The organism is Streptomyces sp. NPDC053426 (assembly GCF_055585405.1).
Genome location: NZ_JBVJKE010000003.1, coordinates 228,234 through 311,919, shown reverse-complemented (window position 1 = coordinate 311,919; position 83,686 = coordinate 228,234). Strand labels below are relative to the sequence as shown.

76 protein-coding genes, 1 tRNA gene and 1 pseudogene are annotated in these 83,686 nt (G+C 71.6%); 39 read left to right on the top strand and 39 right to left on the bottom strand.

Annotated features, from left to right (window positions below):
- From ACZ62B_RS08360 to ACZ62B_RS08345, 4 genes are all read left to right on the top strand, one after another.
- A partial coding sequence (locus ACZ62B_RS08360) for a VWA domain-containing protein (RefSeq protein WP_469689474.1) occupies positions 1–989 on the top strand: 989 nt, incomplete at its 5' end.
- A gap of 96 nt (positions 990–1,085) precedes the next feature.
- Positions 1,086–2,702, top strand: a complete 1,617-nt coding sequence (gene metG, locus ACZ62B_RS08355; protein WP_344563070.1) for a methionine--tRNA ligase — start codon at positions 1,086–1,088, stop codon at positions 2,700–2,702.
- 123 nt (positions 2,703–2,825) lie between these two features.
- Positions 2,826–3,191, top strand: coding sequence for a PH domain-containing protein (locus ACZ62B_RS08350; RefSeq protein ID WP_073933249.1), 366 nt, complete (start codon positions 2,826–2,828; stop codon positions 3,189–3,191).
- Between the two features lie 78 nt (positions 3,192–3,269).
- Positions 3,270–5,204, top strand: coding sequence for a glycosyltransferase family 2 protein (locus ACZ62B_RS08345; RefSeq protein WP_468720924.1), 1,935 nt, complete (start codon positions 3,270–3,272; stop codon positions 5,202–5,204).
- Positions 5,205–5,279: 75 nt separating this feature from the next.
- On the opposite strand, the gene aspS is transcribed toward ACZ62B_RS08345, so the two are convergent.
- Positions 5,280–7,043, bottom strand: a complete 1,764-nt coding sequence (aspS, locus tag ACZ62B_RS08340) for an aspartate--tRNA ligase (protein WP_468720926.1) — start codon at positions 7,041–7,043, stop codon at positions 5,280–5,282.
- Between the two features lie 145 nt (positions 7,044–7,188).
- Between aspS and ACZ62B_RS08335 the strand changes: the two genes are divergently transcribed.
- Positions 7,189–9,306 carry an ATP-binding SpoIIE family protein phosphatase gene (locus ACZ62B_RS08335; RefSeq protein WP_344563076.1) on the top strand — a complete coding sequence of 706 codons (2,118 nt, stop codon included), beginning with the start codon at positions 7,189–7,191 and terminating at the stop codon, positions 9,304–9,306.
- Between the two features lie 7 nt (positions 9,307–9,313).
- On the opposite strand, the gene ACZ62B_RS08330 is transcribed toward ACZ62B_RS08335, so the two are convergent.
- From ACZ62B_RS08330 to ACZ62B_RS08320, 3 genes are all read right to left on the bottom strand, one after another.
- A complete protein-coding gene (locus ACZ62B_RS08330) occupies positions 9,314–9,934 on the bottom strand; it encodes a hypothetical protein (protein WP_469689470.1) in 621 nt (206 codons plus the stop codon).
- Between the two features lie 90 nt (positions 9,935–10,024).
- Complete coding sequence (locus ACZ62B_RS08325) at positions 10,025–11,017, bottom strand: pirin family protein (RefSeq protein WP_468883552.1); 993 nt, start codon at positions 11,015–11,017, stop codon at positions 10,025–10,027.
- 138 nt (positions 11,018–11,155) lie between these two features.
- On the bottom strand, positions 11,156–11,620 hold the full coding sequence (locus ACZ62B_RS08320; RefSeq protein ID WP_030856883.1) for an SseB family protein: 465 nt from the start codon (positions 11,618–11,620) through the stop codon (positions 11,156–11,158).
- A 172-nt stretch (positions 11,621–11,792) separates the two neighbouring features.
- Between ACZ62B_RS08320 and ACZ62B_RS08315 the strand changes: the two genes are divergently transcribed.
- From ACZ62B_RS08315 to ACZ62B_RS08295, 5 genes are all read left to right on the top strand, one after another.
- Positions 11,793–13,619: an acyl-CoA dehydrogenase gene (locus ACZ62B_RS08315; protein ID WP_469689469.1), complete on the top strand. Its 1,827-nt coding sequence runs from the start codon at positions 11,793–11,795 to the stop codon at positions 13,617–13,619.
- Between the two features lie 189 nt (positions 13,620–13,808).
- Complete coding sequence (locus ACZ62B_RS08310) at positions 13,809–15,107, top strand: M18 family aminopeptidase (RefSeq protein ID WP_468887464.1); 1,299 nt, start codon at positions 13,809–13,811, stop codon at positions 15,105–15,107.
- A gap of 88 nt (positions 15,108–15,195) precedes the next feature.
- Positions 15,196–15,447 (top strand): DUF6458 family protein, encoded by a 252-nt coding sequence (locus ACZ62B_RS08305; protein WP_344563086.1) that lies wholly within the window; start codon positions 15,196–15,198, stop codon positions 15,445–15,447.
- A 96-nt stretch (positions 15,448–15,543) separates the two neighbouring features.
- Entirely contained in the window at positions 15,544–15,759 is a 216-nt protein-coding gene (locus ACZ62B_RS08300) for a hypothetical protein (protein WP_468887461.1), read from the top strand.
- 140 nt (positions 15,760–15,899) lie between these two features.
- Positions 15,900–16,217: a hypothetical protein gene (locus ACZ62B_RS08295; protein ID WP_468887459.1), complete on the top strand. Its 318-nt coding sequence runs from the start codon at positions 15,900–15,902 to the stop codon at positions 16,215–16,217.
- Positions 16,218–16,232: 15 nt separating this feature from the next.
- Here ACZ62B_RS08295 and ACZ62B_RS08290 read toward each other — a convergent pair whose 3' ends face one another.
- Complete coding sequence (locus tag ACZ62B_RS08290) at positions 16,233–16,625, bottom strand: cupin domain-containing protein (protein ID WP_468887456.1); 393 nt, start codon at positions 16,623–16,625, stop codon at positions 16,233–16,235.
- Positions 16,626–16,676: 51 nt separating this feature from the next.
- Between ACZ62B_RS08290 and ACZ62B_RS08285 the strand changes: the two genes are divergently transcribed.
- Both ACZ62B_RS08285 and ACZ62B_RS08280 read left to right on the top strand, forming a co-directional pair.
- Entirely contained in the window at positions 16,677–17,681 is a 1,005-nt protein-coding gene (locus ACZ62B_RS08285; RefSeq protein WP_469689466.1) for a GlxA family transcriptional regulator, read from the top strand.
- Entirely contained in the window at positions 17,678–18,172 is a 495-nt protein-coding gene (locus ACZ62B_RS08280; RefSeq protein ID WP_344563088.1) for an LURP-one-related/scramblase family protein, read from the top strand. Before ACZ62B_RS08285 ends, ACZ62B_RS08280 begins: the two co-directional genes overlap by 4 nt.
- 58 nt (positions 18,173–18,230) lie before the next feature.
- Here the strand turns inward: ACZ62B_RS08280 and ACZ62B_RS08275 are convergent, their stop codons facing one another.
- A complete protein-coding gene (locus tag ACZ62B_RS08275; protein WP_344563090.1) occupies positions 18,231–19,025 on the bottom strand; it encodes a carbon-nitrogen family hydrolase in 795 nt (264 codons plus the stop codon).
- Positions 19,026–19,207: 182 nt separating this feature from the next.
- Here ACZ62B_RS08275 and ACZ62B_RS08270 point away from each other — a divergent pair, with 182 nt between their 5' ends.
- Positions 19,208–20,032, top strand: coding sequence for a maleylpyruvate isomerase family mycothiol-dependent enzyme (locus tag ACZ62B_RS08270; RefSeq protein ID WP_344563092.1), 825 nt, complete (start codon positions 19,208–19,210; stop codon positions 20,030–20,032).
- A gap of 234 nt (positions 20,033–20,266) precedes the next feature.
- Here the strand turns inward: ACZ62B_RS08270 and ACZ62B_RS08265 are convergent, their stop codons facing one another.
- Both ACZ62B_RS08265 and ACZ62B_RS08260 read right to left on the bottom strand, forming a co-directional pair.
- Positions 20,267–21,580, bottom strand: coding sequence for an MFS transporter (locus ACZ62B_RS08265; RefSeq protein WP_468720942.1), 1,314 nt, complete (start codon positions 21,578–21,580; stop codon positions 20,267–20,269).
- Positions 21,577–22,233 carry a GntR family transcriptional regulator gene (locus ACZ62B_RS08260; protein WP_344563096.1) on the bottom strand — a complete coding sequence of 219 codons (657 nt, stop codon included), beginning with the start codon at positions 22,231–22,233 and terminating at the stop codon, positions 21,577–21,579. The genes ACZ62B_RS08265 and ACZ62B_RS08260 overlap by 4 nt, the downstream gene beginning before the upstream one ends.
- Before the next feature lie 230 nt (positions 22,234–22,463).
- Here ACZ62B_RS08260 and ACZ62B_RS08255 point away from each other — a divergent pair, with 230 nt between their 5' ends.
- Both ACZ62B_RS08255 and ACZ62B_RS08250 read left to right on the top strand, forming a co-directional pair.
- Positions 22,464–23,363, top strand: a complete 900-nt coding sequence (locus tag ACZ62B_RS08255) for a D-alanyl-D-alanine carboxypeptidase family protein (RefSeq protein WP_344563098.1) — start codon at positions 22,464–22,466, stop codon at positions 23,361–23,363.
- Positions 23,364–23,413: 50 nt separating this feature from the next.
- Positions 23,414–24,028, top strand: a pseudogene (locus ACZ62B_RS08250) (DNA-binding protein); the annotation flags it as partial.
- A gap of 81 nt (positions 24,029–24,109) precedes the next feature.
- On the opposite strand, the gene ACZ62B_RS08245 reads toward ACZ62B_RS08250, so the two are convergent.
- From ACZ62B_RS08245 to ACZ62B_RS08230, 4 genes are all read right to left on the bottom strand, one after another.
- Positions 24,110–25,486, bottom strand: a complete 1,377-nt coding sequence (locus ACZ62B_RS08245) for a dihydrolipoamide acetyltransferase family protein (RefSeq protein WP_469689463.1) — start codon at positions 25,484–25,486, stop codon at positions 24,110–24,112.
- A 10-nt stretch (positions 25,487–25,496) separates the two neighbouring features.
- Complete coding sequence (locus tag ACZ62B_RS08240; RefSeq protein ID WP_344563102.1) at positions 25,497–26,474, bottom strand: alpha-ketoacid dehydrogenase subunit beta; 978 nt, start codon at positions 26,472–26,474, stop codon at positions 25,497–25,499.
- Position 26,475: 1 nt separating this feature from the next.
- Positions 26,476–27,699 carry a pyruvate dehydrogenase (acetyl-transferring) E1 component subunit alpha gene (gene pdhA, locus ACZ62B_RS08235; protein WP_468720946.1) on the bottom strand — a complete coding sequence of 408 codons (1,224 nt, stop codon included), beginning with the start codon at positions 27,697–27,699 and terminating at the stop codon, positions 26,476–26,478.
- Between the two features lie 371 nt (positions 27,700–28,070).
- Entirely contained in the window at positions 28,071–29,711 is a 1,641-nt protein-coding gene (locus ACZ62B_RS08230; RefSeq protein ID WP_468883560.1) for a protein kinase domain-containing protein, read from the bottom strand.
- A 348-nt stretch (positions 29,712–30,059) separates the two neighbouring features.
- Here ACZ62B_RS08230 and ACZ62B_RS08225 point away from each other — a divergent pair, with 348 nt between their 5' ends.
- Positions 30,060–31,721, top strand: coding sequence for a protein kinase domain-containing protein (locus ACZ62B_RS08225; protein ID WP_344563108.1), 1,662 nt, complete (start codon positions 30,060–30,062; stop codon positions 31,719–31,721).
- A gap of 100 nt (positions 31,722–31,821) precedes the next feature.
- Here ACZ62B_RS08225 and ACZ62B_RS08220 read toward each other — a convergent pair whose 3' ends face one another.
- Positions 31,822–32,361: a bacterial proteasome activator family protein gene (locus ACZ62B_RS08220; RefSeq protein ID WP_344563110.1), complete on the bottom strand. Its 540-nt coding sequence runs from the start codon at positions 32,359–32,361 to the stop codon at positions 31,822–31,824.
- 167 nt (positions 32,362–32,528) lie between these two features.
- Between ACZ62B_RS08220 and ACZ62B_RS08215 the strand changes: the two genes are divergently transcribed.
- A complete protein-coding gene (locus ACZ62B_RS08215; protein WP_469689459.1) occupies positions 32,529–33,194 on the top strand; it encodes a hypothetical protein in 666 nt (221 codons plus the stop codon).
- 96 nt (positions 33,195–33,290) lie between these two features.
- Positions 33,291–34,127 carry a globin domain-containing protein gene (locus ACZ62B_RS08210; RefSeq protein WP_468883562.1) on the top strand — a complete coding sequence of 279 codons (837 nt, stop codon included), beginning with the start codon at positions 33,291–33,293 and terminating at the stop codon, positions 34,125–34,127.
- Position 34,128: 1 nt separating this feature from the next.
- Here ACZ62B_RS08210 and ACZ62B_RS08205 read toward each other — a convergent pair whose 3' ends face one another.
- Complete coding sequence (locus tag ACZ62B_RS08205; RefSeq protein ID WP_469689457.1) at positions 34,129–35,112, bottom strand: NAD(P)H-quinone oxidoreductase; 984 nt, start codon at positions 35,110–35,112, stop codon at positions 34,129–34,131.
- A gap of 202 nt (positions 35,113–35,314) precedes the next feature.
- Here ACZ62B_RS08205 and ACZ62B_RS08200 point away from each other — a divergent pair, with 202 nt between their 5' ends.
- Positions 35,315–36,355 carry an ATP-binding cassette domain-containing protein gene (locus ACZ62B_RS08200; protein WP_469689455.1) on the top strand — a complete coding sequence of 347 codons (1,041 nt, stop codon included), beginning with the start codon at positions 35,315–35,317 and terminating at the stop codon, positions 36,353–36,355.
- A complete protein-coding gene (locus ACZ62B_RS08195) occupies positions 36,352–37,200 on the top strand; it encodes an ABC transporter permease (protein WP_344563118.1) in 849 nt (282 codons plus the stop codon). The genes ACZ62B_RS08200 and ACZ62B_RS08195 overlap by 4 nt, the downstream gene beginning before the upstream one ends.
- Positions 37,201–37,382: 182 nt before the next feature.
- Here the strand turns inward: ACZ62B_RS08195 and ACZ62B_RS08190 are convergent, their stop codons facing one another.
- From ACZ62B_RS08190 to pdhA (ACZ62B_RS08165), 6 genes are all read right to left on the bottom strand, one after another.
- The gene (locus ACZ62B_RS08190) at positions 37,383–38,477 is read right to left on the bottom strand and encodes a potassium channel family protein (RefSeq protein ID WP_344563120.1); all 1,095 of its coding nucleotides are present in this window, start codon (positions 38,475–38,477) and stop codon (positions 37,383–37,385) included.
- Positions 38,474–39,826: a molybdopterin molybdotransferase MoeA gene (locus ACZ62B_RS08185; protein WP_469689453.1), complete on the bottom strand. Its 1,353-nt coding sequence runs from the start codon at positions 39,824–39,826 to the stop codon at positions 38,474–38,476. The genes ACZ62B_RS08190 and ACZ62B_RS08185 overlap by 4 nt, the downstream gene beginning before the upstream one ends.
- Entirely contained in the window at positions 39,826–40,866 is a 1,041-nt protein-coding gene (locus ACZ62B_RS08180) for an NTP transferase domain-containing protein (protein WP_469689452.1), read from the bottom strand. Before ACZ62B_RS08180 ends, ACZ62B_RS08185 begins: the two co-directional genes overlap by 1 nt.
- Positions 40,867–40,950: 84 nt before the next feature.
- A complete protein-coding gene (locus ACZ62B_RS08175; RefSeq protein ID WP_469689450.1) occupies positions 40,951–42,390 on the bottom strand; it encodes a dihydrolipoamide acetyltransferase family protein in 1,440 nt (479 codons plus the stop codon).
- Complete coding sequence (locus tag ACZ62B_RS08170) at positions 42,390–43,394, bottom strand: alpha-ketoacid dehydrogenase subunit beta (protein ID WP_469689448.1); 1,005 nt, start codon at positions 43,392–43,394, stop codon at positions 42,390–42,392. Before ACZ62B_RS08170 ends, ACZ62B_RS08175 begins: the two co-directional genes overlap by 1 nt.
- Positions 43,391–44,533 (bottom strand): pyruvate dehydrogenase (acetyl-transferring) E1 component subunit alpha, encoded by a 1,143-nt coding sequence (pdhA, locus tag ACZ62B_RS08165; protein WP_344563128.1) that lies wholly within the window; start codon positions 44,531–44,533, stop codon positions 43,391–43,393. Before pdhA (ACZ62B_RS08165) ends, ACZ62B_RS08170 begins: the two co-directional genes overlap by 4 nt.
- Before the next feature lie 185 nt (positions 44,534–44,718).
- On the opposite strand from pdhA (ACZ62B_RS08165), the gene ACZ62B_RS08160 reads away from it, so the two are divergent.
- Complete coding sequence (locus tag ACZ62B_RS08160) at positions 44,719–45,204, top strand: Lrp/AsnC family transcriptional regulator (RefSeq protein ID WP_030856947.1); 486 nt, start codon at positions 44,719–44,721, stop codon at positions 45,202–45,204.
- An 11-nt stretch (positions 45,205–45,215) separates the two neighbouring features.
- On the opposite strand, the gene ACZ62B_RS08155 is transcribed toward ACZ62B_RS08160, so the two are convergent.
- Positions 45,216–45,806, bottom strand: coding sequence for a TetR/AcrR family transcriptional regulator (locus ACZ62B_RS08155; protein WP_073933283.1), 591 nt, complete (start codon positions 45,804–45,806; stop codon positions 45,216–45,218).
- On the bottom strand, positions 45,803–47,317 hold the full coding sequence (locus tag ACZ62B_RS08150; RefSeq protein ID WP_344563130.1) for a 3-hydroxyacyl-CoA dehydrogenase: 1,515 nt from the start codon (positions 47,315–47,317) through the stop codon (positions 45,803–45,805). Before ACZ62B_RS08150 ends, ACZ62B_RS08155 begins: the two co-directional genes overlap by 4 nt.
- 160 nt (positions 47,318–47,477) lie before the next feature.
- Here ACZ62B_RS08150 and paaN point away from each other — a divergent pair, with 160 nt between their 5' ends.
- The gene (paaN, locus tag ACZ62B_RS08145) at positions 47,478–49,169 is read left to right on the top strand and encodes a phenylacetic acid degradation protein PaaN (protein WP_344563132.1); all 1,692 of its coding nucleotides are present in this window, start codon (positions 47,478–47,480) and stop codon (positions 49,167–49,169) included.
- Between the two features lie 9 nt (positions 49,170–49,178).
- Here the strand turns inward: paaN and ACZ62B_RS08140 are convergent, their stop codons facing one another.
- The 3 genes from ACZ62B_RS08140 to ACZ62B_RS08130 are packed head-to-tail and all read right to left on the bottom strand — an operon-like array spanning position 49,179 to position 52,172.
- Entirely contained in the window at positions 49,179–49,952 is a 774-nt protein-coding gene (locus ACZ62B_RS08140; RefSeq protein ID WP_344563133.1) for a TrmH family RNA methyltransferase, read from the bottom strand.
- Positions 49,953–49,962: 10 nt separating this feature from the next.
- Positions 49,963–51,216 carry an HTTM domain-containing protein gene (locus ACZ62B_RS08135; protein ID WP_469689444.1) on the bottom strand — a complete coding sequence of 418 codons (1,254 nt, stop codon included), beginning with the start codon at positions 51,214–51,216 and terminating at the stop codon, positions 49,963–49,965.
- Positions 51,213–52,172 (bottom strand): DUF5819 family protein, encoded by a 960-nt coding sequence (locus tag ACZ62B_RS08130; RefSeq protein ID WP_469689442.1) that lies wholly within the window; start codon positions 52,170–52,172, stop codon positions 51,213–51,215. Before ACZ62B_RS08130 ends, ACZ62B_RS08135 begins: the two co-directional genes overlap by 4 nt.
- A gap of 311 nt (positions 52,173–52,483) precedes the next feature.
- On the opposite strand from ACZ62B_RS08130, the gene paaA reads away from it, so the two are divergent.
- Genes paaA through paaE form a run of 5 tightly spaced genes read left to right on the top strand, consistent with a single transcriptional unit; the run spans position 52,484 to position 56,109 of the window.
- On the top strand, positions 52,484–53,497 hold the full coding sequence (gene paaA / locus ACZ62B_RS08125; protein WP_469689441.1) for a 1,2-phenylacetyl-CoA epoxidase subunit PaaA: 1,014 nt from the start codon (positions 52,484–52,486) through the stop codon (positions 53,495–53,497).
- A complete protein-coding gene (gene paaB, locus ACZ62B_RS08120; RefSeq protein ID WP_030215302.1) occupies positions 53,494–53,781 on the top strand; it encodes a 1,2-phenylacetyl-CoA epoxidase subunit PaaB in 288 nt (95 codons plus the stop codon). The genes paaA and paaB overlap by 4 nt, the downstream gene beginning before the upstream one ends.
- The gene (paaC, locus tag ACZ62B_RS08115; protein WP_344563138.1) at positions 53,778–54,512 is read left to right on the top strand and encodes a 1,2-phenylacetyl-CoA epoxidase subunit PaaC; all 735 of its coding nucleotides are present in this window, start codon (positions 53,778–53,780) and stop codon (positions 54,510–54,512) included. The genes paaB and paaC overlap by 4 nt, the downstream gene beginning before the upstream one ends.
- A complete protein-coding gene (paaD, locus tag ACZ62B_RS08110; RefSeq protein WP_469689438.1) occupies positions 54,506–55,051 on the top strand; it encodes a 1,2-phenylacetyl-CoA epoxidase subunit PaaD in 546 nt (181 codons plus the stop codon). Before paaC ends, paaD begins: the two co-directional genes overlap by 7 nt.
- A complete protein-coding gene (paaE, locus tag ACZ62B_RS08105; RefSeq protein ID WP_468720984.1) occupies positions 55,051–56,109 on the top strand; it encodes a 1,2-phenylacetyl-CoA epoxidase subunit PaaE in 1,059 nt (352 codons plus the stop codon). The genes paaD and paaE overlap by 1 nt, the downstream gene beginning before the upstream one ends.
- 203 nt (positions 56,110–56,312) lie before the next feature.
- Here paaE and ACZ62B_RS08100 read toward each other — a convergent pair whose 3' ends face one another.
- The 4 genes from ACZ62B_RS08100 to ACZ62B_RS08085 all read right to left on the bottom strand — a co-directional run bounded on the left by ACZ62B_RS08100 (position 56,313) and on the right by ACZ62B_RS08085 (position 59,990).
- The gene (locus ACZ62B_RS08100) at positions 56,313–56,642 is read right to left on the bottom strand and encodes a rhodanese-like domain-containing protein (protein ID WP_344563214.1); all 330 of its coding nucleotides are present in this window, start codon (positions 56,640–56,642) and stop codon (positions 56,313–56,315) included.
- 52 nt (positions 56,643–56,694) lie between these two features.
- Complete coding sequence (locus ACZ62B_RS08095) at positions 56,695–57,534, bottom strand: hypothetical protein (RefSeq protein ID WP_344563144.1); 840 nt, start codon at positions 57,532–57,534, stop codon at positions 56,695–56,697.
- A gap of 91 nt (positions 57,535–57,625) precedes the next feature.
- The gene (locus tag ACZ62B_RS08090) at positions 57,626–59,065 is read right to left on the bottom strand and encodes a DUF2252 domain-containing protein (protein ID WP_469689615.1); all 1,440 of its coding nucleotides are present in this window, start codon (positions 59,063–59,065) and stop codon (positions 57,626–57,628) included.
- 259 nt (positions 59,066–59,324) lie between these two features.
- The gene (locus ACZ62B_RS08085; RefSeq protein WP_344563146.1) at positions 59,325–59,990 is read right to left on the bottom strand and encodes a ScbR family autoregulator-binding transcription factor; all 666 of its coding nucleotides are present in this window, start codon (positions 59,988–59,990) and stop codon (positions 59,325–59,327) included.
- A gap of 247 nt (positions 59,991–60,237) precedes the next feature.
- On the opposite strand from ACZ62B_RS08085, the gene ACZ62B_RS08080 reads away from it, so the two are divergent.
- Together ACZ62B_RS08080 and ACZ62B_RS08075 are read left to right on the top strand one after the other, a co-directional pair.
- Complete coding sequence (locus tag ACZ62B_RS08080) at positions 60,238–61,197, top strand: ScbA/BarX family gamma-butyrolactone biosynthesis protein (RefSeq protein WP_468720987.1); 960 nt, start codon at positions 60,238–60,240, stop codon at positions 61,195–61,197.
- Complete coding sequence (locus tag ACZ62B_RS08075) at positions 61,194–62,120, top strand: NAD-dependent epimerase/dehydratase family protein (protein WP_469689437.1); 927 nt, start codon at positions 61,194–61,196, stop codon at positions 62,118–62,120. Before ACZ62B_RS08080 ends, ACZ62B_RS08075 begins: the two co-directional genes overlap by 4 nt.
- A 66-nt stretch (positions 62,121–62,186) precedes the next feature.
- On the opposite strand, the gene ACZ62B_RS08070 is transcribed toward ACZ62B_RS08075, so the two are convergent.
- Together ACZ62B_RS08070 and ACZ62B_RS08065 are read right to left on the bottom strand one after the other, a co-directional pair.
- Complete coding sequence (locus tag ACZ62B_RS08070) at positions 62,187–62,819, bottom strand: response regulator transcription factor (protein WP_344563218.1); 633 nt, start codon at positions 62,817–62,819, stop codon at positions 62,187–62,189.
- 23 nt (positions 62,820–62,842) lie between these two features.
- Complete coding sequence (locus tag ACZ62B_RS08065) at positions 62,843–64,099, bottom strand: sensor histidine kinase (protein WP_344563220.1); 1,257 nt, start codon at positions 64,097–64,099, stop codon at positions 62,843–62,845.
- Between the two features lie 208 nt (positions 64,100–64,307).
- Between ACZ62B_RS08065 and ACZ62B_RS08060 the strand changes: the two genes are divergently transcribed.
- Together ACZ62B_RS08060 and ACZ62B_RS08055 are read left to right on the top strand one after the other, a co-directional pair.
- Positions 64,308–65,054: an ABC transporter ATP-binding protein gene (locus ACZ62B_RS08060; protein ID WP_344563152.1), complete on the top strand. Its 747-nt coding sequence runs from the start codon at positions 64,308–64,310 to the stop codon at positions 65,052–65,054.
- Complete coding sequence (locus ACZ62B_RS08055; RefSeq protein ID WP_469689435.1) at positions 65,048–67,492, top strand: ABC transporter permease; 2,445 nt, start codon at positions 65,048–65,050, stop codon at positions 67,490–67,492. Before ACZ62B_RS08060 ends, ACZ62B_RS08055 begins: the two co-directional genes overlap by 7 nt.
- A 216-nt stretch (positions 67,493–67,708) precedes the next feature.
- Here the strand turns inward: ACZ62B_RS08055 and ACZ62B_RS08050 are convergent.
- Positions 67,709–67,792, bottom strand: a tRNA-Leu gene (locus ACZ62B_RS08050).
- Positions 67,793–68,309: 517 nt separating this feature from the next.
- Between ACZ62B_RS08050 and ACZ62B_RS08045 the strand changes: the two genes are divergently transcribed.
- The 7 genes from ACZ62B_RS08045 (at position 68,310) to ACZ62B_RS08015 (ending at position 77,701) form a co-directional block, all read left to right on the top strand.
- On the top strand, positions 68,310–69,164 hold the full coding sequence (locus ACZ62B_RS08045; RefSeq protein WP_469689433.1) for an FhaA domain-containing protein: 855 nt from the start codon (positions 68,310–68,312) through the stop codon (positions 69,162–69,164).
- A gap of 10 nt (positions 69,165–69,174) precedes the next feature.
- Positions 69,175–69,687 (top strand): FHA domain-containing protein FhaB/FipA, encoded by a 513-nt coding sequence (locus ACZ62B_RS08040; protein WP_073933299.1) that lies wholly within the window; start codon positions 69,175–69,177, stop codon positions 69,685–69,687.
- 141 nt (positions 69,688–69,828) lie between these two features.
- On the top strand, positions 69,829–71,373 hold the full coding sequence (locus ACZ62B_RS08035) for a Stp1/IreP family PP2C-type Ser/Thr phosphatase (protein WP_344563156.1): 1,545 nt from the start codon (positions 69,829–69,831) through the stop codon (positions 71,371–71,373).
- A 27-nt stretch (positions 71,374–71,400) separates the two neighbouring features.
- The gene (locus tag ACZ62B_RS08030; RefSeq protein WP_468883592.1) at positions 71,401–72,840 is read left to right on the top strand and encodes an FtsW/RodA/SpoVE family cell cycle protein; all 1,440 of its coding nucleotides are present in this window, start codon (positions 71,401–71,403) and stop codon (positions 72,838–72,840) included.
- Positions 72,837–74,303, top strand: a complete 1,467-nt coding sequence (locus tag ACZ62B_RS08025) for a peptidoglycan D,D-transpeptidase FtsI family protein (protein WP_469689431.1) — start codon at positions 72,837–72,839, stop codon at positions 74,301–74,303. The genes ACZ62B_RS08030 and ACZ62B_RS08025 overlap by 4 nt, the downstream gene beginning before the upstream one ends.
- 169 nt (positions 74,304–74,472) lie before the next feature.
- Positions 74,473–76,476: a Stk1 family PASTA domain-containing Ser/Thr kinase gene (gene pknB, locus ACZ62B_RS08020; protein WP_468721014.1), complete on the top strand. Its 2,004-nt coding sequence runs from the start codon at positions 74,473–74,475 to the stop codon at positions 76,474–76,476.
- Between the two features lie 184 nt (positions 76,477–76,660).
- Positions 76,661–77,701, top strand: a complete 1,041-nt coding sequence (locus ACZ62B_RS08015) for a restriction endonuclease (protein ID WP_468887432.1) — start codon at positions 76,661–76,663, stop codon at positions 77,699–77,701.
- 90 nt (positions 77,702–77,791) lie between these two features.
- On the opposite strand, the gene ACZ62B_RS08010 is transcribed toward ACZ62B_RS08015, so the two are convergent.
- The 5 genes from ACZ62B_RS08010 to ACZ62B_RS07990 all read right to left on the bottom strand — a co-directional run bounded on the left by ACZ62B_RS08010 (position 77,792) and on the right by ACZ62B_RS07990 (position 81,479).
- Positions 77,792–78,559 (bottom strand): class E sortase, encoded by a 768-nt coding sequence (locus ACZ62B_RS08010; RefSeq protein ID WP_344563170.1) that lies wholly within the window; start codon positions 78,557–78,559, stop codon positions 77,792–77,794.
- Between the two features lie 13 nt (positions 78,560–78,572).
- Entirely contained in the window at positions 78,573–79,709 is a 1,137-nt protein-coding gene (locus ACZ62B_RS08005) for a class E sortase (protein WP_344563172.1), read from the bottom strand.
- The gene (locus tag ACZ62B_RS08000; protein WP_344563174.1) at positions 79,706–80,344 is read right to left on the bottom strand and encodes an aminodeoxychorismate/anthranilate synthase component II; all 639 of its coding nucleotides are present in this window, start codon (positions 80,342–80,344) and stop codon (positions 79,706–79,708) included. The genes ACZ62B_RS08005 and ACZ62B_RS08000 overlap by 4 nt, the downstream gene beginning before the upstream one ends.
- The gene (locus tag ACZ62B_RS07995; protein WP_185931086.1) at positions 80,341–80,502 is read right to left on the bottom strand and encodes a hypothetical protein; all 162 of its coding nucleotides are present in this window, start codon (positions 80,500–80,502) and stop codon (positions 80,341–80,343) included. Before ACZ62B_RS07995 ends, ACZ62B_RS08000 begins: the two co-directional genes overlap by 4 nt.
- A gap of 197 nt (positions 80,503–80,699) precedes the next feature.
- Positions 80,700–81,479 carry a DUF881 domain-containing protein gene (locus tag ACZ62B_RS07990; protein WP_468721020.1) on the bottom strand — a complete coding sequence of 260 codons (780 nt, stop codon included), beginning with the start codon at positions 81,477–81,479 and terminating at the stop codon, positions 80,700–80,702.
- A 141-nt stretch (positions 81,480–81,620) separates the two neighbouring features.
- Between ACZ62B_RS07990 and crgA the strand changes: the two genes are divergently transcribed.
- Complete coding sequence (crgA, locus tag ACZ62B_RS07985; protein WP_210922164.1) at positions 81,621–81,875, top strand: cell division protein CrgA; 255 nt, start codon at positions 81,621–81,623, stop codon at positions 81,873–81,875.
- A 279-nt stretch (positions 81,876–82,154) separates the two neighbouring features.
- Here crgA and ACZ62B_RS07980 read toward each other — a convergent pair whose 3' ends face one another.
- Together ACZ62B_RS07980 and ACZ62B_RS07975 are read right to left on the bottom strand one after the other, a co-directional pair.
- The gene (locus ACZ62B_RS07980) at positions 82,155–83,042 is read right to left on the bottom strand and encodes a rhomboid family intramembrane serine protease (RefSeq protein ID WP_468721023.1); all 888 of its coding nucleotides are present in this window, start codon (positions 83,040–83,042) and stop codon (positions 82,155–82,157) included.
- 104 nt (positions 83,043–83,146) lie between these two features.
- On the bottom strand, positions 83,147–83,683 hold the full coding sequence (locus ACZ62B_RS07975; protein ID WP_344563183.1) for a peptidylprolyl isomerase: 537 nt from the start codon (positions 83,681–83,683) through the stop codon (positions 83,147–83,149).
- Positions 83,684–83,686 lie beyond the last annotated feature (3 nt).

Genomic DNA, 83,686 nt, shown 5'->3' with positions numbered 1-83,686 from the left:
AGCAGGGGCCGGCGGCCAAGGCGGAAGCCGAGGTCGAGCCGGAAGCCGAGCAGGAGACGGCAGCCGAGGCGGAGCCCGAGGCCGAGGTGGAAGAGAAGCCCGAGGCTGTCACTGAGCCCGCGGCCGCCGACGGCGAGGACGCCCCACAGGGGCCACCCGCACCCGACGACGAAAGCAGCACGGGCGGTGCGGGTGGGAACGAAATCCCGGCCGAAGGCGAAGCCGAGGCCGAGGCCGAGGCCGAGGCGAAGCCCGAGACCACCGCTACGGCCGAAGAACTCAAAACGGAGCCGGAGGCAAAGGCCGAGGCCGAACAGCCCGCCCCGAAGCCGACCCCCGCCACACCCCCCACAAAGCTCCGCGACACCACCCTCACCACCGCCTACAAAGCAGCCGGCGCCGCCCTCAAGAAGAACGACCTCACCGGCACCCGCGCCAAGGTCTACCTCGTCCTCGACCGCTCCGCGAGCATGCGCCCGTACTACAAGGACGGCTCCGCCCAGTCCCTCGCCGAGCAGACCCTCGCCCTCGCCGCCCACGTCGACACCGAGGCCACCCTCCACGTCACGTTCTTCTCCACCGAACTGGACGGCACCGGCGAGCTGACCCTCACCGACCACGAGAACAAGATCGACGAGCTGCACGCCGGCCTCGGCCGCATGGGCCGTACCAGCTACCACGCGGCCGTCGAGGCCGTCCTCGCGAAGCACGCCGAAGAGCCGGCCGGCACCCCCGCCCTGGTGGTCTTCCAGACGGACGGCGCCCCCGACGCCAAGACCCCCGCCACCCAGGCCCTCACCGACGCGGCGAAGAACCACCCCGCCGTGTTCTTCTCCTTCGTCGCCTTCGGTGAGCACGACAACAAGGCCTTCGACTACCTCCGCAAGCTGAAGACGGAGAACACCTCCTTCTTCCACGCGGGCCCCACCCCCCGCGAGCTCACGGACAAGGAGCTCTACGAGGGCGTACTGGCGTCCTGGCGCCCGTGAACCGCTCCTGACCTCCGTCGGGGGGCGGACGGAATTCCCGTCCGCCCCCCGAAACGCGTGTGAGTCGATCTCCCCGAGGCCAGTAGGATTTCGACCATGGCGGCCACTGGATCCGAGAAGCAGGGGGCGAAGGCGTACTACGTCTCGACCCCCATCTACTACGTCAACGACGCTCCTCACCTGGGCCACGCCTATACGACCGTCGCAGGCGACGTGCTCACCCGCTGGCACCGCCAGCGCGGCGAGAAGGTGTGGTACCTCACCGGCACGGACGAGCACGGTCAGAAGATCATGCGCACGGCCGAGGCGAACGGGGTCACCCCGCAGGCCTGGGCCGACAAGCTCGTCACGGAGTCGTGGAAGCCCCTGTGGGAGCACCTCGACATCGCGAACGACGACTTCATCCGCACCACGCAGAAGCGGCACACCGACCGCGTCCAGGAGTTCGTGCAGGACCTGTACGACAAGGGCGAGATCTACAAGGGCGGCTACGAGGGCCCGTACTGCGTGGGCTGCGAGGAGTACAAGCTCCCCGGCGAGCTGCTCGACGGCGAGGGCGAGTACGCGGGCCAGAAGCTGTGCCCGATCCACAAGAAGCCGGTGGAGATCCTCAGCGAGGAGAACTACTTCTTCAAGCTCAGCGAGTACGGCGAGAAGCTCCTCGCCCACTACGAGGCCAACCCGGGCTTCATCCAGCCCGAGTCCGCGCGCAACGAGGTCGTGAACTTCGTCCGCCAGGGCCTGCAGGACCTGTCCATCTCCCGCTCGACCTTCGACTGGGGCATCCCGATCCCCTGGGACGAGAAGCACGTCATCTACGTGTGGGTCGACGCCCTGCTGAACTACGCCACGGCGGTCGGCTACAACGAGAACCCGGAGAAGTTCGAGGCGACCTTCCCCGCCGACGTGCACCTGGTCGGCAAGGACATCCTCCGCTTCCACGCGATCATCTGGCCGGCCATGCTGATGGCGCAGGGCCTCCCCCTCCCCGGGAAGGTCGCCGCGAACGGCTGGCTGATGGTCGGCGGCGAGAAGATGAGCAAGTCCAACCTGACCGGCATCAAGCCGCAGGACCTGACCTCGCACTTCGGCGTGGACGCGTACCGCTGGTACTTCCTGCGGGCGATCGCCTTCGGCCAGGACGGCAGCTTCTCCTGGGAGGACTTCTCCGCCCGCTACACCAGCGAGCTGGCGAACGACTACGGCAACCTGGCGTCCCGCGTGGCCGCGATGGTCGGCAAGTACTTCGGCGGCGAGCTGCCGGCGTCGACGGCCGACGGCGAGGCCGAGCGGGCGATCCACGACGGCCTGGCGAAGGCCGTCACGGAGGCGGACCGCCGCATCGGCGAGGAGCTGGACTTCCAGGGCGGCATCCTGGCGGTCTTCGACTTCGTGAAGCAGGTCAACGGCTACATCACCGAGCAGGAGCCCTGGAAGGTCGCGAAGGACGAGTCGCCGGAGGGCAAGGCCCGCCTCGCGACCATCCTCTACACCGCCGCGGAGTCCCTGCGCGCGGTGGCGGTCCTCCTCAACCCGATCATGCCGGAGACCTCGCAGAAGCTCTGGGACTCCCTCGGCGCGGAGGCCGGCCTCGGCGCCCTGGCGGACCAGAAGGTCCAGGAGTCCGGCACCTGGGGCCTGCTCCCCGCCGGTTCCACGGTCACCAAGGGCGCGGTCCTCTTCCCGCGTCTCGAGGAGAAGCCGACCGCGTAACACACTCGCTACAGCCGGGGCCCAGGACGGAGGGAAACCTTCTCCTGGGCCCCTCCGTTTGCGAAGATCATGTGAAGACGGCCGAGATCCGGCCGTCAGCACTCACGTGGGGGGACTCGTTCCATGGCACTCTTCGGCAACGCGCACACCGTCGACCCGGCCCAGGCGCAGCAGGACTACGCCCGTCTGCTGGGCCACGGCGAGCAGGTGCACGCCGCGTTCCTGCTGATCCGCGACACCATCCTGTTCACCGACCGCCGCCTGATCATGGTCGACAAGCAGGGCATCACCGGCAAGAAGGTGGAGTACCACTCCGTCCCGTACCGCAGCATCACGCACTTCGCGGTGGAGACGGCCGGCACCTTCGACCTCGACGCCGAACTGAAGATCTGGATATCCGGTTCCCCGACCCCCATCGAGAAGACCTTCACCAAGGGCGTCGACATCTACGAGGTCCAGGCGATCCTCACCCAGTTCGTGGCGCGGTAGCCGCCGGCACGACGCGCGCCGACGGGCCCGGGAACCACCGTGTCCGGGCCCGGACACGGTGCGGGTAATGTCCGGAGGATGCCGAGACTCAAGGTCAGCGTCATCGTTCCCGTCTACAACACCGGTCAGTACGTCGACGAGTGCGCGCCGTCGCTGCTCGGACAGAGCCTGCCGGCCGACGAGTACGAGGTGATCTACGTCGACGACGGGTCGACGGACGACACGCCGGCCCGGCTGGAGAAGCTCGCGGCCGGGCATCCGAACGTCCAGGTGCACACCATGCCCAACTCGGGCTGGCCGGGCGCGCCGCGCAACCTCGGCATGCGGCACGCCAAGGGCGAGTACGTGCAGTTCGTCGACCACGACGACAAGCTCGGCACCGAGGCCCTGGAGCGGCTGTACGCGCACGCCAGGCGCAACGACGCCGACGTGGTGATCGGCAAGATGTCCAGCACGATGGTCCGCCCCCGGCGGCTGTTCCGGCACACGGTGGACGCCTGCACGATCGAGAACGACGAGCTGATGCAGAGCCTGTCGCCGCACAAGATGTTCCGGCGGGCCTTCGTCGAGGAGCACGGGCTGCGGTTCCCGGAGGGGCCGTGGATCCTGGAGGACCTGGCCTTCGTCACCGCCGCCTATCTGAAGGCGGAACGCATCTCCGTCCTCGCCGACTACCCCTGCTACTACTGGATGAAGCGGGACGACGGCGGCAACAACACCCGGCACCGGTTCAACCCGCGGCACGGGTTCTGGCCCAACTGCCGCACGGTCGTCCGCCGGATCAAGGACGGCACCACCCCCTCCGACGACGTCGACGCGCTGCAGAACCGGCTGCTGCACCGCCTGTACCACGTCGAGGTCCTCTCCAGGGCCCGGGAGCCCGAGATCCTGCGCGAGGACCGGGCCGAGCAGCTGCCGCGCTTCGAGGCGGCCCGCGCGGTGGCGCTGGAGGAGTTCCCGCCTGCCGTGCGGGAGGGGCTGCCCGGGGTGTCGCGGGTCCGCGCCGAACTGCTGGAGAGCGGTGACTTCGACGGGGCGCGGGCGTTCGCCGAGCACGTCGGCGCGGTGAAGGCGCGCGGCGAGGCCGGTCCGCCGCGGTGGGAGGACGGCTGCCTGGTCGCCGACATCACGCTGGACCTGCTGCGCGGGGACGGTGAGCCGCTGGTCCTGGTCGAGCGGGACGGCCGGTGGTGGCTGGACCCGGAGCTGCTGGACGGCGTGCCGGGCGCCGAGGACGGGTACGAGGTGCGCGATCCGTTCCGGCTGGCGTACGCGGAGATCGTGGTCAAGGACCGGGACCGGGAGGACTGGTGGTACCCGGAGGGGGACCTGGAGGTCCGGCTCGAACCGGCCGGCGACGGACGGTCCCGGCCGGTCGCGTCCGGGCGGCTGCGCGTCGATCCGGAGCGGCTGGCCGGCGGCAGGCCCCTGGGGCGCGGGGTGTACGACGTGTGGGCGTTCGTCCAGCTGCTGGGCGTCGACCGGATGGTCCGGGTGACCGGCGGCGGTGCCCCGGGCACCCCGGCCGCGGGCCCGGCGCTGACCGGTGGGCGGCTCGCGCTGCCGTACTGGACGGCCGGCGGCCAGCTCGCCCTCGACCTGGACCAGCGGCAGCGCCGGTTCGGCCCCGACACGGCCGGGGCCGCCGCCGCCAACGACGCGCGCGCCGGACGGTCGCTGCCGCTGCCGTACGTGACGGCGGCGTCCGGCGGCCGGGTGCACGTCAAGGCAGCGGTGTCCGCGCTGACGGTGACCGCCGAGCTGGTCCCCGCCGCCGACGGGACGACGGTGCGGCTGCGTCTCCCCGCCCGTCTCGGCCTCGCGGACGGACGCCACCCGGTCACCTTCCCGAAGGCGGACACCCCGGTCGCGTACGCCGTCGTCAGCGACGGGGAGCTGCTGCGGCTGGAAGGCCCGGCCTACGCGGCCGGCACCGGACGCCGGCTCCTCGACGCGGTCGCGGGCAACCGCCGGGCCCGGCGCGTACGGAGCCGGCTGGGCCGGCGGAGCTGAGCCCTCACCCGGCCGCGCACACGGCGAGGGGGCCCGGAACCGAGGTCGGTTCCGGGCCCCCTCGCCGTGTCCGGGTTACTTCGGCTGAGGCTTGCGCACCGTCAGGTGCAGCTCCTTCAGGCGGGCCTCCTCCAGCTCCGTCGGCGCGCCCATCATCAGGTCCTGGGCGTTGCCGTTGAGCGGGAAGGCGATGGTCTCGCGGATGTTGGGCTCGTCGGCGAGGAGCATGACGATGCGGTCCACGCCGGGGGCGATGCCGCCGTGCGGCGGGGCGCCGAAGCGGAACGCGCGGAGCATGCCGGCGAACTTCTCCTCGACCGTCTCACGGTCGTAGCCCGCGATCTCGAACGCCTTGAGCATGATCTCCGGCTCGTGGTTCCGGATCGCGCCCGAGGACAGCTCGACACCGTTGCAGACGATGTCGTACTGCCAGCCGAGGATGTCCAGCGGGTCCTGGGTCTCCAGGGCCTCCAGACCGCCCTGCGGCATCGAGAACGGGTTGTGCGAGAAGTCGATCGCGCCGGTCTCCTCGTCCTTCTCGTACATCGGGAAGTCGACGATCCAGCAGAAGCGGAAGACGTTCTCCTCGAACTGCCCGGCGCGCTTGGCGGCCTCGACCCGCACCGCGCCCATGATCTTGGAGACCTCGTCGAACTCGCCCGCGCCGAAGAACACCGCGTGGCCGGGGGCCAGGGAGAGCCGCTTGGTCAGCTCCGCGACGTTCTCCTCGGTGAGGAACTTCGCGATCGGGCCGCTCAGCGAGCCGTCCTCGCCGACGCGCACCCACGCCAGGCCCTTCGCGCCCTGGGAGACCGCGTAGTCACCGAGCTGGTCGAAGAACTTGCGGGGCTGGCCGGAGACGTCCGGCACCGGCAGGGCGCGTACGTGCTTGCCGGCGAAGGCCTTGAACTCCGAGCCCTCGAAGACGTCGGTGATGTCGACGAGCTCCAGCTTGGCGCGCAGGTCCGGCTTGTCGGAGCCGTACTTGAGCATCGCCTCGCGGAACGGGATCCGCGGGAACGGGGACGTCACATGACGGCCGTTGCCGAACTCCTCGAACAGCTCGGTCATGAGCTTCTCGATCGGCTGGAAGACGTCCTCCTGCTCGACGAAGCTCATCTCCACGTCGAGCTGGTAGAACTCGCCCGGCGAGCGGTCCGCGCGGGCGTCCTCGTCACGGAAGCAGGGCGCGATCTGGAAGTACCGGTCGAAGCCGGAGATCATCAGCAGCTGCTTGAACTGCTGCGGCGCCTGCGGCAGCGCGTAGAACCTGCCCGGGTTCAGGCGGGACGGGACCACGAAGTCGCGGGCGCCCTCGGGAGAGGTGGCGCTCAGGATCGGCGTCGCCATCTCGTTGAAGCCCAGCGCGGTCATCTTGTGGCGGATCGCCGAGATGACCTGCGTACGCAGCATGATGTTGCGGTGCATGCGCTCGCGGCGCAGGTCCAGGAAGCGGTACTCCAGGCGCCGCTCCTCGTTGACCCCGTCCTCGGCGTTGATCGTGAAGGGGAGCGGGGCGGCGGCGCCCAGCACCTCGACCACGGAGACCTCGACCTCGACCTCGCCGGTGGGCAGCTCGGGGTTGACGTTCTCCGTACCGCGCGAGACGACCTTGCCGTCGACGCGGACCACGGTCTCCTTGGAGAGCTTGTCCAGCGCCTCGTACGCCTCGGTGCCCGGGCGGGCCACGAGCTGCGTGATGCCGTGGTGATCGCGCAGATCGATGAAGAGGATGCCGCCCAGGTCGCGCCGATTGTGCAGCCAGCCACTCAGCCGGACGTCGGTGCCGACGTCAGAGGCGCGGAGCTCGCCGCAGGTGTGGGACCTGTACCGATGCATCGTCGTTCATCCAGCCTTCGCGGATCGGGGTCGTTGTTTCACGTGAAACTCCCCCCAAGCCTACCGGCCGGGCCAAGATCGCTTCTCCGTCATTACCGGCCGGGCGCAGTGGCAGTTTTCGACACCATCTTCATAAAGTGGTGCAATGCGCACTGGTGAGCCCCTGCCCGCCCTGGGGGACGTCCTCGCCGCCCTCGACACCGGCCTGTGGCACTGGGACACCGCGGCCGGGCTGGTCACGGTCGACGCCGTGGCGGCACGGCTGCTCGGACTCCCCGCCGAACAGGTCACCCTCACGGAGGCCCAGGTCCGGGCCCGTCTGCACCCCGTCGACTGGAACGAGATCACCGGAGTGGTCCAGCTCGCCGTCGCCGAGGGCACCCTCGCCGAGGTACGCATCCGGATCATGGACGACCAGAACCGGGTCGTCCGGGTGGTGCGCAGCCGCTCCAAGCCCTCCTTCGACCGCGCCCGCAAGGCGTACGTCCTGACCGGCAGCCTCCAGGAGGTCGCCGAGCCCACCCCGGGCACGCCCGCCGGGCGCAGCGCGGTCACCGGTGACTGGCGGCGCTCCCGCGAGGCGTTCCTGCTGGACGCGGGCCGGGCGCTGGCGGAGGCGCGGTCGACGCAGGAGGTGCTGCGGGTCGCGGCCAACCTGTCGATGCCGGGCTTCTCACCGGACGGACTGGCCGTGTTCGGCGTCGAGGGCGACCGGCTCACGGTCATAGGCCACCACGGGCATGAGTCCGGCGAGGAGACCCCGTTCACCTCCATGACGGTGGGCACGGACTACCCGGCCGCCGATGTGGTGCGGACGGGCCGCGCGGTCTACCTCTCCTCCCCTCAGCAGTACAAGACGCGTTACCCGCTCGCCTGGCCGCTCGTCCGGCACTTCGGCCGCCGGTCCTGGGCGTTCCTGCCGCTGACCGTGGCCGGGCGCCCGATGGGCGCGTGGATGGCGGGCTTCGCCTATCCGGTCGCGTTCACCCCCGACGAGCGCTCCGTGCTGACCACCGTGGCGCGCATGCTGGCCCAGGCGCTGTCCCGGGCGGGCGCGGCCGAGACCCAGCGGGAGCTGACCGACGGACTGCAACGCTCCATGCTGCCCGTGCTGGGACCCGACATCCCGGGCATGGACATCGCCGCCCGCTACGTCCCCACCGGCGGCGGACTCCAGGTCGGCGGCGACTGGTACGACGTGATCCCGCTGCCCCGCGGCCGCTTCGCCCTGGTCATCGGCGACGTCCAGGGTCACGACGTACGGGCGGCCGGGCTGATGGGGCAGTTGCGCATCGCCCTGCGCGCGTACGCCGCCGAGGGCCACCGCCCCGACGCCGTGCTCTCCCGCGCCTCCCGCTTCTTCCACGGCCTCACCCAGGGGAGCCATGACGAGGACCCCGGGGACGTGCGCTTCGCGACCTGCTACTACGCCGAGGTCGACTCGGCGACGGGCACCGTGGAAAGCGCCCGGGCCGGCCATCTGGACCCCGTCGTGCGCCTGGCGGACGGCACGGCGCTGATCCGCGCCACGGCGGGCGGACTGCCGCTCGGCATCGACCCGGACTCCGACTACCCGGCCACACGGCACATCCTGGAGCCCGGCGAGACGCTGATGCTCTGCACGGACGGCCTGGTCGAGACCGGCGGCCACGACCTGCGGACCGGCTGGGGGCGGCTGCGCAACGTCCTGGAGGACCGCTGGGACGGCATGGACGAGCTGGCCGACGCACTGATCCAGGCAGTGCTCGGGCCGTCCTCGCACCACACGACCGGACCGCTCGCCGACCGCCGCGAGGACGACATAGCGCTCCTGCTGCTGCGCCGGGAGCACGGGGACCACGGCAGTGCCCAGCCGCTGGTGCGCCGCACGGTGATGACGGTCGCGCAGGCCGAACCGGAGCGCGTCGCCGACGCCCGGCAGCAACTGCGCGAGCTGCTGCACGACTGGCCCGACGAGGACCAGAGGGACTCGGCGGTGCTGCTGCTCTCCGAGATGCTGACGAACGTCCTGGTCCACACCGACACGGACGCCCTGCTGGTCACCGACGTCACCGGGGAGCCCGGTGGGCGACAGATCCGCGTCGAGGTCACCGACACCGGCGACGACCTGCCGCACAAGCGCCGGCCGGGCGAGATGGCGTCCTCCGGACGCGGCCTGATGCTGATCGAGCTGCTCGCGGACGCCTGGGGGGTGGCCCCGCGGGGCGAGGGCAAGAGCATCTGGTTCGAGCTGTACGAGCCGGAGGGGGCCGGTCCGCGCTGAGCCCCGTTCATCCCGCGAGGGGGTTCCCGTGCCCGGGGAGCCGGCCGCCCGGCGGCAGGTACCGCAGCCGTCCGTCCGGACCGGTCACCGGTGTGAACCCGGCGGCCCGCAGACGGGCGGCGTACTTCTCCCTGTACCGCCGGTTGAAGGCGATACCGAGCGGCAGGAGGGCCATCAGCGCGGCCCAGGCGAGGGCGGCGTGGACCACGGTCGTGCCGCCCGAGCCGAGCACGAGGCCGACGGGCAGGGCGAGCGCGACGGCTGCGATGCCGGAGAGCACGATCCGCTGCTTGTCGGTGTACATGGTGGTGATGTCGAACGTGATGCGGGCCTTGAGCAGCTCGACCTCCTCGGGCGCGAGGCGCGGCAGCTCACCGCCGTCGGCGGCCCTCGGGTACCGCGCCCGGTTCCGTGCGGCCCGCTCCCGGGCCCCGGGAGCGGGGTCGGGCACGATCACGATCACGTACTGCTTGCCCTGCTGCCGTACGTCCGCGTACGCGTATCCGAACTTCTGGGCCATGGCGGCCGACCGGGCGAGCCCCGTCGTGGTCGACATGGCGCCGGTGACCCGTACGGGCTCCCCGCTCTCCATCCGCCGCAGCATCTTCCGTACCCGGCGCTCGCTCATCGGCGCCCGTCCTCTCCTCGGCGATCCGGCCGCGTACGGACATCATCGTGTCCGTACGCGGCCGGGTTCACTGCCGGAACCGGGCAGTGTTCAGGCGCCGTTGCTGCCGGCCGCGGGGCCGCCCTCGGACATGCCGTGCACGGCCGGGACCGTACCGAGCCGGCCCTTCTGGAAGTCCTCGAAGGCCTGCTGGAGCTCGTCGCGGGTGTTCATCACGAACGGGCCGTAGTGGGCCATCGGCTCCCGGATGGGCCGGCCGCCCAGCAGCACGACCTCCAGGTCCGGGGTGTGGGAGTCCTGCTTCTCGTCCGCGCGGACGGTCAGCGAGGAACCCGCGCCGAAGACCGCGGTCTTGCCGACGTGGACCGGGCGGCGCTCGGTGCCGACCGCGCCCCGGCCCGCGAGGACGTACGCGAGACCGTTGAAGTCCTCGCGCCAGGGCAGGGTGATCTCCGCGCCCGGCGCCAGCGTCGCGTGCACCATCGTGATCGGCGTGTGCGTGACGCCCGGACCCTCGTGGCCGTCCAGCTCACCGGCGATGACGCGCAGCAGCGCGCCGCCGTCGGGGGAGGTGAGGAGCTGGACGCTGCCGCCCCGGATGTCCTGGTAGCGCGGCGCCATCATCTTGTCCTTGGCGGGGAGGTTCACCCAGAGCTGGAGCCCGTGGAAGAGCCCGCCGGACATGACGAGCTGCTCCGGCGGCGCCTCGATGTGCAGCAGGCCGCTGCCGGCCGTCATCCACTGGGTGTCGCCGTTGGTGATGGTGCCGCCACCGCCGTGGCTGTCCTGGTGGTCGAAGATCCCGTCGATGATGTAGGTGACGGTCTCGAAGCCGCGGTGCGGGTGCCAGGGCGTGCCCTTCGGCTCTCCCGGCGCGTACTCCACCTCGCCCATCTGGTCCATCATGATGAACGGGTCGAGATGGCGGTAGTTGATCCCGGCGAACGCCCGGCGCACCGGGAAGCCCTCGCCCTCGAAACCGCTCGGCGCGGTCGTCACGGTGAGCACGGGGCGTGCCACGGCGTCGGCGGGCGCGGTCACACGGGGCAGCGTCAACGGGTTCTCGACGGTCACTGCAGGCATGTCGGTACCTCCTCGGGTACGCCCATTTTAGTTGAGCGTTGAACTTCTTGCCACCCCGAACGAAGAAAGCCCGGAGGACATTCCCTCCGGGCCCGGCGTCAGGGGCGGTGCGGACCAGCCGTCCGCGCGGCGACGGCCTCAGCCGTACATGCGGCGCATCGCGAACTCGACCATCTGCTCCACGGCCTTCGCGTCGAACACCATCCGGTGCTCGCCCTCCATGTCGAGCACGAAGCCGTACCCCGTGGGCAGCAGGTCGATCACCTCGGCGCCGGTGATCACGAAGTACTTGGACTCCTTGCCCGCGTACCGCCGCAGCTCCTTCAGCGAGGTGAACATCGGGATCACCGGCTGCTGGGTGTTGTGCAGGGCGAGGAATCCGGGGTTGTCGCCGCGCGGGCAGTAGACCTTGGAGGTGGCGAAGACCTGCTGGAAGTCCTCGGCCGCCATCTGCCCGGTGGTGAACGCGCGCACCGCGTCGGCGAGCGAGGGCGCGGACGGCTCCGGATACAGCGGCGCCTGCTGCCCGTACCCGCCCTGCATCTGCTGCTGCGGCGGGACGTAACCCTGCTGTGCCCCTGCGCTCTGGTCGTAGCCGTACATGCCGCACAGACTACTGATGCGGCGGGAGGGCTGGGTCACAGATGTCCGGATCGGGGTTGCTTCTTATTACCGACGGGTAGCATCATCGTAGCTACTTGCCGGTACGTGAATCATGTGAATCAGTTGCGAGGAGTCAGTGCCTCGCCGATACCTCTCTTACGGAGCCGTCGCCATGGGGCACTACAAGTCGAATCTCCGCGACATCGAGTTCAACCTCTTCGAGGTGCTCGGGCGCGACAAGCTGTACGGCACGGGTCCGTTCGACGAGATGGACGTCGACACCGCGAAGAGCGTCCTCGAGGAGCTGACCCGGCTCGCGGAGAACGAGCTGGCCGAGTCCTTCACGGACGCCGACCGCAACCCGCCGGTCTTCGACCCGGAGACCAACACCGCGCCGGTCCCGGCGTCCTTCAAGAAGAGCTACCAGGCCTTCATGGACTCCGAGTACTGGCGCCTGGGCCTGCCCGAGCCCATCGGCGGCACCACGGCGCCCCCGTCGCTGATCTGGGCGTACGCGGAGCTGATCCTGGGCGCCAACCCGGCCGTGTGGATGTACTCCTCCGGCCCGGCCTTCGCCGGGATCCTGCACGACGAGGGCAACGAGACGCAGAAGAAGATCGCGCGGATCGCCGTCGAGAAGCAGTGGGGCTCCACCATGGTCCTCACCGAGCCGGACGCCGGCTCGGACGTGGGCGCGGGCCGCACCAAGGCCGTGCAGCAGGAGGACGGCTCCTGGCACATCGAGGGCGTGAAGCGGTTCATCACCTCCGGTGAGCACGACATGTCGGAGAACATCCTCCACTACGTGCTCGCGCGTCCCGAGGGCGCCGGACCCGGCACCAAGGGCCTGTCCCTCTTCCTCGTCCCGAAGTACCTCTTCGACTTCGAGACCGGCGAGCTGGGCGAGCGCAACGGCGCCTACGCCACCAACGTCGAGCACAAGATGGGCCTGAAGGCCTCCAACACCTGCGAGATGACCTTCGGCGACCGCCACCCCGCCAAGGGCTGGCTGATCGGCGACAAGCACGACGGCATCCGCCAGATGTTCCGCATCATCGAGTTCGCCCGCATGATGGTCGGCACGAAGGCGATCTCCACGCTGTCGACGGGCTACCTCAACGCGCTGGAGTACGCCAAGGAGCGCGTCCAGGGTCCGGACCTGGCCAACTTCATGGACAAGTCCGCGCCCAAGGTCACCATCACCCACCACCCCGACGTGCGCCGCTCGCTGATGACGCAGAAGGCGTACGCGGAGGGCATGCGCGCGCTGGTGCTGTACACGGCGTCGGTCCAGGACACGATCGCGGTGAAGGAGGCGGCGGGCGAGGACGCCAAGGCCGAGCACGCCCTCAACGACCTCCTCCTGCCGATCGTCAAGGGCTACGGCTCCGAGAAGGGCTACGAGCAGCTCGCCCAGTCGCTGCAGACCTTCGGCGGCTCCGGCTTCCTCCAGGAGTACCCGATCGAGCAGTACATCCGGGACTCCAAGATCGACACCCTGTACGAGGGCACCACCGCGATCCAGGGCCAGGACTTCTTCTTCCGGAAGATCGTCCGCAACCAGGGCGCGGCGCTGAACTCGCTGGCCGAGGACATCAAGAAGTTCCTGGCGCTCGGCGAGGGCGGCGAGGAGCTCGGCGCGGCCCGCGAGCACCTGGCCAAGGCGGCCGTCGAGCTGGAGGCCATCGTCGGCCTGATGCTCACCGACCTCGCGGCCACCGAGCAGGACGTCAAGAACATCTACAAGGTGGGCCTGAACACCACCCGCCTGCTGATGGCGTCCGGTGACGTGATCGTCGGCTACCTGCTCCTGCGCGGTGCCGCGATCGCCGCCGAGAAGCTCCCGACGGCCTCCGCCAAGGACGTCGCCTTCTACACCGGCAAGATCGCCGCGGCGAAGTTCTTCGCGGCCAACGTCCTGCCCGGCGTCACCCTGGCCCGCAAGGTCGCCGAGGGCGTCGAGCTGGACCTGATGGAACTGGACGAGGCGGCGTTCTAGCCCCTTCCCGGACCTCCCGGTCCTTCTCCGGATCTCCCGGTCCTTCCCTGGATCTCCCGGACCTCCTCCGGATCTCTCCGGACCTCCCGGGACCTCCCCGGACAGACCCCACGAGATCCAGCCGGACCCCGCCCGAGGGCCCGCTCCCGCACAGGGAAGCGGGCCCTCCCGCTCGTTAAGGTGAACCCCATGAGCGAACCCCCCCGCTTCGACCGCAGCCACACCGACGACCTGATGTCCTTCCTGGCGGCGAGCCCCACGCCGTACCACGCCGTGGCGAACGCCGCCGAGCGGCTGGAGAAGGCGGGCTTCAGGCAGGTCGCGGAGACGGACGCCTGGGACGGGTCGGCAGGTGGCAAGTACGTGCTGCGCGGCGGCGCGATCATCGCCTGGTACGTCCCCGAGGGTGCCCCCGCGCACACCCCGTTCCGGATCGTCGGCGCCCACACCGACTCCCCCAACCTGCGCGTCAAGCCCCGGCCCGACAGCGGGGCGCACGGCTGGCGCCAGGTCGCCGTGGAGATCTACGGCGGGCCGCTGCTCAACTCCTGGCTCGACCGCGACCTGGGCCTGGCCGGCCGGCTCTCCCTGCGCGACGGCTCCACCCGGCTGGTCAACGTCGACCGTCCCCTGCTGCGGGTCCCCCAGCTCGCCATCCACCTCGACCGCTCGGTCAACGCCGACGGCCTCAAGCTCGACAAGCAGCGGCACATGCAGCCGGTGTGGGGCATGGGCGACGACGTGCGCGACGGCGACCTGATCGCCTTCCTGGAGGAGGCCGCCGGGCTCCCGTCCGGCGAGGTCACCGGCTGGGACCTGATGGTGCACTCCGTCGAGGCACCCGCCTACCTGGGCCGCGACCGCGAGCTGGTGGCCGGCCCGCGCATGGACAACCTGCTCTCCGTGCACGCCGGCACGGCCGCGCTCACCGCCGTGGCCGGCCGGGGCTCCGACCTCCCCTGCATCCCCGTGCTCGCCGCCTTCGACCACGAGGAGAACGGCTCCCAGTCCGACACCGGCGCGGACGGCCCGCTGCTCGGCGGCGTCCTGGAGCGTTCGGTGTTCGCGCGCGGAGGATCGTACGAGGACCGGGCCCGCGCCTTCGCCGGCACCGTCTGCCTCTCCTCCGACACCGGTCACGCCGTCCACCCCAACTACGCGGAGCGGCACGACCCGACGCACCACCCGCGCGTCGACGGCGGCCCCATCCTCAAGGTCAACGTCAACAACCGCTACGCCACGGACGGTTCCGGCCGGTCGGTCTTCGCGGCGGCCTGCGAGAAGGCGGACGTCCCGTTCCAGTCCTTCGTCTCCAACAACGCGATGCCGTGCGGCACCACCATCGGCCCGATCACCGCCGCCCGGCACGGCATCAGGACCGTCGACATCGGCGTGGCCATCCTGTCGATGCACAGCGCCCGCGAACTGTGCGGCGCGAAGGACCCGTACCTGCTGGCGAACGCGCTGGTGGCGTTCCTCGACGGCTAGTCAACTGTCCGTCCGCCGACGGCGCATGGGTGCCGCCCGCCCGGGTACCCGGTCCGGACCGGAAACACCGGACAGGGAGGCGACACTCATGGGCCTCGGCGGATGCATCATCCTCATCGCCGTGGGAGCAATCCTCACGTTCGCGACCGACTGGGACATGCAGGGTGTCAACCTTGACCTGGTCGGCGTCATCTTCATGATCGTCGGCCTGATCGGCGTCGCGACGTTCAGCAGCATCGCCCGGCGTCGGCGGGTCGTGGTACCCCCCACCACCCCGGTCGTCGACGACACCACCCGCCCGCACACCCGTGACGGGTACAGCGACGGGTACGGGGTGTAGGGCCACCAGGGCCCGCGCCCCGGGCCGTCCGCCCCGGGAAGGATTTCAAGGAGACACCCACCCATCCCGGCAAGCAACTCAGGAATGTACTGAGTCATGGACTTCACCGTTGTCGCGCACGTCGTAGAGGCGGACCACGGCATCAAGCGGCTCTCGATGCGCTTCGTCGAGAAGTACGCGGCGCCGGAGCGGCAGCGGCCGAGCGTCGAGCTCTGCGAGGAGATCTCGAAGGAACTCGACAGGCTCGGGCTCATCTCGCTGCCCCGGCTCATCGACGACCACACCGAAGCGCGGACCCAGTCGGCCTCCTGACACCCGGGCCGGACATGGCCGCCGACCTCGACCGGTTGCTCCTCATCGGCCTGCGGACGGACGTGGAGAACCTGCGCCGGAGCGCCGTCCGGGAAGAGACCGGCGTCGGAGGACGAGGAGGTCTTGGAGGAAGCGGGGGCATGAGCTCCCGCCGGGCCCCGTCCATGTCCACGAGGACCGGGAGAAGCCGGGCCTCGCCGGTGGCGAGGCCCGGCCGCCCCTGCCGGTCGGCTCGGGGCGCGGACGCGGGCGCGTCGACGGGGTGGGAGGCCGCGCTGCGCGAGTTCGTGGACAACGAGCACCTGGACGTCCGGCGTTGTCTCCTTCCCGGACTGCCCCTGTGGAAGTCGGCCCATCCGCCGGAGCTGCACGACCTGGTGGACGCGGCGGTGAGGATCGCCCGGTCCCATCCGGACGCGTACCTCCGCCACCGCGTGGAACACCAGGTCGGCGGCTGACACCCGCACCGCCGGTCAGCCGAGCGGATGCCCCGTCGTCGTGTCCACGTGGGCCGGAACGTCGTCGTGGCGGTCGCCGGTGGTGAGGGTGCCGGTGGGCTCGAAGAGGAGGATCGCGGTGGGGGCGGGGGCGTGGGGCTTGTGCTCGGTGCCGCGGGGGACCGTGAAGACGGAGCCCTTCGGGAGGACGACCGTGCGCTCGCCGGACGGCTCGCGCAGGGAGATGTGCAGTTCGCCGTCGAGGACGAGGAAGAACTCGTCGGTGTGGTCGTGCACGTGCCAGACGTGTTCGCCCTCCACCTTGGCGACGCGTACGTCGTAGTCGTTGACGGCGGTGACGATGCGGGGGCTCCACTGCTCCGTGAAGGAGGCGAGGGCCCGGTCGAGGGAGAGGGGTTCCTGTGCCATGTGCTCATCGTCGGCGGTGCGCCGGCACGGCGACAGTGCTAGAAATCGCGCATGCCGCAAGGATCCTCTCAGCCCGTGCGCACCCACCGCGTCGCCGTGATCGTCGACGAGGGCACCAATCCGTTCGAGGTCGGCGTGGCCACCGAGCTGTTCGGGCTGCCCCGGCCCGAGCTGGGCATGCCGTGCGCGCCGTACCGGGTGACGCTGTGCACGCCCACGCCGGAAGTACCCATGAACCACGGGTTCTTCACCATGACCGGGGCGGCCGGGCTGGACGCCGTGGACGACGCCGACACCCTCGTCGTACCCGGGCGGCCGGACAACGTCGTACCGCGCGGCGCGGCCGTCCTCGACGCGATCCGGAGGACGTACGCGCGGGGCGCCCGTATCGTCAGCTTCTGCACCGGCACCTTCGCGCTCGCCGAGGCGGGCCTGCTGGAAGGGCGCCGCGCCACGACGCACTGGATGTGGGTGGACAGCTTCCGGGAACTGCACCCGAACGTGCTGCTGGAGCCGGACGTGCTCTTCGTGGACGACGGGGACGTCCTCACCGCCGCGGGCAGCTCGGCCGCCCTGGACCTGGGGCTGCACCTCTGGCGCCGGGACCACGGTGCCGAGGCCGCCAACGCGGTCTCCCGGCGCCTGGTGTTCGCCGCGCACCGGGACGGCGGGCAGCGCCAGTTCGTGGAACGGCCGGTTCCGCCCGTGCCGGACGAGTCACTGGGACCGTTGCTGGCGTGGGCGCAGGCACGGCTGGACGAACCGCTGACGGTGGCGGACCTGGCGGCGCGGGCGTCGGTGAGTCCGGCGACCCTGCACCGGCGTTTCCGCGCGCAGCTCGGTGCGACGCCGCTCGCCTGGCTGACCGGGGAGCGGGTCGCGCTGGCGTGCCGGCTCATCGAGCGGGGCGAGGCACGGCTGGACGTCGTGGCCGCGCGCAGCGGCCTGGGGACGGCGGCGAACCTGCGGGCGCGGCTGCGGCACGAGACGGGACTCAGCCCGTCGGCCTACCGGCGGCGTTTCGGAACGCGGGGCGGGGAAGCCCTGGATCCATGAGATTCCTTGTGCGGGACCGGATCCTCGGGATCGGGGACGACTACTGGATCGAGGACGACCACGGGAACAAGGTCTTCCTCGTCGACGGCAAGGCGATGCGGCTGCGGGACACCTTCGAGCTGAAGGACACCGAGGGGCGCGTCCTCATCGACATCCGCCAGAAGATGTTCGCCCTGCGCGACACGATGGTGATCGAACGCGGCGGGGAGCCGCTGGCGACGGTCCGGCGCAAGCGGCTGTCGCTGCTGCGCAACCACTACCGGGTGGCCCTGGCGGACGGCGGCACCGAGCTGGACGTCAGCGGCCGGATCCTCGACCGGGAGTTCGCCGTCGAGTACGACGGCGAACTGCTCGCCGTGATCTCCCGGCGTCTGCTGACCGTACGGGACACCTACGCCGTCGACGTCGTACGCGAGGACGCGGACCCGGCGCTGCTGATCGCGGTGGCGGTGTGCGTGATCCACCTCGCGGAGAAGGAGCGGGAGGACTAGGCCCCGGTCAGTGGCGGGAGGGCAGGGGCCTGGTCAGTGGCGGGAGAACCGGGGCCGGTCAGCGACTGGGGCGGTCCAGGCCCAGGACGCGGTCCTTGAGGGCCGGGAAGCGTTCGCGGGTGCCCGCCACCGTGGTGGGATCGAAGTCGACCGTGAGGACCTGCTCGTCGGGGCCCGCCTCGGCCAGGACCTCGCCCCACGGATCCACCACGATCGAGTGACCCGCCTGCGGAACTCCGGCGTGCGTCCCGGCCGTTCCACACGCGAGGACGAACGACTGGTTCTCCACCGCCCGCGCCTGAGCCAGCAGCGTCCAGTGGGACCGGCGGCGCTCCGGCCAGCCCGCCGGGACGACGAGGGTCTCGGCGCCGGCGTCGACGAGACCGCGGAAGAGTTCGGGGAAACGGAGGTCGTAGCAGGTCGCCACACCGACGACGGTGTGCGGCAGACGGACCGTCACCAGTGCGTCGCCCGCCCCCATCAGCACGGCCTCGCCCTTGTCGAAGCCGAAGCGGTGGATCTTGCGGTAGGCGGCGGCCGGCTCACCGGAGGGGGAGAAGACGAGCGAGGTGTTGTAGAGGGTGCCGTCAGGGGCACGCTCGGGGATCGAGCCCGCGTGCAGCCACACGCCCGCGTCGCTCGCGGCCTTGGCCATCGCCTCGAAGGTCGGCCCTTCGAGCGGTTCCGCCTCACTGCCGAACGCCTCGTACGCGAACGCGCCCGTGGTCCACAGCTCCGGCAGCACGACGAGATCGGCCCCGGCCTGATCCCGTACCATCCCGGCGACCCGCAGCCGACGCGATTCGACCGATTCGTCCTCGTTCACGGCGACTTGGAGCAAGGAAGCGCGCACACTACCACCGTCCTGGCATTCGGCCCGCGCACACGGGCCTACGATCGTCACACGAAAGCACTGCCGGGGTGCCTCACAGCAGCGTAACTTAGCGACCCGAGACACCCACGAAGTGCAGCCACCGCCCACTGGCACCGCCGCCACAACCTGCCCGTGTACCGACCGCCGAGGGGTCCCGTTCCGTGAGCCTGCATCCCACCCTCCAGCCCTACGCCGACGCCTGGACCCACTCCATCGAGGCGATATCCGAGCTGGTGCAGCCGCTCCCGGAGGCCGACTGGAACCGGCGGACGCCGTGCCCGGGCTGGTCGGTCCGCGATGTCGTCTCGCACGTCATCGGCCTGGACTCCGAGATGTACGGCGACCCCCGCCCCATCCACACGCTGCCGCGCGACCTGTTCCACGTCACCAACGACCACCAGCGGTACATGGAGATGCAGGTCGACGTGCGCCGCCACCACACGTCGCCGGAGATGACCTCCGAGCTGGAACTCATGATCATCCGCCGCAACCGCCAGTTGCGGAACGAGAACCGTGAGCCCGGCACCACGGTGCGCGGCCCACTCGGCACGGAGCTGACGCTGGAGGAGTCCATGCGCCGGCACGCCTTCGCCGTGTGGGCGCACGAGCAGGACCTGCGCACGGCCCTCGGCCGCCCCGGCAACCTCGACTCCCCCGGCGCGCACATCGCCCGTGACGTGCTGCTCGCCGAGCTGCCGCGCGTGGTGGCCGAGCTGGCGCAGGCGCCGCGCAGCTCGGCCGTGGTCCTCGACGTCCACGGTCCCGTGGAGTTCCTGCGCACCATCCGCGTCGACATCCAGGGCCGGGGCACCCTGGAAACGGCCCCGGCCCTCGGCCCGGCCGCCACCCTCACCCTCGACTGGGAAACCTACGTCCGCCTGGCCTGCGGCCGGGTGACGGCGGAAGCGGTGGCGGACAGGGTGAAGACGGAGGGCGACCTGGACCTGGCGGCGGCGATCCTGAGGTACTTCGCGGTCACCCCGTGACGGTCGCGGGCAGTCGTGCCGCAGGGCGGCGCGGGTGGGGGCGGGGGTCCCTCCCGCTCATGGGGGTCCCTCCCGCTCATGGGGGTCCCTCCCGCTCATGGGGGTCCCTCCCGCTCGAGCGAAGCCGAGAGTGGGGGAGAAGCCGAGAGTGGGGGAGAAGCCGAGAGTGGGGGAGGCACCCGGCAAGCGCCGACCTCGCGACCCACCCCCGCCCGGCGGCAACACCGGGCGCCGTCACACAGGCACATGTACAGAGGAAACCCGGCTCGCAACCAACCGCTCCCGCTCCGCCCGAGCCGCCCGCCTCCGCAACCGCAGAATCTGGGTGACCCCCAGAACCTGCAGCACAAACACGAACGAGAAGGCGACGGCATAGTCGCCCCCCGTCGCGTCCAGCAGCACCCCGACCGCGAACAACGTCGTCATGGAAGCCACGAACCCTCCCATGTTCGTGATCCCCGACGCCGTCCCCTGCCGCTCGGCCGGATTCGCCGGCCGGGCGAAGTCGAACCCGATCATCGACGCCGGCCCGCAAGCCCCCAGCACCACGCACAACACCACCAGCAGCCACATCGGCGCCGTATCCGCCGGATAGACCAGGGTCGCGGCCCACAGCACCGCCGTCGCCCCCACCGTCCCCAGCGCCAGCGGCAGCCGCGCCCCGTGCTGCCGGGCGATGACCTGGCCGTAGACGAGCCCGAAGACCATGTTGGACAGCACGACGAGAGTCAGCAGCTCACCGGCGACCGCCCGCGACAGCCCCTGCGCCTCCACCAGGAACGGCATCCCCCACAGCAGCAGGAACACCATCGCCGGGAACTGGGTCGTGAAGTGCACCCACAGCCCCAGCCGCGTCCCCGGCTCCCGCCAGGAAGCGGCGATCTGACGGCGTACGTAAGCAGCCCCCTGGTGCGGCACCGGCTCCGGTTCGTACCCCTCGGGATGGTCCTTGAGGAAGAACAGGAGCAGTACGAACACCACGAGACCGGCCACCGCGCTCCCCGCGAACGCCGCCGTCCAGCCGATGCCGTGCAGCAGCCGCGCGAGGACCAGCGTGGAGACGAGGTTGCCCGCCATTCCGACCAGCCCCGCCATCTGCGCGATCAGCGGCCCGCGCCGGGCCGGGAACCACCGGGTGCCCAGCCGCAGCACGCTGATGAACGTCATCGCGTCACCACAGCCGAGCAGTGCCCGCGAGGCGAGCGCCATGCCGTACGACGGTGAGAACGCGAAGCCGAGCTGACCGGCCGTGAACAGCACCACGCCGATGCCCAGCACCTTCTTGGTGCCGAGCCGGTCGACCAGCAGCCCGACGGGTATCTGCATGCCCGCGTAGACCAGCAGCTGGAGGATGGAGAAGGTGGACAGGGCGGAGGCGTTGACATCGAAGCGGTCGGCGGCGTCGAGGCCGGCCACACCCAGCGACGTACGGAAGATGACGGCGACGAAGTAGACCGAGACGCCGGTCCCCCACACGGCGAGGGCGCGCCGTCCGCCCGGGGGTGCCCCCTCCGGGGGAGGGGCCCCGGGCAGCGTGCCACTGCTCATCGCACCTCACCCCTGGCCAGGTGGGAGAACCAGCCGACGTGCCGGTGGACGACCCCGACGGCCGCCTCCGCGTCGCCGGAGCGCAGCGCCTGAAGGATCTCCCCGTGCTCGGCGAGGGTCTTGGCGATCCGGTCGGGGTGGGAGTGCATCACGGCGACGCCCATCCGGAGCTGGCGGTCGCGGAGCTGGTCGTAGAGGCGGGAGAGGATCTCGTTGCCGCCGCTGCGGACGATCTCGGCGTGGAAACACCGGTCGGTGACGGAGGCCCCGGCGAAGTCACCGGCCGCGGCCTGCTCCTTCTGCCGGGCGAGCAGCTCCTCCAGCCGCTCGATGAGGCCGGGCGGCGCGGGTACGGCCTTCCTGGCGGCGTGCTCCTCGACGAGCAGCCGGGTCTCGACGACGTCGGCGATCTCCTGCGCGGAGACGGGCAGGACGAGGGCGCCCTTCTTCGGGTAGAGCTTGAGCAGCCCTTCGACCTGCAGCCGCAGCAGCGCCTCGCGCACGGGGGTCCGCGAGACCCCCACGGCCTCGGCCAGCTCGCCTTCGGTGAGCAGCGTCCCGCCCTCGTAGCGGCGGTCCAGGACGCCCTGCTTGACGTGAGTGTAGACGCGGTCGGCGGCGGGGGGTTGCTTCAAGGGGGCCATGCTGGTCATGCGGACAGGATAGATACAACACGCACGCATGGAAGAATCCATCCACGATGCGGACTCCGATACGGGCTCCGGTGCGGGCTCCGACACGGAATCGGAGAAGTCGGAAGTGACCCCCGATCCACGCACAACCATCCGCACACGTCACGAGTCAGACAGACGCGGCCCCCTCATGGGCCGCACCTCAACTTGGCCGCAGGGTACGGCCATTCCAGGTAATCGGGGTATTCGACTTGAAGATCGGCATTCAGGGCATCCGTATCCGCAGAGCCGTCGGCGTCGCCATGACCACCGGCGCCGTGCTCGCCTCCGGAGCCCTCTACGCTGCGCCCGCGCAGGCCGCCGCAGCGCCGTCCGTCGTCGCCAAGGGCGGCTATGTGATGAACAACGCGAACGGCAAGTCGCTGTACACGAAGGCGGCGGACACACGCCGTTCGACCGGCTCGACGACGAAGATCATGACCGCGAAGGTGGTGCTGGCGCAGAAGAACCTGAACCTGGACGCCAAGGTCACGATCCAGATGGCGTACAGCGACTACATCGTGAAGAACAACGCCTCGTCGGCGCGGCTGATCGTCGGTGACAAGGTCACCGTGCGCCAGCTCCTGTACGGGCTGATGCTGCCGTCCGGCTGCGACGCGGCGTACGCGCTGGCGGACAAGTTCGGCTCGGGCACGACGCGTTCGGCCCGCGTGAAGTCGTTCATCGGCAAGATGAACGCCGAGGCGAAGAAGATGGGCCTGAAGAACACCCACTTCGACTCCTTCGACGGCATCGGGAACGGCAAGAACTACTCGACGCCGCGCGATCTGACGAAGATCGCGAGCAGCGCGATGAAGAACTCCACGTTCCGCTCGATCGTGAAGACGAAGAAGTACACGGCGAAGACGAAGACCAAGACGGGCAGCACCCGCACGATGGCGCCGTGGACCAACACCAACACACTGCTCAGCAGCTACAGCGGCACGATCGGCGTGAAGACCGGCTCGGGCCCGGAGGCCAAGTACTGCCTGGTCTTCGCCGCGACCCGCAACGGCAAGACGGTCATCGGCACGGTCCTCGCCTCCTCCTCCGCCACCCAGCGCGAGAAGGACGCGAAGAAGCTCCTGGGCTACGGCTTCGGCAAGATCTGACAGGTCGGAGAACGAAAGGCGCCCACCGCTCCAGGTGGGCGCCTTTCCGAGTGATCGAGACCGTTCAGCGGGAGGGTTCCTACTCTCTCGACGAGGCCGAGGTGCAGTCCTCCGAGCCCGGCGCTCCCATCGCCTACGCCATGCCGGAGCAGGTCGCCGAGGCCATCGTCCGGCTGGAGGCGCACAACCTTCAGCCGGACGAGAAGCTGGCCGACGGGCAGCGCGAATCGATCGCTTTGCAGAAGGAGATGGTGACCCTGCAGAGGGAGCTGCTGGTCACCCAGCAGGCCACCCTCGCCGTGCAACAGGCCATGGTCCGGGCGCTGGAACGCATCGCGGACCGGTTCGACACCCTCGTCCTCGTCCTCGAACGTCGGGCGCCCACCGCCCTCCTCACCGCGCGGCCCACCACCGAGTCGGTGCTGGCCGACTGGCGGCAGCGGCTGTCCGTGACCGAGGACGTGTGGGCGGTGGCCGTGGTCATCGCCCCGGTGCTCGTCGACCAGGGTGAGCTGCGCGAGCCGTTGGAGTCGATCGCCGCCCGTACGGGGCTTTCCGTGCGGCGCGTCAACGACTGCCTCCGGCTGCTGCGCAAGCACGCCTGCATCCGCTCGCGGGGCGGGGCCGAGGGCGGGGCTCCGGTGTACGTGCTCCATCAGGTCTGAGCGGACCGGCACAGCGGGAGGGGCGTCGCAATCCGAACTTGCGGCGCCCCTCCCGTCTCCGAACCTAGTGGTTCGTGACCGTCATGCCCAGGTGATCAGCCGCTTCGGCTGTTCCAGGACCGCCGCCACGTCGGCCAGGACCTTGGAGCCCAGTTCGCCGTCGACCAGGCGGTGGTCGAAGGAGAGGGCCAGGGTGGTGACCTGACGGGGCTTGACCTTGCCCTTGTGGACCCACGGCTGGGGCTTGATCGCTCCGACCGCGAGGATCGCGGACTCGCCGGGGTTGAGGATCGGCGTGCCCGTGTCGACGCCGAAGACGCCGACGTTGGTGATCGTCACCGTGCCCGCCTGCATGGCGGACGGGGAGGTCTTGCCCTCGCGGGCCGTCGAGACCAGTTCGCCCAGGGACTCGGCCAGTTGCGGCAGTGTCTTGGCGTGGGCGTCCTTGATGTTCGGGACGATCAGGCCGCGCGGGGTGGCCGCCGCGATGCCCAGGTTGACGTAGTGCTTGACCACGATCTCCTGGGCCGCCTCGTCCCAGGAGGCGTTGATCTCCGGATTGCGCTTGATGGCGACCAGCAGGGCCTTGGCGATCAGCAGGAGGGGGTTCACGCGCAGGCCCGTGAACTCCTTGTCCTGCTTGAGCTCCTCGACCAGCTTCATCGTCCGCGTCACGTCCACCGTCACGAACTCCGTGACGTGCGGCGCGGTGAACGCCGAGCCGACCATCGCCGCCGCCGTGGCCTTGCGGACCCCCTTGACCGGGATGCGGGTCTCGCGGGCGGTGTCGTACGACACCGGGGCGGCGGGGGCGGCGACCGGTGCGGCGGCGGCCGGGGCGGTCTCCTGCGGAGCCGGGGGCGCCACCGCCGCGTGGACGTCCTCGCGGGTGATGATGCCGTCCGGGCCGGTCGGGGTGACCGTCGCCAGGTCGACGCCCAGGTCCTTCGCCAGCTTGCGCACCGGGGGCTTCGCCAGCGGGCGCTCCTGGGAGACGGCGGGGGCACCGTGGCCGTTCAGCTCCGGCTGGGCCGCGGTGTCCGGGGCCGGCGTCTTGCGGGGGCGGCGGCGCGTCGAGGACGTCGCCACGCCGTAACCGACCAGGACCGGCTGGCGGGCCGCCGGCTGCTGCTCCTCGGGCTCCGCGGGCTCCTCGGCGGGGGCGGGTGCCTCCTCCTGAGGAGCCGGGGCCGCGCCGCCCGCGACGTCCACCGCGATGATGGACGTGCCCACGTCCACCGTGGTGCCCTCGGGGAAGTGCAGCTCGCGGACCACGCCGTCGTAGGGGATGGGCAGTTCGACGGCCGCCTTCGCCGTCTCGACCTCGCAGACCACCTGGCCGTCGGTGACCGTGTCACCGGGCTGGACGTACCACTTGAGGATCTCGGCCTCGGTGAGGCCCTCGCCCACGTCCGGCATCTTGAACTCGCGTACGGACGCGTTCGTCATCGTCGTCACGACCCTCTCCTCAGTACGCCAGCGAGCGGTCGACGGCGTCCAGCACCCGGTCCAGGTCCGGGAGGTAGGACTCCTCCAGGCGGGCCGGCGGGTACGGGGCGTGGTAGCCGCCCACCCGCAGCACCGGGGCCTCCAGGTGGTAGAAGCAGCGCTCCGTGATCCGCGCGGCGATCTCCGCGCCGGAACCGAAGAACACCGGCGCCTCGTGGACGACGACCAGGCGGCGGGTCTTCTCCACCGACGCCTGGATCGAGTCGAAGTCGATCGGGGAGACCGAGCGCAGGTCCAGCACCTCCAGGGAGCGGCCCTCCTCGGCCGCCGCGTCCGCGACCTCCCGGCAGAGCTTCACCATCGGGCCGTACGCCGCGAGCGTCAGGTCCGTGCCCTCGCGCACCACACGCGCGGTGTGCAGCGGGCCGGGGATCGCCTCGGTGTCGACCTCGCCCTTGTCCCAGTAGCGCCGCTTGGGCTCGAAGAAGATCACCGGGTCGTCGCTCTGGACGGCCTGCTGCATCATCCAGTACGCGTCCGACGCGTTCGACGGCGACACGATCTTCAGGCCGGCCACGTGCGCGAACAGCGACTCGGGGGACTCCGAGTGGTGCTCCACGGCGCCGATGCCGCCGCCGTAGGGGATGCGCACGACGACGGGGAGCTTGACCTTGCCCAGCGAGCGGGCGTGCATCTTCGCGAGCTGCGTGACGATCTGGTCGTACGCCGGGAAGACGAAGCCGTCGAACTGGATCTCCACCACCGGGCGGTAGCCGCGCAGGGCCAGGCCGATCGCCGTACCGACGATGCCCGACTCGGCGAGCGGGGTGTCGATGACGCGGCTCTCGCCGAAGTCCTTCTGCAGGCCGTCCGTCACCCGGAACACGCCGCCGAGCTTGCCGACGTCCTCGCCCATGACGACGACCTTCGGGTCCGCGTCCAGGGCGTGCCGCAGCGACTCGTTGATCGCCTTGGCCAGGGCCATCTTGTCCGTCATGTCACTTACCCCCGTCCACGTCCGCGAACGACGCCTGGTACGCCGCGAACTGCGCACGCTCCTCGTCCACGAGCGCGTGTCCGTCCGCGTACACGTTCTCGAAGATGGCGAAGTGGTCCGGGTCCGGCATGGCACGGACCGCTTCGCGCACTCGTTTGCCCAACGCCTCGCTCTCGGTCTCCAGTTCCGCGAAGAATCCCTCGTCCGCGTGGTTTGAGGCTTCGAGGTAGCGGCGAAGACGCAGGATCGGGTCCTTGGCCTCCCAGGCCAGGCGCTCCTCGTCGCCGCGGTAGCGGGTCGGGTCGTCGGAGGTGGTGTGCGCGCCCATGCGGTACGTGAACGCCTCGACCAGCGTCGGGCCCTCACCCGCGCGGGCCCGCTCCAGGGCCCACTTGGTGACGGCCAGGTTCGCCAGCACGTCGTTGCCGTCCACGCGGACGCCCGGGAAGCCGAAGCCCTGCGCGCGCTGGTACAGCGGCACGCGGGACTGCTTCTCGGTCGGCTCGGAGATCGCCCACTGGTTGTTCTGGCAGAAAAACACCACGGGGGCGTTGTAGACCGCGGAGAAGGTGAAGGCCTCGGCCACGTCGCCCTGGCTGGACGCGCCGTCGCCGAAGTAGGCGATGACCGCGCTGTCCGCGCCGTCCTTGGTGACGCCCATCGCGTAGCCCGTGGCGTGCAGGGCCTGCGAGCCGATGACGATCGTGTACAGGTGGAAGTTGTTGCCGTTCGGATCCCAGCCGCCGTTGTTCACGCCGCGGAACATGCCGAGCAGATTGGTCGGGTCCACCCCGCGGCACCACGCGACGCCGTGCTCACGGTAGGTGGGGAAGACGTAGTCGTCGTCGCGCAGCGCCCGGCCGGAGCCGATCTGCGCCGCCTCCTGCCCGAGCAGCGAGGCCCACAGGCCCAGCTCGCCCTGGCGCTGCAGGGAGGTGGCCTCGGCGTCGAAGCGGCGGGTGAGCACCATGTCGCGGTAGAGGCCGCGCAGGTCGTCGGCGGTGATGTCGGCGACGTACCGGTCGTACTCGGCGTTCTTGACGCGCTTGCCCTCGGGCGTCAGAAGCTGGACGAGGGCGGGCTCGGCGCTCTTCCCGGCGCCGGTGGCCTTCTTGGCGCTGGTCGCCTTCTTGGTGGTGCTGGTGGTGCGCTTGGTGCCGGTGGTGCCGGCCTTCGTTCCGGCGCTGCGTCGCGGTGTGCGCGCGGCAGTGCTCTCCACGGTCACGTGTGCTCCTCCGTCGGTCCGGCCCCCGGGGTTGCCGGTAGGCCAGTGCGGCTCACCTGTTCTCGACCACCGGGCACGGGGTGGGTGCCACTCGGCCGGGAACAGGCGTGACAGGTGCCCCGGCGAGCGCCCTGCAAGAGGCACGTTACCCAGTGCTCCACATCTCTGTGAAACCCCTCTGACCTGCGATTTTGCTTGGATTTCCAAGTAAATCGGGGAAGGCCCTGAAGGCGCGCTGGTCACAGCCTCGCAGGAGGCCGGAGCAACGGCACGTTATCCCGGCCACCCCGGGCTCGGGAAGGGTCGAGTTTCGCGACCGGAAGTGGTACGCCGCGCGGGGTGAGCCGGGGTGCGGCCGGAGCCGGCCGGGGTCAGCCGGTCACACCCTCGCTGATGCCCGTGCCGGCGTTCTCGCCGCCCGCGTCCGTGCCGCCGTTCTCGGTGCCGCCGTCCCCGGTGCCGCCGTTCTCGGTGCCGCCGTCCCCGGTGCCACCGTTCTCCGTGCCGCCGTCCCCGGTGCCGCCCGACGGGGACGGCTGCGTGGACGTCGGCGGGGCGCTCGGCGCCTCGCTCTCCGTCTCCGTCTCCGTGTACGTCGGCTCCGTGGACGGCGTGTACGGCTGCTCCCAGTTCCCGCCGGATCCCGTACCCGGGTCGGTCTCGGTCTCCGTGCCGGGGTCGGTCGTCTCCTCGGTCGCCTCGTCGCTCGGGCTCTCGCTGGCCTTCTCGTCCCCGGTGCTCTGCGTCACGGACGGCGACGTGTCGGTCTTGCCCCCGCCCCCGCCCCCGCCGCCGTTGTTCAGCGCCAGCGCGACGCCCGCCGCGACGGCGATCACCGCGAGCACCGCGAGGACCCACAGCTTGCCGCGGCCGCTGCCCTTGTTGCCGTGGCCCTCGAAGCCGCCGTCGTCACTGCCGTACCCACCGCCGTACCCGGCGGGCAGGATCGGCTGCGGGATCGCCGCCGTGCCGGAGACGTCCGGGTGCGGCATCGCGGTCGTGCCCGCGAAGCCGGCCGCCGGGGTGCGCGGGCCCTCGTGCATCTCCACCGGGCCGGTGTTCCAGGTGCCGGTGTGACCGCCCTGCTCGTAGAGCATCTGCAGCGCGTACTGGATCAGCCCGCGCATCTCCTCGGCCGTCTGGAAACGGTCGTCGGGCTCCTTGGCGAGGGAGCGCATGACCAGCCCGTCCAGCTCCGGCGGGCAGGCGTCCGAGGCCTCCGACGGGGGCGTGGGGATGTCCTGGACGTGCTGGTAGACCACCGACAGCGGCGTCTCACCCGTGAAGGGGGGCCGCAGCGCCAGCAGTTCGTAGAGCAGGCAGCCGGTGGCGTACAGGTCGGACCGGTAGTCGACGGCCTTGCCGAGCGCCTGCTCCGGGGAGAGGTACTGCGGGGTGCCCATGACCATGCCGGTCTGGGTCATCGTCGTGGACGCGCCGTGCAGCGCGCGGGCGATGCCGAAGTCCATCACCTTCACGGCACCGTTGTGGGTGATGATGACGTTGGCCGGCTTGATGTCGCGGTGCACGATGCCGTGCTGGTGCGAGTAGGCGAGCGCCTCCAGGACACCGGAGACGATGATCAGCGCCTGCTCGGGGCCCGGGGCCTCGGCGTTCATCAGCAGGTCGCGGATGGTGCGGCCCTCGACGATCTCCATCACGATGTACGGGACCGACTGGCCGCCGACGATGTCCTCGCCGGAGTCGTAGACGGCGACGATGGCATGGTGGTTGAGACCGGCCACCGACTGCGCCTCGCGCGTGAAGCGCGCCTTGGAGACGGGGTCCTCGGCGAGGTCGGCGCGCAGCAGCTTGACGGCGACGGTGCGGCCGAGACGTACGTCCTCGGCGGCGAACACCTCGGCCATGCCGCCCCGGCCGAGCCTGCGGGTCAGCCGGTACCGGCCGTCGCCGACGAGCCCGCCGTTGCCCCAGTTGTCCGGCGCGTCCGAGATGCCGCCGCCAGTCGCCTCGGGGTCGGACGGGCCCTGAGCGCGCTGCTGCTGTGCCATCAGTCCTCGCCGTCGTTTCTGCCCGCGGTGCGCGCGGTGTTGTTACGGTCTTCGTCGGCCACGCTACAGCCTCGGCGTGTGCCCCCGGTCCGGGACGGGCCCCCGGGACCGGCACGAGACGGACCGGTCATGAAACCCGCACTCCGTACTGTCGTGCAAATTCCGTGTACCGGTAGTACGACCGCTGTAACGCTTCCGCGACGCTTCCTTCGCGTACGGTCACGGAACGGGCACCGCGCTTGACGTGTCAGTGGCCTGGGGCAGACTTGGCCGGGAATAGAGCATGGGATCTACGACGGAGCGGCCACCGGGACGGCGGCGCCGGAGAGGCTACGGGGGACGCGGAACATGAGCCAGGACGGCGCACAGGGCCACAACGCGGGGCGGGCGCTCGCCGGCGGACGTTACCAACTGCGGGACCTGCTCGGCCAGGGTGGCATGGCCTCGGTCCACCTCGCCTACGACAGCGTGCTCGACCGCCAGGTCGCGATCAAGACGTTGCACACGGAACTCGGCCGGGAGCAGGCCTTCCGTGAGCGCTTCCGCCGCGAGGCCCAGTCCGTGGCGAAGCTCACGCACACCAACATCGTCTCGGTCTTCGACACCGGCGAGGACGACGTGGACGGCATGACGACGCCGTACATCGTCATGGAGTACGTCGAGGGCCGCCCGCTCGGCTCCGTGCTCGACGAGGACGTACGGCAGCAGGGCGCGATGCCCGCCGACAAGGCGCTGAAGATCACCGCGGACGTGCTGGCGGCCCTGGAGATCAGCCACGAGATGGGGCTGGTCCACCGCGACATCAAGCCGGGCAACGTGATGATGACCAAGCGCGGCGTGGTCAAGGTCATGGACTTCGGCATCGCCCGCGCCATGCAGTCCGGTGTGACGTCGATGACGCAGACCGGCATGGTCGTCGGCACCCCGCAGTACCTCTCCCCGGAGCAGGCGCTCGGCCGGGGCGTGGACGCCCGCTCCGACCTGTACTCGGTCGGCATCATGCTGTTCCAGCTCGTCACCGGACGGCTGCCGTTCGAGGCGGACTCGCCGCTGGCCATCGCGTACGCACACGTGCAGGAGGAGCCGCCGGTCGCGTCCTCGATCAACCGTTCGCTGCCGCCGGCCGTGGACGCGCTGATCGCCCGCGCGCTGAAGAAGAATCCGAACGAGCGCTTCCCCAGCGCGGAGTCCATGCGCGGGGAGTGCCTGCGGGTGGCGCAGTCCTTCCACCCGGCCCCGCCGAGCATCGTGCCGGGCGCGCAGGCGCAGAGCGGCGCGGGCGTCGGCTCCGCGGTGTTCCCGCCGGTCGGCCAGGCGCCGCAGGCACCCACGGGCAACGTGCAGACGCCGTACCAGCCGACGCCGGCGCCGCAGCCGTACGGCACCCCGGCGCCGTCCGCGCCGTCACCCGCGTACGGCTACCCGCAGCAGGGCGGCTACCAGACGCCCGCCCCGTCGCCGTACGCGTCCCAGCCCCAGCCGGGGCCGGGGACCCCGCCGCCGTACAACATCACGCCCCAGACGTCCGGCTCGACGGGCGGCTCGGGCGGCGGCGGCCGGAACAAGCCGGTGATCATCGGGTCGGTCGTCGTCTCCCTCGTCGCCGTCGGCGGGCTGATCGCGGCGCTGATGATGAACGGCGGTGACGAGGACCCGCAGGCCGGCGGAGGCGGCGGTGCCTCGGCCTCGGCGTCGGCGACCAAGGCGGAGGGCTACCGCGGGCCGGACACGAAGAAGACGATCGACAAGGAAGAGTGCGAGGACCCGGACGAGTCGTACAACGACCCCGACATGGTCCGGATGCCGAACTTCAAGTTCAAGTACATCGGGTCGGTGAAGGAGTGCCTCCAGGCCGCCGGCTGGGGCAGCTTCAAGATCCTCGAGGTGGACGAGAACACCTACGGCGAGGGCTCCGTCCGGGAGCAGTACCCGCCGGCGGGCACGGACGTCGACCCCGAGAACATGCCGCAGATCACGTTCAAGGTCTCGACGGGCAACCCCCCGTCCTGAGCCCCGGCCGTACACGACACGGCCGTACACGACACGGCGAAGGGGCCCGGCATCGGATGCCGGGCCCCTTCGTGGTGTTCGGACAGGGACGTAGCGCGGTCTACAGGTACGGGCCGCCCGAGCGGCCGCCCGGGTGCGGTTCCTCCGAGCCGTCGCCGACGCCGGGCGGGAGGGCGCGGCGCATCTGCTCGAGCTGGGCGCGCGCGGCCATCTGCTGGGCGAAGAGCGTGGTCTGGATCCCGTGGAACAGGCCCTCCAGCCAGCCCACCAGCTGGGCCTGCGCGATCCGCAGTTCGGCGTCGCTCGGGGTGCCCTCGTCCGTGAAGGGCAGGGAGAGCCGCTCCAGCTCCTCGACCAGCTCCGGAGCCAGACCGTCCTCCAGTTCCTTCACCGAACTGGCGTGGATCTCCTTGAGGCGGACCCGGCTGGCCTCGTCCAGGGGAGCCGCGCGCACCTCCTCCAGCAGCTGCTTGATCATGCTGCCGATCCGCATGACCTTCGCCGGCTGCTCCACCTGCTCCGTCACCGGGGTCTCGCGGGAGTCCTCGTCTCCGGTGCCGCCGCTGAGCGCCATACCGTCCTGGCCGACGACCAGGATCTGCGGATTCTCCGGCGACCGTTCGTTCCTCGGCATCTCCATGCCGCCATTGTCGCGCACGGCCGTGCGCCGTTTCGGCGGTGCCCCCGAAAGCGGGTTCCCAGCGGGTTTCTCCGGCGGGGGTCCACCCGACGGACGTATCCGGAATGCCGGGATCGTGCGGTGGTGCCAGGCTGTGTGGCGTCCATCCGGCCCATCTTGCCGACGGTGTGACCGAGCACCGGACGGCGCGGGAGGTCACGGTCGTGGCTCCATGGCTGCGTGTAGTGGGGGCGACGGTTGTTCTGGTCACGGGTGCGGCGGTGGTGCCGTACGCGCCCCTCGGCACGGGGGTGGCGTACGGGGTCGGCGCCGCACCCTCTTCCGCGTCCCCGTCCCCTCCGCCCTCGTCCACCTCGCCCTCGTCGTCGCCCTCCGGGGAGCCGTCGCGGGCCGGGAGCCGGCCGGGTGAGGGCCGGGACCGGCCGGGGCGGCACGAGGGGGCCGAGAGGGAGTCGCGGGAGCGGGAGCAGAAACGGGAACGGGAGCGGGAGCACGGCGACCGGGACGGTCCGGACGACGGGGGCGCGGGCGTCGTACCGCGCGAGCCGGGGCGTGCCGAGGGGGCGGACGAGCCGCCACCGCGGCCGGGGGACGACGAGGCCGTGTCCCGGACACCGGACGCGGGCGACACCGTCCCGCGGACACCGGCGTCCCAGGTGGCGGTCCCCGTGCCCTCCGCGACCTCGCGGGCGGCGGAGCCGGACACGGCCGCCTCCTCCACCGAGCCCGTACTGCGCGTCCTGCCGCTCGGCAGCGGCCTGATGCTCATCGGACTCGGCTTCGGCCTCGCCTTCGTCGCCCTGCGCATGCGCCAGGGGCGCGGCACGTCCTGAGCCGGCGGACTCCCCCTGCCGGGAATCTCCTGACAGGCCGCGACGAACCCGGCAGGGTGTCTCCCGCAGACCCGACGACAGGGGGAGACGCTCAGCATGGTCACGACCGTCGAGTACGTCCGCTACCGGATCGCACCGGACGACCAGCAGGCCTTCGAGAAGGCTTACGCCAAGGCCTCCGAGGCGCTGGCCACGGCGCCCGAGTGCATCGACTACGAACTGTCCCACTGCCAGGAAGAGCCCGACCGGTACGTTCTGCGCATCCGCTGGACGTCCGTCGAGGACCACCTCCAGGGCTTCCGCGAGGGGGAGCACTTCCCCGCGTTCTTCGCCGCGATACGGCCGTACGTCACGGCGATCGAGGAGATGCGCCACTACCTCACCACCGACGTCGTCGGCAGCGGCGGGGCCGACCCGAGCGGGCAGGCCGACGCGCGGCCCGTGACGGACGCGAAGCACGCGCCGGACGCTCCCGGCACTCCCACGATCCACGCGTGGATGGGCGGCGACACGGCCCTCGACCGCCTGACCGAGGTGTTCTACGGCCATGTCCGCGAGGATCCGGTCCTGGCGCCGGTGTTCGCCGGCATGGACGACGAGCACCCCCGGCACGTCGCGCGGTGGCTCGCCGAGGTGTTCGGCGGGCCCTCGGCGTACACCGCCGACCGCGGCGGCCACCCGCACATGGCCTCCCGGCACCTGGGCCGCGGCATCACCGAGCAGCAGCGCCGCCGCTGGACGGACCTCCTGCAGGACTCGGCGGACGAGGTCGGCCTGCCGGCCGACCCCGAGTTCCGCGCCGTCTTCCTCTACTACATCGAGTGGGGCACACGCATGGCGGTGCTGTACTCGGGCGGGAATCCGCCCCCGGTGGACGCGGCCGACGTGCCGCGCTGGAAGTGGGGGCAGACCCCGCCCTGGCAGCCGTCCTGACTCAGTTCGGTGTGACCAGCAGGACCTTGCCGATGTGGCCGCTGTCCTCCACGACCCGGTGGGCGGTGGCCGCGTCCGGCATCGGGATCTCGCGGTCGATGACGGGGCGGACCCGGCCGCTGGTGACGAGCGGCCAGACGTGTTCGCGTACGGCCGCCACGATCGCCGCCTTCTCCTCCAGGGGCCGGGCGCGCAGCGAGGTCGCGCTGATGGCGGCGCGCTTGCCGAGGAGGGCGCCGATGTTCAGCTCACCCTTCACCCCGCCCTGCATGCCGATGATGGCGAGCCGTCCGTTGACGGCGAGGGCCTGGACGTTGCGGTCCAGGTACTTGGCGCCCATGTTGTCGAGGATCACGTCCGCGCCCGCGCCGTCGGTGGCCCGCTTCAGCTCGGCGACGAAGTCCTGCTCGCGGTAGTTGATCAGGATGTCGGCGCCGAGTTCGGCGCAGCGCTCCAGCTTCCGAGTGGTGCCGGCGGTGACGGCGACCCTCGCGCCGACGGCCTTCGCGAGCTGGATCGCCATCGTGCCGATGCCGCTGGAGCCGCCGTGCACGAGGAGGGTCTCGCCGGGGCGGAGGTGGGCGACCATGAAGACGTTCGACCAGACCGTGCAGACGACCTCCGGGAGCGCCGCGGCCTGGTCGACGGTGAGCCCCTCGGGGACGGGCAGGAGCTGTCCGGCCGGGACGGCGACCTTCTCCGCGTAGCCGCCGCTGGCGAGCAGCGCGCAGACCTCGTCGCCGACGGCCCATCCGCTCACCCCGTCGCCGAGCGCGGCGATCCGTCCGGAGCATTCGAGACCGGGGTGGGGGGAGGCGCCGGGCGGGGGGTTGTAGAAGCCCTGCCGCTGGAGGATGTCGGCCCGGTTGACGGCACCGGCCACCACCTCGACCAGGACCTCGCCGGGGCCGGCCACGGGGTCGGGGACCTCGTCCCACACCAGCGCCTCGGGCCCACCGGGTTCGGGAATCGTGATCGCATACATGAGGGGGACGGTACTCCCGGGGCGGGCACGCGGGCCGGACCGGCCGCTCGGGGGACCGGGCCCGCCGCTCGGGAAGACCGGATCGGCCGCTCGGGAAGACCGGGCCGGCCGCTCCGGGAAATCCGTGTGCGGGAGCGATGAGTTTGCGCGACGGTGAAGGTCTGTCCATGCGTAGCCGCAAGCACGCGGAAGGACCCGAAGCATGAGTACGCAGACGTCCGGCCTGGCGATCGAGACCGCGGGCCTGGTCAAGACCTTCGGCGAGACGCGGGCCGTCGACGGGGTCGATCTCGCCGTGCCGGCCGGCACGGTGTACGGGGTCCTCGGACCGAACGGCGCCGGCAAGACCACCACCGTGAAGATGCTCGCCACCCTCCTGCGGCCCGACGGCGGCGAGGCCCATGTCTTCGGGCACGACATCGTGCGCGAGGCCGACGAGGTGCGCGGCCGGGTGAGCCTCACCGGCCAGTACGCGTCCGTGGACGAGGACCTCACCGGCACCGAGAACCTGGTCCTGCTGGGCCGGCTCCTCGGCCACCGCAAGCCCGCCGCCCGCACCCGCGCCGCCCAGCTCCTGGAGGCCTTCGGGCTCACGGACGCGGCCGGGAAGCAGGTCAAGCACTACTCCGGCGGCATGCGGCGCCGTATCGACATCGCCGCGTCCATCCTCAACACCCCCGACCTGCTGTTCCTCGACGAGCCGACGACCGGCCTGGACCCGCGCAGCCGCAACCAGGTGTGGGACATCGTGCGCGCGGTCGTCGCCCAGGGCACGACGGTGCTGCTGACCACGCAGTACCTGGACGAGGCCGACCAGCTGGCGTCCCGGATCGCCGTCATCGACCGCGGCAAGGTGATCGCCGAGGGCACCAAGGGCGAGCTGAAGGCGTCCGTCGGCGCCGGGTCCGTACATCTGCGGCTGCGGGACGCCGAGCAGCGGCCGCTCGCCGCCGACCTGCTGCGCCGCGCCCTCGACGCGCGGGTGCAGGCCGAACCCGACCCGGTGGCGCTGACCGCCCGCCTCGCCGCGGCCGCGAGCCACGACACGGCCGCCGAGCAGGCCGCCCGCGCACTGAGCGAACTGGCCCGCGCCGGCGTCACCGTCGACAACTTCTCGCTCGGCCAGCCCAGCCTGGACGAGGTGTTCCTGGCCCTCACCGGCCACGACACGCACGTGTCCGACGCGTCCGACGCGTCCGGTCAGGACGACTCCCACGACCCGAAGGACGAGGTGGCGGCATGAGCACCACGACGACCACCGAGAGCGCCGAACTCGCCCCGGTGCGCACCGACTCCCTCGCCGAACTGCTGGTCGCCAAGGAGCGCCCGCCGCGGCCCAGCGCCTGGTCGGCCTCGCTGACCTTCGGCTGGCGGGCGATCCTGAAGATCAAGCACGTGCCGGAGCAGCTCTTCGACGTGACGGCGTTCCCGATCATGATGGTGCTGATGTACACGTACCTGTTCGGCGGGGCGCTGGCCGGGTCGCCGAAGGAGTACATCCAGTTCCTGCTGCCGGGGATCCTGGTGATGTCGGTCGTGATGATCACCATGTACACCGGGGTCTCGGTCAACACGGACATCGAGAAGGGCGTCTTCGACCGGTTCCGCAGCCTGCCGATCTGGCGGCCGTCGACGATGGTCGGCTATCTGCTCGGCGACGCCCTGCGCTACACCATCGCGTCCGTCGTGATGCTGACCGTCGGCATGATCCTCGGCTACCGCGCCGACGGCGGGGTCCCGGGAGTGCTCGCCGGAATCGCGCTGCTGGTGCTGTTCTCGTTCGCCTTCTCCTGGATCTGGACCATGTTCGGGCTGATGCTGCGCACCGAGAAGTCGGTGATGGGCGTCAGCATGATGGTGATCTTCCCGCTCACCTTCCTGTCCAACGTCTTCGTCGACCCGCGCACCATGCCCGGCTGGCTCCAGGCGTTCGTCAACAACAGCCCCGTCACCCACCTGGCGTCCGCGGTGCGCGGACTGATGGCGGGCGACTGGCCGGCCGACGAGATCGCCTGGACGCTGGGCTGGGCCGGACTGTTCGTGGCGGTCTTCGGGCCGGTCACGATGCGGCTCTACAACCGGAAGTAGACGCGGCCGATGCGGCCGTGCGACCGGAAGCAGGCGGTCTCAGCCGCGGTTTCGACTACGACTTCAGCCACGGTCTCGACTGCGGCTTCAGCCACGGTTTCGACTGCGGCTTCAGCCACGGTTTCGACTGCGACCTCAGCCGCAGCCCCACTGCGGTCTCAGCCTCGGTCTCAACCGCGGTCTCAGCCGCGGAACGGGCGGACGTCGGGCGCGATCTGTGTGCCCGGCGTCGCCCGTACGATCGTGATCAGCCGGTCCGTCAGCTCCAGCGTCCCGACGTTCCGGTCGTCGTAGCCGAGCACCCGGTGCCCGCGTACGACGCTCACCACCAGGTCGCCGATCTCGCGGGGCGTCTTGCCCACCTCGCCCTTTATGACCGGCCGCTCCACGATGTCGAGCCCGGAGCCCTGCTGGATCAGGTCCTCCATGACCATGCCGGCCGAGGGGCTGAGCACGGACAGCCCGAGCAGCCGCCCGGCCGCGCTGGCGCTGGTGATGACCGCGTCGGCGCCCGACTGCTTCAGCAGCGGGGCGTTCTCCTCCTCGCGCACCGCGGCCACGATCTTCGCGCCCCGGTTGATCTGCCGCGCCGTCAGCGTCACGAGGACGGCCGTGTCGTCGCGCTGCGTCGCGATGATGATCTGCCGTGCCCGCTGCACCTCGGCCCGCTTCAGCACCTCGCTGCGCGTGGCGTCCCCTATGACGCCCGCGTAGCCGTCCGCCGTGGCCGCGTCGATCGCCTTCGCGCTGGGGTCGACGACCACCACCTGCTCCTTCCGGAGCCCGGTCGCACAGACGGTCTTGATCGCGGACCTGCCCTTGGTGCCGAACCCGACGACGACGGTGTGATCGCGCAACGCGGACCTCCAGCGGTTCAGTCGCCACTCCTCCCGCGTGCGTTCGGTGAGGGCCTCGAGAGTGGTGCCGACCAGGATGATCAGGAACAGCACGCGCAGCGGCGTGACGACGAAGATGTTGGTGAGCCGGGCACTGTCACTGACCGGCGTGATGTCGCCGTACCCGGTGGTGGAGAGGGTGACGGTCGCGTAGTAGAACGCGTCGAGGAGATCGAGGGACCCGTCGGAGTTGTCGTTGTAGCCGCCCCGGTCGGCGTACACGATGAACGCCGTCACCACGAGCACCACCAGGGCCCACGACAGCCGTTTGGCGACCTGGCGGACCGGATGCTCCACCAGTTTCCTCGGGAGTTTCACCCGATGGGTCACCAGGTGTTCGTCCGCCTGGCGTGCGATGACGTCCTGGCCCGGAAGTTTCACGTGAAACACACCCCGATTCCCCCGGACGTCCAGGGCAGGTCGAGCAGCTCCGCCTCCTCACCCGGCCGTGCCCCGCCGGGGGGTACCACGGCGAGCGCGTCGGCCGCCGCGATGCCGCGCAGCATGGCCGGGCCGTTGTAGAGCAGCGGCAGCGCCCGGTCACCGCGCAGGGCGACCGGGACCAGCCGGGTGTCGTACGGGTGCCCCTGCACCCCGTCCCGCAGCGGCAGCGCGTACGGCTCGGGGGCGGGGCGGGCCGCGAGGGTGCGCAGCAGGGGCTCGGCGAGCGTGAGCAGGCCGGAGACGGCGGCGAGGGGGTTGCCGGGCAGGCCGACGAGGTGCTGGTCGTCCTTGGTGCGGGCCAGGAGCATGGGGTGGCCGGGACGCACCTGGACGCCGTCCACGAGGAGTTCGGCGCCGATGCGGCGCAGCGCGGGGTGCACGTGGTCGACCGGGCCCGCGGCGGTGCCGCCGGTGGTGACGACGACGTCGGCGTCGGACGCCGTGATCGCCTCGTACAGCGCCTGTTCGGTGTCGCCGACCCGGCGTACGGCGGTGACCTCCGCGCCGAGTGCGCGCAGCCAGGGCGGCAGCAGCGGGCCGAGCGCGTCCCGGATCAGCCCGTCGTGCGGCAGGCCCTCGCCGAGCAGTTCGTCACCGAGGACGAACACGTCGACGCGGGGGCGGGGGACCGCGGTGAGCGTGTCGTATCCGGCGGCGGCGGCCATGCCCAGGACGGGCGGGGTCACCGGGGTGCCCACGGGCAGCAACTGGTCGCCGCTGCGGCACTCCTGGCCGCGGGGGCGGATGTCCTGGCCGTGGGTGACGGTGTGCGGCGGCCGGGTGGCGGCGGTGACGTGCAGCCGGCCCTTGTCGTCGGTGCGGCCGTGTTCGCTGCGGAGTACGGCGGTGGTGTCCGGGGGGATGCGGGCGCCGGTGGCGATGCGGACGGCCTCGCCGTCGGTGAGCGGGGTGTGCGCGGCGTGCCCGGCGAGGACGCCCTCGTCCCGTACGGACCAGGGGCCGGGGCCGGAGACCGCCCAGCCGTCCATCGCGGAGGTGTCGAAGGAGGGCAGGTCGGTGAGGGCGGTGAGGGGGACGGCGAGGGTGAGTCCCAGGGCGGAGGCCAGGGGGACGGCGACCGGGGTCAGATAGCCGGTGCGGGCGCCGGTGCCGTGGCGCGGGGCGCTCTCGGCGATGGCGCGGGCGTCGGGCCAGGCGGTGGCGTCGCGGTGCGGGTGGCGGGGGGTGTCTGTGGTGCCGCCGGGGTTTTTCTTCACGAGGGCGAGCGCCTCCTCGACGTCGAGGTCGTCGGCGTTCTCGTCGGCCCGGGCGGCGCGCGCGGTCATCAGGCGTCCGGGCGGGTGTCGGGGGCTTCTGGGGTGGCGCCGGAAGCCTCGGGGGTGGCGCCGGAAGCCTCGGAGGTGGCGTCGGGGGTTTCCTCGTCGGCCCAGCGCAGGGCGAGTGCCGCGGCCTTGCGGGCCGCCTCGGCGACGGCCTCCCGGTCGCCGCCCGCCCGCGCGGCCGCGTAGCCGACGAGGAAGGTGGTCAGCGGCGCGGCGGGCCGGGCCACCCCGTGGGCGGCGTCGCGGGCGAGGTCGAGCAGTACGCCGGTGTCGACGTCCAGGTCGATGCCCAGCTCGTCCTTGACTGCGGAGATCCATTCATCCAACACGTGTCCATGCTCCCTGATGCGTGCCCTGGCGGTGGCGATGTCGTCCCAGGTGTCGCAGTCGAAGGACGCCACCGGGTCGGAGATACGGGTGAGGTCGAGCGAGCCGGTCAGCCGGCGCAGGGGCAGCCCCGTCAGCTCGCCGTGCCGGCCGGTGAGCACGGCCAGTTCGCGGCGCAGGGACCCGGTCCGGTACGCGGCGACGAGCGGCTGGTCCCGGCCGTCGGAGTCGGTCAGCAGCACGCCGTCGGCGGTGCCGTGCCGGAGGGGTGCCAGCAGTCCCCGCACCGTGCGGTGGTCGAGGAAGGGCAGGTCGGCGGAGAGCAGGACGACCCGGTCGGCCGTGGTGTGCCGGAGCCCGGCGGCGAGCGCGGCCAGGGGGCCGCCGCCCGGGGGTTCCTCGCGGGCCCAGACCACGGGCCGTGCGGTGGGGCGGGGGCCGGCGACGACCACCGTGGTCCGGGCGCCGGCGCAGGCCGCGAGCACCCGGTCGAGCAGCGCCCGGCCGCCCACCCGCACCCCGGGCTTGTCCGCGCCCCCGAGCCGCCGGGCGGCGCCGCCGGCGAGCACGACGGCGTCGTACGCGGAGTCGGGGCCCCCGAAGGGGCCGCCCGAGGAGTCGCCCGAGGGACCGTCGGGAGGGTCCCCTGAGGGACCACCGGGAGGATCACCGGAGGGATCGCCGGAGGGACCACCGGGTGGCTGATACTCGGTCACCCTCCGAGTATGCGTGCCCCCGCGATCACAGGGAACGCGGGGGCACCGGGACGCGGCCGGGGAGACCGGTGGCTCGAAGCGGACTCACAGCGTCCGCAGCAGTACCGCCGGCTGTTCGACACAGTCCGCCACGTACCGCAGGAAGCCTCCCGCGGTGCCGCCGTCGCAGACCCGGTGGTCGAAGGTGAGCGAGAGCTGCACGACCTGCCGCACCGCCAGCTCGCCCTCGTGCACCCATGGCTTGGGGACGATGCGGCCGACGCCGAGCATGGCGGCCTCGGGGTGGTTGATGATCGGTGTGGAGCCGTCGACGCCGAACACGCCGTAGTTGTTCAACGTGAAGGTGCCGCCGGTGAGTTCCGCGGGCGTCAGCGTGCCGGTCCGGGCCGCCTCGGTCAGCCGGGCGAACTCGGCCGTCAGCGACTCGGCGCCCCGCGTGTGCGCGTCCCGGACGACGGGGACGACCAGTCCCCGGTCGGTCTGCGCGGCGAAGCCGAGGTGCACGTCGCCGTACTGGACGATCTCCCTGGCCTCGGTGTCCACCGCGGAGTTGAGCTCGGGGAAGCGGGCGAGCGCGGCGGTGCAGACGCGGGCCAGCAGGGCGATGACGGATATCTTCGGTCCCCCCGCCGCGTTCATCGCGGCCCGCGTGCGCATCAGTTCGGTCGCGTCGGCGTCCACCCAGCAGGTCGCGTCGGGGATCTCGGTGCGGCTGCGGGAGAGCTTGTCGGCGACGGCCCCGCGGATGCCCTTGAGGGGGACACGGGTCACGCCCGGGGTTCCCGCGGCCGGTGCCGGCGACGGCGCGCCCACGCCCGCCCGGTCGGTCCGCGTGCGCGGTTCGCCGGCCGTCGTGCCCGTACGGCCCTGGGCGGCGGCGGCACGCAGGGCGTACTCCACGTCCGCGCGGAGGATCAGCCCCTCGGGTCCGGAGCCGGTCAGCTCCCGCAGGTCCAGGCCGTTCTGCCGGGCCAGCCTGCGCACCAGGGGCGAGATCACGGGGACGGGTCCGTCCACCGCGCCCAGGGTGCGGGTCCGCGCGGCGGCGGGCTGCGCGGTCCTGGGCTGTCCGTTCGCCACGGGGGTGGAAGGGGCGGCGGGGGTCGCGGGGGCCGTCTGCGGCGGACGGACGCGGCGGCGCCGGGCCGGTGCCTCCGCGGTGCCGTAGCCGACCAGGACGTTGCCGGAGCCCTCGGTGGCGGGGGTCCCGCCGCGCGCGCCCTCGGATTCCGCGGACTCCGCGGGGCTCGCGTCCCCGGCCGGGCGGCCGTCGGCCGGCTCGCCCACCGCCACCGTCAGCAGCGGAGCACCGACGGGCAGTTCCGTGCCCTCCGCGCCGAAGCGGGCCGTGACGACGCCGCCGTAGGGGCAGGGCACGTCCACCATCGCCTTGGCCGTCTCGACCTCGACGACCGGCTGGTCCACGGCGACGACGTCACCGACCTCGACCAGCCAGCGCACGATCTCCGCCTCGGTGAGCCCTTCACCGAGGTCGGGCAGCTTGAACTCCAGCACCTGTGCCATCAGCTCTCGGCCTCCCACTGCAGACGCCCCACGGCGTCCAGGATCCGGTCCACTCCGGGCAGGTGGTGGCGCTCCAGCATCGGCGGCGGGTACGGCAGGTCGAACCCGGCCACACGCAGCACCGGTGCCTCCAGGTGGTGGAAGCAGCGCTCCGTGACCCGGGCCGCGATCTCCCCGCCCGGGCCGCCGAAGCCACCCGACTCGTGGACGACGACCGCGCGCCCCGTCCGCCGTACCGAGGCGCACACCGTCTCGTCGTCGAACGGCACCAGGGAGCGCAGATCGACGACTTCGAGGTCCCAGCCCTCGGCCCGGGCCGCCTCGGTCGCCTCCATGCAGACGGGCAGCGACGGCCCGTACGTGATGAGCGTGGCGCTCCGTCCCGAGCGCCGCACCACCGCACGGCCTATCGGTTCAACGGCCGTCGGCTCCTGTGGGTTCCAGGAGTCCTTCGACCAGTACAGCCGCTTGGGCTCCAGGAAGACGACCGGGTCGTCGGAGGCGATGGCGGCGCGCAGCAGCCCGTAGGCGTCGGCGACGGTGGCGGGCGTGACGACGTGGAGCCCCGGGGTCGCCATGTAGTACGCCTCGGAGGAGTCGCTGTGGTGCTCGACGCCGCCGATGCCGCCGCCGTAGGGGACGCGGATGGTGAGCGGCAGGGGCATCTTCCCGCGCGTGCGGTTGCGCGTCTTCGCGACGTGCGAGATCAGCTGCTCGAAGGCCGGGTAGGCGAACGCGTCGAACTGCATCTCCACGACCGGGCGCAGTCCGTACATGGCCATGCCGACGGCCGTGCCGAGGATGCCCGCCTCGGCCAGCGGCGTGTCCGTGCAGCGGTCCTCGCCGAACTCCTCGGCGAGTCCGTCGGTGACGCGGAAGACACCGCCGAGGGTGCCGACGTCCTCGCCCATGACGTGCACGGACGGGTCGGCGGCCATGGCGTCGCGCATCGCGCGCGTGAGGGCCTGCGCCATGGTGGCCGGCTTGACGGCGACGGTGGTCATCGCTGTGCCCCTTCCGGCTCGGCCTCGGCCGCCAGCTCGGCCCGCAGCTGCTCGCGCTGCTCCAGGAGCTGGGGGGTGGGTTCGGCGTAGACGTGGGTGAAGAGGTCCATGGGGTCGAGCGCCGGGTCCTGGTTCATGCGGGCGCGCAAGGAGGCGGCCATGGTCTCGGCGTCCTGGCGGGCGGTCTCCACGCCGGTCTCGTCGAGCAGTCCGCGCCCGGTCAGCTCGTGCTCCAGCAGGGCGATCGGGTCGTGCCGCTTCCAGGTCTCGACCTCGGCGTCGCCGCGGTAGCGGGTGGCGTCGTCGGCGTTGGTGTGGGCCTCCACGCGGTACGTGATCGCCTCGACCAGGGTCGGACCGCCGCCCGCGCGGGCGCGGCGTACGGCGTCGGCTAGGACCTCGTGCACGGCGGCGGCGTCGTTGCCGTCGACCAGGCGGCCGGGCATGCCGTAGCCGACGGCCTTGTGGGCCAGCGACGGGGCCGCGGTCTGCTTGGCGAGCGGTACGGAGATCGCGAAGCCGTTGTTCTGGACGAGGAAGACCACCGGGGCCTGCCAGACGGCGGCGAAGTTCAGCGCCTCGTGGAAGTCGCCCTCGCTGGTGCCGCCGTCGCCGACCATGGCGAGCGCGACCACGTCGTCGCCCTTGAGGCGGGCGGCGTGCGCGAGACCGACGGCGTGCGGCAGCTGGGTGGCGAGCGGGGTGCTCAGCGGGGCCACACGGTGCTCGTGGGGGTCGTAGCCGGTGTGCCAGTCGCCGCGCAGCAGGGTGAGGGCCTCGACGGGGTCCACTCCGCGCGCGACGACGGCGAGGGTGTCGCGGTAGCTCGGGAAGAGCCAGTCCTGTTCCGCCAGGACGAGCGCGGCGGCGACCTCGCAGGCCTCCTGGCCGGTGCTGGAGGGGTAGACCGCGAGACGGCCCTGCTTGGTGAGGGCGGTGGCCTGCGCGTTGTAGCGGCGGCCCTTCACCAGCTCCGTGTACAGCCGGCGCAGCAGCTCCGGGTCGGCCTCGGCGGCCGCCTCGGTGCCGAGCACGCGGTACGGCTCCGCGTCGGGCAGCAGCGGCGCGGGGTCGGTGCGGGGCTGCCAGGCGGGCGGCGGGGTCGGCCGGTAGGCCCCCCGCTGCTCCATGACCGTCATGACGGCACCTCCTCGTGGGACGTCGGAGGCGCGGCGTCTGTGACGCGCCTCACCAACCGATTGTTCGGTCGTCGGCACATTTTGGCTACGGGTGGCACCAGGCTGTGGACAAACGGTTCTCCACAACCTGAGATGGATGCAGGACGTCCACGGCGGAGAGGTGGGGGCGGGTGGCATCTGAACAAATGGCCGAGGGCCAGGAGGGGACCGGGCCGCTCGCTCCCGCGCGGCCCCTGGACGCCATCGACCAGGACATCCTGCGGATGCTCCAGGCGGACGGCCGCGCGTCGATACGGTCGGTCGCCGAACGGGTGCACGTCTCCCGCGCGAACGCGTACGCGCGCATCAACCGGCTGGTCGAGGACGGCGTCATCCGCGGCTTCGGGGCCCGCGTCAACCACGAGCGGGCCGGCCACGGGACGTCCGCGTACATCACCCTGAAGATCGTCCAGAACACCTGGCGCACGGTCCGCGAGCAGCTCCGGCAGCTCCCGGGCGCCTCGCACATCGCGCTGGTGGGCGGGGACTTCGACGTACTGCTGCTGGTGCACACGCCCGACAACCGGGCGCTGCGCGAGCTGGTGCTCACCCGGCTCCAGGCGATCCCCGAGGTGCTGAGCACGCGCACCCTGCTGGTGTTCGAGGAGGAGGACCTGGAGCCGCAGGGGTGAGGCGTGGGCCCTCAGGGCGCCTTGCGCAGCCCTCCGAAGGCCAGCTGCACCACCGCGTCGGCCACCTCGAGCTCGTTCATGCCGCGCCCGTCCGGCCGGTACCACTCCACGATCGAGTTGATCATGCCGAAGACCAGCCGGGTCACCAGGCGCACCTCTATGTCCTCGCGCACGTCCCCGTCGGCCGCCGCGGCCTTCAGCAGCGCCGCCACCCGGTGGTCGAACTCGCGCCGCCGCTCCAGCGCCCACCGCTCGGTGCCCGTGTTGCCGCGCACCCGCAGCAGCAGCGTCACGTACGGCAGCTCGGCGATCAGCACCTCGACCATGCGCCGTACGACGTACTCCAGCCGCCCGGCGGCGCGCCCCACGCGCGCGTGCTCCTCGTCGAGGATGCCGAAGAGCCCGTCCAGGGCCCGGCTCACCGCGCGGCGCAGCAGTTCCTCCTTGCCGGCCACGTGGTGGTAGATCGACGACTTGGAGATGCCGGCGGCCTTGGAGAGGTGCTCCATGGAGGTGCCGTCGTAACCGCGCTCGTTGAACACCTGGACGGCGACGGACAGCAGCGTCTCCGGGGTGTACGTGTCGCGCCTGGCGGTGGTCATGGGGTGTCCTCCCCCTTGCGGGTGGCGCACGCGTACCGGTAGAGCGCGAGGGAGGGCGCGTAGCGGCCGGACGGGTCGATCTCGTGCATTTCGTCCAGCAGGGCGCCGGCCCAGCCGCGGCCCAGGCGGCGGCTCCACTCGAAGGGCCCCAGGGGGTAGTTCACACCCAGCCGCATCGCGGTGTCGATGTCCTCCTCGGTGGCGACGCCCTTGGCGGCCGCGTCGACCGCGAGGTCGATGATCCGGGCCACCGTCCGCGCGACGATCATTCCGGGGACGTCCCCGATGACGCTGACCTTCTTGCCGAGCGCCTGGAACAGTCCGGTGGCCTCGGCGACGGTCCGCGCGGAGGTGTCCTGGCAGTGGGACAGGGCGACGCGGGTGGCCGCGCGGTAGTCGAGGGCGAGGTCGAAGTAGACGACGTCGCGGAACTCCACGGAGGTCTGGCCGTCGGCGAGCACGAGTTGGCCGCCGCCGGGCAGCACCAGGCGGGTGCCGTTGTCCTCGGCCTCCTCGCGCACCTCGATCCCGGCCTCGCGGATCAGGGCGAGCAGCTCCGAGGCGGGTCCCAGATCGCCCTCGGCGACGACGTACGCGGGCGGTTCGGCGGGCTCGGCGGTGTGCGGTTCGGGGCGCTCGGCGCCGTCGCCGTGGTCGTACCAGCCGTGCCCGGTCTTGCGGCCGAGGCGGCCGGACTCGACCAGGCGGCGCTGGGCGAGCGAGGGGGTGAAGCGCACGTCCTGGAAGAAGGACCGCCACACCGAGTGGGTGACGGACTCGTTGACGTCCTGCCCGATGAGGTCGGTCAGTTCGAAGGCGCCCATGCGGAAACCGCCGGACTCGCGCAGGACCGCGTCGATGGTGGCCGGGTCGGCGCCCTGGGACTCGTACACCGCGAAGGCCTCGGCGTAGAAGGGCCGGGCGACGCGGTTGACGATGAAGCCGGGGGTGTCGGCGCAGGCGACGGGCGTCTTGCCCCAGGCGCGGGCCGTCTCGTACGCGCGCGTGGCGTACGCGACGTCGGTGGCGAAGCCGGAGACGACCTCGACGAGCGGCAGCAGCGGCGCGGGGTTGAAGAAGTGCAGGCCCACGAAGCGGCCGGGCGCGCGCAGGGCGCCGCCGATCGCGGTGACGGAGAGGGAGGAGGTGTTGGTGGCGAGCAGGCAGTCGTCGGAGACGACGTCCTCCAGCGCGCGGAACAGTTCCTGCTTGACGTCCAGGCTCTCCAGGACGGCCTCGACGACCAGGGCGCAGTCGGCGAGCTGGGCCGGCCCGTCGGCGGGCCGCAGACGGGCGCGGGCCGCGTCCCGTTCGGCGGCGGTGAGGCGCTCCTTCTCCACCAGCCGGTCGAGCCGGGCGCCGATCGCGTCGGCCGCCTGACGGGCCCGGCCGGGGGCGGCGTCGTACAGCCGCACGGGATGGCCCGCGACCAGCGCGACCTGGGCGATTCCCTGGCCCATGGTGCCGGTGCCGACCACGGCCACGGGACTGCTGAGGTCGAGTGCTGTCATGTGCGCGATCCTCCCGCACGGGGTTTTCCACAGATGCGGCGGACCCCCTTGTCCCGACCGATCGTTCGGTTACTCTAACTCTGACCGCCCGTTCTGACTACGTTTCCGCACAGGTCCATGAGCTCGACGAAGAGTTCCTGAGACGAGGAGTTGGTCCCGCATGGCCGCCGAACCCACGGCGCACGAGCTGATCGCCCGGCACCGTCCCACCCTGGACCAGGCGCTGGAAGCGATCCGCACGCGCGCGTACTGGTCCCCGCACCCCGAGCACCCCAAGGCCTACGGGGAGAACGGCAGCCTGGACATGGCGGCGGGCAAGGCCGCCTTCGACGCCCTGCTCGGCACCCGCCTCGACCTCGGCCAGCCCGGCACGGACGGCTGGGTGGACGGCGAGACCTCCCCGTACGGCATCGAGCTGGGCGTGAGCTACCCGCACGCGGACCTCGACGAGCTGCTGCCCGCCATGAAGGCGGGGATGCGGGCCTGGCGGGACGCGGGCGCGGAGACCCGCGCGGTGGTCTGTCTGGAGATCCTGAAGCGGATCAGCGACCGGACGACGGAGTTCGCCCAGGCGGTCATGCACACCTCCGGCCAGGCGTTCATGATGGCGTTCCAGGCGGGCGGCCCGCACGCGCAGGACCGCGGCATGGAGGCGGTGGCCTACGCGTACGCGGAGCAGGTCCGCACGCCCGGCACCGCGGAGTGGACCAAGCCGCAGGGCAAGCGCGACCCGCTCGCGCTCACCAAGGAGTTCGTCCCGGTCCCCAGGGGCATCGGCCTGGTCATCGGCTGCAACACCTTCCCGACATGGAACGGCTACCCGGGCCTGTTCGCCTCCCTCGCCACCGGCAACGCGGTCCTGGTCAAGCCGCACCCCCGCGCGGTGCTGCCGCTCGCGCTCACCGTCCAGGTGGCCCGCCAGGTGCTCACCGAGGCCGGCTTCGACCCGAACCTGGTGGCGCTGGCCGCCGAGCGGCCCGGCGAGGGCATCGCCAAGACGCTGGCCACCCGCCCGGAGATCCGGATCATCGACTACACCGGCTCCACGGAGTTCGGCGACTGGCTGGAGGGCAACGCGCGCCAGGCGCAGGTGTACACCGAGAAGGCCGGCGTCAACACGGTGATCGTGGAGTCGACCGGCGACTACAAGGGAATGCTGGCCAACCTGGCGTTCTCCCTGTCGCTGTACAGCGGCCAGATGTGCACCACCCCGCAGAACCTGCTGATCCCGCGCGACGGCATCACCACCGACCAGGGCCCCAAGTCCTTCGACGAGGTCGCCGCCGACCTGGCGAAGGCGGTCGACGGCCTGCTCGGCGACGACGCCCGCGCGAACGCGCTGCTGGGCGCGATCGTCAACCCGGACGTCAAGGCCCGCCTGGAGGCAGCCGCCGGACTCGGCGAGGTCGCCCTCGCCTCCCGTGAGATCGCCAACCCGGAGTTCCCGGGCGCCGTGGTGCGCACGCCGGTGATCGTGAAGCTGGACGGCGCCAAGCCGGACGCCGAGGCCGCCTACATGAGCGAGTGCTTCGGCCCGGTCTCCTTCGCCGTCGCCGTCGACTCGGCCGACGACGCGGCTCGGCTGCTGCGGCGCACGGTCCGCGAGAAGGGCGCCATGACGGTCGGCGCGTACACGACCTCCCCGCAGGTCGAGGAGGCCGTGCGGGAGGTCTGCCTGGAGGAGGCCGCCCAGCTCTCCCTGAACCTCACCGGCGGGGTGTACGTCAACCAGACGGCCGCCTTCTCCGACTTCCACGGCTCCGGCGGCAACCCGGCGGCCAACGCCGCCCTGTGCGACGGCGCGTTCGTGGCCAACCGGTTCCGGGTGGTCGAGGTGCGACGGGAGGCGTAGGACGCCGTTTCAGGAGGGTGCGCCCCCGGTGGCGCTCCAGTGGTACAGCGTCATGGCCACACTGGTCGCGAGGTTGTAGCTGGAGACCTGGGGGCGCATCGGCAGCGCCACCAGGTGGTCGGCCCGCGCGCGGAGCTCCGCCGACAGTCCGCTGCGCTCGGAGCCGAAGGCGAGCAGCGCGTCGTCCGGCAGCTTCAGCGAGCGGATGTCCTCGCCCTCCGGGTCGAGCGCGAAGACCGGTCCGGGCGGCAGCTCCCCCACGGACAGCCGTTCCACGGCGGTGGCGAAGTGCAGCCCCGCCCCGCCGCGTACGACGGTGGGGTGCCAGGGGTCGAGCGTGCCGGTGGTGACGACCCCGGTCGCCCCGAAACCGGCGGCCAGCCGGATCACCGCGCCCGCGTTGCCGAGGTTGCGCGGGTTGTCCAGGACCACCACGGGGGTGGCGCGCGGGGTGTGCGCCAGCTTCTCCAGGTTGCCCGCGCGGGAGGGGCGTACGGCCAGGGCGGCCACGGCGGTGGGATGCGGGCGCGGCACGAGAGCGGCGTACGTCTCGTGGGGCACCTCGGTCAGCAGCTCCGCCAGCGCCTCCCGCACGTCCCCGGCCAGCTCGTCGGCGAGGGCGAGCGCGCCGGCCCGGTCCGCGGTGAGCGCCACCGGGACCTCGGCCCCGAAGCGCACGGCGTGCTTGAGGGCGTGGAAACCGTCGAGCAGCACGGCGGTACCGGCCAGGCGGTGCCAGGCGGAGACGGGGTCGGCCGGGGACTCGGGAGCGGGGTCGGTCATGGCGTGCAGCCTACGTGCGCGGGCCCGGCACTCCGCCGGGCGCCGGGGCGGTCCCCGCCGGGTCCTTTCCGGCCGGCCGGTCGGCCGGACGGTCGGCCGGGGTCCGTGGCCGCGGAACCGGCGTCCCGCGCGGGCGCAGCCGCCCACGCGCGCGTGCCGCGAGGTTCCCGAGGCGGCGCAGGAAGGCCGTCGGCAGGAAGACCGCGTCCGCCGCGATCATCGCCAGGGAGAAGAAGGGCAGTCCGAGCACGACGGCGATGACCGCGTGCTCCAGGATCATGAAGGCCAGCAGGACGTTCTTGACCCGCCGGTTGAACAGCGTGAACGGGAAGGCGACCTGCACGGCGACCGTCCCGTAGGTCACCAGCATCACCATCGTGCCGCTGGCCGACAGCAGGTCCGCGAGGGCCGGCCAGGGGGAGAAGTACTCCAGGTGCAGCGGGTAGTAGACGGCGGTGCCGTCCTGCCAGCGGGAGCCCTGGACCTTGTACCAGCCGGCCGTGGCGTAGATCAGACACGCCTCGGCCATGATCACCAGCAGCGCGCCGTTGTGCACGGCGTTCGCGACGACGTCCAGCAGGATCCGCGGCTGCCCGGTCTCCGCGTAGCGCCCCACCAGCCACCACAGCGCCTGCGCGAGCCATACGGTCCACAGCAGCGCCGGTATGAACCAGTCGCCGTCCATCCGGCCCGCCAACGTCGCCAGGAGCAGCAGCAGGCCCAGCACGCCCCACAGCACCGGGCCGGTCCGGTCGCGCGGCCACTCGCCACGCGCGCGTGCCCCGGCCGCGCGGCGCGCGCGGCGCGCGTCCAGGGACCAGACCCGGCCGCAGCGCGTGAACACCAGGTAGATCGACATCAGGTGCAGGACGTTGTCGCCGCCGTCCCCCATGAAGACACTGCGGTTCTGCAGCGCCAGCACTCCCACCATGAACAGCACCGACATGGTGCGGGTGCGCCAGCCGAGCAGCAGCAGGAGGCTCCACAGCACGGCGAGCGCGTAGACGGCCTCGAACCAGACCTGGCTGTCCGACCACAGCAGCGGCGTGAAGGCGTCGTTCGTCGCGACCAGCTGGTCGGCGAGGTCCCAGCTCCAGGGCCCGTCGGGGCCGTACAGCTCCTGGCGGTGGGGGAACTCGCGCAGCAGGAACAGCAGCCAGGTCAGACTGAAGCCGATGCGGATCACGGCGGTCTGGTAGGGGCCGAGCGCGGAGTCCGCGACGCGGGCGATCGCGCGGGACAGGGCCAGCGAGCAGCGGTTCACCCCGCGCCTCCCCGGACCTCGTCCTCGGGCAGCGACCACCAGGACAGCGTGCGGTACACGGGTGTGGTGGAGACCTTCTCCCCGCTCCACTCGGGCGGCGGCACCTGTGCGGTCCGTGAGCGGATCTGGACGCGCTCGACGGCACCGTCCGGACCGGCCGCGTCCGCGCGGTCGAGGCGCAGCACCGTGATCCGGCGCAGATACGTCTCGGACAGCGCCCCGCGCAGACCCACCGGCCGGTTGTCGTCGTCGTGCGTGGCGACGAAGAAGTCCCAGGCGCGGCGCAGTTCGTTCTGCTGGGTGTGGCTGGGCAGGAGGTTGCCGTCGATGGCACGGCCGTCCTGTGCGGACAGGTCGTACCAGCCGGTGGTCCGCGTCCCCCCGTCCGCCGTACGGATCTCGGCACGCACCTGGACGGCGATGTTCTGCTGCAACGGGTTCGGCGCGAACAGCTTCCAGTTCTGCTCGAACTCCGGGTAGATCCAGTTCTCGACCGTCTCGGCGTGCTTCTTGCTGACCGTGTTCGCCGGCGCGACGTGCAGGAACGTCATGCCGAGGTGCACACAGACCGCGACCGCGACGACCGCGAGCGCCACCGCGGCGCCGATCTGATAGCGCAGGGAGAGCGCGGCCACCCCGGTACGGGGACCTGCGAGCGGGCCGGCGGACGGCGTCCCGGCGGGCGGGCCGGAGGCGGCGTGAAGGCCGGCGTCGGGATCGGCGTCGGGATCGGCGGGGGAGTGCGGGAGGTCTTCCGGGCGGCCGGTACCGGGCGGTAGGACTCCTGGTGCGGGTGAGCCGACCGGGGAGGTGGGCTCGACCGGGTCGACGGGCCCGGCCGGAGCGGCGGGCTCGGGCAGGGCGGCGCCCGGTTCCGGTCCGCTCGGCCCGCCCGGCCCGGCGGAGGACCCCGCAGGGCCGTGCCGGGCGTTCGAGCCCTTGTCGTACGCGTCCATTCCGCCCCGCTCCCCGATCCCGGTCCGTCGCCGCGCCCTTCCGGCCACGAGAACGGCGTTCCGCCCCGCACGACCGCTCCGCCGTGCCGCACGGAACGGTACTCAGCACCGGCCCCCCGAGCACAGTCCCGCCGGGATCCCGTTCCCCGGCCGTATCCACAGCACGGCCCGAGCCCCGTTGTCCACAGGCGGTCCTCGCAGGTTATCCACAGCGGTTGACACCTCGCGGCGCCCGTCTCACCATGGAATCGCACGAACCGAACGATCGGTCGGGAGCGTGCTCCGGGAAGCATCCAGTCGAGGGGGACCTCATGGCGACAGCAGCCGCCCGCGATACGGCCGGCAGCCAGGCGTACGACGCACCGGCCGACGCCGGCGACACCGCCGGCTACGAGCGTGCCTTCGACGCGGCCGTCGCCGCCGACGAGCGGATCGAGCCGCGCGACTGGATGCCGGACGCCTACCGGGCCACGCTCGTCCGGCAGATCGCCCAGCACGCGCACTCCGAGATCATCGGCATGCAGCCGGAGGCCAACTGGATCACCCGCGCGCCCTCACTGCGCCGCAAGGCGATCCTGATGGCCAAGGTGCAGGACGAGGCCGGGCACGGCCTGTACCTGTACAGCGCCGCCGAGACCCTCGGCACCAGCCGCGACGAGCTGCTCGACAAGCTGCACTCCGGCCGCCAGAAGTACTCCTCGATCTTCAACTACCCGACGCTGACCTGGGCGGACGTCGGCGCCATCGGCTGGCTCGTGGACGGCGCGGCGATCACCAACCAGGTGCCCCTGTGCCGCTGCTCCTACGGCCCGTACGCGCGCGCGATGGTCCGCATCTGCAAGGAGGAGTCCTTCCACCAGCGCCAGGGCTACGAGCTGCTGCTGGCCCTCAGCAAGGGCACCCCGGAGCAGCACGCGATGGCGCAGGACGCGGTGGACCGCTGGTGGTGGCCGTCGCTGATGATGTTCGGCCCGCCCGACGACGAGTCCCAGCACTCCGCGCAGTCGATGGCCTGGAAGATCAAGCGGCACTCCAACGACGAGCTGCGCCAGCGCTTCGTCGACATCTGCGTCCCCCAGGCCGAATCGCTCGGCCTCACCCTCCCCGACCCGGACCTGAAGTGGAACGAGGAGCGCGGGCAGCACGACTTCGGGACGATCGACTGGTCCGAGTTCTGGGACGTCCTCAAGGGCAACGGCCCGTGCAACGAACAGCGGCTGACCCGGCGCAGGCAGGCCCACGAGGAGGGCGCCTGGGTCAGGGAGGCCGCGGCGGCCCACGCGGCCAAGCACACGAACAGCGAGACAGGAGCTGCGCGAGCATGACCCACACCGACTGGCCCCTGTGGGAGGTCTTCGTGCGCTCGCGCCGAGGCCTGTCCCACACCCACGCCGGCAGCCTGCACGCCCCGGACGCGGAGCTCGCCCTGCGCAACGCCCGCGATCTGTACACCCGGCGCGGCGAGGGCGTCTCGATCTGGGTCGTCCCGTCGTCCGCGATCACCGCCTCCTCGCCCGACGAGAAGGACCCGTTCTTCGAACCGGCCGCCGACAAGCCCTACCGGCACCCGACGTTCTACGAGATCCCCGAGGGGGTGCGGCACCTGTGACCACGACCCCCGCCAAGGACACCGCCCACGCGGCGGCCGCGCTCGCCCTCGGCGACGACGCGCTGGTGCTCTCCCACCGCCTGGGCGAGTGGGCCGGCCACGCCCCCGTGCTGGAGGAGGAGGTCGCCCTCGCCAACATCGCGCTGGACCTGCTGGGACAGGCCCGCGTGCTGCTGTCGATGGTGGGCGACGAGGACGAGCTGGCCTATCTCCGTGAGGAGCGCGCCTTCCGCAACCTCCAGCTGGTGGAGCAGCCCAACGGCGACTTCGCCCACACCATCGCCCGCCAGCTGTTCTTCTCCGCCCACCAGTACCTCCTCTACGGCGAACTGGCCGCAGGAGAAGGTCCGTTCGCGCCGCTGGCCGGCAAGGCGGTCAAGGAGACCGCCTACCACCGCGACCACGCCGAGCAGTGGACGCTGCGGCTCGGCGACGGCACCGAAGAGAGCCACGCGCGGATGCAGCGGGCCGTGGACGCGCTGTGGCGCCACACCGGTGAGATGTTCCAGCCCGTCGAGGGCCTGGACGTCGACTGGAGCGGCCTGGAGACGGCCTGGCTGGAGTGGGTCTCGGAGGTGCTGCGCCGGGCCACCCTCACGGTGCCCGAGGGCCCGCGCACGGGAGCGTGGACCGCCGGTGCGGGCCGTCAGGGCCTGCACACCGAGCCCTTCGGCCGGATGCTCGCCGAGATGCAGCACCTGCACCGCAGCCATCCGGGGGCGACATGGTGACCACCCTCACCCCGCTGGAGGCCGAACTCCTGGAGCTCGCCGGTTCGGTGCCCGACCCCGAACTGCCCGTACTGACCCTGCGCGAGCTGGGCGTCGTGCGCGCGGTGCACGCGCGCGGTGCGGACACCGTCGAGGTCGAACTGACCCCGACGTACACCGGCTGCCCGGCCGTCGAGGCGATGAGCCTGGACATCGAGCGGGTGCTGCGCGAGCACGGGGTGCGCGAGGTCACCGTGCGCAGGGTGCTCGCCCCCGCCTGGTCGACCGACGACATCACGGACGAAGGGCGCCGCAAACTGCGGGAGTTCGGCATCGCACCGCCGCGTGTACGGACGGCCTCCCCCGGACCGGTCCCGGTGGAGCTCGGGGTGACCCGCACCCGTGAGACCCGGCCGGAGGACGACGCGGACCTCGTGCACTGCCCGCACTGCGGCTCCGCCGAGACCGAACTGCTCAGCCGTTTCTCGTCCACCGCGTGCAAGGCACTGCGCCGCTGTCTGGCCTGCCGTGAACCGTTCGACCACTTCAAGGAGTTGTGATGGCCCGCTTCCACCGGCTCCGGGTGGCCGCGGTCGACCGGCTCACCGACGACTCCGTCGCCCTCACCCTCACCGTCCCCCCGCACCTGGCCGAGGAGTACCGGTACGCCCCCGGACAGCACCTGGCCCTGCGTCGCGTTGCGGACGGCGAGGACATCCGGCGCACCTACTCCATCTGCTCCCCCGCACCCGACGGCGAGGCACCGGGCACCCTCCGGGTCGGCGTGCGGCTGGTCGAGGGCGGCGCCTTCTCCACGTACGCGCTCAAGGAGATCGACCTCGGCGACGAGCTGGAGGTGATGACCCCGGCCGGCCGCTTCACGCTCCCTCCCGCGCCCGGCCGGTACGCGGCGATCGTCGGCGGCAGCGGCATCACGCCGGTGCTGTCGATCGTCTCGACCCTCCTCGCGCGCGAGCCCGAGGCCCGGTTCTGCCTGATCCGCAGCGACCGGACGGCCGCCTCGACGATGTTCCTGGAGGAGGTCGCCGACCTGAAGGACCGCTACCCCGAGCGGCTCCAGCTGGTGACGGTGCTCTCCCGGGAGGAGCAGCAGGCGGGGCTGCCGTCCGGACGGCTGGACCAGGAGCGGCTGACCGGGCTGCTGCCGGCCCTGCTGCCCGTGGAGCAGGTGGACGGCTGGTTCCTGTGCGGGCCGTACGGCCTGGTCGAAGGGGCCGAGCGGGCGCTGCGCGGACTGGGTGTGGCCCGTTCCCGCATCCACCAGGAGATCTTCCACGTGGACGCCGGTACGGCGACCGTCACCACGGCGCCCGTCCCCGCACACAGCACGGTCACCGCCCGGCTCGACGGACGCGGCGGAACCTGGCCCGTCCAGGACGGCGAGTCCCTGCTGGACACGGTGCTGCGCAACCGGCCCGACGCGCCCTACGCCTGCAAGGGCGGGGTGTGCGGAACCTGCCGCGCCTTCCTCGTCTCGGGCGAGGTGCGGATGGACCGCAACTTCGCGCTGGAATCGGAGGAGACGGAGGCGGGCTATGTCCTGGCCTGCCAGTCGCATCCGGTGACGGAGCGGGTGGAGCTGGACTTCGACCGGTAGGAGCCCCCGGCTCGCTCCGGCCCGACCTCGCGGGCCGGGGGCACTCCGGGGTCGCTCCAGGGCCGCTCAGGTGCCGTCCCTGCCATCCGGCACCGCGCTCCGGTATCGACCCGGCCGCCGGTGCCGGTCCAGTGACCGCCGGGAGCCCGCAGAGGCCGCGCCCGGCGGGCCGGCCGAGAGCGCGGGCGTCCACGGGAAGGGTGTTACAGGACGTGCCCCGGCGTTCCGTCGTCCGTGACGACCGGGCGTCCGGCGGCCTCCCACACCTGCATGCCGCCGTCCACGTTCACGGCGTCGACGCCCTGCTGGGCCAGATACATGGTGACCTGCGCCGACCGTCCGCCGGAACGGCAGATCACATGGACCCGGCCGTCCTGCGGGGCGGCCTCGGTCAGCTCGCCGTAGCGGGCCACGAACTCACTGATGGGGATGTGCAGCGCCCCTGCGGCGTGGCCGGCCTTCCACTCGTCGTCCTCACGGACGTCCAGCAGGAAGTCGCCGTCCTCGACGTCCGCGACCCGGACCGTGGGCACACCAGCTCCAAAACTCATGCCCCCGACGCTACCCGACCGGGCGGTCCCCGGCTCAGGCCAGCAGCGCCGCCAGCTCCGCCTCGCGCTCGGTCACCTGGGTCCGCAGCTGCTCGGCGATCTCCTCCAGGAGCCGGTCGGGGTCGTCCGGGGCGAGGCGGAGCATCGAGCCGATGGCGCCGTCCTCCAGTTCCCTGGCGACCAGCGTGAGCATTTCCTTGCGCCGGGCGAGCCATTCGAGGCGGGCGTAGAGCTCCTCGCCCGCGCTCGGGACGCGCTTCAGCTCCGGCCCCTTGGCCCACTCCTCGGCGAGTTCGCGCAGCTCGTCCTCGCTGCCGCGGGCATAGGCGGCGTTGACGCGGGTGATGAACTCCTCGCGGCGCGCGCGTTCCTTCTCCTCCTGCGCCAGGTCCGGGTGGGCCTTGCGGGCGAGGTCGCGGTAGAGCCTGCGGGCCTCCTCGCTGGGCCGCACCCGCCGCGGGGGCCGGACCGGCCGGTCGGTGAGCATGGCGGTGGCCTCGGGGAAGAGGCCGTCGCCGTCCATCCAGCCGTTGAGCAGCTCCTCGACGCCGGGGATGGGCATCAGCCGGGCGCGCGCCTCGTCGGCCCGGCGCCGGTCCTCGGGGTCGTCGCTGCGGGCGGCCCTGGCCTCCAGGATCCGGGCGTCCAGCTCCTCGAGCCTGGCGTACATCGGGCCGAGCTTCTGTTCGTGCAGCCGGGAGAAGTTCTCGACCTCGACGCGGAAGGTCTCCACGGCGATCTCGAACTCGATCAGCGCCTGCTCGGCCGCGCGTACGGCCTGTTCCAGCCTCTCCTCGGGCCGCGCCGCACCACCACCGCCGGGGGCCCGCTCCGCGCCGGCGCCGCCACTCTGCTCACCTTCCGAGGTCGTCACCCGGACAGCGTAGGCCACCCGCCCGGCCGGTACGCCCCGCTGCGGCGGCGCACTCCCCGGTCAAAGACGCGCGCCTGGCCCGGACGCCCGCTCACACCCCCGTCTCCGCCGCGACGCGTCCCGACCGCACCGCGGTCACCAGGTCGGTGTGGTCGGCCTCGGTGCGGTCGGCGTAGGCGACGGCGAAGACCGCCACCGCCTCGTCCAGCTCGTCGTTCTTGCCGCAGTACCCGGCGATCAGGCGGGGGTCGGCGCTGTGGGAGTGGGCGCGGGCCAGCAGGGCACCGGTCATGCGGGCGTAGTCGTCGATCTGGTCGGCGGCCAGCGCGGCCGGGTCGACGCTGCCCTTGCGGTTGCGGAACTGGCGCACCTGGTAGGGGCGGCCGTCGACCGTCGTCCAGCCCAGCAGGCTGTCGCTTATCACCTGCATCCGCTTCTGGCCGTGAACCACCCGCCTGCCCTCGTGGCCGGCCTCGGGGGCGTCGAACCCGGCCGTCGGCAGATGCGGCACGAGTGCCGAGGGGCGGGCCTCCTTCACCTGGAGGACCAGGGGCTCGCCCCGGTGGTCGAGGAGCAGGACGACGTACGAGCGGGTGCCCACGCTGCCGGTGCCGACGACGCGGAACGCCACGTCGTGCACCGCGTGCCGGGCCAGCAGCGGGTGGCGGTCGGGCGGGAGCGTGCCGAGGTACTGCTCCAGCGAGGCGGCCACCGCGGCGGCCTCGCCGACCGGTATTCGGCGCAGGACCGGCGGCGCGTCGACGAAGCGGCGTCCGCCGTCCCCGGTCGTCTCGGTGGACTTGGCCGCGAACCGGCCGCTGGTGTTCGCGCGGGCCTTCTCGGAGACCCGTTCCAGGGTGCCCAGCAGGTCGTGGGCGTCGGTGTGGGAGACCAGTTCCTCGTCCGCGATGGCGTTCCAGGCGTCCAGCGCCGGCAGCTTGGACAGCAGCCGCATGGTGCGGCGGTAGGCGCCCACGGTGTCGTGGGCCGCGGCACGGCAGGTGTCCTCGTCCGCGCCGGCCTCGCGCCCGGCGAGCACCAGGGAGGTGGCGAGCCGCTTGAGGTCCCACTCCCAGGGGCCGTGCACCGTCTCGTCGAAGTCGTTCAGGTCGATGACCAGTCCGCCGCGCGCGTCGCCGTAGAGGCCGAAATTCGCCGCGTGGGCGTCGCCGCAGATCTGGGCGCCGATCCGGGTCACCGGCGTGCGGGCCAGGTCGTACGCCATGAGGCCCGCCGATCCGCGCAGGAAGGCGAACGGTGTCGCCGCCATCCTGCCCACCCGGATCGGTGCGAGCTCGGGCAGCCGGCCCCGGCTGGACTCCTCGACGGCGCTCACGGCGTCGGGGCGGGAGGCGTCCGGGTCGAAGGCGGCGTGTGCCGCGCGGGGAACCCGACCGCGCAGGGCCTTGCCCTCGTCCTTGGGGCTGCCCCCGGCGGACCGCTCGGCGAACCCCGGCACCCGCGGCAGCAGCCGCACAGGGGCCGTACCGCCGGTCCCGCCCGCACCGGCAGGCTCGTGAGTCCCGGACATCCCGGCAACGGCTTCGGTCACGGCGACCGCCTCCCCCGTACACATACGTGCCGTACACACGCGTCGACATCGATCGTGCCGACCGTACAGCCGGTGGCCGAAACTCGTCAGACCCTGTGGACAACTCTTCCGGTGTGGAGAAGTCCTGGCCCAGCCCGGTGCGGACGAGCTCCGGCTCAAATCCGGTGCGTACGGGGGCCGGGCCCAAACCGGCGCGTACGGAGTCCGGGCCCAAACCGGTGCGTACGAGGTCCGGGCCCTACCCGACCTCCGCCACCTCTCCCGCCGTCGGCAGCAGCCGCCCCTCGGCGAGCAGCCGCCCGGCGCGGTCCTGGGAGATGTCCAGCCGGGCCAGCACGGCCGGAACGGCCACGCCCGGCAGCATGTGGTGGAAGAGCACGGCGACCCGGTGCTCCAGGTCCTGCCGCTGGCAGCGCAGCTGCGACATGAGCTGCACCCCGGAGAAGCTCGCGACCAGCAGTTCCGCCGTCTCCGTCGCGTCGACGTGCGGCAGCAGTTCGCCCCCCGCCTTGGCCTCGGCCAGGGTCCGGGTGGTCTGGTCGATCCACATGCCGAACGCCGGAGTGCGGTCCAGCCCCAGCGCCCCCTGGTCCAGGGCCAGCCCGACGCTGGCCCGCACCAGCGGCTCGGTCCGCAGCCGCAGCGCCAGCACCAGGCCCGAGTCGACGAGCTCCTGCAGTTTGCTGGACTGGGACGGCAGGGAGATCGCGAGCTGTTCCTCGAACACGCCGAGCGCCAGCTCCTCCTTGGAGCCGAAGTGGAAGTACAGCGCGCCCTTGGTGACCCCGGCCCGCTCCAGGATCTCCCCGATGGTCGCCGAGGTGTAGCCGCGTTCGTCGAAGACGGCCGCCGCCGCCTCCAGGATGGTCCGCCGGGTGCGGATCGCGCGCTCCTGTCGCGCCATCGGGTGCCTCCTGATCTGGTGGATCTCGTGGGTCGCACCGCGCGGTCACCGTGGAGCCGCCGTGCAGCCGTCGTGAGGCCGCCGTGCGGTCTGTCGTGTCGTGCGGGGCGCGTGGGCTCGTCTCCGGCGGTGTGGATCACCCTTGGAAAAAAACCAACTCGTCCGTATCTTAGTGCGAGCCGCCCGGAGGTCCGATTCCCGGTCCCGGGTGTTCCTCATGCCGCAGCCGGATTCCTGGAGCGCCCCCATGGAGGATCAGACCGGACAGCGGGTCCCGCCCGCAAACACCGCCGGCAGACCCGGTGCCCGCACCCGCGTCACCACCGAACTCGCCCACCGCCCCCGCGCGGCGGACGTCTTCCCGGTCGAATGGGTCGGGCTCTCGGACGTCCGTTTCCGGGTCACCGCGCGCTGGCCCGCCGACCACGCCTTCTTCGGCCCCGTCGACGACCGCCACCAGGACCCGATGATCGTCGGCGAAACGTTGCGTCAGACCGCGATGGCCCTCGCCCACGTGGAGTTCGGCGCCCCCGCCGACACCCACTTCGTCATGCGGGACCTGGACGTGACCACCGACCCGGACCGGCTGCTGCTCGCGGACGCGGACGAGCCGGTCACCGTCGACGTCGTCTGCTCCGAGGTCCGCCGCCGGGGCCGGGGCCTGAACGGCATGCGCACGACGATGGAGTTCCGCCGCGCGGGGCGCCTCGTCGCCCGGGGCACCGGCAGCACCGGCTGCACCTCCCCGGCCGCCTACCGCCGCCTGCGGGAACGCCAACTGGCCGCCCAGGCGGCCCGAATACCGCTGCCGGAACCGGTGTCGCCCGAACTGGTGGGCCGCCACCGCGCGGAGGACGTCGTCCTCGCACCCGCGGACCGGCCGGGCTCCTGGCTGCTGCGCGCGCACACCGGGCACCCGGTCCTCTTCCCGCGTCCCAACGACCACGTCCCCGGCATGGTCCTGTTCGAGGCGGCCCGCCAGGCCGCGACCGCGGCGTCGGGCCGGCTGCCCTTCCTTCCGTCCGAACTGGCCGTCTCCTTCAGCCGCTACGCCGAACTGGACAGCCCCTGCCGGCTCGACACCGAAGTGCTCGACAAGGGCGAGGACGAGGTGACGGTGCGGGTGTCGGGCACACAGGACGGCCGGCCCGTCTTCGCCGCCACCCTCACCTGCGCACCCACGGGCCCGGTACGGTCCCTGCCGTGACCGTCGACCTCCTGATCACCGGCGCGACGGGCTTCATCGGCAGCCGGGTCGCGGCAGCGGCCCTCGAACGCCCCGAGGTCCGCGTCCGGTCGCTGCCCCGCCGTACGCCGCCCGGACGGCCGGACTCCGAGGCGGTGCCCGGCGACCTCGCCGACCCGCGCACCCTGCACGGCGCTTGCGCCGGCGTCGATGTCCTCGTCCACTGCGCCTCCCGCGTGAGCGGTGACCCGGAGTCCGTCGCCGCGGTCAACGACCTCGGCACGAAGGCCCTGGTGGAGGAGGCCGTACGGAGCGGAGTGCGCCGGATCGTGTACGTGAGCACCGCCGCCGTCCACGGCCGGGGCCCCTTCCGGGGCGTACGGCCCGGCGAAACCCCGATCGCGCCCGCCTCCGCCACCAGCCGCACCCGCGCGGCGGCCGAACGGCATGTCCTCGACGCGGACGGCCTGGTGCTGCGCCCGCACCTGGTGCACGGCGAGGGCGACCGCTGGATGGTCCCCGGACTGGTGGGACTGCTGCGGGAGCTGTCCGCGACCGTGTCCGGCTGCGAGGCGCTCCATTCGATGATCGACGTCGACACCCTGGGCCGTGCGGTCGTCGCCGCGGCACTGTCCCCCGGCCACGGCCCCGGTGCCCACTACGTCGCCCACCCGGACCCCGTACCCGCCTCGGAGCTGCTCGCGGCCGTGTGCGAGCGGGTGGAACGGCCCGGCGGCGGCGCCTCGGTGGACGTCGCCACCGCCCGCGTCCGGGCCGCCGGGTCCCCGCGCGCGCTGCATCACCTGGGCATGCTCACCGTGGACCACTGGTTCGCGGACGACGGCTTCTGGAAGGACCTGGACTGCTCACCGGGTGAGGGGTTCGCCCGTACGTTCGCGCGGTCGGCCCCCTGGTACCGGTCGTACGCGATGACCGGCCAGTGAGAAAACCGTCCGGTCCGTTTATTCCACCACGCCCGGTGGTCCTTGGCAGCACCTGGTCACTTCCGGTCACGCCCGCAGATAAGCCAGCACCGCGAGAACCCGCCGATGCGTCTCGTCCGTCAACGGCAGGTCCAGCTTCGTGAAGATGCTGCCGATGTGCTTGCCGACGGCGGCCTCCGACACCACCAGCTCGCGGGCGATCGCGCCGTTGGACTTGCCTTCCGCTATCAACGCCAGCACCTCCCGCTCCCGCGGGGACAGCCGCTCCAGCGGATCACGGCGGTGGCGCAGCAACTGCCGTACGACCTCCGGGTCGACCACCGTGCCGCCGTCCGCGACCTGGCCCAGCGCGGTCACGAACTCCTCGATCTGGCCGACCCGGTCCTTGAGCAGATAACCGATGCCGGTGCCGTCGCCGGAGTCCAGCAGGTCGGAGGCGTACCGGCGCTGCACGTACTGGCTGAGCACGAGAACGGGCAGCGTGGGCCGCTCGGCGCGCAGGCGCACGGCCGCGCGCAGGCCCTCGTCCTGGAAGCCCGGGGGCATCCGGACGTCCGTCACCACGATGTCGGGTTCGTGTTTCCCGGCCTCGGTGATCAGCGCCTCGCCGTCGCCGACCGCCGCGACGACCTCGTGCCCGCACTGCTGGAGCAGGCCGATCAGGCCCTCCCGCAGCAGCACGCTGTCCTCGGCCAGCACGACGCGCAGTGCTCGGCCGTCCGTCAGGGAGAGCAGGGGGCGCAAGGGATCTCCACACGCAGCAGGGTCGGTCCGCCCACCGGGCTGGACAGGGTGAGTCTGCCATCGAGCACCGACACCCGGTCGGCGAGTCCGGTCAGCCCGCTGCCCGCCCCGGCCCGTGCGCCGCCCCGCCCGTCGTCGCGGACCTCCAGCAGCAGTCGCCCGTCGTGGTGTCCGCCGTCCACCCGCGCACGGCTCGCCCCGCTGTGCCGGGCGACGTTGGCGAGCGCCTCGCACACCACGAAGTACGCGGCGGCCTCGACCGGTGTGGGCAGCCGGCCGGTGAGGTCCAGGTCCACGTCCACGGGTACGGCGGACCGGTCGGCGGCGTCGGCGACCGCGGCCTCGAGCCCGTAGTCGGCGAGGACCTGGGGGTGGATGCCGTGGATGAGCTCCCGCAGCTCCTCGAGCGCCCTGCCCGCCTCGTCGTGGGCCTTGGCGAGCCGGTCGGCCAGCGGTCCGGGCGGCGCCTCCAGGCGGGCCAGGCCCAGCGTCATCGTCAGGGCGACCAGACGCTGCTGGGCCCCGTCGTGCAGATCGCGCTCGATGCGCCGCCGCTCCGCCTCGAAGGCCTCCACCAGCCGCACCCGGGACCGGGTCAGTTCGGTCACCCTGGCGTCCAGGCCGGTCTCACGCGGGGCGATCAGCAGCCGGGTCAGCCCCGCGCGGGCGCCCGCCGCGACGCCCAGCAGGTAGGAGCCCAGGGCGAGCAGGACGATCCCGAGCAGGGCGGCGCCGGCCGCCGCCGGCCAGGTGGTGACCGTCCACAGTTTGAGGACCTTCGCCTCCTCGCCGTCCCCGGCCGTGGCCATCAGCAGCGGGGTGGCGGTCACGGCCGCCGGGAAGAGCAGGCCGGCCGTGAGCGCGAGGGCGTCGACCGGCCACAGCAGGACCGCGAACAGCAGGGCGTGCCCGAGCTCCCGCCAGGTGGCCCGCTCCCGCAGCCGGGCGGTCAGCCAGGCCCGCAGGCCGGGGGTGGCGGGCGGCAGGTGCGGGTCGGGCGCCGGATCGCGGTCGGCCAGCCGCAGCCGCCACCGCTCCAGCCGGGCCACCGGTATGCCCGCGAGGGCGGTGCCGAGCAGCAGGGGCAGTCCCACCAGGACGAGCGCGAGCGCCCCGCCGGCCGCCACCGACACCACGATGCCCACGAGCACGACCGCACCGGTCACCGCGCCGGTGAGCAGATACACGGCCGAGCGCCACGGCCACGCCGACAGCGCGTAGCCGGGACGGGACATGGCCTGCCAGGGATTTCGAGGCTGCATGCGGATCACGGTAGAAGCCGTCTGTGCCCGGGGCCATCGGCCTGGGTGGAGGCTTCGGGGTATGCCTGGCCCTACCCCTTTTCTCGCCCCTGCCGCACTGCGCCGACCGGCTCCCGGACGGTTTCGTAGTCGCAGGTGAGCAGCCCGGGACGGCCGGGCCCGGACAAGGGGAGCAGGGCACATGAGCCAGAGGGACGGCGACGCGGTCACCTTGCGTCGGGTGAGCCGGCGGTACGGGTCGGGCGGCGGGGCGGTGAGCGCGCTGGACGAGGTCTCCCTCGCCTTCCCCCGCGGGAGTTTCACCGCCGTGATGGGCCCGTCCGGCTCCGGCAAGTCGACACTGCTGCAGTGCGCCGCCGGGCTCGACCGGCCCACCTCGGGCTCGGTCACCGTCGGCGGCACCGAGCTGACCGGGCTCGGCGAGAGACGGCTGACCCTGCTGCGCCGCGAGCGCGTCGGCTTCGTCTTCCAGGCGTTCAACCTGCTGCCGACGCTGACCGCCGAGCAGAACGTCGCCCTCCCCCTGCGACTGGCCGGCCGGCGCGTGCCGCGGGCCCGGATCCGTGAGGCGCTCCACCAGGTCGGTCTCGGCGACCGCGCCCGGCACCGGCCCGCCGAGCTGTCCGGCGGTCAGCAGCAACGCGTCGCGCTGGCCCGCGCCCTGGTCACCCGCCCCGAGGTGCTGTTCGCCGACGAACCGACCGGCGCGCTGGACTCCCGCACCGGACACGAGGTGCTCACGCTGCTGCGCGGCATGGTGGACCGCGGGGGACAGACGGTCGTCATGGTGACCCACGACCCGGTGGCCGCCTCCCGCGCCGACCGCGTGGTCTTCCTGGTCGACGGCCGCGTCCACGGCGAGCTGACCGGGGCGGGCGCCGACACCGTCGCCGCGCGGATGACCGGGCTGGAGGCCGCGCCGTGCTGAGCCTCGCCCTGCGCACCCTGCGCGCCCGGTGGATCACCTTCGCCGGCAGCTTCACCGCCCTCGCGCTGGGCGTGGCCCTCCTCACCGTCATGGGACTCGCCCTCGCCTCCTCCCTGGACGCCCCCGCGCGGGAACCGGAGCGGTTCGCCGCCGCCCCGGCCGTGGTCAAGGGCGCGGACACCTTGCGCGTACCGACGCCGAACGGCGAGAAGACCGAGGAACTGGCGCACCCGCGCCCGGTGCCGGCGGCGACCGTCGCGAAGCTGCGCCGGCTCGGCACGGTCGTCGAGGACCGCTCCTATCCCGTCCGCGCGGAGGGCGGCCCCGGCGAGCTGACCGGCCACCCCTGGTCCACCGCCGCGTTCGCCCCGTACGCCCTCGACGCGGGCCGTGCGCCCCGCGCGGACGACGAGGTCGTCGTCAGCGGCGACTGGACGCGGCCCGGCGCGCGGGTGCGCACGGACCACGGCACCGTGCGGGTCGTGGGCACCGTGGCCGACCGCGGCTTCGAGCACGCCGTCTTCCACACCGACGCGCGCGCCGCCGAGCTGTCCCCGGCCGTCGTCCAGCTGGTCGTGGACGCCGACCCCGAGGCCGTACGGGAAGCGGTGCGCTCAGCCGAGGGCGTCCGGGTCCTCACCGGGGACGGCCTCCGGTACGCCGACGCGGATCCCGGGCGGGACGGCGAGGCGCTGACCGCGATGAACGCCCTGTTCGGCACGGCGGGCGGGGTGTCCGCCTTCGTCTCGGTGTTCGTGGTGGCGTCCACCTTCGCCTTCGCGGTCGACCGGCGGCGCCGGGAGTTCGGACTGCTGCGCACCGCGGGGGCCACGCCTGGCCGGATACGGCGCATGGTGGCCGCCGAGGCCCTGCTGGTCGGGGTGCTCGCCTCGGCCGCCGGCTGCGCGCTCGGCGGGTACGCGGCGCCCTCGCTGGCCGCGTGGGTGGTCGACGTGGAGCTGGCGCCGGGCTGGTTCACGATCGGCGACGCGGACTGGCCGTACCACGTGGCGTTCTGGACGGGGCTCCTCGTCGCCCTGAGCGGTGTCGTCGTGGCCTCCTGGCGGGCGGGGCGCACGGGCCCCGTCCAGGCGCTGCGCGAGGCGTCCGCCGACAGCGGGGCCATGACGCGGGGGCGGTGGCTGTGCGGCGCGGCTCTGCTGCTGACCGCCGGGGTGACGCTCGCCGTGGCGCTGCTCGGCGACCCGGGCGACCTGCTGCACCGCAAGACCTACGTCAGCCGGCCCATGCTGCTGATCACCGCCGCCGCGCTGCTCGCCCCGCTGGTGGTACGCCCGCTGACCCGGCTGTTGGCCTGGCTGCCGGGGGCGATCGGCATGCTGGTGCGTGAGAACGCGGCCGCCGGGGTGCGCCGTACGGCCGCGGTCGCGGCGCCCGTGCTGGTCACGGTCGCCCTCGCGGGCTCGTTGCTCGGCGCCACCGCCACCCTGGACCGGGCCGGGGCCGCCGAGGCGCGGGAGCGGACCACCGCGGCGTTCGTCGTCACGGCCGCGGGTGACGGGGCCTTCGACGCGCGGACCCTGGACCGGCTGCGCGCGGTGCCCGGCGCGCGGGTGTCGGCGAGCGCGCCGAGCGCGGTGTACGTCCTGGAGGAAGGTGTGGCGCTGGTCAGGTCCGAGGCCCGTGCCGTCGCCCCCGGGGCGCTGGCGGCCACCGCGCGGCTGCCGCTCGCCGCGGGGAAGGTCACCGACCTCGACGACGGCTCGATCGTCGTCAACGAGGAGTGGGAGCGGCACACGGTGGGGCAGCGCGTGCGGGTGTGGCTCGGGGACGGCACGGAGCGGACGCTGCGGATCGCCGCGGTGATGACCACCGGCACCGGCGACAACGGCGTCTACGTCACTCCGGCCAACGCGCCGGGCGCCCGCGCGGACCGGGTGGACGTCGCCCTCGCGGACGGCGCCGACGCGCGCGTGGTGGCCGCCGGGCTGGAGCGGGCGGCGCGGCCCGCCGGCGGTCGTGTCCTCACCGCGGAGCAGTGGCTCTCCGCCACGGACCCCGAGGCGGAAAGCACCACCCGTTACGGCCTTCTGCTGGTCCTCGGCATCGCCCTGCTGTACACGGGCATCTCCCTGGCCAACACCATGGTCATGGCGACCTCCGACCGGGTGCGCGACCTCGCTGTCCTGCGGCTGGCCGGGGCCACGCAGTGGCAGGTGCTGCGGATGGTGGGCGCGGAGTCGCTGACGGTGGTCGCGGTCGGCGCGGTCCTGGGCCTGACCGTGGCCACGCTCAACCTGGCCGGCATGTGGGGAGCGCTGGCCCTGCTCTCGGCCCCCGCCACGATCGCCCTCCCCTGGTCCACGCTCGCCGCCGTCACGGCCGCCTGCGCCGTACTCGCCACGGCCTCCGCGGTCGCCCCCGCCGCCCTCGCCCTGCGCCGGCCCGCGCTGGAGTCGGCGGGCGTGCGCGAGTGAGCCCACGCGACCCGCTCCGGAGGTCCCGCCGACGCCCTCCCCGTTCTCTTCCGAGGCCCCCTGGGGGCCTCGGAAGGGCGGCCTCGGAGGTGGACGGCACACCGCTCCACGACGAAAAGGATCATGAGATGTTCCTCACACGTCATCCCGCCGCCGCACTCGCCCCGAGCATGCGAAACGGGCGGCATCCGATGGATGCCGCCCGTTTCGACGGTGTGCGCGAGGGGGGAGTTGAACCCCCACGCCCTTGCGGGCACTGGAACCTGAATCCAGCGCGTCTGCCTATTCCGCCACCCGCGCATTGGGTGTGTCTTCCGGGCCCTGCCCCTTGGGGCCTTGCGCCTTCCGACACCCAGAACATTAGCACGCTGGCCGGGATGGATTCACATCCCTTTCCCCGCGACCGCTCCCGCCGCCCCCGCCGCCCCACCGGCCCCGCATCGCCCCGGCCGGCCTCCCCGAGCCTCTGATGTCGCGACGCCGACTGATTCACGTATCAACCTCGTACCGGTAGTCCCCGTCTGTCCATGAGCCGGGTGGAGTCCACAGCCGGGTGCGGGACACTGGTCTGCGGCCCCCTCTACGATCCATGGCAGAACGACGCGCACGAGCACGGCCGAAGGAGTTCGCCGAAGGAGTTCGAAGAGGGGCTCCGGAGGGAACTTCGTCAGGCGTCGACACCCGTCGACCGGGCCGACAGGGGGAACCAGCCGATCGACCGGCGCGTGGATACGATCAGTAAGCAGTACCAGGTAGGCGGTGCACGAAACGGTGCGCCGGGCAGTACACAGGACGGCAGCTACGGAGGAGGTGCCCCATGGGAGTCCTGAAGAAGTTCGAGCAGCGTCTCGAAGGTCTGGTCAACGGCACCTTCGCCAAGGTGTTCAAGTCCGAGGTGCAGCCCGTGGAGATCGCGGGAGCGCTCCAGCGGGAGTGCGACAACAACGCCACCATCTGGAACCGCGACCGCACCGTCGTACCCAACGACTTCATCGTCGAACTGAGCACTCCCGACTTCGAGCGGCTCAGCCCGTACTCCGGCCAGCTCGGCGACGAGCTCGCCGGCATGGTGCGCGACTACGCCAAGCAGCAGCGCTACACCTTCATGGGCCCCATCAAGGTGCACCTGGAGAAGGCGGACGACCTCGACACCGGCCTGTACCGGGTCCGCAGCCGCACGCTCGCCTCCTCCTCCGCCGGCCAGGCCGCCGGCGCACCCGGCGGCGCACCGCCGGCCGGCCGCCCCGGCGGCTACGGCTACCCGCCGGCCGGGCCCGCGGGCGCCCCGCCCATGCCGACCGCGCCGCCGCCCGGCGGCAGGCCCGGCGGTGGCGGTTACGGCTACCCGCAGCCCACAGGCGGCCAGCGGCCCCCCGCCGCCCCCGGCGGACGCACCCGCTACTGGATCGAGATCAACGGCACCCGCCACCAGATCTCCCGCGCCACCCTGGTGATGGGCCGCAGCACCGAAGCCGACGTACGGATCGACGACCCCGGCGTCTCCCGCCGGCACTGCGAGATCCGGACCGGAACGCCCTCGACGATCCAGGATCTCGGATCCACCAACGGCATCGTGGTGGACGGGCAGCACACCACCCGCGCTACGCTCCGCGACGGCTCGCGGATCGTCGTGGGCAGCACCACCGTTATCTATAGGCAAGCCGAAGGGTGAAGCGGGGGCAATGTCAGAGCTGACCCTCACGGTCATGCGGCTGGGGTTCCTGGCCGTACTGTGGCTGTTCGTGATCGTGGCCGTGCAGGTCATCCGGAGTGACCTGTTCGGCACCCGCGTCACCCAGCGCGGATCACGGCGGGACGCCGGCCGGCCGCAGCAGGCCGCCCGCCAGGCACCTCCGCAGCAGCGCCAGCAGTCCGGCGGCGGTGGCCGCCGCGGCCGGAACACCCCCACCAAGCTGGTCGTGACCGAAGGCACCCTCACCGGCACCACCGTCGCCCTCCAGGGCCAGACCATCACCCTGGGCCGGGCGCACGACAGCACGATCGTGCTGGACGACGACTACGCCTCCAGCCGCCATGCCAGGATCTACCCGGACCGCGACGGCCAGTGGATCGTCGAGGACCTGGGCTCCACCAACGGCACCTACCTGGACCGGACCCGGCTGACGACCCCCACACCGATTTCGCTGGGCGCACCGATCCGCATCGGCAAGACCGTCATCGAGCTGCGGAAGTAGTGCTACACCAATGAATGAGCGCGAGCGGAGCGAGCACGCAGTGGGGGTCCCCTACCAGGGTCCCGGCGCGCTCCCGACCGGAGGGTGGGCAGTGTGGCTCGACACGACCGGCTGTACCCGGAGCCGACTGGCGAGGTGCGCATGAGCCTGTCTCTGCGCTTCGCCGCCGGATCGCACAAGGGCATGATCCGGGAGGGCAACGAGGACTCCGGTTACGCCGGTCCGCGCCTGCTCGCCATCGCCGACGGCATGGGCGGCGCCGCCGCCGGCGAGGTCGCCTCCTCCGAGGCGATCTCCACCATCGTCGCCCTCGACGACGACGTCCCCGGTTCCGACCTGCTCACCTCGCTCGGCACCGCCGTCCAGCGGGCCAACGACCAGCTGCGCATGATGGTCGAGGAGGACCCCCAGCTCGAGGGCATGGGCACCACCCTGACCGCCCTGCTGTGGACCGGTCAGCGCCTCGGCATGGTGCACGTCGGCGACTCCCGCGCCTACCTCCTGCGCGACGGCGTCCTCACCCAGATCACCCAGGACCACACCTGGGTACAGCGTCTGGTCGACGAGGGCCGGATCACCGAGGAGGAGGCCACCACCCACCCGCAGCGCTCCCTGCTGATGCGGGCCCTCGGCAGCGGCGAGCACGTCGAACCCGACCTCTCCATCCGCGAGGTCCGGGCCGGCGACCGGTACCTGATCTGCTCCGACGGCCTGTCCGGCGTGGTCTCCCACCAGACCCTCGAGGACGCCCTGGCCAGCTACCAGGGCCCCGAGGAGACCGTCCAGAACCTGATCGAGCTGGCCCTGCGCGGCGGCGGCCCCGACAACATCACCGTGATCGTCGCCGACGTCCTGGACCTCGACACCGGCGACACCCTCGCCGGGCAGCTCTCCGACACCCCGGTCGTGGTCGGCGCCGTCGCCGAGAACCAGAACCAGCTCTCCGACAACGGCATCATGCAGACCCCGGCCGGCCGCGCCTCCGGTCTCGGCAGGCGGCGCGGAGAGAGCGGCGGCGGAGGCGAGTTCGGCCCGCCCGGCAGCGGCGACATCACCGGCTTCATCCCCACCGACGGCTTCGCCTACGGCGACGACGACTTCGTCAAGCCCGGCAAGAACCGCCGGTGGCTCAAGCGGTCCGTCTACAGCCTGCTCGCGCTCGCCGTCCTCGGCGGCGGCCTGTACGGCGGCTGGCGCTGGACCCAGACCCAGTACTACGTCGGCGTCAACGGCGAACACGTCGCCCTGTACCAGGGCATCAGCCAGGACCTGGCCTGGGTCTCCCTCTCGGAGATCGAGAAGGACCACCCCGAGATCGAACTCAAGTACCTACCGCCCTACCAGCGGAAGCTGGTCGAGGCGACCATCGCCGAAGGCGACCTCTACGGCGCCCGCGCGAAGATCGAGGAACTGTCGGTACAGGCCTCCGCGTGCAAGAAGCAGGCCGAGCGGCGTTCCGCCGAGAGCGAGAAGAACGCGAAGACCGGCGAGGGCGAGGCCGGAGGCACCACGGGAACCACACCCGCCTCCTTCACGTCCAAGGCCTCGCCGACGCCGAACCCCTCGGGTTCGGCGAAGGCCCCGGAGCAGTCCACGCCCCCGTCCACGACCGCACCCACTTCCAGCCCCGGCCCCAGCCTCTCGGAGGAGGAGCAGAAGGTCGTCTCCCTGTGCGGTAAGCAGTAGGCAAGCCGTGAGAGGCCCTGTCACACGATGAGCAGTACTACCAACCCGTCGACGCAGCACACGTCCACGATCGGCGCGATCGGAGCGCCCAGCCGCCGCAACACCGAGCTGGCGCTCCTGGTGTTCGCCGTCGTCATCCCGGTCTTCGCCTACGCCAACGTGGGACTGGCCCTCAACGACGAGGTGCCCGCCGGGCTGCTGAGCTACGGCCTGGGCCTCGGCCTGCTGGCGGGCGTCGGCCATCTCGCCGTACGGAAGTTCGCGCCGTACGCGGACCCGCTGCTGCTGCCGCTGGCCACCCTGCTGAACGGCATCGGCCTGGTCGCCATCTGGCGCCTGGACCAGTCGAAGCGACTGCAGGCGAGCAGCGTCTTCGTCGAGGCCGCGCCACGCCAGCTGCTGTACTCCGCCCTCGGCGTCGCCCTGTTCGTGGCCGTACTGTTCTTCCTCAAGGACCACCGCGTCCTGCAGCGCTACACCTACATCTCCATGGCCGGCGCACTGGTCCTGCTGCTCCTGCCACTGGTCCCGGGCCTCGGCCACGACAACTTCGGCGCCAAGATCTGGATCAAGATCCCCGGTCTCGGCACCCTCCAGCCCGGCGAGTTCGCCAAGATCGTCCTCGCGGTCTTCTTCGCGGGCTACCTCATGGTCAAGCGCGACGCCCTGGCCCTCGCCAGCCGCCGCTTCATGGGCCTCTACCTGCCCCGCGGCCGCGACCTCGGCCCGATCATCGTCGTCTGGATCATCTCCATCCTGATCCTGGTCTTCGAGACCGACCTCGGCACCTCGCTGCTGTTCTTCGGCATGTTCGTGATCATGCTGTACGTCGCCACCGAGCGGACCAGCTGGATCGTGTTCGGCCTGCTGATGTCCGCCGCCGGCGCCGTCGGCGTCGCCTCCTTCGAACCCCACGTACAGCAGCGCGTCCAGGCCTGGCTCGACCCGATGCACGAGTTCGAGCTCAGCCGGGAAGGTGTCATCGGCCACACCGAGCAGTCCATGCAGGCCCTGTGGGCCTTCGGCTCCGGCGGCACCCTCGGCAGCGGCTGGGGCCAGGGCCACTCCGACCTCATCGGCTTCGCCGCCAACTCCGACTTCATCCTCGCCACCTTCGGCGAGGAGATCGGCCTGGCCGGCGTCATGGCCCTGCTCCTGCTCTACGCGCTGATCGTGGAGCGCGGCGTGCGCACCTCGCTCGCCGCCCGCGACCCGTTCGGCAAACTGCTCGCCATCGGCCTGTCCGGCGCCTTCGCGCTCCAGGTCTTCGTCGTGGCAGGCGGCGTCATGAGCCTGATCCCGCTGACCGGTATGACGATGCCCTTCCTGGCGTACGGAGGTTCCTCCGTCATCGCCAACTGGGCACTGATCGGCATCCTGCTCAGGATCAGCGACACCGCCCGCCGTCCGGCGCCCGCCCCCGCCACCAACCCCGACGCCGAGATGACCCAGGTGGTCCGCCCGTGAACAAGCCCTTGCGCCGGGTCGCGATCTTCTGCGGCCTGCTCATCCTCGCCCTGCTCGTCCGGGGCAACTGGCTGCAGTACGTCCAGGCCGACGAGCTGGCCACCGACGACAAGAACCGCCGCGTCAACATCGAGCGCTACGCCACCCCGCGCGGCAACATCATCGTCGACGGCAAGGCCATCACCGGGTCCGTCGAGTCCAAGAGCGGCGACTACAAGTTCAAGCGCACCTGGACCGACGGCGCCATGTGGGCGCCGGTCACCGGCTACTCCTCGCAGGCCTTCGGAGCCAACCAGCTGGAGAAGCTGGAGGACGGCATCCTCACCGGCAACGACGACCGGCTCTTCTTCCGCAACACCCTCGACATGATCACGGGCAAGCCGAAGGAGGGCGGCAGCGTCGTCACCACCCTCGACGCCGCCGCGCAGAAGGCCGCGTACGAGGGCCTCGGCGACAAGAAGGGCGCCGTCGCCGCGATCGACCCGGAGACCGGCAAGATCCTGGCACTGGCCTCCACGCCGTCGTACGACCCGTCGAAGTTCGCCGGAACCTCCAACGAGGACGCCAAGGCCTGGCAGGCGGTCCAGAAGGCGAACAACCCCGACGACCCGATGCTGAACCGGGCACTGCGCGAGACCTACTCGCCGGGCTCCACCTTCAAGGTGGTCACCGCCGCGGCGGCGCTGGAGGAGGGTCTGGTCACCGACATCGACGCCAAGACCGACACTCCGGAACCGTGGATCATGCCGGACACCACCACGCCCCTGCGGAACCACGGGAACATCCCCTGTGAGAACGCCACCCTGCGCGTGGCCATGCAGTACTCCTGCAACTCCGTCTTCGGCAAGCTCAGCCACGAAGTCGGCAACGAGAAGATGATCGAGTACGCGGAGAAGTTCGGCTTCAACAACCCGGAGCTCGACACCCCCGTACGCGCCGCCGAGAGCGTCTTCCCCGAGGACAACAGGTCGCAGAACGCCATGGCCGGCATCGGCCAGGCATCCAACCGCGCCACCCCGCTCCAGATGGCCATGGTCACCGCGGCCATCGCCAACGACGGCAAGCTGATGAAGCCGTACATGGTCGACCAGCTCAAGGCCGCGAACCTGGACACCATCGAGACGACCGAACCGCAGGAGCTGTCCCAGCCCCTCTCCTCGGAGAACGCCCAGAAGATCCAGGAGATGATGGAGACCGTCGTCGAGGACGGCACCGGAGGCAACGCCCGGATCGACGGCGTCACCGTCGGCGGCAAGACCGGTACCGCCGAGCGCGGCGTCAACAACAGCGGCAAGCCCTACGCCTGGTTCATCTCGTACGCCAAGACCGACGGGGGTTCCCCGGTCGCCGTCGCCGTCATCGTCGAGGACAGTGCCGCGACCGGTGCCGACATCAGCGGCGGCGGCCTGGCCGCACCGATCGCCAAGGCCGTCATGGAGGCGGTCCTCAAGGGCAAGCAGTGACCCCGGTCACGTCTGCTTCACATCGGTGCACGTTGCGGTACCGGTCCTGTATCAGCTGACGTACTTGGCCAGGTCACACAAAGCGAGCCGGGTACGGTAGGCCCGGACGGCAGCCTCCGGCGGCACAAGTGTGCCTCCCGGGACCGACGGAGAGGGCTGGTAGGTAGCTATGGAAGAGCCGCGTCGCCTAGGCGGCCGGTACGAGCTGGGCCCGGTGCTCGGCCGTGGTGGCATGGCGGAGGTTTACCACGCGCATGACACCAGGCTCGGGCGCCAGGTGGCGGTGAAGACGCTGCGCGCGGATCTCGCACGCGACCCGTCCTTCCAGGCCCGGTTCCGCCGGGAGGCCCAGTCGGCCGCCTCGCTCAACCATCCCGCGATCGTCGCGGTCTACGACACGGGCGAGGACTACATCGACGGGGTCTCCATCCCGTACATCGTCATGGAGTACGTCGACGGCTCCACGCTCCGTGAACTCCTGCACAGCGGCCGCAAGCTGCTGCCGGAGCGCACGCTGGAGATGACCATCGGCATCCTCCAGGCCCTGGAGTACTCCCACCGGGCCGGCATCGTCCACCGCGACATCAAGCCGGCCAACGTCATGCTGACGCGCAACGGCCAGGTCAAGGTCATGGACTTCGGCATCGCCCGCGCGATGGGCGACTCCGGCATGACGATGACCCAGACCGCGGCCGTCATCGGCACCGCGCAGTACCTCTCGCCGGAGCAGGCCAAGGGCGAGCAGGTCGACGCGCGTTCCGACCTGTACTCCACCGGCTGCCTGCTGTACGAGCTGCTGACCGTCCGGCCGCCCTTCGTGGGCGACTCCCCGGTCGCGGTCGCCTACCAGCACGTACGGGAGGAGCCGCAGCCGCCGAGCGTCTTCGACCCCGAGATCACGCCCGAGATGGACGCGATCGTGCTGAAGGCGCTGGTCAAGGACCCCGACTACCGGTACCAGTCCGCCGACGAGATGCGCGCCGACATCGAGGCCTGCCTCGACGGCCAGCCCGTCGCGGCGACCGCCGCCCTGGGCGCGGTCGGCTACGGCGGCTACCCCGACGACCAGCCGACGACGGCCCTGCGCCAGGACGCCGGCGCCGCGGCGGCGACCTCGATGCTGCCGCCCATGAACCCGGACGACGGCGGCTACGGCTACGACGAGCGCCAGAGCCGGCGCCGCCAGCCGCAGAAGAACAACACCTCGACGATATTGCTGGTCGTGGCGGGTGTCCTGGTCCTCATCGGCGCGATCCTGATCGGCCGCTGGGCCATCAGCGGTGGCGGCGGCGTGGGCAACGACAAGGTCGCGACCCCGAACTTCGTCGGCGAGACCAAAGCTGACGCCGAACAGCTGGCCCTCAACGGCGACTTGAAACTCACCTTCAAAGAAGAGCCCTGCGAGGACCAGAGCAAGGGCAAGATCTGCGACCAGGACCCCGACGCGGGCGTCAAGGTCGACAAGGACTCCACCGTCAACCTGACGGTGTCCACCGGGGCGCCGAAGGTCGAGGTCCCGGATGTCGAGGGCCTCAGCTTCGACGACGCGGAAGAAGCCCTGAAGGAGAAGGGCTTCGAGGTCGAGCAGCAGACCGAGGAATCCACTCAGACACCCGACACGGTGCTCTCCCAGGACCCCGAGGGCGGCACCTCGAAGGAGAAGGGCTCCACGGTCACCCTCACCGTCGCCAAGGAGACGGCCCAGGTGACCGTGCCCAGCCTCCTGGGCAAGAGCCCCGCTGACGCCAAGGCGCTGCTGGAGGCAAAGGGTCTGGTACTCGGAACCCAGACGGAGGAGGAGTCCACGGCCCAGGCCGAGGGCACCGTCTTCGAGCAGAGCTTCGCCCCGGGTACGGACATCGACCGCGGCAGCACGGTCAACATCAAGATCGCCAAGGCACCGCAGAACGAGACCTTCGCCATGCCGAAGGTCACCCAGATGACGGTCGCTCAGGCCAAGCAGGTTCTCGCCGGGGCGGGCCTGCAGCTCGAGAAGATCCAGGGCGGTGGCGACGACAACGCCATGGTGCTCCAGAGCACCCCGCAGGAAGGCCAGCAGGTCAAGAAGGGCGACAAGGTCACCCTGGTCGCCTTCGGCGGCCAGCAGGGCGACAACGGGGGCAACAACGGCGGCATCTTCGGCGGCCTCACCGGCGGCCGCGACGACGACTGACGCGTAGCACTCCGTACGACAGGAGCCCCGGCACCCTCTCCGGAGGGGCCGGGGCTCTCGTCATGAACCCGCCCTGCACACACGTCCTCGCTTCGCTCGTGTCTTCGCGTGTCACCACTCGTTGACCGGGTGGGGTGGGGCATCTGGAGTTCTGCCCTGGGCACCGAGCCGAAAGGGGCAGAAAATGATCAACGAATTCGCACTCCTGGAGTCGAAGACTCTGCGCAGCAGCGTGCTGGACCGGACGGACGTCCTCGACAGGGTCAAGGCCCTGTCGCTATTGCCGGACGGGATGCATGTGACGACAGCGATGGTGGCGACGTACTTCGAGGTCACGATCGAAGCCGTCCGGCAACTGACCAAGCGCCACCGTGAAGAACTCGAGGACAATGGAATGGCGGTACTCCGAGGCTCTGACCTGCGACAATTCGAGAGTGACAACATGTCACGCTCGCTGGGAAGTTATCCACAGGCCCGTCGGAGCCTCACCATCTACTCCCGTCGTGCCGTCCTCAACGTCGCGATGCTCCTCCGCGACAGCCACGTCGCCCGTCAGGTACGCACGTACTTGCTCGACATGGAGTACCTGGCCCGCACACAGCCTGTGGAAAACCCTCCGCAGCCCGGCACCGTCCCGCTCGACGACCGCATCGACCAGCGCATCACCCGCATCCTCGGCACGACCGTCGTACCGATGTTCAACGCCCTGATCGCCACCTCCGGTGAACACCGCCGCGAACTCATCGAGCTCCGCGAGGACATCGAGAACGTCGAACGCACGCTGTGCCGGCACCACCGCCGGATCAGCGGCCTGGAGGAAGCGATCCCGACGGACCGGGTCAGGAACTCCATCACGGCCATGACCTGGCAGGCGTTCGAACGCCACGTGGCCGGCCTGCTGCGCCGGGACGGCTGCCGCGACGTCGTCGTACGACAGACCTACATCGACCGGGGCATCGACATCACCGCACGCACGGCCGACGGCCGTACCGTCGCCGTCCAGTGCAAGAACCGGGCGGGCCACCGCCACGTGCCGAGCTCGGACATGCAGAGGTTCGCCGGAGCCGCGCGAGCCGTCGAACGCGTCGATGTCGCCCTGTTCGTCACCACGTCCTACTTCAGCCACGAAGCGCAGGCGATCGCCGACCTGAGCGGAGTCCTCACCGTGAACCGTGAGGAACTGGAGGCGTGGAGCGCGGGAGCACGGCTGAAGGCGCTGCGCTAGGCCCATGAGCAGAAGGCCCGAAGTCGCAAAAGGAAGTTGCGACTTCGGGCCTTCGCCATGTTAGACAACCGCCCCCTCGCCAAGGGGGAATCAGCGCAATTCCTCCGGCGGTGTCCGCTCCTCGTCCACCTTCTCCGTGCGGACCAGTTCGCCCCAGACGATGTAGCGGTACTTGCTGGTGTACACCGGCGTGCAGGTGGTCAGCGTGATGTAGTGGCCGGCCTTCTTCCTGCCGGACTCCTTCGGGATCTTCCCGAGGACGTCGACGTTGTACTTCGAGGTCTCGGGGAGGATCGCGTAGGTCTTGTAGACGTACCAGGTGTCCTTCGTCTCGAAGACGATCGGGTCACCCTTCTCGATCTTGTGAATGCCGTGGAACTTCGCGCCGTGCCCGTCCCGGTGGGCGGCGAGGGAGAAGTTGCCCTCCTTGCCGGAGGTCGGCAGGGTCGCCTTCACGGGGTCGGTGTAGTAGCCGGCGACGCCGTCGTTGAGGACCTTCATCGACGTGCCCTTCTCGACGAGGATCTCGTCACCGCTCATCGCGGGCACGTGCAGGAAGCCGATGCCGTTCTTGCTGTCGTAGGAGGCGGGCTTACCGCTGCCGCCGTCGCCGTCGGACTCCTGGGACCAGGAGTCGCGGACCTTGTCCGCCTGCTTGTCCGCCGCGCGGTCGGCGACGACGTTCGTCCACCACAGCGAGTAGACGACGAACAGGCCGAGCACCAGACCCACGGTGATGAGGAGTTCCCCGAAGAAGCTGACCACCATCGCCACCGGCCCCAGCCGGCGGCGCCCCGGTGGCGGCGAGGACGCGGGCGCGTCGGCGTGTTCTTCGGTGTCGTCGGCGGTCGCTGCCACGTTTCCTCTGCCCTTAACTGACGAGCGCATCCGGCTTGCCCTTGCTGCGCGGCCGTTCCTCGACCATCTTGCCCCAGACGATCAAGCGGTACTTGCTGGTGAACTCCGGCGTGCACGTGGTCAGCGTGATGTAGCGGCCGGGCCCGGTGAAGCCCGAGCCCTTCGGCACCGGGTCGAGGACGCTCACATTGCTCGGCGACGTCACCGGCAGGATCGACGCCATCTTGTAGACGAAGTACTCGTCCTGCGTCTCCACCACGATCGGGTCGCCCGGCTCCAGCCGGTTGATGTACCGGAACGGTTCCCCGTGCGTGTTGCGGTGGCCCGCGAGCCCGAAGTTGCCGGTCTTCGCGTCCGGCATCGCCGTCTTCAGCGCGCCCTCCGCGTAGTGCCCCACCATGCCGCGGTCGAGCACCTTCTTGCTGCTGATGCCCTCCGCGATCGGCACCACCACGTCCAGTTTGGGGATGTGCAGCAGCGCGAAGCCCTGCCCCGGCTCGAACGCCCCCGGCTTGCGCTCGCCGCTGGCCCAGTCCTCCTGGAGGTCGCTGACCTCCTTGCCGGCCTGCGCGTGCGCCCGCACGTTCGTCCACCACAACTGGTAGGTGACGAACAGCAGCATGAGCACACCGCAGGTGATGAACACCTCGCCGACGGCCCGGCTCGCGACGACCGCCGGACTCGCCTTGCGCGCCCGCGCCTGCCGACGCGCCTCCACCCGCGACAGCGGAGCCCGTGACGCCCCCTCAGGCGCCTCTGGAGCCCCTTCCCGGCCCGCATCCGCGCCAGGGCCCTCCACGGCCTTGTGAGAGCCTCCACGGCGCCCGTGACGCTTCCTGGCGGCCTTCCTGCGGGCCGCACGCCCGCCCGGCGCCGCTAAGGGAGCCGACGCGGACTCCTCACGCGTCGCCCGAGCCGTCCGCTCCGGCGGCTCGGGGATCCGCAGCGCCACCGTCTCCTCGTCGACCGGCGGCAGATACGCGGTGCTCCCGGCAGCGCCGCCGTAGGAGTCGGACGCCGTGTCGCCGTACCAGCCGTCCCCGTACGCACCCGGCGCCCCGTACGGCTGCCCGCCGTACGAGGTGTCCTGTCCGCCGGCGCCGCCGTAGGCGTCGGCGCCGGACTCGCGCTCGGGGCGCAGCGCGGTCACGCCGTGGCCCTGCCCACCACCGGGGCGAGCCCCGCCGACCTCGCCACCGCACCCTCGTCGCCGCACTCCACCAGCCAGTTGGCCAGCATCCGGTGGCCGTGTTCGGTCAGCACCGACTCGGGATGGAACTGGACGCCCTCGACCAGGAGTTCACGGTGCCTGAGCCCCATCACCATGCCGTCCGGCGTCCTGGCCGTGACCTCCAGCTCCGCCGGCACCGTGGCCGGGTCGGCGGCCAGCGAGTGGTAGCGGGTCGCCGTGAACGGGGAGGGCAGGCCCGTGAAGACGCCCTTGCCCTCGTGCTCCACCGGCGACGTCTTGCCGTGCAGCAACTCGGGCGCACGGCCCACGACACCGCCGTACGCCACCTGCATCGACTGCATGCCGAGGCAGACGCCGAAGACCGGCACCCCGGTGGACGCGCAGTGCCGGACCATGTCCACGCAGACGCCGGCCTCCTCGGGGGTGCCGGGCCCCGGCGACAGCAGCACCCCGTCGAAACCGTCCTGGGCATGCGCCGTCGACACCTCGTCGTTGCGCAGGACCTCGCACTCGGCGCCCAGTTGGTAGAGGTACTGGACCAGGTTGAAGACGAAGCTGTCGTAGTTGTCGACGACGAGAATGCGCGCGCTCACTGGTTGTCCACCGTCACATCGTTGAAGGGCAGCAGCGGCTCGGCCCACGGGAAGACGTACTGGAAGAGGACGTAGACCACGGCGACGATCAGCACCAGTGAGATGAGTGCCCGCACCCATCCGTTGCCCGGCAGATGCCGCCAGATCCAGCTGTACATGCCGTCCCTTCCGTCGTACCACGGCACCAGACCCACGCCGTACGCCAACAGACTAACGGCGCGACCCCTCCGGTTTCCCGGCCTCCACAGGGTGTGTGAGGTCAGGGCCGGCCCGGCCGCGCGCACCCACGCATACGTGGTTCAGGGCCGCCCTTCTCGATGTCCGGGCATGTTTCACGTGAAACCGGGGCCGGCCGCTACTCCACGGGCTTCGCGTAGTGCAGGTCCACCGTGCCCGAGTAGCCGGGCAGCGTCACCGTCCCGTTGTCCTCGACCTCCCAGCCGAGCCCGTAGACGTTGACGTACACCATGTAGTTCTGGATCGCCGGCGAGGCGCTGAGCGCCTTCTTCAGCTTCTCGGGATCACCTACCGCCGTGATCTTGTACGGCGGTGAGTAGACGCGGCCCTGGAGGATCAGGGTGTTGCCCACACAGCGCACGGCGCTGGTGGAGATCAGCCGCTGGTCCATGACCTTGATGCCCTCGGCGCCGCCCTGCCACATCGCGTTCACCACGGCCTGGAGGTCCTGCTGGTGGATGACCAGGTAGTCGGGCTGCGGCTCGGGGTAGCCGGGGAGCTTGGCGGTGGCGTCCGGCGGCGCGTCGTCGAGGGTGACCGTGATCGCCTCGCCCTTGAGCTTCTGCGTGCCGGCGCGCTTCTCCAGGGCGGCGAGCTTGTCGTCCTCCGCCTTGGTGCTGCCGTCGTCGCGCTCGGCGAGGGTCTCCACGTCGTCGCGCAACGCTCCGTTGGACTCCTCCAGCTCGCCGTTCTTGCGGCTGCGCTCGTGGATCAGGTCGGAGAGCCTCAGCAGCGAGGCGTCCGTGCGGATGTTGGTGCCCTTGGCCGTGTCGAAGCTGGTGAAGAAGATGAGTCCCGCCAGAGCGAAGACGCCCGCGGTGAGGATCCGCACGGGCCGGAGACGGCGTCGGCGGGCAGGACTGGATTCCTTGCCGGGGAAGTCGGCAGAATTGCTCAACGTACCCTTATCTCCTTCGGCGCCGTGGAAGCACTACGCTAACGGACGCCCGGGGGAGTGCTCGGAGTCCCCTTGTACGCTGCCCCGAGCCCGACCCAGTTCCCTGCGCGGCCACGCAGCGCATCGACAGGAGAGACCCTCGTGCCGAAGTCACGTATCCGCAAGAAGGCCGACTACACGCCGCCGCCGGCGAAGCAGACGACCGCGATCAAGCTGACCAACCGTGCCTGGGTCGCGCCGGTGATGCTGGCCATGTTCCTCATCGGCCTGGCCTGGATCGTCGTCTTCTACGTCACCGACGGTTCGCTGCCCATCGACGCCCTGGGCAACTGGAACATCGTGGTGGGCTTCGGGTTCATCGCCGCCGGGTTCGGCGTCTCCACCCAGTGGAAGTGACGCCCGCCGTACAGTGAGCGCTCCTCTGCCCAGGGCTGTCCATCAGCTCTGGGCAGGGTTGTCCTCTGAGTTATCCACAGCCCTTGTCCACATGTGGATAGCAGACCCGATCTGTGGATAACTTTCAGGGCATTGACGCCGGTGTGACAGAAATACCAGTAACCGAAAATCTGTTCGCACCTCGCCTGAGCTGCGGAAACACCGATCGAACGCCTGGCCCTCGACCCTTCCCACACCCTGTGCACAAGATCCAACACCGACTGTGGACAAACCCGGTGCTCAGGTAAGCTGCGCCGTCCTCAGCAGGGTCATCAGGACGACCACGGCCAGCACCAGCGCACACGTGCCGTACTGCACCAGCGCCCGCCGCTCGCGCGGGGCGTGCACCATGGCGTACCCGATCACGACACCGGCGACGAGCCCTCCGACATGGGCCTGCCAGGCGATGTTGCCCCAGCCGAACGTGATGATCACATTGATCACCAGCAGGGCGATGACCGGCCGCATGTCGTAGTTGAGCCGGCGCATCAGTACGGCGGTCGCGCCGAACAGCCCGAAGATCGCGCCGGACGCGCCGAGCGAGGCCGTGGTCCCCGCGGCCAGCAGATACGTCAGCGCGCTGCCCGCCAGGCCCGAGATCAGATAGAGCGCCAGATAGCGGGCGCGGCCGAGGGCCTGCTCCAGCGGTCCGCCGAGCCACCACAGACCGAGCATGTTGAAGCCGATGTGCCAGATCTCCTCGTGCGTGAACATCGAGGTGAACAGGCGGTACCACTCGCCCTCGGCCACCCCTTCGGTGGGAAGGAACGGCGCCGGCGGCCAGACGCCGACCAGCACGAGGTGGTCCAGCAGGGACGACCGGACCTGTACGGCGATGAACACCGCGAGGTTGATCCCGAGGAGGATCTTGGTCAGCAGCCGGGGGTCGGCGGCGACGGCTCCACCGGCGAGCGTGCGGGGCATGGAGGCCGTCGGCGCGTGCCCCGTGCCGGAACCGCTGCGGACACACTCCGGGCACTGGAACCCCACCGAGGCGTCGACCATGCACTCGGGGCAGATCGGCCGCTCGCACCGGGTGCAGCGGATGCCGGTCTCGCGGTCCGGGTGGCGATAGCAGACGGGGACGCTCTGGGCGTCCTGCGGACTGCCGGCTGCCTGGTCGTCCATGGGATCCCCTAGGTCGTGTGGAAAAGCCCCGCCCCGCCCATCCTTACGGATGAGCGGGGCGATTGGTTCCCTTCGAGGGCTTTCGCGCTCCGGGGGACGAGGTGTCAGCCCTTGCTGACCTCGCCGATCACGACCGACTCGATCACGACGTCGTTCACCGGACGGTCGGTGCGCGGGTTGGTCTGCGCGGCCGCGATGGCGTCGACGACCTTCTGGCTGGCGGCGTCGGCGACCTCGCCGAAGATGGTGTGCTTGCGGTTCAGCCAGGCCGTCGGGGCGACGGTGATGAAGAACTGCGAGCCGTTGGTGCCCGGGCCGGCGTTGGCCATCGCCAGCAGGTAGGGCTTGTCGAAGCGCAGGTCCGGGTGGAACTCGTCCTCGAACTGGTAGCCGGGACCACCGGTGCCGTTGCCCAGCGGGTCCCCGCCCTGGATCATGAAGCCGCTGATCACCCGGTGGAAGACCGTACCGTCATAGAGCTTGTCCGTGGACTTCACACCGGTCGCCGGGTGGGTCCACTCCCGCTCGCCCTTGGCGAGCTCGACGAAGTTCTTGACCGTGATCGGCGCCTGGTTCGGGAAGAGCCGGACCTGGATGTCGCCCTGGTTGGTCTTCAGGGTGGCGTTGAGCTGCTCAGCCACGAT

What these genes read in the sequence shown, in the direction of transcription:
- ACZ62B_RS08205 (WP_469689457.1), bottom strand. Translation starts at nt 35,112, where the DNA reads ATGTATGCGATCACGATTCCCGAACCCGGTGGGCCCGAGGCGCTGGTG.
- ACZ62B_RS08160 (WP_030856947.1), top strand. Translation starts at nt 44,719, where the DNA reads ATGGCCGAGGGCCAGGAGGGGACCGGGCCGCTCGCTCCCGCGCGGCCC.
- pknB (WP_468721014.1), top strand. Translation starts at nt 74,473, where the DNA reads ATGGAAGAGCCGCGTCGCCTAGGCGGCCGGTACGAGCTGGGCCCGGTG.
- paaA (WP_469689441.1), top strand. Translation starts at nt 52,484, where the DNA reads ATGGCGACAGCAGCCGCCCGCGATACGGCCGGCAGCCAGGCGTACGAC.
- ACZ62B_RS08080 (WP_468720987.1), top strand. Translation starts at nt 60,238, where the DNA reads ATGGAGGATCAGACCGGACAGCGGGTCCCGCCCGCAAACACCGCCGGC.
- ACZ62B_RS08045 (WP_469689433.1), top strand. Translation starts at nt 68,310, where the DNA reads ATGGGAGTCCTGAAGAAGTTCGAGCAGCGTCTCGAAGGTCTGGTCAAC.
- metG (WP_344563070.1), top strand. Translation starts at nt 1,086, where the DNA reads ATGGCGGCCACTGGATCCGAGAAGCAGGGGGCGAAGGCGTACTACGTC.
- ACZ62B_RS08335 (WP_344563076.1), top strand. Translation starts at nt 7,189, where the DNA reads ATGCGCACTGGTGAGCCCCTGCCCGCCCTGGGGGACGTCCTCGCCGCC.
- ACZ62B_RS08200 (WP_469689455.1), top strand. Translation starts at nt 35,315, where the DNA reads ATGAGTACGCAGACGTCCGGCCTGGCGATCGAGACCGCGGGCCTGGTC.
- ACZ62B_RS08060 (WP_344563152.1), top strand. Translation starts at nt 64,308, where the DNA reads ATGAGCCAGAGGGACGGCGACGCGGTCACCTTGCGTCGGGTGAGCCGG.
- ACZ62B_RS08325 (WP_468883552.1), bottom strand. Translation starts at nt 11,017, where the DNA reads ATGCCTGCAGTGACCGTCGAGAACCCGTTGACGCTGCCCCGTGTGACC.
- ACZ62B_RS08350 (WP_073933249.1), top strand. Translation starts at nt 2,826, where the DNA reads ATGGCACTCTTCGGCAACGCGCACACCGTCGACCCGGCCCAGGCGCAG.
- ACZ62B_RS08300 (WP_468887461.1), top strand. Translation starts at nt 15,544, where the DNA reads ATGGACTTCACCGTTGTCGCGCACGTCGTAGAGGCGGACCACGGCATC.
- ACZ62B_RS08230 (WP_468883560.1), bottom strand. Translation starts at nt 29,711, where the DNA reads ATGGCACAGCAGCAGCGCGCTCAGGGCCCGTCCGACCCCGAGGCGACT.
- ACZ62B_RS08090 (WP_469689615.1), bottom strand. Translation starts at nt 59,065, where the DNA reads ATGTCCGGGACTCACGAGCCTGCCGGTGCGGGCGGGACCGGCGGTACG.
- paaE (WP_468720984.1), top strand. Translation starts at nt 55,051, where the DNA reads ATGGCCCGCTTCCACCGGCTCCGGGTGGCCGCGGTCGACCGGCTCACC.
- ACZ62B_RS08065 (WP_344563220.1), bottom strand. Translation starts at nt 64,099, where the DNA reads ATGTCCCGTCCCGGCTACGCGCTGTCGGCGTGGCCGTGGCGCTCGGCC.
- ACZ62B_RS08175 (WP_469689450.1), bottom strand. Translation starts at nt 42,390, where the DNA reads ATGGCACAGGTGCTGGAGTTCAAGCTGCCCGACCTCGGTGAAGGGCTC.
- ACZ62B_RS08185 (WP_469689453.1), bottom strand. Translation starts at nt 39,826, where the DNA reads ATGACCGCGCGCGCCGCCCGGGCCGACGAGAACGCCGACGACCTCGAC.
- ACZ62B_RS08220 (WP_344563110.1), bottom strand. Translation starts at nt 32,361, where the DNA reads ATGGAGATGCCGAGGAACGAACGGTCGCCGGAGAATCCGCAGATCCTG.
- ACZ62B_RS08265 (WP_468720942.1), bottom strand. Translation starts at nt 21,580, where the DNA reads ATGAGCAGTGGCACGCTGCCCGGGGCCCCTCCCCCGGAGGGGGCACCC.
- ACZ62B_RS08085 (WP_344563146.1), bottom strand. Translation starts at nt 59,990, where the DNA reads ATGGCGCGACAGGAGCGCGCGATCCGCACCCGGCGGACCATCCTGGAG.
- ACZ62B_RS08240 (WP_344563102.1), bottom strand. Translation starts at nt 26,474, where the DNA reads ATGACGGACAAGATGGCCCTGGCCAAGGCGATCAACGAGTCGCTGCGG.
- ACZ62B_RS08140 (WP_344563133.1), bottom strand. Translation starts at nt 49,952, where the DNA reads ATGACCGACCCCGCTCCCGAGTCCCCGGCCGACCCCGTCTCCGCCTGG.
- ACZ62B_RS08330 (WP_469689470.1), bottom strand. Translation starts at nt 9,934, where the DNA reads ATGAGCGAGCGCCGGGTACGGAAGATGCTGCGGCGGATGGAGAGCGGG.
- ACZ62B_RS08040 (WP_073933299.1), top strand. Translation starts at nt 69,175, where the DNA reads ATGTCAGAGCTGACCCTCACGGTCATGCGGCTGGGGTTCCTGGCCGTA.
- ACZ62B_RS08155 (WP_073933283.1), bottom strand. Translation starts at nt 45,806, where the DNA reads ATGACCACCGCCAGGCGCGACACGTACACCCCGGAGACGCTGCTGTCC.
- ACZ62B_RS07980 (WP_468721023.1), bottom strand. Translation starts at nt 83,042, where the DNA reads ATGGACGACCAGGCAGCCGGCAGTCCGCAGGACGCCCAGAGCGTCCCC.
- ACZ62B_RS08210 (WP_468883562.1), top strand. Translation starts at nt 33,291, where the DNA reads ATGGTCACGACCGTCGAGTACGTCCGCTACCGGATCGCACCGGACGAC.
- ACZ62B_RS08320 (WP_030856883.1), bottom strand. Translation starts at nt 11,620, where the DNA reads ATGTACGGCTACGACCAGAGCGCAGGGGCACAGCAGGGTTACGTCCCG.
- ACZ62B_RS08345 (WP_468720924.1), top strand. Translation starts at nt 3,270, where the DNA reads ATGCCGAGACTCAAGGTCAGCGTCATCGTTCCCGTCTACAACACCGGT.
- ACZ62B_RS08290 (WP_468887456.1), bottom strand. Translation starts at nt 16,625, where the DNA reads ATGGCACAGGAACCCCTCTCCCTCGACCGGGCCCTCGCCTCCTTCACG.
- paaB (WP_030215302.1), top strand. Translation starts at nt 53,494, where the DNA reads ATGACCCACACCGACTGGCCCCTGTGGGAGGTCTTCGTGCGCTCGCGC.
- ACZ62B_RS08285 (WP_469689466.1), top strand. Translation starts at nt 16,677, where the DNA reads ATGCCGCAAGGATCCTCTCAGCCCGTGCGCACCCACCGCGTCGCCGTG.
- ACZ62B_RS07995 (WP_185931086.1), bottom strand. Translation starts at nt 80,502, where the DNA reads ATGTACAGCTGGATCTGGCGGCATCTGCCGGGCAACGGATGGGTGCGG.
- paaN (WP_344563132.1), top strand. Translation starts at nt 47,478, where the DNA reads ATGGCCGCCGAACCCACGGCGCACGAGCTGATCGCCCGGCACCGTCCC.
- ACZ62B_RS08030 (WP_468883592.1), top strand. Translation starts at nt 71,401, where the DNA reads ATGAGCAGTACTACCAACCCGTCGACGCAGCACACGTCCACGATCGGC.
- ACZ62B_RS08150 (WP_344563130.1), bottom strand. Translation starts at nt 47,317, where the DNA reads ATGACAGCACTCGACCTCAGCAGTCCCGTGGCCGTGGTCGGCACCGGC.
- ACZ62B_RS08280 (WP_344563088.1), top strand. Translation starts at nt 17,678, where the DNA reads ATGAGATTCCTTGTGCGGGACCGGATCCTCGGGATCGGGGACGACTAC.
- ACZ62B_RS08130 (WP_469689442.1), bottom strand. Translation starts at nt 52,172, where the DNA reads ATGGACGCGTACGACAAGGGCTCGAACGCCCGGCACGGCCCTGCGGGG.
- ACZ62B_RS08310 (WP_468887464.1), top strand. Translation starts at nt 13,809, where the DNA reads ATGAGCGAACCCCCCCGCTTCGACCGCAGCCACACCGACGACCTGATG.
- ACZ62B_RS08195 (WP_344563118.1), top strand. Translation starts at nt 36,352, where the DNA reads ATGAGCACCACGACGACCACCGAGAGCGCCGAACTCGCCCCGGTGCGC.
- ACZ62B_RS08015 (WP_468887432.1), top strand. Translation starts at nt 76,661, where the DNA reads ATGATCAACGAATTCGCACTCCTGGAGTCGAAGACTCTGCGCAGCAGC.
- ACZ62B_RS08225 (WP_344563108.1), top strand. Translation starts at nt 30,060, where the DNA reads ATGAGCCAGGACGGCGCACAGGGCCACAACGCGGGGCGGGCGCTCGCC.
- ACZ62B_RS08260 (WP_344563096.1), bottom strand. Translation starts at nt 22,233, where the DNA reads ATGACCAGCATGGCCCCCTTGAAGCAACCCCCCGCCGCCGACCGCGTC.
- paaD (WP_469689438.1), top strand. Translation starts at nt 54,506, where the DNA reads ATGGTGACCACCCTCACCCCGCTGGAGGCCGAACTCCTGGAGCTCGCC.
- ACZ62B_RS08305 (WP_344563086.1), top strand. Translation starts at nt 15,196, where the DNA reads ATGGGCCTCGGCGGATGCATCATCCTCATCGCCGTGGGAGCAATCCTC.
- ACZ62B_RS08170 (WP_469689448.1), bottom strand. Translation starts at nt 43,394, where the DNA reads ATGACCACCGTCGCCGTCAAGCCGGCCACCATGGCGCAGGCCCTCACG.
- aspS (WP_468720926.1), bottom strand. Translation starts at nt 7,043, where the DNA reads ATGCATCGGTACAGGTCCCACACCTGCGGCGAGCTCCGCGCCTCTGAC.
- ACZ62B_RS08035 (WP_344563156.1), top strand. Translation starts at nt 69,829, where the DNA reads ATGAGCCTGTCTCTGCGCTTCGCCGCCGGATCGCACAAGGGCATGATC.
- ACZ62B_RS08315 (WP_469689469.1), top strand. Translation starts at nt 11,793, where the DNA reads ATGGGGCACTACAAGTCGAATCTCCGCGACATCGAGTTCAACCTCTTC.
- pdhA (WP_344563128.1), bottom strand. Translation starts at nt 44,533, where the DNA reads ATGACGGTCATGGAGCAGCGGGGGGCCTACCGGCCGACCCCGCCGCCC.
- ACZ62B_RS08295 (WP_468887459.1), top strand. Translation starts at nt 15,900, where the DNA reads ATGAGCTCCCGCCGGGCCCCGTCCATGTCCACGAGGACCGGGAGAAGC.